Origin of the sequence: Nonlabens sp. SY33080 (genome assembly GCF_011784885.1) — a bacterium.
Classification (GTDB): Bacteria; Bacteroidota; Bacteroidia; order Flavobacteriales; family Flavobacteriaceae; genus Nonlabens; species Nonlabens tegetincola.
In genome coordinates this window covers 1,903,157-2,018,499 of the sequence record NZ_CP050461.1, presented here as the reverse complement: position 1 = coordinate 2,018,499, position 115,343 = coordinate 1,903,157, and the positions used below count along the sequence as shown (strand labels likewise).

Here is a 115,343-nt window from a genome sequence, read left to right as displayed (position 1 = left end):
TGCTACTTTAAATGATGGGATTAATAAACACAATGATCAGGAGCAAGCAGAGTATATATATAAATATGAACAACTAGGCGAGAACCTTGAAAAGGTGAATTTTATTCCTGCTAGTGGTGCTGCAACTAGAATGTTTAAATTTCTCCATGAATTTTTACACTCTTACAATCCTGAAGAAATAAGCCTAAATGCTTATATTAATAAAACTAAGAGCGACCAGTTATTCACCTTTCTTGTCGCCCTTGAAAAATTCCCTTTTTACCGAGATATTGAACAGCAACTAAAGGCTCAAAACCCAATTTATGAAGGGTTGAAAAAGTATCAACAACAATTGGAATTCATAAAATTTCTTTTGTCTGAGAATGGTGCAAATTATGCAAGTAAACCCAAAGGTTTAATCCCATTTCATGATTATGGTAGCTATGTACGTACAGCTTTTGAAGAACACTTAAGCGAGACAGCTGGTTACGCAAGTGTTAATGATCAGGTTAAACTCCATTTTACGGTATCACCTAATCACCACAAGGACTTTTTAGATGAATTAGAAGCTATTAAGGATCACATTGAAAGAAGAGTTCAAAAGAAGCTTGTAGTAGATTTTTCGTTTCAAGATACAGCTACCGATACAGTTGCAGTAAATTTAAATAACCAGCCCATACTTGATGATAAAGGTGGTTTGTTCTTTAGACCAGCTGGGCATGGAGCATTATTAAAAAATCTGAATGCAATTGATGCCGATCTTATTTTTATTAAAAACATTGATAATGTCACTACAACAGCAATGCATCAAGAATCTGCATATTTTAAAAAATACCTTGCAGGTATAGCAGTCACATACAAGAAACAAATAGATTCCTATTTAAATCAATTATTAAATGGAACTATTACTGATATTTCACATATTGTAGATTTTCTAGAAAGCTCAATAGGAACGGCTTTACCTAAGGATTTTTTAAAGTATTCCTTCCAAAATCAGATAGAAACCCTGATAGATTGTTTAAACAGACCATTAAGAGTGTGCGGTATGGTTAAAAATGAAGGAGAACCAGGTGGTGGTCCGTTTTGGGTAAAATCTAGTTACGGAATTAATTTACAAATTGTGGAAAGCGCACAGGTGAATAAAGAAAATGAGAAACAAAAAAACATTGCTAAAGAATGTACTCATTTTAATCCAGTTGATATAGTTTGCTGTGTACGTGATTATAAAGGAGATAAATTTGATCTACAAAAATATTGTGATCCAGAAATGGGTTTTATTACCCTAAAATCTAGGTTTGGTTTTAAGCTTAAAGCACAAGAGCTTCCTGGATTATGGAATGGCTCAATGGCTTATTGGAATACCATTTTTGTAGAGGTTCCGGTTTCTACTTTTAATCCAGTTAAAACTGTTAATGATTTACTCAAACCAGCGCACCTTAGGTAATGAATGTTGAACAAATTAAAAACGAGGTAACATTTAAAGCTGTTGCAAGTAGTGGTCCTGGTGGTCAACACGCTAATAAAGTGGCAACAAAGGTTCAATTAGAGTTTGATGTTATTAATAGTTACGCTTTCGCGGAAGCGGAAAAACAAACTATCTTAGAAAACCTAAAAAGTCAGCTTACTCAACAAGGCAGCATCAAAATAAGCTGTCAAGAATCTAGAAGTCAAGCTAAAAATAAAGAGCTTGTCCTTAAAAAATTAATCAATTTGCTCGCTGGCGCAAGTCAAAGAAAAAAGAAGCGTAAGAAGACAGCTATTCCTAAAATTGCTAAGTTAAAAAGACTGAGAGCAAAGAAATTGAACAGTGAAAAAAAACAAAACCGAAAGTTTAAATATTAGACTTTCGGTTTTTTAATTATATTAATTCATTAGTTCTTCAATTTCTTCAACTTCAATAGGTATGTTTTCCATTAAATTAATCGGTTCTCCGCTTTCTTGGATAACGACGTCGTCTTCTAATCTTATTCCAAATCCTTCTTCTGGTAAATATATTCCAGGTTCTACGGTAAATACATTTCCTGCTTGCATAGGTTCCCATAGAATACCGTAATCATGAGTATCTAACCCTATGTGGTGCGATGTACCATGCATGAAATACTTTTTGTAGGCAGGCCATTCAGGGTTTTCGTTCTGTACATCGGCCTTATCTAATAATCCTAGATCAATTAATTCACTCGTCATCAATTTTCCCACCTCAACGTGATATTCTTTCCACATTGTTCCAGGTACGAGCATTTTTGTAGCTTCATTTTTAACCTTTAAAACAGCATTATACACTTGTTTTTGACGTTTAGTAAACGTTCCATTTACAGGAATGGTTCTAGACATGTCACTAGAGTAATTTGCATAACTAGCTCCTACATCCATAAGTATTAATTCACCATCCTTACATTGATTATTATTTTCAATATAATGAAGAACATTTGCATTATTGCCACTAGCGATAATAGGTGTGTAGGCAAATCCGTCACTGCGTGATTTTATAAATTCATGAAGGTATTCTGCCTCTATTTCATATTCCCAAACTCCTGGTTTTACAAAATCTAATACACGACGGAAACCAGCATTTGTAATGTCACAAGCGTGTTTTAATAGATCAATTTCAATAGGATCTTTTATAGCTCTCAATCTCTGTAAAATAGGATTACTTTTAGCATAATTGTGAGCAGGGAATTGAGATTTACATTTTTTGATAAATCTATCTTCACGTGTTTCCATTTCCACTGCTTGACGATAGTGTTCGTTTGTATTAAAATAAACCGTATCACACATAGTCATCATTTCAAAAAACTTTTTATCGAAGTCTTTAAGCCAAAAAACACTTGTAATACCGGTTATTTCAGTAGCTTTTTCTTTAGTTAATTTTTCTCCTTCCCAAATAGCTATGTGCTCATTGGTCTCGGTCACAAAAAGTACTTCCCTTAAATTAGGGTCTGGACAATCAGGAAAAAGTACCAAAATAGTGTCTTCTTGATCAGCCCCAGAAAGGTAAAAGATGTCTCTATGTTGTTTGAAAGGCATGGTGCTGTCTGCACCTGTTTTGAAAATATCGTTTGAATTAAAAACAGCTAGGCTTGATGGTTTCATCATCCCCATAAAGTTTTTGCGGTTTTTAATGAATAATTGTGGATTAATTGGGTTGTATTTCATAGTCCAGTTTGATTTTTTACTGCATAAGCAAGTCAAGCAAAGATATCATTAGTCTAAAGAAAAAGAAAGCTGGCTAGTAGCCAGCTTTCTTTATTTTCTAAGTCTTCTTTTCTTTTTATTCTTCATGTATGTAACTACTAAAAGAACGATAATAAGAATACATATTCCTAAAATAAAATATCTAATTCCTTCCATAATGTATTGAGTTAGTTTACTCTATGAAAGGTACGTCATTTTTTTTAGTCAACATAAATGCCATTTTCTGGTTTTTTGAACATACCATTATCCATTGGGGCATTGTCTACGTCAATTTTTTCAAAAACACGGGCATCACCTCTAGGAGTATCTGGTTTCCCATCTTTTACGGTGTACCATTGTAATTTTACAGGTAGTAGTAACCCGTTTACTTCATTCCAGTCTTCATATTTAATAAAGCTATAATTGTTGGACTCTTCATTTTTACCATAGGTCACAGTATAAGCTAACCACTTCATTTCATAGCTAGAAGGATCGTAATAGAGAATATAATTGTCGTCAGGTGCATCACCTATTCCTTCATTATAACTTATTTTGATACCTGGGAAAGTTTCATTCTTATAAGTTAGAGAATCTGCTGGCGAATAATTAATACCATCGTCAGATAATACAAATGGCATGGCATAGAAATAAAACATAAGGTTGTGATAGAATCTAGCCCTACCTGGATCAAAATAAGTACTATCTTGTGCGATCCATACTTTACCATCATTACCGCCTATCATATAGTTGTCTGTTTCCAGTAGTATGTTTCGACTTTGTAGGTCTGTTACAGTAGACTGCTCATTTAATTGATACGTCATGCTACGCATGCTTTTCCAAGTTTCTAATCCGCCATGTGCTTTAAAAACCTTAATGAGTTCTTCTGGATAGGCAGAATAGTCTACTTTGGGCATTTGATTTTCTACTGTAGAAACTTTTTCCTGAGTTTCCACTTTTTGCGCTTCGTTTTTACAGCTTATAGCTACAAGAAGAATGGCCACGATTGATAAAATTTGTTTCATGAGCGAAAATTAATCTCATCTGTTGAAGCTATATGTTAGAATAACTATAAAACATATCACAAATTTATAACAGATAAAAAAATACAAGTATTACGGATACTTAAACCTAATTAACGGTAGTTTTAAAATACATAGTACCTTTGCAGTATGCCTAAAATTGGAGATATACAATTACCAGATTTTCCTCTTCTTCTTGCCCCTATGGAAGACGTGAGTGATCCGCCTTTTAGAGCCTTGTGCAAAGAAAATGGCGCCGATGTCGTTTACACAGAATTTATTTCTAGTGAAGGATTGATACGAGATGCCGCAAAAAGTACAATGAAACTTGATATTTACGAGGCTGAACGTCCTGTGGGAATTCAAATCTTTGGAGCTAATCTAGATTCAATGCTCAAGAGTGTTGAAATAGTTGAACAAACTAAACCGGATATTATCGATATCAACTTCGGCTGTCCTGTTAAAAAAGTAGTTTCTAAAGGAGCCGGTGCTGGTATATTAAAAGATATCGATTTAATGGTATCACTAACCGAGGCTATGGTAAAACACACCAAGCTTCCTATAACGGTAAAAACAAGATTAGGTTGGGATCATGATTCCATTAAAATTGTTGAAGTTGCTGAGCGTTTACAAGATGTAGGTATTAAGGCAATCTCCATTCATGGACGTACCAGAGCGCAAATGTATAAGGGTAATGCAGACTGGGAACCTATCGCTCAAGTTAAAAATAATCCTAGAATGCATATTCCGGTATTTGGAAACGGTGATGTAAATACTCCAGAACGCGCCATGGAAATGCGTGATCAATATGGTCTTGATGGAGCGATGATTGGTCGAGCAAGTATAGGCTATCCTTGGTTTTTTAGAGAAGTAAAGCACTATTTTGAACATGCAACTCACATGGCAAAACCTACCATGGAAGAACGTGTTAAAGTTGCTAGACGTCACCTAGAAATGTCTATTGCCTGGAAAGGTGAGCACTTGGGAGTTTTTGAAACTAGAAGACATTATACTAATTACTTTAAAGGTATTCCTAACTTCAAAGAATATCGCATGAAGATGGTAACCAGCGACGATGCTCAAGGAGTATATGATGCGCTAGACGAGGTGTTGGATAAATTTGGTGATTATAGTTTTGCCTGAGAAAGTAAGCGATCATTAATACGTCTGGACCCTACGTAGCTGGCAATTATTCCTAAAATGGCTATAGTTCCAAATGCTACTACAATATTTTCCCATCGCATAGCTACTGGATAAGGTAACTGTGGAGCTATGTAAATTAATTTGTATTCCAGCTGCGAATAAACAACAGCAACACCAATTAATAATCCTAAGACACCACCAGTAATTGTCATCAAGCTACCTTGAATAAAGAATATCCTGCGTAATTCGTGCACGCTCGCACCTAAATCGAGTAAAGTTTTTAGGTTTTGCTTTTTGTCCAATATCATCATGATAATAGCACCTATCACATTGAACAAGGCGATAATTAGTACTAAAGTAAAAATAAGGTAGACCGCAAGATTTTCAGAATTCAACATTTTATACAAAGCATCATTCAGCTGGAACTTATTCTTTACTACTACGCTGTCTCCATACATATCCTTAATCAATTCACGAGCTTCATTTTCACTTTCGTAAGAACTTAGTTTTATTTCAACGGCACTAGCCATAGAATCGGGCATGTTTAGTAACTTTTGTGCCGCTTCATATCGCATAAACACGTATTTATTATCTAGATTTTCATTGATGCTAAAGGTACCTGTGGCAATAGCATCTAGTGTGTTGAATGAACTCTGAATGTTTAAAGCGGTAATGGCTCCTTTACCAGGTTTGGGCACCATGATTTGTAAAAATTCACTGTAGTCATTGACACTTAAAGATAGGTCTGATGCTATAGCTTGTCCGGCTACAATTTGAGCATTACTTTTTCCTAACCAAGAGCCGTAATATAGAATAGAATCTATTTTCACCATATCAATGTATTCATCGGGAACACCTTTGATATAGGCGATATCGTTTTTATCTTGATAATTTAAAAAAGCCTTTTCCTCTATTACGGGACAAACTAATTGGATCGAGGGATGATTTTCTAGAGCTCGCTTTCGCGAAAGCGGAATTTCAACAACTTTACCATTACTGGGGAAAATAGACAAGTCCGGATCAAAATAACTTGAAAACTGGGTACTAAAATCCTTTAAACCTGAAAACCCTGACAACACAATAAATAGTGATGCAGATCCAACTACAGTAATTATAAAACTAAGTATATTGATAATGTTAATGGCGTTTTTACCATTTTTTGATATCAAATACCGTCTTGCAATAAAGGAGGATAGAGACACTATAGTTTTTTACGTCTAGGAAGAGTGTCAGGTTGTTCAATAGGATTGTTCTCGCCTTTGAGTTCTCTCTCTAATTGCTCCATGTACTCTAGGGAATCATCATTAAAAAATTGTAGTTCGGGCATACGTCGCATTTGATGTCTAACCTTTGATGCAACTTCATGCCTTATGCTACTTCCTAATTCTTTTATTTCTTTTACCACAGTTTCTGCCTTGTCTGCTGGGAACACAGATAAAAACACTTTAGCATATCCTAAATCGGGAGTTACTTGCACTTTTGTTACTGAAACGATGAGGTTCTTAACCGCATTCTTTCTCATGATATTCTGTATGACCTGTGTAAGGTCCTCTTGTAGAATACCAGCTATCTTCTTCTGTCTGTTCGTTTCTTGCATAATGCAAAATTAGTAAATTCCTTTATAGCAGCCGTATAGTTATAGATTACTTAACGACAAGAGTTTCTTTACTACTACCACTATTACCTGACAGGTGAACTGTGTAAGTGCCTTTAGGTAAGTAGGTCACACCATTTTGAGCAGGATCAGGGCGATCTTCTTTTTTAAATGCCTTAAGCCCAGCTTTACTTATACTACCGTCGTAGGTATAAAAATTCAATCCTTGATCACTAGTAAAAGCGGTCTCATAGATAGTTTTACCAGCTTCGTTTTTTACTTCTAGATTAACTTTTCCAGCAGTAGGGTTGAAGTATGAAATTTGGATTTTTGGAGTTGGTCCATTGCTCCATAAGAATCCACGACTGCCGTACCTTCTAGAGAATCTTAGATCCTCAATAGATGCCATTTTAAACTCTGTACCTACAAGGTCTAGAGCATTTAAATTTGCTAAGTAAATAGATCTACCATGAGTTCCTATAAGTAAATCATTTGTTTGTGGTTGTATTTTTATATCATGAACTGCAACTGGTGGCATACCACCTGATAACAATGTCCAAGTATTACCTTGGTCTAAACTTGCATAAGTTGCATTATCAGTTCCTATGAACAAGTAGTTTTCTTTCATAGGGTGCTCTGTTATAACATTAACTGGCGACCCAGGTATCGAAGTGGCTAATCGTTCCCATGTTTTACCATAATCCTCACTTTTATATACATAAGATTGAAAATCGTCCCAACGATATCCATTAAGAGTAACGTATACTCTTGATTTTTTATGTGAACTTGCTGTTACACGACTTACCCATAGGTCATTAGGCCATGGACCGTCTAATTGCTCCCAATTGCTACCTCCATTTTTCGTAAGTTGTACAAGTCCATCATCTGTACCTGCGTAAATAAGTCCAAATTCAAACTTTGATTCACTTATAGTTGTTATTGTGCCGTAAGCTACGTTACCTGGCTTACCACCTTTAGTAAGATCTGGCGAAATAGCTGTCCACGTGTCTCCTTGATCTAGACTGCGCATTAATTTGTTGCCTCCTAAATATAAAATATCTTGATTATGAGAGGATAAAAGAATAGGAGTTTGCCAATTAAATCTATAAGGACTTTCTCCTAACTTATGTTTAGGCTGGATGTAAGTGCGATCACCGTTTTCTCTATTAAGTCTAAAGTAATTTCCAAATTGGAAACCTGTGTAAACGATATTACTATTTCTATTGTCAATTTGAATTTGCATACCATCACCGCCCATTATACTTTCCCAAGGATACTGACCTGATTGATGCCAAGCTCTATTTTCACGAGCAGTGTGTGATCCTACCCATACACCGTTATCCTGTAAACCACCGTAAACATGATAAGGCTCTTCTAGGTCATAATTAATAGCATAAAATTGACCTACACTAGGTGTATTGTTTTTGATCCAGGTTTCACCGTTGTCGTAAGAAATGTTTACACCACCATCATTACCATTTATAAGGTGGCCTTGCTTGTTAGGGTTTACCCATAGAGCATGGTGATCTGCATGAACATTTTCACGTGATATGTTTTTAAAGGTTTTCCCACCATCGTTTGAGGTAATTATGGGAACACCCATTATATAAACTTCATTGATGTCTCTAGGATTTACTCTTACTTGGGCAAAGTAATAACCGTAGCTATAGAAAACATCATCAATTTGTCCTTCATGTGTTTTGTACCATGTTTTTCCTGCATCATCGCTACGATACAGCTCGGCACCTTTAACAGGTGTGTCAAAAAGTTGGCTATTTGCGTCTTCTAGATATAGTGCAACGTCAGCCGGCGTTGCTTCACCTTTTTGTATCAGGTTTTTAACGCTTTCTGCTCTATACTTCTCTTGAAATCCATTCTCCTTCAAAAAAGCATTGAGTACTTTATTATCAAGTTTTAAGAAATCATCGGTTGACATTGACTTAAAGTCCTCTTTATTGATTTTTTTTGAGTTCGCTTTCGCGGAAGCGTTATCTCCATCTTTCTTATCTCTTCTAAATTGTGAATCGTGAATAGCGTATAATGTGTTCTCATCAAATACAGAAAGGCCTATACGTCCTACTCCTATTCCAGTAGGGAATCCACTATTTACTGTCGATATTTTAGTCCAGGTAAGGCCGGCATCCTCACTTTTGTAAATCGCGCTTCCATTACCAGCGCCATCAAAATTCCATGCTTTACGATCCTTTTCCCAACTAGTAGCGTATTGGGTATTAAAGTTATTTGGATCATGAGCTAGATCAATAAAACCAGTCTTATCATCAATGTATAGCGTTTTATTCCAGGTTTTACCGCCATCCATGGAACTGTACATTCCTCTTTCTTCACTTAAAGAATATAATGGACCTGTAACAGCAACCACAACATTGTTCGGATTATCAGGGTTAATTATAATGCGACCTATGTGTTGACTATTTTTGAGCATGGGTGTACTCCATGTTTTTCCCCAATCGGATGATTTAATAATTCCTACACCAGCATAGCTGCTTCTACTAGCGTTGTTTTCTCCGGTGCCGGCCCATATGGTTTTATTTTTCCAGTCGACAGCGATATCGCCTAAGTTTATGGTAATGGCATTGTCCATTATAGGAGAGAAACTAGTACCATTGTTTGTAGTATGCCATAAACCACCACTTGCATAGGCTACAAGAAACTCGGTTGGGTCTTGTGGATTCACATCAATATCCACTACACGTCCAGACATAACAGTAGGACCAATGTTTTTAAATTCTAGGTTGGTAAGATTTTGCGCAAAAAGCAAAGTGGAAGAAAGGAAAAAAATGAGGACTGTTAATGTGCAGCGCATAGTGTTTTATTTAATGTGGTTCAAGATAAAACGAAATTCACTTTTTTTCATCTCGTTTACCATTGCTTTCTGGTTTTAGGTAATTATTAACAATTCTTACAGCTTTTGACTACGTAAGTAGTGAAATAATTTTTCTCTAATAAAAACGGCGGTTTTGTGGAAATTAATTAATGTATTAGTTAAATATAAACAAGAAAGTATATAAATGGTTTGAAGTATTGTGTTTTTAATCTTACTAAAAGGTGTTTTCATCTATTTTATTAATATAAAATTAACAATTAATGGTAATAGTTGCTTCTTTAAAGTTCTCTTTCAAAAACTATTGAATATGAAAGCACAACTACTTGTATTATTTTCTTTTATTTCTTTTTACGCGTTGTCGCAATCGACTATTAATATAACAACCTCTGGAGGAAATTTTCCTAACGAGAAATGGGTTAGTATAACCACAGCTGTGGATGGTGGTGGAACTCAAGTTTGGGGTCAAGGTGATGGATCGTATAGTAATGGCGCAGGATTAATAAATCAAGACATTTCTATTGCTCCAGGAACTTATTATGTAAATTGTTATGATCAATACTCTGACGGTTGGGATGGAACGACTATTTCTGTGACTGCATACGGATCGGTAATAGGTGATAACGGTGGAAATTCACCCAGCGATCCATCAACGGTTGATGTAAGTTTTAATTGGGAACCAGGGTCACCAGAATTAGAATTGGAAGCTTCTTTTCAAATCATTGTACCTGTGCCACCTTCTTGTTTAAGCCCTAGCTTATTAAGTGCAAGCGCTATAACACCAACCTCTGTAGACTTAGATTGGACTTCTGGAGGCAGCGGTGAAACTGAATGGGAATTAGAATACGGAGCTAGCGGATTTACTCAAGGAACAGGTACCATAGTATTAATTAATAGCAATCCTTATACTTTATCAGGGCTTACGGCAAATACTAATTATGATGTTTATGTAAGAGCAGTTTGTTCACCAACTGATTCAAGTGATTGGTCTTCAGTGGTAAATTTTATAACCTTGCCTACATGTATTGCTTCTTCCTCATTAACTTCTTCAAATGTAACACCAACCTCTGTAGACTTAGATTGGACTTCCGGAGGCAGCGGTGAAACTGAATGGGAATTAGAATACGGAGCTAGTGGATTTACTCAAGGAACAGGTACCATAGTGTCAACTAATAGCAACCCATACACTTTATCAGGACTTACGGCAAATACTGATTATGATGTTTATGTAAGGGCAGTATGTTCACCAACTGATTCAAGTGAATGGTCTTCAAGTGAAAGTTTCACAACTCTTTGTAGCGCTTTTAGTTTAGAATTTGACGCAGCAATACCTGCAAATCTCTCAGACAATTGTTGGAACGAAGCAGGCGATGGAACATTAGCAACTGGCCCAAGTAATTTAGGATCAGGATTATGGTATTCATCTAACTACGGTGGTACTCCTAGTAATGCTATTAATTTATATACCGACAATAGGTCAGATTGGGTGTTATCTCCTTTAATTGATGTAACGACATCCAATGCAACTGAAGTTAATATTACAGTAGCATTGACCGAAAATGGTAACAGTGGTTCTGGAGCAAGTTTAGGATCAGATGATTTAGTAGCTTTTGTGTATTCGGTTGATGGTGGTAATACGTGGGTTACGTTACAGTCTTGGACTCAAGGGAATGAACCATCTGATACGGGAGAATACCTTTCTTATGACATTTCATCTCTATCAGGACCAGTTCAATTTGCATTTTATGGAACCGATGGTAGTGTTAATGATCCAGAGGATGTTTATTTCCATTTTAGCCAGCTAAGAGTGAGAGAAACACCTGCATGTTCAGAACCTTATTCTTTAAATGGAAGTAATATAGGCTCCAATAGTATAGATTTATCATGGACAAGCGGTGGAAGCGGTGAAACTGAATGGGAATTAGAATATGGAGCTAGTGGCTTTACGCAAGGTACTGGTACTGTTGTAGTAGCTAACACCAATCCTTATACTCTATCAGGTTTAACAGCAAACACGAATTACGACGTTTATGTAAGGGCTAAATGTTCATTAACGGATACGAGTTCGTGGTCAGGCGTTTATAGTTTTACGACATCATGTTTGATTTTCAATGTACCTTTTACCGAAGGGTTTGAGTCAACAGCAACGGGAAGCACATCTTCATCGAATGCGCCAGACTGCTGGAATATGATAGATTCAGGCTCTGGTGCTGCTTATGTTTATGACAATTCTACAGTCAATGTCCAATCAGGTAATAAATCATTCCGTCTTTATAATGGTTTTAATACTACAGGGACCTATATGTTGATTTCTCCACAAATCGCTGAACTAACAACTGATGGAATTCAAGTATCATTTGGTGTAAAAGGATCAACGGGTCAAGAATTAGAAATAGGAACAATTACAGATGCTAATGACCCTGCTACCTTTACTTCTGTTGAGGTAGTAACGCTAACATCATCATCATTTGAAAATGTAACCGTGGTAATTCCAGCAGGAACAGATTCTTATATGGCAATAAAACATGGACAAACAGGTTCTTACGATAGTTATTATCTAGATGATATTTCATTTACGATGGCACCAAACTGTATCATGCCAGCGGATTTATCTGCAGCGCCTTTTTCAAGTTCTGCACAAATCACTTGGAGTGCAATAAATGGTGAAACTGAATGGGAATTAGAATACGGAGCTAGCGGATTTACTCAAGGAACAGGTGCTGTAGTAAGTGCAAATTCAAATCCTTATACTCTTTCTGGCTTAACTCCTGAAACTGATTACGATATTTATATACGTGCAGTTTGCTCTCCTACAGAAACTAGTGATTGGTCTAGTGTAGTAAGCTTTGCAACCACATGTGCGCCATTAACACCAAATACCATAGAAGATTTCTCAGTTTATTTACCGAATTGTTGGGAAGAAGCTACTGGTGAGATAGACACTTCATTGTCATTTGGATCTTCTGCATGGACAGATGATGATTACTTGAATGGGACTTCATCAAATTCAGCCAAATATAATATGTATACAAATACAACTGGACAATGGTTAATAAGCCCTTCGTACGATTTAGGCACCGGTAATAATTATGAATTAATTTTTGATATCGGAGCGACTGTATGGAATGGTACAGGTTCTGCAAGCTTCGAAGCCACTGACTCAGTTAGTCTTTTGATCTCAACAGATAACGGTGTGACCTGGTCATCTTCTAATGTGTTGCAAAATTGGTCACAAGGAACTGAACCTTCAAATAGCGGTGATTCTATTACCATTGATTTATCTTCCTATTCAGGTTTAGTTAGATTCGGTATAATAGCGAAGGCAAGTAGCGCTAGTTCGTCAGACTTTGATTTATTCGTTGATGATTTTGGAGTACAGGCAGCTAGTACAGATTATACATGGAATGGCTCATCATGGATGGGCGGTAATAACCCAGAAGGAAATATTACAGCTAATGATAACTTAATAATTCAGCCTGGATCTACTGCTGCTTTATCATCAGGAATTACAGCTGGTAATGTGACTGTCGAGTCTGGAGCATCGTTAGATGCGAGTGCAGGCGATTTAATAATTAATGGTAGCTTAGTTAATAATGGTAGTTTACTAGGTACAAATGCTATAGTCTTAAATGGTTCTAGTGCACAAGATATTTCTGGTACAGGTATCATCGATAATCTCACAATTGATAATACAAACAACGTTAATTTAAGTGGTACTCAAGATCTATTAGGAACGCTTACTGTCGCAAATGGTAATTTAACAACAAATGGAGGTTTAACCTTTAAAAGTGATGCCTCGGGCACAGCAGTTTTGGCTCCACTAGGGGCAGGAGCTTCAATAAGTGGTAACGTAAATGTAGAGCGTTATATACCTGCTTCAAATAGAGCCTTCCGTTTTGTTGGTTCATCCGTTTCTGGGGAAACAGTTTTTGATAGCTGGCAAGAATCTGGTAATAATAGTACCGGTTTTGGGGTTCATGTGACCGGAACGACAGGTACAATAGGTAGTGTAAACGCTACCTCTGGTCATGATGAAACACCAACAGGTAATCCAAGTATGTTTAAGTGGAATGATGGTACTCAGTCATGGGACGCCGTTACAAATACTAATTCAGAAATATTGAATACTGGAACCTACTATAGATTATATGTAAGAGGTGATAGAACGACTGATTTAAGTAATAATAACGCAGCTCAAACAGCCACAACATTAAGAGCTACAGGAACGCTGTATACTGGAGATATGAACATGACACCTACTATAGCAGATGGAGAATTCTTTGCCATGGCAAATCCTTATCAGGCCAAAATTGATATGGCTTCAGTTTCACCGGCTAATACTGGAGTTGATATGTATTATTGGGATCCTACATTAGGAGTAAAAGGTAATTACACTGCGATTAATATAAGTTCTGGTACTGGTACTGCAGGTACAGCTAGTAACATTTTAGACCCAGGTCAAGCTGTGTTTTTTGCTGCAGCGACTGGAGCTACTAGTTTAACAATAAGTGAGTCAGACAAGGTGACCGGTACGTCAAATCAGAATGTTTTTAGATCAAATCCATTAAACGGTTTTGTAGGAATCAAATTATTTCAAACTTCAAGATTAAATAATAATCTTTCGGAAAGTGATGGGATGTACATTCATTTTGATAACCAGCACAGTGATAATATAGACTATAATGATGCCGTTAAATTAAATGGATTAAACGCAAATATCGCCGTACAAAAAGGCATCAATAAACTTGCAGTTGAACGACGTTCACTTCCTACAGCTTCTGAAACTGTAGCTTTAAACGTATCTAATTATCAGGTTAATGATTATACTATGCAAGTTTCTATTAACGAGCTTTCAAATCTGGATGTCTTTGTTAAAGATACGTTTACAGGACAATTAACACCTGTATCTAATAACGCTACAACAAATGTATTCTTTAGTGTAGACTTTAATGATGTAAATACTATCAATCCTAACAGATTTGAACTAGTTTTTCAAACGGTTACTTTATCTACTGAAGAATCAACATTTGCTCAAGATCTAAGGTTGTATCCTAATCCTGTAAATGGAGATCAATTGCATATAGAGGTAAGTAATTCAGGTAATAATGAATTATCAGCCTTACTATTTAATAGTTTAGGACAAAAAATCAGATCTATTAATACTCATGTAACGACTAATGGAATTACAATAAGTGATTTGAGCAATTTAACAGCAGGAGTTTACTTCGTAACAGTGAGTAACGGAACAGATTCAACAACAAGAAAAATCGTCATAAAATAAAATCAAAACATGAAAGCAAAGTTATATATCACGCTTATAATACTATTAGTAAGCAACTCAATTGTAATGGCTCAACCAGGTTTTGATGACACGGTTGAAGACGTCGCTTTTATTCCTGGAATAGCACTGGCTATTGCTGCAGCATTAGGAATAGGAATAAGAAAAATTATGAAGAAAAAATAAATGTATAATTAAATCATTAAAAAAGGGCTTTCAATTTTGAAAGCCCTTTTTTTACTAATTAAACATGTTTTTTAAACTTAAGCTTTTCGCTTTTACCTTTCTTAAAAATATTGTTGCTATTATAGTGTCCAGCGCGTAGTTTTTTTTGCTCTTCCAAAGGAAGTTGGATAATGTCATTACACTCTTGACTACAACAGTTTTCATACTTTTCTTTACAGGAATCACATTGAATAAATAACAAGTGACAAGCATCATTAGCACAGTTTGTATGAGTGTCACATGGTTCGCCACATTGGTGGCAGTTAGCAATAACCTCATTACCAATCTTTTCAGACAACCTTTGGTCAAAAACGAAGTTTTTTCCTCTAAATTTATTTTCTAATCCCTTTTCTGTTACCTGTCTGTGGTACTCGATAATACCACCTTCTAATTGGTATACATCCTTAAATCCTTTGTGCTTGTAATAGGCACTGGCTTTTTCACATCTTATTCCACCAGTACAATACATTACCAGTTTTTTATCTTCTTTATGTTGCTTGATCTCGTTTTCTATAATTGGCAAGCTTTCTCTAAAAGTATCTACATCTGGAGTCCAAGCATTTTTAAAATGGCCGATTTCAGTTTCATAATGATTTCTCATATCCACAAGAATCGTATTTGGATCTTCAATAAGGGCATTAAACTGCTCGGCATTGACATGTTGACCTTTATTGGTCACATCAAAAGTCTCGTCGTTTAAGCCATCGGCAACAATTTTGTTACGCACTTTGACCTTTAGCTTTAAAAAGCTTTCGTTATCTTGTTCACGAGCGATATTTAGTCTTATATCTTTTAGGAAGTAGATATCGTCTAGAAAGTTCTTGAATTCCATAAAACGATCAGCAGGAATAGAGAGCTGCGCATTTATACCTTCATGGGCTACATAAATACGGCCTAATACTTCTAAATTGTCAAATGCGACAAAAAGATGATTTCTAAATAATTCTGGATTTCCTAATCGGGCATACTGATAGAAAGAAATCGTAAGGCGCTCTTTACCAGCCTCACGTATCATAGTTCTTCTTTCTTCAGCACTTAATTTGTTGTACAGTTGCATGCTATAAACAGTTAATAGTGTTGAGCTTGCAAAGGTATTGTTATTCTTTGAGTGAAACAAAACTCATTTTTGTAATGAAGTTCTTAGATAAAAAATAGTCTTTTAATCATTCATTTTCTCTGTTTTAATTACGCTTTCGCGAAAGCGGAATAACATAATTTAATTTACTTAAGCACTCAATTATAGTAGTTAATAATCTTATTGAATTCCAGTTGCAAATGCTTGAATCTCCCTTTATTTTTACGTAAAATATTTCAAATGGCAGACGATAAAGAAAAAGCAGCAAAATTAAAGGCGCTGAAGCTTACTCTTGATAAGCTAGATAAAGCATATGGTAAAGGTGCGGTGATGAAAATGGGAGATGTAGTGGTTGAAGAAGTAGATGCTATACCTACTGGTTCACTAGCTCTTAATTCTGCCTTGGGTGTAGGTGGTTATCCTCGTGGTAGGGTAATTGAGATTTATGGGCCAGAATCTTCTGGTAAAACAACACTTACCCTACATGCTATTGCCGAGGCGCAAAAAGCAGGTGGAATTGCAGCATTCATTGATGCAGAGCATGCTTTTGATAGATTTTATGCAGAGAAACTAGGTGTAGATCTTGATAATCTAATTATTTCTCAACCTGACCACGGAGAGCAGGCTTTGGAAATTGCCGACAACCTGATAAGATCAGGTGCTATCGATATCATTGTAGTTGACTCGGTTGCGGCCCTTACTCCAAAAAGCGAAATAGAAGGTGAGATGGGAGATAGTAAAATGGGATTACATGCTCGTTTAATGTCACAAGCTTTGAGAAAATTGACAGGTACTATTTCAAAAACTAACTGTACAGTAATTTTCATTAATCAATTACGTGAAAAAATCGGTGTGATGTTTGGAAATCCTGAAACAACAACCGGTGGTAACGCATTGAAGTTTTATGCATCAGTGCGATTAGATATAAGAAGATCTACTCAAATCAAGGACAGTTCAGGTTCTGTACTAGGTAATAAAACTAGGGTAAAAGTAGTTAAGAATAAGGTGGCACCACCTTTCCAAACTGCCGAGTTTGATATCATGTACGGTGAAGGTGTTTCTAAACTAGGAGAAATTATTGATCTAGGTGTTCAATATGAAATCGTGAAAAAAGCAGGTTCTTGGTTCTCCTATGAAGATACAAAATTAGGTCAAGGTCGTGATGCGGTTAAAACCATTTTAAAAGACAACCCAGATCTAGTCGACGAGCTTGAAGAGAAAATCATGAATGCTATTAAAGATAGTCTTTCATAACAACATTTAAATAATAGTAACTTTGTGACCAGCTGTAGATTACAGCTGGTTTTTTATTTTTTTATTTTTTCACGCAACCTTTTATATAGATATGCATCTATAGTATAGAAATGTAATTTGAATATGAAGTTGAAATCTTTACTGTTATCCCTTTTTGTTGTGTTAACTATAGTATCGTGTTCTATTGAAGATGATGGTCCACAGATAGCTTATTCTGCGGCAAAAGTGGTTGAAGTTAATATGCCAGATACCCTTGATTTTGGAACGACGCATATAGTTTCTTTAAAAATAGAAAAACCTGCAGAATGCTTTGTTTTTTCAGGATTTGAGGTGATACCTACTTTAAATGAAAGAACGGTAACACCTGTATTGGTTTATAACGCAAATGATTGTTTTGCAGAAAATAACCCTAACAACGTTATTGAGGAAGAGGTTAATCTAAACTTTATAGCTGCCAGTAACGGTAGCTATGTGTTTAAATTTTTTAACGGATTGGATGCCGATGGGTTGCCTACTTATATTGAAATGACCGTTCCTGTAAGGGAATAAATTTATAATGTGGTTCAAAAAGAGCTTATCATATCATGTGCACAAGGAGATCGCAAGGCGCAAAGAGAAGTGTATGAACGTCTAGCTAGTAAGTTATACGCTAGTACACTCAAATACGCCCCAAATCAGGAAGATGCTCAAGATATCTTGCAAGACTCTTTTATAACAATATTTAAAAAAATAGGTCAGTTTAGTCATAAGGGATCTTTTGAAGGCTGGTGTAAGAGAATAGCAATTAATGAAGCTCTTAAAAGATACAGAGGAACAAAAATTTATAAACTAGAAGACGAAGAACAAATTAAAGATGTAGAATTAGAAGTTGAAGATGATGAAAGCTTGACAATGGATGAACTTCTAGGAATGATACAAAAACTACCAGATCGTTATCGTATGGTGTTTACATTATATTCTCTAGATGGTTACAGCCACAAGGATATAGCCCAAATGATGGAGATAACGGTAGGAACATCAAAGTCTAACCTAGCTAGGGCTAGATTTCATCTTAAGGATATGATAGAAAAATGGCGTGAGAATAATAATCATAACGCCAGCTAGAAAATGGCAGATAAAAAGAACATAGATAGAATTTTTCAGGAGCGTTTCAAGGATTTTGAAGTAACGCCACCACCTGGACTTTGGGAGAATATAGAACAAAAAATACCGTCTCAAAAACCAGAAAAGAAAGGTACGCCCATCTGGATATATTGGTCTGGAATAGCAGCAGCTATTGCGATAATTGTAACAACCGTTTACTTCTCAAATCAGTTTACTGATAGTGTTGGGGTTCATAATGAGATAGTAACCACTCCAGACCTAGATCCTGACGTAGATGAAACAGAGGATAGAGCAATTTCTTATGAAGATAATAGCTCTTCTGTTTCGTCCACTCAGGATAATACCGAAGCTACAGATTCAAATACTAGTAGTCAGAGTGACAATACATCTATAAGGACCGATAACGATAACAATCAATCCATAATTAGTGATCAACAATTTAAAAATAATTCAGTTTTAAAGAAGGGTGATCGGGCAGGTGTATTGGTTAATAACTCATCCAAGTCCAGAATTAAAAAGAATTCAAAAGTTGCACAAAAAAGAGATTTACTTTCAACTGATGTAGCAAATCAAAACTTTGCTCAAAATAATCTCAATAATAATGACAAAATTAAAAATGGAATTGGTGATAAAACTAATAATCCATTAGGTCAATCAATGGCTAATAATTCTCAAGAAACACTATCTAATCAAAGTGAAGTTGAGAATAACGGCATTAAGGCAACTAAAAGCAATCTAGGAAACGACCAGTCGTTGATGGCTCACAATAAGAAATTTACTGATAGTTTGAATAAACAACGATCTCAAGAGTTGGATGCCATGCTAGCTGCTCAAAAATTAATGGAAGAGAAAAACGATTCAACGGCTACCGTATTCTCACCATCATGGCAAGGATCTAGTTTGATAGCACCAGTGTATTCAGATGTTTTATCGGGAACAGCCATAAACGATCAGGTAACTGAAAATGAAACTAATGGTAGTGTAAACTTAAGTGTAGGATTCAATGTTGCTTATAATTTTGCGCCACGATGGAGCGTGAGAACAGGTGTGCACCGCATGAGATTAAATTATGGAACACAGGATGTGGTGTACAACACAGGATTTGATTTTCTTGCAAGAGGATCTTCTAATTCAACAGGCTATGACCCTAATGCTGTGTCCACTTCAAATCAAGCTCCTAATAATGTTGATTTACTAGCCTCTAGCTTTAATCAAGAGTTTGGTGCAACCACGACATTTAATGGTATTGAAGGTGAGCTTAGACAAGATTTGGGTTATGTTGAAGTGCCGCTCGAGGTTCAATATACCCTGATAAATAGTCAGTTTAAGTTTAATGTTTTAGCTGGTTTCAGTGCGTTATTCCTAACCGATAATGTTGTGGTCATTGAAAATGAAAAAGGAATAACAACCTTAGGTGAGGATTCTAATTTTAACACCTTTAATCAAAGTGCCAATTTTGGATTGGGTCTTGACTATAATTTCAATAATAAAATAGGTGTGAGTCTAGAACCAATGTTGAAATATCAACTTAATACATTACGTACCAATTCTGAAAATTTCAGGCCGTTTGCGGTTGGAATTTATTCGGGAGTTAGATATAGATTTTAAAAGTATAATTGAGCTTTAGTTAAGTTGAAACTCGATTAATTATGCAATGATGATGAATGACCGTTTCCTGTGCCATGGAGACGGTTTTTCTTTTTTAAGACCCTTGCTCTAGTGATTGAAGAATTATTTGTCTTATGCTTTCGCGAAAGCGTACTTTATCATCCTGCAATGTCATACCAGTACTAGGTATACTAGGATGTACTATTGCTCTCATTTTTCCAGGACTTCCTTTAAAAAATTCAAATGGAAAACGCTTTTTATTATCAAATAAAGTGACAGGTAAAACAGGTATTTGATGTTCTATGGCAAGTCTAAAAGCTCCATCCTTAAAAGTGTCCAATAAAATACTTGTGTCGTCGGGAACTCCACCTTCAGGAAAAATACAAATTCCAACGCCGTCTTCCATACGTTGTCTGGCTCGATCAAATACAGCTTTGCGGCTTTTTGGGTTGCTCCTGTCTACAAGAATACAAGTGCGTTTATAGAAAAAACCAAATAAAGGGATTTTTGCGAGCTCTTTTTTACCTACAAAAACAAATGGATTTTTTGATATCAACAACATCATCATAATATCAGTCATGCTAGTGTGGTTTGCCACTAGCATATAGCTTTGATGAGGATCCATTTTGGCTAATCGTTTAATCTTTGGGAAGAATCCCATACCGTATAAAACGATGGCAGCCCACAATCTTGCAAGTTTAAAGAACCAATTGTAAGTTTTTTCAGAAATAGTAGTAAGAATTAACAATGGCATTAATACTACAATAGGAAGCCCTACTAGTACGTAGAACCACACTCGATAGACCGGCATTAATATGTAACGTACTATTTTCAAACTTTTTCAAAAATAATAAGAATTATAATGTTGAACGAGATAATGATCTCCACATTTTAACCTTAAATTCATCTAAAAGCTGGTAGGTAGTTAAGCTTATACGCTACTTTTGCAAAAAAATTCAAATTATGCAAGCTAAAACGCCATCGCAATCTTTTACAACGGTTACTGATATGGTATTACCTAGTGAAACTAATCCACTTAATAATTTATTTGGTGGTGAATTGCTGGCTCGTATGGATCGTGCGGCAAGTATTGCGGCAAGACGTCATTCTAGACGTATTGTGGTAACAGCATCGGTAAATAATGTAGCATTTAATAGAATGGTTCCTCTAGGTAGTGTTGTAACTATTGAAGCACAAGTAACTAGAGCTTTTAAAACCTCTATGGAGGTTTTTATGGATGTTTGGGTGGAGGATCGTGAGAGCGGTGAGAGAACTAAAGCAAACGAGGCAATTTATTCGTTTGTAGCAGTTGACGATACAGGTAGACCGGTTCAAATTCCAGCCATTACACCAGAAACTGAAGAGGAAAAAATGCGTTATGATGCGGCTTTAAGGCGCAAGCAATTAAGTCTAGTTCTTGCAGGTAAAATGAAAGCTGCTGATGCGACTGAACTTAAAGCCCTATTTGAAGAATAGGTAAGGCTTATTCTACAATTCCCATTTTACGCAACAGGAAGCTGGCGTTCATATTATGAGCTACTCCCGTTTTACATTTATAATCAAAATGTAATTCATCATTTACAACTTCTGCATCAAAATAGTAATTTTTAATGCTAGGATAATCGTTTGCTACCTGTGTTAGGCTTAAGTCATGTGTGGCTATAATTCCTGTTGCGCCCAGTGAATTAAGTTTTTGTACTAATTTTTGTGATCCAATAGCTTTGTCCTCACTGTTTGTTCCTTTTAAAATTTCATCTAAAACAATGAAATAAGGAAACTCTTCAATGCTATTCATAATGTATTGTAATCTCTTTAATTCACCGAAGAAGTATGAGGTGTCATCTTGTATTGAGTCTGTAGTACGCATACTGGTGATTAGTCTAATAGGAGAATATACAACATCATGAGCACAAACTGGAAGTCCGCAATTTGCCATAACGATTAGTGATGACACGGTTCTAAGAAAGGTGCTTTTTCCAGCCATGTTGGCTCCGGTAATGATGAAAAACTCGCCTTGACTTATAGATATTGGATTTCCAATCGCTTTTTCTGGATTTAATAAAGGATGTGAGGCTTTGCTAGCTTGTAAGGTAAACGGACCAGATTTGATACTAGGATAGGTAAAGGTTTGGTTATTATAGGCATAATTAGCCATACTGTTAATGGCATCTATCTCTTCAATCATACTTATCCACGTACCTACTTTTTCTTTATACTCACTTATCCAACGTTCAATGTAACTCATTTGCTTAAGATCCCATAAACCTAATGCATTTGCAATAAATCCAAACAACATGTTATGCCTTTGATCTAACCTACCTAGCGCTTGTGAAAAATCATGCATAACGCTAGATGCTTTTTTATCCTGTGTTTTAAGATTGTTTTGGATTTCTAACAGTAAAGATGATTGAAACTCTTGTTTCTCAATAAGCGCAATTAGTTTTCCATATTGAGCAAAAAAATCTTCAAGCGGTGTAATTACTTGAGCTACTTGATTCACTTTTTTAAGATAGCGCCTTGTCACTAATAGAGCAATAACAACACCTATTGAGGCTAAATAACCGTTTAAACTAGTAAAGCTATACAAAGCAATAAGCACTATGTTAACAGTGAGAATTATAGACCATCCCCATGAATAATATTTAGGTACAAATGGTTTATAGTTTGTAAACCAATGAGCAAAGTTTGTAGCACGATCTATGGAAATCAATCGTGCAGTAGCCATGTAGTTTTGCCTAAAATTAAGTTTGCCAGATAGCTCTTTAATCGCTATTTGCTTTTCAATTACACCACTAGGTTGATTGTGAGTTAGCTTTCGCGAAAGCGTAACTTCACCACCTTTTGTAGCACACCTATTTATTTGTTGAAATAATGAACCCTTACCAAATAAATCTATATCGTGTGAGTAGTCATGAGTGGGATTTTTATAAGCATCACCATCAACAAAGGAATCAAATTCACCTTGGACAGCTAAGATCTCCTTTTCATTAATTTCGATTAATAATTGATGAAAATCTTTTTGATTTTTTAAATTTTGGTGGTTCTTTACTAACCATAGAAATAGGGCGCCACCAGTACCTAAGATTAATGTTAGGACACCTATTTTACTCCAGAAATAATATACGCTTACAGCTAAGGATAGGAATAAAACTAATCTTAAAGCACTGCTCAATGATAGTTTTTTCTTTATAGCTTCTACCTTGCCTCGGTTGATTTCTATCCTTTCTTTATAGGTGTTTAATAGGTCTAATGTCATGTTTAGAGTAGCTGTAATTCTTGCTTTTGTTTTTTAGTGAGCTTATTAACTACAAGCTCATAACTATGATCGATCCACGTTAACAGTTCGTCATCGCCCATGTCTTCATTTAAATAGACTGTATTCCAATGTTTCTTGTTACTATGATAGCCACCGATGACAGTTCCCTCGTACTTTTCACGTAATTGTATAGCTTTTTCAGGATCGCATTTGAGATTAACAGCTGGCTTACCGTTTTCCCAATGTTCTAATCCTGTTAGACAATACATTTTTCCCATAACCTTAAAGACTAAGGTTACCTGATCAAATGGAAATTCTTCTGTGGTACCCTTTTTCGACAAGCAATAATCTCTAAGTTGTTCTACGTTCATGATTTAAATTTGTCTAAAAATACAAAAGCAGCTCTTTTAAAAGAGCTGCTTTTAAGTATCTAATACTTTTACTTATAGATCAAATTTTATCCCTTGCGCAAGAGGCAACTCAGTAGTGTAATTGATAGTATTAGTTTGACGACGCATGTAGACTTTCCATGCATCTGATCCAGATTCACGTCCGCCACCGGTGTCTTTTTCACCACCAAAAGCACCGCCTATTTCTGCACCGCTTGTACCGATGTTTACATTTGCTATACCACAATCAGATCCTGCGTGCGAAAGGAAGCGTTCTGCCTCTCTTAAATTATTAGTCATGATGGCACTAGAAAGACCTTGTGCAACATCATTTTGTAGCTCAATCGCGTTTTCTACTTCACCAGAATATTTAAGTAAGTAGAGTACTGGCGCAAAAGTTTCATGTTGTACAATTTCCATGTTGTTAGATGCCTCTGCAATCGCAGGTTTCACATAACAGCCGCTTTCATATCCAGCACCTGTAAGTACTCCACCTTCTACCAGAATATTTCCACCTTGTGCAACTACATCTTCAAGAGCCTTGTTATAATTAGCAACCGCATCCGTATCAATTAATGGGCCTACATGGTTATTCTCATCCAATGGGTTACCTATTTTAAGTTGTTGATACGCATCTACTATGGCGTTTTTAACAGTGTCATACATAGATTCATGAACGATTAATCTTCTTGTAGAAGTACAACGTTGACCAGCGGTTCCTACAGCACCAAAAACAGCGCCTATCACAGTCATTTTAACGTCTGCATCTGGTGTTACGATTATGGCATTATTACCACCTAATTCTAATAATGATTTACCTAAACGTTCACCTACCGTTGCAGCTACTATTCTTCCCATACGAGTAGAACCAGTGGCACTTACTAATGGCACTCGTTTATCTGTTGTCATAAACTCACCTACTTTGTAATCACCGTTAATTAAACATGAGATTCCTTCAGGTAGGTTGTTGTCTTTTAAAACTTTGGCAATGATATTTTGACAAGCTACCCCACATAAAGGAGTTTTCTCACTAGGTTTCCACACACATACATCACCACAGATCCATGCAAGGGCTGTATTCCATGCCCATACGGCAACAGGGAAATTGAAGGCACTTATAATTCCTACAATTCCTAAAGGATGGTATTGCTCATACATGCGGTGTCCTGGACGTTCACTGTGCATGGTTAATCCATGTAATTGTCTAGAAAGACCAACGGCAAAATCACAGATATCAATCATTTCCTGAACTTCACCCAATCCTTCTTGGTAAGATTTTCCCATTTCATAGGAAACTAGTTTACCTAAAGGTTCTTTAAGACGTCTAAGTTCTTCACCGAATTGACGTACTATTTCACCTCTTTGTGGTGCAGGAATAACTCTCCATTCTTTATACGCTAGTTGGGCAGCACTTGTTACTTCTTCATAAGCATCTTTTGTAGTGACAGAAACCTCACCTATAACGGCACCATCAACTGGTGAATAGGATGTGATATACTCACTACCTTTGATTGATTTTGAACCTGTAGAAGTCCCTTCATTTTTCTTATTGAGACCTAGAGCTTCTAGAGCGGTGTTGATACCAAATTCTTTGGCTATTTCAGACATGTTTTTTGATTTTAGTCTAGCTTATCAGCTAGTTTTTTAAATACTTTCTTTGGATTTTTATTGTCGTATAAAATGCTGTAAACAGCATTTAAAATAGGAGTACGAGCTCCTTTATCTTCGTTTATTTTGTACGCGCTTTTCGTTGCGTAGTAACCTTCGGCGATCATGCTCATTTCTAATTGTGCACTGCGCACTGTATATCCTTTTCCTAGCATATTACCAAACAATCGATTTCGTGAAAAAACTGAATAACCTGTTACTAGTAAGTCTCCTAAGTAGGCGCTATCGTTGATGTTACGTTTCATTTTGTGTACTTTTTTAATGAATCGTTTCATTTCACGTATAGCATTACTCATAAGAACACTTTGAAAATTATCACCATATCCCAGTCCATGAGCTATTCCAGCAGCAATAGCATAAATATTTTTAAGCATGGCGGCATATTCAGTCCCTATGATATCATCACTTATTTTACAGTTGATGTAATCACTATTAAGGCAAGTAGCTAGATGTTGCGCTTTTTCTTCATCTGCACACGCGATTGTAAGGTAGGACAACCGTTCTAGGGCAACTTCTTCGGCATGGCAAGGTCCGGTAATAACACCAATGTTTTCAAAAGGAATGTTGTAATGATCATGAAAATGTTCTCCAACAATAAGCCCTGTTTCAGGTACTATTCCTTTAATAGCACTAAAAATTATTTTGTTTTCTAATGAAACCTCTAGAGATTCCAACTCGCTGTACACAAAAGCACTAGGAATCGCAAATATGCAAATATCTGCAGCGCTCACGATTTCATTTATATCGCTAGACAAGTGCAATTGATTGTTTTTAAACTCAACTGAGCTTAAGTAATTAGGATTGTGGTCATTACGTTTAATATGTTCAATGGCATATTCACTGCGCATGTACCAATGGATAGTTTCTAGGTTCTCCGACAGCATTTTCACAATAGCCGTTGCCCAACTTCCACCACCTATTACTGCAATATTTTTTGATAATGTCATTCTACTTTTTTGGGGTATATGCAAATATAAGCAACTCAACAACAGACATACTTACACAAGTATTTTAGTTGTTATGCATGCATGATAAAACTTTATGTTCTAGATCAGATTGAAGAAAGATTCCTTAAAGCTTTTTCAAATCCTCTAATGGCATCCAGGCCTTACTACCATTTGCGAGTTGTATGTGCGCCCAATCATTGAATTCTTCAAGGACCTCAACTTTAGTTCCTTCATGAATAACAAAGCTGGTGCCAGCGCTATTTTTAGGTTCACTGCGAGTTGTGAATTCTTCTATGTAAACAATAGCAAATTGCTTTTTATCTAAATATTCACTACTGTAAAAGGCAGCAGCAGCAGTAGATAAAAACAAAATACCAGTAAGAATGAAAAGAATAAAAAACAATCTTTTTTTACTTGTAGTTCCTGCGTAAATATAAAGTACTATGAATAGTATGGTAAATAAGGCAGCAATGACACTAAAATAGGCCCATTCATCGACAGATAACGATTTTATAGTATCCTGTAAACTTCCAGATAAATTGTCTTGTGGTAAGGATTCTATAGCGTCTATTTTCATACGATTGGCAAATGCTAGATTGCTCTTAATATCTTCGTTTTCAGGGTCTAGTTCTAGGGCTTTCTCGTAATTATAAATAGCCGGACCTACCTGATTTAATTTGTAATGAGCATTAGCTAGATTAAAATAAACATCGGCACTGTGTAGACCTGTACTTAATACTTGCTCATAACCTGCAATTGCTATTTCATAATTTTCGTTAGTATATGCTTGATTCGCTTTCGCGAAAGCGGAATAAGCAGCCTCTTCTTGACTGAAAATAGGCCAAGTTAATAGGACGGTAGCTAGAAAAATTAAGGTTGTTCTCATAAAACTAGCTTTTTAATTGTTTGTCTATCAAATTAAGGACCTGACTAGCTCTTTCATAATCTTCTCTCATGCTAGCAGGAGTTGACGGCGTGTATCGTGCAAATTCACAGCTTTCTAGTAGTTTAATAAACTCTTGTTTTGTTTGAACGGTAGCACCGCGGTCTAATAAGAGTTGTCCTACATTGTTTTTAGTCATTTCACTTGTTGAAATACTAAGTTTAGATTTGAGATAATTGTGTAGGGATTTTTCTAGAGCGACATAGAATTCTTCGTGATTGCCTAAATTTTTACGAGCAGTGCTCAAGTATTTTTTACTCAATTTATTGGCGTTTCTCAATCGATTACCTACTACATCGGCAGCTCTAGATTCTTTACGTTTTTTCACTATTAAGAATAAAGGTAAAAGAAGGAAAATACCACCTAAGGTTATCCAGTATTTTGTTGAGCCAAAAAACTGTTCCTCGTTTTGTGATGTTAATTCGGTATCCGTTTTAATGAAAACAAACTGGTTGTTTTGAGTAATGACGTTTTTGTTTTCTGTGGTAGCTATAGGAGCAGCAACATCACCTTCTACTTGTAATAAAATTTCACCACTATTTAAACTTACGTAGGACTCCTTTTTGGGATCAAAATAACTAAATTCAACAGGTGGAATAACATATTTACCGCTGTATTGAGGAACTATGGTGTATTTGTCCTTAATATTTCCTCGCATTCCTGTAATTGAGGTACGTACGTTATTAATGCGTTCTGGTTCGTAAACTTCAAGACTCTTAGGTGCTTTAAGTTCTGGTAAATCCATTAATTTAAGATTTCCTACTCCACCTACTTGAACACTAGCAGTCATGCTTTCACCTGCTTCAATTTGTACTTGATCAGTTTCTACTTGAAATTCAAATTGACCTACTGCTCCATTGAAGTTTGCTGGTCTACCATCTAGTGGAAGATCTTTAACATCAATAGTACGTTTACCAGCACTGACTGTTATTTGTTCGGTGGTCATATACGGTCTACCTGTAAAACTACGTTGACCGGTAGGAACTACCACATCTACTTCTAAAGTAAGCGGTTCTATAATTAATTTACCTGTTTTTTGAGGATAGAGGATAGCTTCTCTTAATACTTTGTATCGATAAGGCTTTCCTTTATAAGTTCCTTCTTTAACTAGACTATTACGATTGTCGATATTATCACTCCAAAAGTCTGCGTATTTAGGTGAGTTAACCTCGCGCCAGTCATTTACTCCAGATGTGTTTGAAACATAAAGTTTGTATACGACCCTAATAGCTTCATTGAGATAAGGATTTGCGTTTGAAATCTCGGCAACGAGATGTACGGTCTCATCTGCTCGTGGCGAGGTGTCATTAATGTTTTTAGGTTTATTTACAGCACCAGTTACATTTATCTCTACTGTTTGAGTAGAGTATGTTTTACCCTCGTAATTCATGGTAGCTGGTTTAATATACTGTTTTCCTGTTTTATTAGGTTTTAATATATAGGTAAACGATTTTGTCATGGATCCTTTTCCATTAATCCATTGTTGTGAAAAAGATTGACTAGGTCCACCTACTACTTGAAATCCTACAAAGTTTGGCGGTGTAAAATCATTACCATTTACATTCATTTTAAATTCAACACGCATGCGCTCATTGAGTGCGATACGTTCACGACTTACGCTCGTAGTAAACTCTACTTGTGCGTGTGCCCATGCTGCTATAAAAACTAATATGTAAAACCACGTGCTTTTCATTACTTACCAGTCTTTTTCTGATTTCTTAACGGTTCCTTTGGCCTTTTTACCGTTTACTTTCTTTTGAATTTTCTTTTCCTCATTATTCATCGCCTCGAGCAACTGTTTAATTTGTTGCCTTGTCATTTTTCCTTGCTGGCGTTGAGGTGCTTGTCCTTTTTGTTCTTCTGGTGAATCATTACCGTTTTCACCTTCGCTATTTTTTCCTTGGTCATCATTCTTTTGATCACCATCATTTTTATCTTGATCTCCTTCTTTTTCGTTTTGATCTCCTTTATTATCACCATCAGACTTTTCGTCTTGATCACCTTCCTTATTCTTATCTTGTTCTTGCTCCTTTTCTTGCTGTTGGTTTTGATCATTCTCGTCATTACCGCCGCCACCGCCGCCACCTTGTTTCTCTTTTTCTTGCTTTGCAAGAGCTAGGTTGTAACGAGTTTCATCGTCGGTAGGGTCGTTACGTAATGCGTTCTTATAGGCTTCAATAGCTTTATCGTAATCTTTGTTCTCTAATAAAGTGTTACCTATATTGTGAAAAATTTTATGCTTCATTTCTTTAGAAGTAGCAGCATCTGCAGCCTTTCTAAAATAGGAGTTTGCCTCAATTTTTTTCTCGTTGTTGTAATACAGATTACCCAAATTATAAGCCGCTTGCGCATTATCTGGGTTTAATGATAGGGCTTTTTTGTATTCCGCTTCCGCGAAAGCGAAATCACCATCACTAGCAGCATCTTGAGCATCTTTTATGGCTTGCTGTTCTGCGTAATTTATGGCTGGTTCTTGTTCGTTTTGAGCCGCAGTGTAGAATGATATTAGCATGAATATCAAAACATAGGTGATATGTATACTATTATTATTCATTAAATAAATTAAGTTTTTTAATCCATCCTGTTTTTCTTTCTAAATAGAATACATCCAGTACGACAAAGAATAGGCCAAAGGCTAGAAACCATTGGAATTGTGATTCAAAATCGGCATATTGTTGTGAATCAAAAGCGACTTTGTCCAAGGTGTCTAACTCTGCCTTTAGTTTTTCAATCACTTCATTAGTTAAGGTACCATCTATATAAACACCATTACCAGCCTCTGCTATTTCTTGAAGCGTTGTCGCATTTAATTTGGTGATAACAGTTTTACCGTTTTGATCTTTTTTAAAGGATTTTACAATACCATTTTCTCGTATAGGAATGTTACTACCTTTTTGAGTTCCTACACCTATTGTTATTATGTGTAAGCCTTTTTCTGCAGCAGCCTCTGCTAGGTCAACAGAATCACCTTCATGATCCTCACCGTCACTTATGATAACTAACACTTTGGCAGCTTCACTATCATCCCCATAGTATCCTAGTGCTAGTTCTATTGCTTCATTAATTGCAGTTCCTTGACTGGATACTAGATCAGTACTTAATCCTTGTAAAAATAGTTTGGCACTACCATAGTCAGTAGTTATGGGTAACTGAGGCACGGCACTACCTGCATAGGCAATCAATCCTATACGGTCACTTGCAAGATTATTAATAATTTGTGTGACAAGTTGTTGAGATTTTTCCAATCGATTAGGCGCAATATCTTCTGCTAGCATGGATTTTGAAATATCTACCGCAAATACGATATCTACTCCTTCACGGTTAACAGTTTCTAGTCTTGTTCCTGCTTTTAAATTAACCAAGGAAAAGGCTATAAAGCCAAGCCCAAAACTTATGGTAATTACCTTGAGTAGCGGTTTAAACCACGACTTGTTGGGCATAAGGTGTGGTAATTGATGTTTTTGGGCGTACTTTTTTTGTGCTCTCAATCGCCACAAGCTTACGGCTATATAAAACACTAATAGCAATGGAATTGCTACTAATAACCAAAAATATATTTTCTCTTCAAGTACGTACATATTTACTAGGCTACAGATTTAAATAGCGTGTGTTTTAACAGTTGTTCTATCGCAAGCAAACAAAAGGCGATTAATGCAAATGCTCTAAATTTTTCTTGCACACTATAAAATTCAAATTGCTCTATTTCAGTTTTTTCAAGTTGATCGATTTCATTATAAATTTCTTTTAACTTTTCATCATCAGTTGCTCTAAAATAGCGTCCACCGGTTGACGCGGCTATATTTTTTAAAAGCTCTTCATCGATTTCTACAGGTAACATTCTAAATTGAAATTCCCCATTAGGATACCTGCTGTATGGTGAAAGAGCATTACCATTTGTACCTATTCCAATGGTGTATACCTTAATTCCAAATTCGACGGCAAGTTCTCCGGCTATTTTGGGATCAATTACTCCGCTGTTATTCACACCATCAGTCATGAGTATGATTACTTTACTTTCTGCCTCACTTTCTTTAAGTCTATTAACTGCTGTTCCTAATCCCATTCCGATTGCAGTACCGTTTTCTAGCACTTCGTCAAATTCGATACCTTTTACCGCATTGAGCGAGACCTTTTGATCGGTAGTAATCGGTGTTTTAGTATAACTTTCTCCTGCGTATACTACAATACCTATACGGTCATTTGGCCTGCCTTGTATAAAGTTTGTAGCAACTTCCTTAGTTGCTTGTAATCGATCCGGTTTAAAATCTCTTGCCAGCATACTAGCACTCACATCAATGGCAAGAACTATATCTATACCACTGGTTTTTTTTGTTCTAGTAGTAACATCGGTTGTTTGAGGTCTTGCTATGGCTATAATTAATAAAGCGATAGCTAATAATCTAAGTAAATAAAGTATAGGCTTTAATTTACCTAAAAGTGATTCTTTAAACTTAAAACCAGCTGTACTAGAAATATAAACCTCTGCTTGTTGTTTTCTATGTGAAAAAAAATAGAATACCGCTAGCGGAACTAATAACAATAACAACCAGAAAAACTCTGGATTTAAAAACTTTATGTTTTCAAAGTTCCACATCTTTTACTTGTCTTTATTATTAGGTTGTTGAATGGATGAAGGTATGGTCAAACTTTCTATAACCCTTTCTTTAAGCTGTTGTCCATATTGTCTTTCTTCTAATTCTTCATCGTCCATGATATTATAAACCATACACTCAACTACACCAGGTCCTGTAGCATAAAATCTGGTTTCGTAATCGTATTTATTTCCCTCACGTTCAAAACTTCCTGTGATACTTATACCTTTTATGTTGTTGGTAGTGATTTCACTGTCAAAGTTTAGGATGTTTGATGCTCCTGTTTCTTCTAATTGTTTAAGGAAAATATCTATAAACTCTTGTGGATTAATTTCTTGTTTACCTTGCGTAGCACTTGCTGGTATTTGGTATGTTTTTACATAAACTCCTGCAAGATCTTTATCGTCTTTCCATTCAAAGACTTGCTCATTGATTTTTGTAGCAGTACTTTCTTCCTCACTGTTTAAGGTTGATTGTCTAACTAGTATTTCTGGTGTATCAAGTTGAATGCTTGGTAAACCATACTCTGCCGTATACCATTCTTGCTCATTATAACTGCGCAGTTTATTTCCAAAGACACTATCCTTTACATTGTCCCAACCTGAAAAGTAAGTCCATATCCCAATACCGCTACAAATGACTAGTAGACTAATTGCAGAAACTAGCAATCCTTTTTTAAGGGCTTTTTTTCTAGCTTGTTTTCTTTGATATTCTGCGCTTAGCATGAGCTCTTCTTCACTAGGTGGTGGCAACACTTGATGAATGTTGTATATGATATCGTGTGCATAACCACGATCTTCTTTGGCACTTATAGAGTCACTTGAGGCGCCAGCAAACTTGATTAAATCAGCTTTTTGAAGCAATGATTCTAGTCGATTTTCCGAATTCTGGGTGATGTGCATGCCCTTTTCATTCATCACAACCTTGAGCTCGGTAAGCAGTTGTTGTGTGGTGCTTTCCATCGTACGCCCATAAACCTTCGAATCTATATATCTTCTTATGATATATGTGATTTCAGAATAGTAGCTTTTCCAATCTCTGTTTTCTAGCCAATTATTGTTTTCTAGTTGTTTAAGACGATATATCGCCCATTCATATGGAGCTAGTGTATCCTCATAGCTTTTCTTTTCACGCTTTCGCGAAAGCAAATAAATAATAGCTCCAATAGGTAATAAAAGAAATAGCCACCACAACCAGGACCAATCTGTTCTCGTAACAGTTTCAATATTAAGTGTGTCCTTAATAGGGAACATTTTTTGTTTAGTAGTATCTACTTCAACTTCTCTTACACTTACAAGAAGTGAATCAGTTAGGACTTGCTTATCATCGTTTATAAGGACTTTTAATTGTGGTATCCAGTAGTCACCGCTGTCCCATTGTGTTACTCCGTACTTCTTAAAAAGCTGAAATTTATCATCAGCAATAACACTATCTACTGGATATGATTCTAAAACCTCTAAAGCTCCATAGGCAGGTTGCTCTGGAAAGATTACTAAATCACTTTTTTGAGCCGTAATGCCAATTTCTAGAACTACTTCTTCTCCAATTTTAATAAGGTCACGATCTACTTTTGTAGATACTTCTGGTTGTTGAGCTGTTGCCCAAGCAGAAACAATAAAAAAGAGGTACAGTACGTATTTCATTATCTTGCTTTAAAGTAACCTAATAATTTTTTTGAATAATCTTCTCTAGTTTCTAGATCAATAGCTCCGGCATCAGACCTAGTAAAAGCATCTCTAAAATAAGCTGCTTTTTCTATATGATGAGCGGCATACTCACGGCGAGTTTTGCTAGAGTTTGTATTAATGAACAAATTTTTTCCTGTTTCTAGATCTTTAAATTGGACCAGGCCTATTTTAGGAAGCTCTTGTTCATGCTTATCGTAAATTCTTACTCCAGTAACATCATGCTTACGTCCAATTATTTGTAAGGTTTTCATATAATCATCACTCATAAAATCAGACAAAACAAAAACAATGGCTTTCTTTTTAAGAACACCAGCCATATATTTTAAAGCCCCAGAAACATCAGTCTTTTTGTGTTCTGGTTTAAATTCCAATAATTCTCTTATAATCCTAAGAATGTGTGACTTTCCTTTTTTTGGTGGTACAAATAATTCTACTTGATCCGAAAAAAGTAATAACCCTACTTTGTCATTGTTTTGTAAAGCACTGAAGGCTAATGTTGCACACAGTTCTGTTATAATCTCCTTTTTAATTTGATTTTGAGTTCCAAACAAAGTTGAAGAACTTACATCTACTACTAGCATTAACGTGAGTTCACGTTCTTCTTCAAAAACCTTAATATAAGGCTCGTTATATCTAGCGGTAACGTTCCAATCTATATTACGAACATCATCACCAAATTGATATTGACGCACCTCGCTAAAAGTCATTCCTCTTCCTTTAAAAGCACTATGATACTCACCACCAAATACAGCGTCGCTCAATCGACGTGTTTTGATTTCAATTTTTCGTACTTTTTTTAAAAGCTCCTGAGTATTCATGAAGTTACGTTGCCTGTGGAACACAGGGATTTGTTACTAATTATAGATTTATTAAAAGGATTATTTAGATGCTACGGTACCTCTATGGTATTTACAATTTTATTTATGATATCAACACTTGAAAAGTTTTCTGCCTCTGCTTCATAAGTGATACCAATTCTATGTCTTAAAACATCAAGAACAACCGCTCTCACGTCTTCAGGAATTACGTAACCACGACGTTTTATAAACGCGTAACATTTTGCCGCCTTGGCTAGATTGATAGATCCACGAGGTGAAGCACCAAAACTAAGAAGAGGTTTTAACTCCTCTAGTTTATATTTCTCTGGATATCTAGTAGCAAAAATGATATCTAGGATATACTTTTCTATTTTTTCGTCCATGTAAACCAATTCTACAGCATCTTGTGCTTTTAGGATTTGCTCGGTTGTGATGACTGCATTAGGAACTGGAAAATCCTTTTTAAGATTTGCACGCATGATGTGTTGTTCATCATTTAACGTGGGATAATCAATAACTGTTTTTAACATGAAACGGTCCATTTGAGCTTCAGGTAGTGGATAAGTACCTTCTTGATCAACTGGATTTTGAGTAGCCATAACTAAGAAAGGTTTTTCTAGACTGAAAGTAGTTTCTCCAATGGTTACTTGCTTCTCTTGCATGGCTTCTAATAGGGCACTTTGAACCTTGGCAGGAGCACGATTGATCTCATCTGCAAGGACAAAATTTGCAAATACAGGACCTTTTTTAATGCTAAAATCAGCGTCTTTCATGTTGTAGATTAAAGTTCCTACAACATCGGCTGGTAATAAATCTGGAGTAAACTGTATTCGAGAAAAGCTAGCACTTACGGCTTTTGACAAGGTGTTAATGGCTAGAGTTTTGGCTAGACCAGGCACACCTTCTAGTAAAATGTGACCGCGTCCTAATAAACCTATGAGCAAACGATCAATCATATACTGTTGACCGACTATCACTTTATTCATCTCGCTTACAAGAAGATCAATGAACTGACTTTCTTGTTGCACTTTTTCATTTATGCTTGCTATGTCTATCGTACTATTATTTTGTTCCATGTCTGGATGATTAATTCGAATAGCTAATTAAAAATTGGATTAACTATTGTAAGTTGTCTTTGTACGCTAAAATAACAAACAGAATAAGGACTGCTCTAGGTTTAAAAATATTTTATGTTAATCAATGTGAAATTAGAATTGCGGTTGTAGAAAATAAAAAAAGCCTCCATTTTACAGGAGGCTTTAAGTATGCGTTATAACTTTATTACTTTGACTTTTTATAAACAGATCTAACACCGATTCCAATAGCTGCGGCTGCGGCAATTAGTAAACCTGGAATAGGAGCAACATCTTCAACTGTGTCATCAAAACCTGGTTGAGCACTTGCAATACTTCCAATTAAAATAAAAGCGAATAATACTAACTTCTGTGAATTTTTCATTGTCAAAAAAATTGAATTTTAATACTTGAATTACATCAAGAGTAACAAATATAACAATTGGTTGCTAACTTTTTAAAAAGCAGGTAAATATTTAACCTCTACTTAAACTTGATTTCATCCTTGAACAAGTCTGTTTACTGAAATACAGAAGGTTGTATTAAAACACAAAAGATTTAATTTTATCGAAAACAAAAAACCCAAATCAATATGATTTGGGTTTTTAATTCTATTATCTAATGGAATTAAGCTTGTGCCTCAGGAACAATAGAAACAAATGATCTATTATTACCTTTCTTAACGAACTTTACTGTTCCATCAACTTTAGCATGTAAAGTAAAATCTTTACCTGCGTATACGTTTTCACCTGGGTGGTGCTCCATACCTCTTTGACGAACAATAATGTTACCAGCTACTGCTGCTTGTCCACCAAAAATTTTAACACCTAATCGTTTCGATTCTGATTCTCTACCGTTCTTAGAACTACCTACTCCTTTTTTATGAGCCATGATGTTTTATTTTAAGCTTTCGCGAAAGCGAAATAGGTTAAACTTATTTTTCAACTCCTCCGTCTAGACGGTCTTGAAGTTCTTTTAATTCATCCCACTTACCATCAGCTGCAAGTTGAGCTTGTTGTGGCCAAGTAGTCGTTACGTGATTTCCACGAACATCCTTAATCATTTCAGAAATGTCCTCTGGTTTTGCGTTTGCAAGATCTGAGAAAGTAACAATTCCTGATTCATTAAGAGTTGTAGCAATCTTTGGACCAATACCTTCGATTTTCTTTAAATCATCACCTTTTGAGCTTGCTTTTGGTGCAGCTTTTTTAGGTTCAGCTTTTTTCTCTTCTTTCTTAGCAGCAGTTTTTTTACCGCCAGTAATTGAAATACTTGAGATTTGGATTTCAGATAAGTATTGTCTGTGTCCGTTTTTCTTTTTGTAACCTTTTCTACGTTTTTTCTTGAAAACGATTACCTTGTCACCTTTAAGGTGGGAAAGTACTTTTGCTTCTGCAAATGCACCTTCTATAACTGGGGCGCCGAGTGTGATGTTGTCACCGTCACCTACTAGAAGAACTTTGTCGATGTTAATAGTAGCACCTTCATCTTCTTGTAAGCGATGTACAAACAACTTCTGATCCTTCTCGATCTTGAATTGTTGCCCTGCTATCTCTACGATTGCGTACATAATTACGAATTAATGTTGTTAATTTAGGGCTGCAAATATACTGCTATTCTACAAATTAGCAATAGTTATCAACATTTCTTCAAGAATTTTATGCTTGCTGATTAAGTGGTTTTTGTTTGGACCTAATTTCTTTGGTGTTCCAGGATTGTTTGTAAATAGGTAAAATTACTAATGATGCTACAATCGTAGTTGCTACTCCAGATAAAAATACAAAAAGCAACAAGGCTACTTCTAATCCTTCACCTGCTATTGTAATTTGTTGTTTGAGTTCATTGGCTAATTCGGGATGAATTTCAAATAAATAAATTGCCATAAAGACTGTAAATATGGTGGTGGCAATAAATCCTGCTGTTAGAGAAGCCGTAAATCCTTCCATATATTTAAATTGTCCTCTTTTCTCCTCGTAAACTTTTTTAATAAGTTGCCATAGCCCAAAACCGACAATAGCGGCATTGAAAAAACTTAACCAGGACTCGTTCCCAAATCCGATAAAGTCAATTATAACGAAATAGATAATTAATGCTAGAGCTATTAATAATCCGTATTTAGTAGTTTTTGAAAAATTCATGATATAATATTTTTAGTTCAGTTTTCTTTTAAATATCGAACTTTTGTATCGTAGTCATGGTTGATTTCAAATAAGTTTAACTTGAAAACGAAAGAATTACCAGTATTTTTACAAAGATTTGTATTGTTTGTAACATTTCGATCAAATCTTACACTAACACAAACAGTTGAACTAAAGTATCAAAAAACATGAAAAAAATTGTTTTGAGTCTGGTAGCTGGTTTTACAGCATTAACTGGATTTTCCCAAGAGGTGGATTTTATAGAATATGATTTACCTAATGGACTGCACGTTATTCTTCACCAAGAAAATGCTGCTCCTGTTATTACAGTAGGAGTGATGTATCAAGTAGGTGCAAAGGATGAAGAGCCTGGAAGAACTGGGTTTGCTCACTTTTTTGAACACTTGTTGTTTGAAGGAACTGAGAATATTGAAAGAGGAAAGTGGTTTGAAATAGTAGGAGCAAATGGTGGTAGTAACAACGCAAATACCACTCAGGATAGGACTTACTATTATGAGACGTTTCCTTCTAACAAGCTAGAATTAGGTCTTTGGATGGAAAGTGAGCGTATGTTACATCCTAAAATTGAACAAATAGGTGTAGACACACAAAATGAAGTAGTAAAAGAAGAGAAAAGACAGCGTATCGATAATGCACCTTATGGAGCTATTCTTTACAGAACAGGTATCGATAAGCACTTGTTTAAAAAACACCCATACGGGCAGTCAGTTATTGGGTCTATGGAAGATCTTGACGCTGCAAAATTGGATGAGTTTATTGGTTTCAACGATAAGTACTACAATCCAAATAATGCAGTGCTAGTAGTTGCAGGAGATATCCAAATCGACGAAACTAAAAAGATGATTGAGGATTATTTTGGGCCTATTCCTAATAATGCTCCAACGAACGTGAGAAAGGAAATAGTTGAGGACCCAATTACGGAAACTCGTTTTGCAACAGAATACGATCCAAACATTAGTATTCCTGTAAAAATCTTCTCTTACATCACGCCAAAATCGGTAGAAAAAGATGCTTATGTACTGGATTATATATCTAGTATTCTTACAGGTGGTGCAAGTTCTAGAATGCAGAAAAGAATGGTTGAAGAAGAGCAAATCGCTTTTCAAGTTCTTGCTTTCAATCAAGCAAATCAAGACTACGGAACTTATACCATGGGAGCTCTTCCTAAAGGTGATGTAACACTAGATCAACTAGCAAAAGTGATGGACGAAGAAATTAAAAAACTTCAAACTGAACTTATCTCGGAAAAGGAACTAAAAAAGCTTAAAAACCAATTTGAAGCTCGTTATGTTCAATCTAATTCAAGAGTTGAAGGTATTGCTTCATCTCTTGCTACTTATTATATGTTAAAAGGTGGTGCTGATAAAATCAATAAAGAACTAGATATCTATAAAAGTATTACTAGAGAAGATATCAAACGAGTTGCAAATACTTATTTAAACCCTAATCAACGATTAGAACTAGATTACTTTGCTGGTGAAGCACCTCAAGACGCTTCAAATGAAGAAGTGAAAGTTGTTGATAATAAAATCCAAATCAATAAGATTTACTTTGATAACGATAAAGCAACTATCAAATCAGAATCAGCTAAGGAGCTAGACCGAATAGCAACTTTTATGCAGTCTAATCCTTCAATGGAAATAATGGCAGAATCTTATACAGATAGTAAAGGAGCTACTAAATACAATAAGGAATTGTCTCAAAAACGTGCAGAGTCTGTAAAAACATACCTGGTTTCAAAAGGTATTGCTGAAAACAGAATTACAGCTGTAGGTAAAGGAGAAAGTAATCCTGTAGTAGATTGCGATTCTCAAGAATGTACAGAGGAACAGCATGAGCAAAATAGGAGAACTGAATTTACGATCATAAAAAAATAAAGAATTAAAATGAAAAAGCAACTTTTATATACTCTGGCAGTACTTTTTATCGGGTTAACCGCTACTGCACAGATTGATCGATCAAAGATGCCTGAATCTGGTCCAACACCAGAAATAAACATGGGTAAACCATATACATTTGAGCTTAAAAATGGGCTTCAGGTTTTGGTAGTTGAAGATTCTAAACTTCCTGTAATCAACATGAGTTTAAGTCTTGATAATCCACCAATTATTGAAGGCGATAAAGCTGGTGTACAATCCTTGACCTCTTCTATAATGGGTAAGGGAACTTCAAAAACACCTAAGAATGACTTTAACGAAAAAGTTGATTACTTAGGTCTTAGAGTATTTGTAAATGCAAACGGCGGTTTTGCCTCTGGTTTATCTAAATACAAAGAAGATATTTTCTCAATGTTTACTGAGGCGGCTTTATATCCGAATTTTACCGAAGAAGAATTAAAACTAGAACGTGATAATTTAATTCAAGGACTTAAATCCGGTGAAAATAGTGCTGCTTCAATTGCTGGAAAAGTTCGTGGTGCGTTAGTGTATGGTAAAGATCATGCCGCAGGAGAATTTGCAACAGTAGAATCGGTAGAAAGTGTTACGCTAGATGATGTTAAAAACTTCTACAACACTTACTTCAAGCCATCTCGTGGGTTTCTTGTAATTTCTGGTGATATTACCAAAAAGGAAGCTAAAAAGCTTGCTAAAAAATACTTTGATAAGCAGTGGGAAGAAGGCCTTGCTCCTAAGGCACAATTGCCAGCAGTGCAAGACCTTGCAGAAAGACAAATTAACTTTGTTGATGTTCCTAATGCAGTACAAACTGAGCTTGCAGTTATGCATGTATCTGATCTTAAAATGAATGATCCTGATTATCATGCCGCTGTACTTGCTAACTACATTTTAGGTGGTGGATTTAATTCATATGTTAACATGAATCTTAGAGAAGAACATGGATGGACTTATGGTGCACGTACATCTCTAGGTAGCGGAAGAAATTACAAATCTACATTCAGAGCTACGACAAAAGTGCGTAACGAAGTTACAGATAGTGCTGTTGTTGAAATATTCAAAGAAATCAACCGTCTTAAGACTGAGGATGTAGATCCTGTAGTTCTAGAAAATGCCAAAGCAAAATTCTTAGGAAGTTTTATCATGCAATCAGAAGATAAAGAAGTTGTTGCAGATAGAGCAGTAACAATAAGAACAAACAATCTTCCAGAAGATTTCTACAAAAACTTTATAAAAAACATCAATGCAGTTACAGTTGCAGATGTGAAGCGCGTTGCAAATAAGTACTTAAAGCCTGAACAGGCTCGTATAGTTCTTGTAGGAAAAGCAAGTGATGTACTAGAGAACCTAGAAAAAATGAAAATTGATGGATTGCCAGTAGATATCAAATTCTTTGATAAAGAGGCAAACCCTACAGAGCGTCCATCAACAGTAGAAGTTCCAGAAGGATTAACTGCACAAAATGTTCTTGACAACTATATAGCAGCTATCGGTGGTAAGGAAGCTGTTCAAGGAATTAAAGATGTGAATACATTCTCTGCCTACACATCTCCTATGGGAGAACTTATACTAGGAGTAAAGAGAGCACAAGGTGATAAATGGTCACAATCTATAAAAATGGGTGGTCGTGAAGTAAACAAACAAGTTTACTTGGACGGGAAAGCCACTGTAGGTGCCATGGGACAATCACAGGAATTATCTGGTAAAATGTTAGAATTAGTAAAAGATCAAGCTTTATTTTTCCCTGAATTATATCATGCAGATAAAGCTACTCTTGCAGGAGCACAACGTTTAGGAGATAATAACGTATACATTATCAAGTGGAGTGATACAAAAAAATCATTCTATGATACTGAAAGCGGTCTTTTAGTTGGAGAAGAAGTGGTATCTATGGGACCTCAAGGTGAAATCACTACTATCCTTAAGTATAGCGATTACGAGGAGTATAATGGAGTGAAGTTTCCTACCGTAATGGTTCAGCCTATGATGGGACAGGAGCTTAAATTTGAGACTAAAGATCTTAAAGTAAATACAGGTTTAAAAGACTCTGATTTCTAGTAAGATCTCGCTTTCGCGAAAGCGAAATAATGAAACGTAAAACCGGTTACTAGTCAGTGGCCGGTTTTTCTTTTTTTGCTCTTGTTACCAATACCACTGCAAAAATTATTACCGCAGTAGAGATGCCTTGCCATAAATTAAATGATTCGCCATCCAAAATTCCCCAAGTAAGTCCAACTACAGGCATTAAGTATGTGACACTACTTGCAAATACAGGAGATGTAATTTGAACAAGTTTGTTAAACATGATCTTTGCTGCTACGGTACCAAAGATGCATAAAACGACAATATAGCCTAAGCTTTTTTGAATTTGTGGGTTGGTGTAATCCAGACTGTGACCATCAGAAAGAAATAGTACGATTACCGCAAGTGGAGTAATAAATATGAAGTTACCTGCCGCGATAGCTAGTGGTTTTACGTTTTGTAAATACCTTTTAATAATATTGACATTGCTGGCGTAACAACAGCATGCAATAAGTACAAACCCGGCAAAAAGATAATTTTGATCTGGATTGCCTTCCATCCCGGCAAATATTAAACCTATGGCACCACCTAATCCAATTATTACGCCTAAAAGTTGTACTCGACTGAATGATATTCCAAAAACTATCGCTCCTAGAATAAGCGTGATTAAAGGCACTGTAGAGTTTAATATACCGCTTACTGCGCTATCGATTTCTGTTTGGGCATAAGCAAAAAGAAATACTGGAAAAAAAGTTCCCAGTAAACCAGAAATAAACAACCATAAATAATCACTCTTGCTTGCTTTTTTAAAGCTAGATAGTCCAATCACAGTTAATATCACACCTGATAAAATTACACGCAAGGCTCCTAGCTGTAAAGGTGTAAGGGTGAGATTACCATTCTCTTGACCCAAAGCTTTTTTTATAAGAATAAATGAAGAGCCCCAAATAAGACTTAGAATGACAAGATAAACGTACTTTAATTGGCTCTTTTCCATCTATGCGATTTTATAAAATGCAAAGGTGGTTCTATTAATTTGATTGAACTAATAATTTAAAACCAATGATTTGAAGAAGGTTTTGATTAAACTAACTGTTTAAAGATAAACATATTACGATTTGTTAGACTACTTCCATTGCAAGGTTTCCAGTAGATTGATCATATCTTTTTTGACATAATCAACTGCAGGAAGAATACTATCGTAGTTGGGTCTTGTGTCAAAATACAGACTAGCGGTCAAAAAATGGTTGGTACTATCAGTGACGTAAAATTGTGCATTACTCGCAGCGTTACCTTCTACTTCATACATCATTCCATAGACTTTAGATTTCTCATTCATAAATGGATAATCCTTTATTACATCGGCTTTTATATTATGCTTATAAGATAATTTTTGGCCGTCAATTAACAGTTGAGTTAAATTATCATCTACCTTATTGTAGGTTAGGTAAACAGTGGCGTCCATGTAGGGATATTCGATTTTCATTGAGCAATCGTTCTTGCTCAATACTCTAGCATACTCGTTGAGTTCAAAAACAAAAGGACAGTAATCAGTGGTAGTGGTACCGTATGTCGCATCGGGATACTGTAGCGCTAGACTTGCGCTAGGTTTGGGTAATACATCTTCATCACCACAGCTGGTTAAAATCAAGAAGCAAGAAATTAAAATCAGTTTTATGGTAGTGTGCATTTGATTTGTTTGATTCGTTTATTGTCCATCGCTTCTACTAAAAACGTGAATCCTTTGAACTTTATTTTATCTAATTTACGAGGGAAATTACCTGTTTGTTCCAATAAAAAACCTGCTAAAGTCTCTGATTCTCCACGTGCGCTTTCATATTGTTCTATTACTTCTTCATCAAGGTCTAGTACTCGGTAAAAGTCTTTCAGAGAAGTTTTACCTTCAAATACATAGTTTTTCTCATCTAGTTGTGAATAGACCAGATCTTCTTCGTCAAATTCATCACTTATATCACCTACAATCTCTTCTATTATATCCTCAAGTGAGATTAGGCCACTAGTACCACCATATTCATCCACCACTATAGCTAGATGCTTTTTTTGAACCTGAAATTCTTGAAGTAAGTCATCAAGTTTTTTGTTTTCAGGAACAAAATAGGCTTCTCTCAATAACTTTGTCCAATCGTAGTTTTTGCGATCTACATAAGGTAATAGATCTTTTACATACAATACGCCTGTGATTTGATCAATGCTTTCTTTGTAAACAGGGATTCTTGAATAGCCGTTATCTACGACAAGAGTAATAACTTCTCTAAACGGTAGTGACTCATCTAGAGCAAAAACATCTGTGCGATTGCGCATTACGTTTTTCGTGTCGGTATTACCAAAGTTTACAATTCCTTGTAGTAATTGTTGTTCCTCATCGGTAGTGTCGTTTTCATCGGTAAGTTCTAAAGCCTGAGATAACTGTGATACCGTTAAATTACTTTTTTTACTACCTAAATTGTCTTGTATTTTCAAGGTTATGAATCTCATGGGTAAGCTCAAAAAACTGAATAATACATCGAGAACTTTTAATGGAACCGCCATAAAATTTGAAAACCCTATCGGGTTACGATTTGCATATACTTTTGGAAATATTTCGCCAAAGAGCAAAATTAAAAAGGTAGCAAACAATACCTCTAGGGCAAACCTTATCCAGCTAGTTTCTATATCTGCAAACCACTGCTCTCCTAACAAGCTAAAAATTAAAACCGATGTAATATTGATTGCATTATTAGCAATAAGTATGGTTGCTAGTAACTTTTTTGGTCTTTCAAGTAGCTTACTTACGACATTTTGTTTGGTAAATGCTTCATTTGGTTCTTCTAGTTCGCTAGAAGTAAGGGAGAAAAAAGCTACCTCGGCACCACTAATTAAAGCACTACAAATTAAAAGTAATAAATAGATTACTAGGTAAAGCGCTTGCTCACCTTGCGTTACTAATAATAAGGGTAAATGTTCAGGATCAGGATCCACTAATCAATAGATTTAGTTAGAATGGTAGGTCATCAACCTCTTCATCACTACCTTCTGGTGGTACTACTGGAGCTTGATAACGCTGTGTATTAGACTGTTGTTGGGTTGCTTGCTGTTGTGGTCCCGTGTTTGAATTCTCATTTTTAGGAGTTAAAAATGTAAACTCTTGTACCTGGATTTCGGTCGTGTATCGCTGTTGACCATCTTCACCAGTCCATTGTCTATTTTTAATGCGTCCTTCAATGTATACTTTATCACCTTTACGCAAGTATTTTTCACAAACCTCAGCTGCTTTATTACGAACCACACAATTGTGCCATTCAGTGTTAGAAACACGCTCACCAGTGGTGCGATTTACATATTCTTCATTTGTTGCTAGAGGAAACCTTCCTATACAGCCACCACCTTCAAAATGCTTCATTTTCACATCATCACCTGTGTGACCTATAAGTATTACTTTGTTTACCGTACCTGCCATAGTTTGTGTTTGAATTATCTTTTAAAGATATAAAATCCTTTATAATTAATAGAATACAAAGGTAATTCTTAATGTTTGTAATCTCGCCAATATTCATTCATGAAACGTTCCATTAATACATGAACTGGCTTTTTAAAAGCGTCTTTAATTGGTGACAGTCCTTCCATGTAATCTTCTAGTTCTATAATCCAAAAAGTCGCATGTATTTTACGATGTGATAATTTGTGAATAATAGGTTGTTGATTGTATACGCTTTCGCGAAAGCGTAACTCGCCTATAAGATCTTTAAAATCTATAGAATCTTTAATTTCAGACACCATCGCCGCTCCTGGAGTCTCAACAAGAGGAAATTCATAAAGACCTTTCCAAATTCCTGATTCATCACGTTGTTGCAACAAAGTTTTTTGGTCTGGAGAAATAATTACAAGGTAATTATGGAACAAATTTTTGACCTTGGTTTTTCTAGGCTTAACCGGTAACTCATCAATTAAACCCTTTTCGTGGGCAACACAATCACTTTTAAATACACACGAAGCGCAATTTGGATTTTTTGGAATGCATTGTAGGGCTCCAAACTCCATCATCGCTTGATTAAAGATGTCCGGCTGCTCTTTATCCATAAGTTGTGCAGCAAGATGAGTAAACTCTTTTACGGCTGCTGGAGTATTTATAGGCGTATTGATATGAAAAATTCTGGAAAGCACTCGATACACATTACCATCTACCACGGGAACAGCTTCCTTGTTAGAAAAGCTTGCAATAGCAGCAGCCGTATAAGTGCCTACACCTTTAAGTTTAAGCAAATCTTTGTATTGGGTAGGAAATTTACCTAGTTCTACTACTTGCTGTGCGCCTTTATGTAAATTACGTGCTCTAGAATAATATCCTAATCCTTGCCATAATTTAAGAACGTCGTCCAGCGGTGCAGCAGCAAGCATTTCAACTTTGGGGTAGGTTTCAACAAACTTGTTGTAGTAAGGAAGGCCTTGTGCTACACGAGTTTGTTGGAGAATCACCTCACTTAACCATATGTAATAAGGATTAGTAGTATGACGCCAAGGTAGATCTCTTTTGTTAACTAAATACCAATCAATGAGTTGGCTCGAAAAGTTCATATTTTCTTTATAATTATTGAGTGGAAAGATATATCTATTTAAAATTTAATTAATTAGAGATTTTAATTAGTTTAATTAGAGTATATTTGCGCCCTGTTTAATGTAACCCTAAATAATTAAAATAGAACTTAAAAATGACTAAAGCAGATATCGTATCTAAGATTTCAGATAAGTTGGGAATGGAGAAGACTGATGTTCAGGCAACTGTTGAGTCTTTTATGGAAGAGGTGAAAGGATCTCTGGAAACTGGAGAAAACGTATATTTACGCGGTTTTGGTAGCTTTATCGTAAAAACGAGAGCTGAAAAAACTGGTCGTAATATTTCTAAAAATACTACTATAAAAATACCAGCTCACAATATACCAGCTTTTAAACCAGCTAAAGTATTTGTAGAAGGTGTAAAAACAAAAGTTAAAGTAAAATAAACCAATAATATAAGAGATATGCCAAGCGGTAAGAAAAGAAAAAGACATAAGGTAGCTACGCACAAACGTAAAAAGCGTCGTCGCGCTAACCGTCACAAGAAGAAAAAGTAGTGTAGCACTACTTTTTCTTTTTTACGTTCATTGAAATAGGGTTGCAGTTGACAACTCGTTTGACTTTACAAGAAAAGTTCTTGTAATGTATTCTTTCATATCATCCTGTTGTAAAACATATCTATGGTTTTACAACTATTAAATAACAGGAAACATGGATAAAGAAATTATTATCCGTTCCGGTGCTACAAAAGTGGATTATGCCTTGACCAAAAATGGTAGGCTTATTGAACTCCACAAAGATGAAGATGAAAACAAGTTTGCAGTAAGCGATGTTTTTATAGCAAAAGCACGTAAAGTACTGTCTGGTCTTAATGCCTCATTTGTTAATGTAGGTTATGAAAAAGATGGGTTTTTACACTATCATGATCTAGGACCTAAATACCGTACACAGTTAAAGTTTACCAAGCAAATTTTAAGCGGACGAAGAAAAAATTTTAAACTCAAGGACATCAAGTTAGAAAAGGAACTAGATAAAAGTGGTTCTATTGACGATGTTGTTGAATCTGGCCAGCCTATACTTGTACAGGTAGTTAAAGAACCTATCTCTACAAAGGGCCCGCGATTGAGTGCAGAAATCTCACTGCCAGGTAGGTATGTTGTACTCGTTCCATTCTCTGATCGTATATCTATTTCCCAAAAAATAGAAGATAGAGAAGAAAAAAGCCGTCTTAAAAGACTTGTTAAAAGCATTAAACCTGAAGGTTTTGGCGTTATAGTACGCACAGTAGCCACAGGAAAATTAGTAGCAGACCTGGATCAGGATCTACAAAATTTAATGGAAAAATGGGACCGCATGTGTAGTAAATTGCACAAGGCTTCCTTTCCTACTAAAGTATTGACTGAACAAAGTCGTACTCACTCTCTTATGAGAGATGTGTTTAATGATACCTATACTTCAATCATTGTTGATGATAAAGAAGTGTGTGAAGAGATCAAAGAATATTTAAGTACAATAGCTCCACACAAACAGTCTATTGTAAAATATCACAATCCACGACTACCGATTTTTGAAAAATACGGTATCGAGAGACAAATTAAAACGTCGTTCGGAAAAACGGTTTCCATGAGTAAAGGTGCCTATTTAGTCATAGAGCACACTGAAGCCATGCACGTTATAGACGTTAATTCTGGTAATAGATCTAATAAAGCTGATAGTCAGGAAGACACCGCGCTTGAAACAAACCTAATAGCCGCTACAGAAATCGCTAGACAATTAAGATTGCGCGATATGGGTGGTATCATAGTAGTTGATTTTATTGATATGCGCGCTTCAGAAAACAGGAAAAAGCTGTACGAGCACCTGCGAGAAGAAATGTCGGATGACAGAGCAAAACATAAGATATTACCACCTAGTAAATTTGGTCTTATTCAAATCACAAGACAGCGTGTAAGACAAGAAGTTAAGATTAAAACTCGTGAAGAGAATCCTAACGGAAATGGTAATGAGATTCAAGCTCCTATAGTAATTGTACAACAAATTACTGAAAAACTAGAGCGCTTGTTTAAAGAAGGTAATAAAAATATCACCTTAAATGCTCATCCATTTATTGCTGCCTTTTTAACTAAAGGAGTGCCGTCAATACGTTCAAAGTGGTTCGTAAAACACAAAAAATGGGTAAAAATTTTACCTAGAGATGCTTATACTTATTTAGAGTATAAGTTTAAAGACAAAGATGGAAAAGTCTTATAAATATAATCCCGCTATTCAGTTGAGTAGCGGGATTTTTTTATGCAATTTTTAAAGCATTATTCCTTATACATTCCAATAACTAGATCTCCTTTATCGTTCATACTAGCACGATACATACCAGCTGTATTAAACTCCATAGAAACATTACCATATTTATCAAGAGATACGATTCCACCAGTGCCACCTAATGCAGTAAGCTTTTTCTGTATAACCTCTTCCGTAGCTTCTTCTAGTGTAAGTCCTTTGTACTCCATAAGTGCACTTATGTCATAAGCAACTTGACCACGTATAAAGTATTCACCGTGACCAGTGCTAGAAACACCACAAGTGTTATTATTTGCATACGTACCACTACCTATAATAGGAGAATCACCTATACGACCGTACTTCTTATTAGTCATACCACCTGTGCTTGTTCCGGCTGCGATATTTCCATTTTTATCTAATGCAACACAACCTACCGTTCCATATTTAGAATCTTGTATAAAAGGATCTTGAAAATTCATAGCAGTTCCATTATCTCCTTCTTTTGCCTCTTTTTCAAGTATACGTTGTAGGGATTGATAACGTCTTTCTGTGTAAAAATATTTATTGTCTACAATCTCTATGTTTGGATTTTGTTGCGCTTTCGCGAAAGCGTCACTACCGCTGCCACTCAATAATACATGTTCACTATCGGTCATGACCAATCGGGCTAGTGAGATCGGGTTTTTCACTGTACTCACTCCAGCAATAGCTCCAGCATTTAAGGTTTTACCATCCATGAAGCTAGCGTCTAAAGAGTTAACTCCTTCATGAGTAAAAACAGCTCCTTTTCCTGCGTTAAATAAAGGAGAATCTTCCATGATTCTTATACTAGCTTCAACAGCATCCATAGCGCTACCACCTTTGGCTAAAACGTCGTGTCCAGCTTTGATAGACTCGGTAAGCTTGTCGTTGTAAGCCTTTTCGAGTTCAGGAGTCATGTTTTCTTTTTTGATTGTTCCTGCACCACCGTGAATAACTATAGCGTATTCGCTTACTTGTTGATTGTTATTATCTGTGCTAATTGTAAGATCTTGATTAGGTGAGTTTTCTTCCTTTGGTTTACAGGAAGAAAATAGGCAGATTACACAAATGAAAAGAGCAATAATTCTCATATATTAAAGTTTTGAGACTAAGATACTGCTTTTGCAGCATAACATTTTCTACCTTTAGCCCATGAATTGGTTAGACATTTTCATTTGTATTGTATTATTAGTCGGTCTGTGGAAAGGCTACATGAACGGACTTTTTATTGAAGTAGCCAGCCTAGTAGCTCTTATAACTGCAATTTATGGTGCAATTTATTTCTCAAATTTTGCCGGTGACTGGTTGAGAGAACAAGTAAACTGGGACGAGGCATACATTACCATAGCCAGTTTTATCATCACTTTTGTGGTCATCATTTTTGTGATTACCTATATAGGTAAATTGTTTACCAAAATTGTGAAAACAGCACAACTCTCCTTCATAAATAAACTCGCTGGGGCCGCATTTGGATTACTCAAAATGGCCTTTTTGATAAGCGTTGTATTAATGTTTATCAATTCTGCCAGTGGTGAGTTTGACATTATTAGTAACGAGGTAAAAGAAGAATCGATAGTCTATGAACCTATTGAACCTATGGCACCTTATTTACTTCCTAAGATTCTAGAAGAAGCAGACCGTGTAGATCGTAATTTACGAGGCGATAGAATAGAGTCTCCTAGACCAGTCGATCAAGATTCATTGTCCCGATAATCTAAAACACTTAATAACAACAGATTACATTTTTGGCACAGTTTTCGAAAACGTTGTAGTAATAACTTTAATACAACGATTATGAGAACAATTACTACTTTTTTAGGAGCTATGTTGTTATTTGTTTTAACAACTAGTTGTGATGCAGACATTCAATTAGGAGATGGAGTAGTAGCACCTACTCTAGAACAAGTTGTAGAAGGTAAACAACTGTGGTACGTCGATTTAAATTATGTACACGATGATATTGATATACCATTTATTACACAGGCTTTTACCCTAAGTTTTGATTATGGAACCCTTATGGCCAATAATAACTTAGTTGGAGTGGGAAGTGCTGGCGCAGGTATGGGGATTTCTGTAGGATATTATGAAACATTTGAAAACACCTTGATTATACATCATGATATAGATGGTACTTATGAATTTGATGTTAGAGTAAAAGATTTTGACAGAATTCATCTTATCGATCCAGCTAGTGGTTCCCTTATACGATTACAAGGGTATCAAATAGGAAATTTTGATTATGACGCTCTGTTTTATGACAATATTCATTATTTCTTACAAGAGTATAGAGCGTGGGAAAAAACACTTACTAGCAATACAGGTGTTATAAATGAATTTGATAGAGAAAATTTCTTGAGTTTTTTTCCTAGTTACGATGGCGATACTTTTTTAAGTTCAAAAGACGCTCGCGGTACATCTATACAAAATTTATTATGGGATTATGAAGGATCGTACCTGGTTGAAAATCAGAATAATGATCTGATTAATAAATATTTAACGCTCCATTATGAAAATATAGGCAATGAAATGTTCGATCTTTACGTTATCAATGATAGAACGATAGAACTCTATCATATTTCCTCAGGAACAACATACCGTTTTACAGGAAAAGGATACATTCAGATTAAAAATTCTTCCGGAAAATCTAGATTACTAGATGTAAAAAAGAAGAAGTCATTATAAAGATTATTGGTTGGTTGGAAGCCGCCTGTTTAGCAATCCTTGCTTACGGGCGGTTTTTTTATGCAATAAATACTAATCTATTCCTAGCCAGTGTGGTATAATCCCTATTTTTGCGGCATAAAAATCACTCCATAGCATGGTACATTACAAGCACATTGAGATTGAGAAAAAGTGGCAAGAATACTGGGCCCAAAACAAAACGTTTAAAACCTTAAATCACAGTGAAAAACCTAAATTCTATGCACTAGATATGTTTCCGTATCCTAGTGGTGCTGGACTGCACGTAGGTCACCCATTAGGTTACATCGCTAGTGATATCGTTTCACGATACAAACGTCATACTGGTTTCAATGTACTACATCCTATGGGTTACGATAGCTTTGGTCTTCCTGCCGAGCAGTATGCGATACAGACTGGGCAGCATCCAGCAATCACAACTCGTGATAATATCGCTAGATACCGAGAGCAAATGGACCGTATCGGTTTTAGCTTTGACTGGGATCGTGAGGTAAAAACCAGTAATCCAGATTATTATAAATGGACACAGGAGATATTTATTTTACTTTTTGATAGCTGGTATGATAAAGATGCAGATAAGGCAAGACCTATAAGTGAATTAGAATCTCGCTTTCGCGAAAGCGGAACAACCACCATCAACGCTGCTACCGATGAAGATTTACCAGAATTCACGGCAGATGAGTGGAACAGCTATACCAAAGAAGAACAAGAGAAAATCTTGCTAGATTATCGCCTTACTTACCTGGCAGATACTGAGGTGAACTGGTGTCCGGCGCTAGGAACTGTACTGGCAAATGATGAGATAGTAAATGGTGTTTCAGAACGTGGTGGACATCCAGTAGTGCGCAAGAAAATGCGCCAGTGGATGATGCGTATCAGTGCTTATGCAGAGCGTTTATTAAATGACCTAGACGGATTAGACTGGAGCGATAGTATTAAAGAAATACAGCGCAACTGGATTGGGAAATCTGTTGGTGCTATGGTTAGTTTTAAACTAGACGAGCATAAAATTGATGTTTTCACAACACGACCTGATACTATTTACGGCGTTACTTTTATGACGCTGGCTCCAGAACATGAGCTAGTGGATAGCATCACAACCGATGCTCAACGCGATGCCGTTGAAGCTTATAAAAAAGCGACCGCAGCACGATCAGAACGTGAACGCATGGCAGATGTGAAAACCATAAGTGGTGTGTTTACTGGTGCTTATGCTACCCATCCAATAAGCGGTGAGAAAATACCGGTGTGGATAGGTGATTATGTACTTGCTGGCTATGGAACAGGAGCAGTAATGGCAGTACCGTGCGGTGATGAGCGTGATCATGCCTTTGCTAATTATTTTGCCGGTCAAGAAGGAATGCCAGCGATTAAAAATATTTTTGAAGGTGTGGATATTAGCGAAGAAGCCTACACTGCCAAAGACAACACACCTATCTGCAATAGCGATTTCCTTAACGGAATGAGCTACAAAGAAGCTATGGCGGCTGCCATAGCAAAACTTGAAGAGATAGGTGCTGGAAAAGGAAAAACAAATTATCGATTGCGCGATGCGGTTTTCTCTAGACAGCGTTATTGGGGTGAACCATTCCCAGTGTACTACAAGAACGGTTTACCACAAATGATAGATCGTGAGCATTTACCACTAGAATTACCAGAGGTTGATGAGTATTTACCTACTGAAGATGGTGCGCCGCCATTGGGACGCGCTACTACTTGGAGCTGGTGCACGATGGAAAACAAAGTGGTATCCAATGAAGACGATCGCGATTGCGTGTATCCATTAGAATTAAACACAATGCCTGGTTGGGCTGGTAGCTCTTGGTACATGTTTAGATACATGGACGCTAGCAATGAGAATGAGATGTTCTCAAAGGAAGCACAAGAATACTGGGAAAATGTAGACTTATATATAGGTGGTAGCGAGCATGCTACTGGTCACTTGTTATACAGCAGGTTTTGGGTTAAAGTGCTGCACGATCTTGGAAAAGTAACGGTCAACGAACCTTTTAAAAAGCTGATCAACCAAGGAATGATACTGGGTCAATCAGCATTTGTTCATCGTTGGGAATATGGAATAAAAAAAGGAGCTAAAAGGAAACCAATATTTTTCAGTCATGACTTAATTGAAAAAGCAGTTAAGGAAAAGGCTTTTATTGATGAAATAAATGATCAAGCGAAACATACTTACAAAGAACTGTTAAGCTATCATAAAGAGTTGAATAATTCAGAAGCTAGTTTTAATCACTTTACTCCTATTCATGTCGATCTTTCCGTAATTGATGATTTAAATAACAATTTGAATATTGAAAAGTTTAAAAATCACCCATTAAATATCGAATACAAAAACGCTTATTTTATCAGCTCTGATAATGTTTTTAAAGTCTCTCGTGAGGTAGAAAAAATGTCTAAGTCTAAGTTTAACGTAGTTAACCCAGACGACATTTGTGAGCAGTACGGTGCAGACACGCTACGTTTGTATGAAATGTTCCTCGGGCCACTAGAGCAAGCTAAGCCATGGAATACGGCTGGAATTACCGGAGTATATGGTTTCATCAAAAAGCTATGGAAACTCTATCATAACGAGAATGGATTCCATGTGAGTGATGAGAAGGCATCACCAGATAGCATGAAGACCTTGCATAAAACCATTAAGAAAGTTCGCGAGGATATCGAGAACTTCTCTTTTAATACTAGCGTTAGTAGTTTTATGATTGCTGTGAATGAGTTAACTACTCAAAAATGCAACAGCCGCGAAGTTTTAGAACCGCTTGCGATATTAGTGTCACCTTATGCGCCTCACATCGCAGAAGAGTTATGGTCACTACTAGGTCATGAGAAAAGTATAGCCTATGCTGATTTCCCTGTTTTTGAAGAAAAATACTTAGTAGAGAGCAGCAAGAAGTATCCTATCTCGTTCAATGGTAAAATGAAATTTACTTTAGAATTACCGGTTGATGCCAGTAAAGACGAGCTAGAAAAACTAGTGCTGGAAAATGACAAGGTTAAACAGCAGTTAGAAGGGAAGACAATTCGTAAAACGATTGTTGTACCTGGCAAGATCGTAAACTTTGTAGTAGGATAATTACATACATGAGCCGCAAATAGGGTTAAAAGTGTATCAGCTGGGCTGCTGAGAATTTTAAATGTACTTTTATAACTCATAAAACAACCTTTTTGAGCACAACACGTAAATTATTTCAGCAAACTGCCGTGTATGGAGTTGCTACCGTATTGCCTAGAGTGCTTACGGTATTACTTAATTTACTGTTGACAACCTTTATAGATACTAAACAAGATTTTGGTAATCTGTCCATCATCTTTTCATGGATCATCATTTTTAATGTTATACTTACCTATGGAATGGAAACCTCATTTTTTAGGTTTTATTCTCATTCAAAGAGTAAAAAAAAGGTGCTTAGCACTTCGCTACTTGGGTTATTAGCTACTACAACATTGTTTACAGTTATTGCCTTTCTCAACCTTGACCATATTGAGTTGTGGTCGGGTAAAAACAGTGAATACTGGCGTTGGGTGATTGGCGTACTAGCCTTAGATACTTTGATGGTCATACCATTTGCGTATTTAAGAGCACAAGGTATGGCTAAAAAGTACGCTATCATTAAAATGATTGACGTGGTTATTTCATTTGTTCTAACCACTTTTTTCTTAGTTTTTTTATCGGATTTTCCAGTAATACAACAGTGGTTTCCAACCGATAAAGTGGAGTTATTTTTCATTGCCTTGTTTACTCCCAAAATATTTTTGTTGCTACTACTCATCAAACCTTATTTCCATATAGAAGGTTTTGATTTTACCATTTGGAAACAAATGATGAAGTACGGTACTCCTATTCTGGTGGCTGGACTAGCATTTGCAATTAATGAAACTTTTGATAAGCAACTAATTGAATGGTTAAGTCCAGGTAATAGTACTGCCCAAGCTGGGTTGTACACTGCCTGTTACCGACTAGCGGTGGGAATGACCTTATTTGCCACTGCTTTTAAGCTAGGTGTAGAGCCTTTCTTTTTTAGTGAATCAAAGGATAAAAATGCTCCGCAGTTATATGCTTCCATTACCAAGATGTTTGTGATTCTAGGAGCAATCGCACTGGTGTTTTATATCACATTGATCGATATTGTTAAACTAGCTGTTATTGATAGTGATTATTACGAGGCTATTTTTATTGTTCCTTATGTGTTGGTTGCGTATTTCTTTTTTGGTATTTATCAATCATTGTCTGTATGGTATAAGGTAACCGACAAAACAAAATACGGAGCAATAATATCGGTGTTTGGAGCTATTATCACAATAGCAGCCAATGTCTTACTAATTCCTAAAATTGGTTATCTAGCTAGTGCAATTACAACCTGTGTAGCCTATGGAGTTATGATGATTGTTTCCTATCTATGGAGTCGCAAACATTTTCCTATTCCTTATGATATCAAGAATATTTTATTGTACTTGCTGCTATCAATAGGAGCTACGGTTGTAATCTTCTATCTTATAAGAGATTCATACGGCGCTGGTAGCTGGCAACAATACGTGTACGGCTTAAGCATTAGTTTGCTAGTGAGCGCTTTTATATTAGTTAGAGAAAAGAATTTTATACTTCAATTACTTAAGAAAAATGACAGTTAAAATCATCAATAAATCAAACCATGACCTGCCTCACTACGAGACATTAGGAAGTGCAGGAATGGATTTAAGAGCAAATCTTACAGAGTCAATCTCTTTAAAGCCACTAGAACGCACTATTGTAAAAACAGGATTGTTTATAGAATTACCGGTTGGGTATGAAGCTCAAGTACGTCCACGTAGTGGTCTAGCTGCCAAAAATGGAATCACTGTCTTAAACTCGCCTGGAACGGTTGACGCTGATTATCGTGGAGAAATTGGTGTTATTCTAGTTAATTTGTCCAATGAAGAATTTGTAATTGAGAACGGTGAACGAGTGGCACAATTAGTAATTGCAAAGCACGAGCGCGTTACCTGGAACGAGGTAGAAGTACTTTCTGATACTGATCGTGGTGCTGGCGGTTTTGGTAGCACTGGTGTAAAGTAAGGATTGTTGCTGTATGCTTTCGCGAAAGCGATACCTCAACCCAACTCTGTTTATTCTATTTAATAATTTTTACCTTAGCACATTAATCTAAAAATGCGCCCATCAGGGCTTTACATATGAAAATAATAGTACCTATGGCAGGTCGTGGTTCAAGACTACGTCCTCATTCACTAACTACGCCTAAACCATTAATACCAATTGCAAACAAACCTATAGTTAACCGATTGGTTACTGATATTGCTAGAATTTTAAAAGAACCCATCGAGGAAATTGCTTTTATTCTAGGTGATCCAGCATTCTTTGGTGATGACGTGGTGAATAACCTTGAAGAACTAGCAGAAAGTTTGGGTGCCAAGGCAAGTATCTACCGTCAGTTAAATCCGTTGGGAACTGGTCACGCCATTATGTGTGCCGAACCTAGTTTGTCTGGTCCAGCTGTAGTTGCCTATGCCGATACACTTATTAGAGCCGATTTTGACCTAGATCAAGCAGCCGATGCTGTTATCTGGACAAAACAAGTTGAACGACCAGAAGCCTATGGTGTTGTGAAACTTAATGAAAAAGATGAAATTGTTGAGTTGGTAGAAAAACCACAGGAATTTGTAAGTGACCAGGCCGTTATCGGTATTTATTATTTCAAAGAAATTGGTGATCTTAAGAAAGAGCTTCAGTTTGTGATTGATAATGAAATTATAAACGGTGGCGAGTACCAAATCAATGATGGAATCAAGCGTTTAATGGCCGCAGGAAATGTTTTTAAGACAGGAACGGTAGACGAGTGGATGGATTGCGGTAATAAAAATGTTGCTATAGACACCAATAACAAGATCATGCAGTTTATGATTACCGATGGTAGTGATGAAATTAAGCAAGAACCTAAATTGAGTAATTCAACAATTATAGAGCCATGTGTTATTGATCCTAGCGTTGTGATCAAGGATAGTACGATTGGACCTAACGTGTCCATAGGAGCTCATACTATTATTGAAAACTGCACTATTAAAAATTCATTAATTCAGAAAAGCAGCAGTATTAAAAACGCTACCTTAGATGAAGCAATGATAGGTAATCACGTGAAGTATGACGGTGATTTTACAAAAATCAGTATAGGAGATTACACGATAATGGAATAATTGTTGACTCATGAACAGCATGACTAGAAAAATCATATTTTTTTCACTTTTAACCTTAGGGTTACAAGTTCATGTTGGTGCTCAAGAACAAGGTGAGCAAGATGAGGTTAATGTGGATTTGCTACAGGATGTTTCAAGTGAATTTAAAGAGAAGTTTTTTAACGCACTTACTGAAAAAGCAAAGGAAAACCACAACAAAGCCATAAATATTCTATTAGAGTGTGAAGAACTAGAGCCTAATGCTGCGATAATTCAATTTGAACTGGCAAAAAATTATGAGGCAATTTCCGCTTTCGCGAAAGCGGAACAATCCTTACTAAGAGCCATTGAAATAGATGGGAAAAGAGAATGGGTTCTAGACAAGTTATATGATGTTTATGATAAGCAACAAAAGTTTGATGAAGGACTTGAAATTCTAGAAGAACTCACGCAAATTAATCCGATTTATGAAGAGTTGTTGCCCTATCAATACTATAGAACGCAGCAATATCAAAAATGTGTTGATATAATCGATAAGTTGGATAAGCGATTGGGCACTGACAAGCGACGCACCTTTTTACAATCACAAGCAAAAAAGCAGCTAGGAATCGTTGAGGATTTAAACAAGGACATCACAGGAGCTTTAGCTAGAATCCAAAATGATGATAAAGATGAACAGGCATATATTGAGCTTATTTATTATTACAGTAAAAAGAAAGATCAAGAGAACACTCTAAAGTATGCTGAATTATTAGACAAAAATGTCCCTGATAGTGATAAAGCCCATCTCGCTTTGTATAAAATTTATCTGGATGCAGGTAGGTTAAGAAAAGGAATACGTAGCATGAAAAAGGTTTTTAAATCACCGCAGTTTGATGATGAAACCAAGGTGCGCGTACTCAATGATTTTATTACTACTAGTACGCATGATGATGAACTCATGGATGATGTAAAGGATGCGATTGATGTTTTTTCAGATTATGTAGAAAACCCTGAAGCCTTTACGGCTCTAGGAGCCTATTATTTGGAGAAAAAGAATGATCCCAGTGCGGCACTTGCTTTTTATGAAAAAGGATTGGAAATTAATGATCAAGACTTTGATCTTATAAAAAAGGCAGCTTTATTATCTATAGACGTTAAGGATTACAGCAAGGCTCATGATATATTAGAAAAAGCATTATCCTACTTTCCAGCCCAACCTTTGTTCTATTTGTTAGATGGTGTTGCCTTAAATTATCTTGATAAACCTGATGATGCTATTGAACGCTTGGAATCTGGAATGACCTACTTATTAGACGAGATTCAATTGGAACGAGATATCTATCAACAGCTTGCTATAAGCTATGATAAAAAAGGTAATGCAACACAAGCAGTAAAAATGCGTTCTAAAGCTCAAGAATTATCTAAAAAATTATAATGAAATTGAGATACTTACTAGTACCAGCTCTATTAATCATAGTAGCATGTGGTACTCAAAAATCATCAACAACTGCTCTAGCTACTGCAAAGAAGGCTAAGGTGGTGCGCAGTCATGATAATTCAGAACTTGAGTTTAATACACTCAAGGCTAGACTAGGTGTGGATTATGAAGATGACAAGCAATCTCGAAATATTACCATGAACCTGCGCATGGAAAAAGGTGAGAAAATATGGATGAGTGCGAGTATTCTAGGACTCACTCTAGCCAAAGTTTATATCACACCTGATCGTGTACAGTTCTATGAAAAAATTAATAAACGCAGTTTTGACGGTGATTTTAGATTAATAAGTGATTTTCTAGGTGAGGATTTGACTTTTGAACAACTAGAAGATGTTTTGCTAGGTCAAGCGGTTGAAAATTTGAGTAATCATGAGTTTACCATTCAAAATAACGAGTATCAATTCAAAACTGAAGATGTTATCACCAAGCTCTTTCGTTTACGACCATCTGATTTTAAATTGGTAGAGCAATCTGTTCTTAAAGCTGAAAATAATTATCTAACTATAAATTACCCTGAATATCAAGAGGTAGATAATCGTTTATTGCCTCGTACGGTAAAAATCGATGCAAAACGAGGAAAACGTTTTTCTCAAGTAGTACTTACCTTCAAAAGTGTAGAATTCAATAAAGAGCTATCCTTTCCGTTTGAATTACCAGATAATTATCGCAAAATCGAGTTATGATTAAAAAGTTAGTGGTTGTTTTATTAGTAGTTTTTTGTGGTGTACATGGGACGGCACAAACTCAAAAAGAACTGGAACGCAAGAAAGCCGCTATCCAAGATAAAATCAATCAATATGATAGATTGTTAAAAGAAGTACGTCAAGAAGAAAATACAATGACATTACTTCTAGAGACTCTCGATAAAAAAATAGCAAGTACTCAGGAAATTATTACCATCACAAATCGTGAAGCAAATGCTCTTACTCGAGCTATTAAGAACAACAGGACCGAGATTAAGAAACTAGATGAAGAAGTAGAGTCTCTCAAAAAGGAATATGCTAGTATGATTGTAAAAGCGTACAAGAGCAAGAATGATCAAAGTAGATTGATGTTTTTACTGTCTTCAGAAGATTTTTTGCAAGCATACAAAAGAGTACAGTATTTGAAATCTATTGCCGATTACCGCAAGAAACAAGCAAATGAAATTAGTGAGAAAAGTGCCCAGCTCAAGCAGAAGACTGAGAAGTTAGAGATCGATAAAAAGCAAAAGGAAATTGTAGTCGCTCAAAATCGAAAACAAAAAAAAGAATTGAGTAAGGACAAAACGGAGCAGGAGAATATGCTGGCTGTGGTAAACGCCAATAAAAAGAAGTACAGTTCGCAATTCAAAGAAGCCGCAAAAGAACGAGATCGTCTAGACCGTGAAATCAAAAAACTAATTGCAGCTAGAATTAAAGAATCCTATAAAGGATCAGGTAAAAAAGTAGATAAAAACAAATTTTTTCTTACTCCAGAAGCCAAGGCACTAGCGGCAGACTTTAAATCAAACAGAGGTAAACTACCATGGCCTGTTAATGAAGGCTTTGTTTCACGTAAATATGGAGAAATGCCTTCTCCAATAGATAGAAATGTCCGTATTTATTCAAATGGCTGGCGTTTTCAAACGCCTAAAGGTGAAAGTGCACGGGCTGTTTTCTCTGGTGAAGTCGATGCTATTGTTAAGAAACCAAATGGTATTTTAATAGTGTATATTCGTCATGGAAACTACACTTCTGTTTATAATAATTTGAAATCTGTTGCTGTATCAAAAGGTGATAAAGTCAAGGTATACGATACAATTGGAGAGGTTTTTACCAATCGAGCAGGAGTTTCTGAACTGCGATTTATCTTAATGGAAGATACAAACACGCTCAATCCTGCCTACTGGCTTTTAAAAGGGTAAAACTTAAACGGCTACCGCCATAGTGGCTATTGAGATTTTTATATCAGGAATTTTTAGAAGTTCATGCGCACAACTACTTAATGTAGCTCCTGTAGTTATCACATCATCAACTATTAATAAATGCTTGCCTTGTAAGGTAACATCATTAAGTTCAAAAACAGCTTGTTTGATAGCATGGCGCTCTACTTGATTTAATTGAGCTTGCTTCCGTGTATTTTTAGTCTTGATAAGAATATCCTCACGATAGTCTGCCTGGATAGCTTGTGCAATTTCTTTCCCAAAACCCGTCACCTGGTTATAGCCTCTTACTTTTTTTCGTTTAGGATGAATAGGTACTGGTAAAACCACGTCTATCTGCTCAAACTCTTTTTTATTTTTTATTTCTCTAGCCATCCACTTGCCTAAATACTCACTTATTCCTTCTTGTTTTTTATACTTGAGCTGGTGAATGAGCTGTTGAACAGCACCTATTTTTTCATAGTAAAATAAACTTGTAGCATTTTCTACAGGTACTCTCGCAAAAAATAAATCTTTAATTTGTGTATCCTTATTTTTATGATGTAGCGCTAGTGGTAGGTGTGCAATGCATGTAGTACACAGCTTCTCTTCTCCAGGAGTAAGCAAGGTAGTACAAGCCATGCATGATGGTGGATAAAAGAGGTTAAATAAATCTAAAAACAAGTTTTTCACAAATTATTTTCTAGCTTGCTGCGTTATAAAGATAAACAACCTATAAAAATGACTAAGGAAAAAGACAATCGTATTTATAAGGTGCTCCTAGGATTATTGCTGTTAGGATTGATAGCAGTAAGCGTTTGGGCCTATAAAAATTACAACGAGAACGAATCTATTAAAGCCGATTTAAGAGACGAGCAAGTTCAAATTCAAAAAGAGCTAGCAAACATAAGTGCAGAGTATACTGCCGAGATTGATAAAGGGAACGTCCTAAATGCAGAATTAACTAGCGCAAATGACCGAATTACTAGACTCGTTGATAGTGTAAGTAGGCTAGAAGCTGATGTAAAAGTAATTTCTAGATTAAGAAAGGAACTAGCAAAAATTAAACAAGAGCGCACAGCTTTAAAAGAACGTATAACCGTCCTAGAAACTTTAAATAAAGACTTGTCAAGAGTTAATGATAGTACACTTGCTGCGCTCAATGAAGAAATGATTAAAAGTCAGGAGCAAAGCGACATGCTATCAAAATTAAATGAGAATATGTCTAGAGCAGCAACTCTTGTTCCTACAAACTTCACTACTCAAGGCGTTATCATACGTCGTAGCGGTAAACAAATTGAAAATGACAAAGCACGACGAGTTGATGATTTAAAAGTATGCTTTACCTTGCCGCAAAATCCGCTGGCTCAAGATGGCGTTACTGAATTTTACCTTCAAGTAATAAATCCAGAAAATAATGTAATTGGTAGTAAAGCGCAGCAGCAGTTTGACGGCCAGTCACTTACTTACTCTAAACTAGTTAAGTTCAATTATCAGAATAAGGAACTAGATATTTGCGAGTTGATTAATGCTAGCGAGGATGAGATAACTTCAGGTCGTTACCGTATTAATTTATACAACGGTCCAGTGAGAATAAGTAGTAGCGAGATTACACTTAGATAAAAATTGAGTCGTAAACTTTATAACCGTTCTAGAAATAGAGCGGTTTTTCTTTTTTTACGCTTTCGCGAAAGCGAAAAAAACACAAACACGTCGCACAAGACAACACTTTTTTTACCTTTGCAGCTATGGCAAAAAACAACGATCAGGATCAGTTTAAAAAAGTACTCTCACATGCTAAAGAGTACGGTTATGTCTTCCAATCCAGTGAAATTTATGATGGCTTACAAGCCGTTTATGATTATGGACAAAATGGAGCAGAGCTTAAAAAGAATATAAGGGAATATTGGTGGCAAGCAATGACCCAATTGCATCAAGAAATTGTTGGTATAGACGCTGCCATTTTCATGCACCCGACTACATGGAAAGCCAGTGGTCACGTTGATGCTTTCAATGACCCATTGATAGACAATAAAGATTCAAAAAAGCGCTATCGCGCTGATGTGCTTATTGAGGACTATTGCGAGAAATACTTGCAAAAAGCAAACAAAGAGGTTGAAAAAGCTCGTAAACGTTTTGGAGAAAGTTTTGACGAGGATATGTATCGCAAGACAAATCCACGTGTTCTAGGATACCTAGAAAAAGCGACCGAGCCAACCGCAAGACTAGCATCTTTACTGGAAAATGAGGATCTAGCAGGAGTAAAAGCACTTATCGAGGAATTGGAAATTAAATGTCCTGTTTCTGGATCAATGAATTGGACCGATGTAAGACAGTTCAATTTGATGTTTGGGACTAAATTAGGAGCCAGTGCAGATACAGCAACAGATTTATATTTAAGACCCGAGACCGCTCAAGGAATTTTTGTAAACTTTCTAAACGTGCAAAAAACCGGTCGTATGAAAATTCCATTTGGAATTGCTCAAACAGGTAAGGCATTTAGGAATGAGATTGTTGCTAGACAATTTATATTCCGCCAGCGTGAGTTTGAACAAATGGAGATGCAATACTTCGTTAAACCTGGAACTGAACTCGAGTGGTTTGAAATTTGGAAAGAAAGACGCATGGCGTGGCATCAATCTCTAGGAATTGATCAGTCTAATTATAGATTTCATGATCATGAAAAACTAGCACACTATGCAAATGCCGCAACCGATATTGAATTTGATTTCCCGTTTGGATTTAAAGAGTTAGAAGGGATACACTCAAGAACAGATTTTGACCTTAAGGCTCATGAGGAACACAGTGGTAAGAAGCTTCAATTTTTTGATCATGAAGAAAATAAAAGTTATGTACCTTATGTAATCGAGACTTCAATAGGTTTAGATAGAATGTTTTTGGCTGTTTTTTCTAATGCTTTACAAGATGAAGTTTTGGAAGATGGTAGTGAGCGTACAGTCCTTAAAATACCAGCGGTACTTGCACCTGTAAAAGCAGCTGTTTTACCACTGCTTAAAAAGGATGGTTTACCAGAAATCGCACAAGAAATTATAGATGATCTTAAATGGACTATGAACGTTCAATATGATGAGAAAGATGCTATAGGTCGTCGTTATAGACGTGCTGATGCTAATGGAACACCATTCTGTATAACTATCGATCACGACACCAAGGAAGATAAAGCTGTCACAGTTCGTAATAGAGATACTATGACTCAAGAAAGAGTTGCGATTGCAGATCTTAAATCATATCTAGAGCCTAAAGTTGCTATGAGCGAGTGGTTAAAAAAGATCTAGAGTAATCCTGTAATACTTAAAGTAAAAAGCCGAATACTTCTTTAGTATTCGGCTTTTTTTATTCTAGCTCTACAAGTACTGGACAGTGGTCACTGTGCACAGCTTCTTGTAAAATTACAGACCTTTTTACACTTGATTCTAGCGGTGTTGTAACCATGTGATAGTCCAATCTCCATCCTTTATTTCTTGCTCGACTACCACCGCGGTAGCTCCACCAAGAATATTCATCGGGTTGATCATTAAACATTCTAAAAGTGTCTATAAATCCACTTTCAACAAATTGATCCATCCAAGCTCTTTCTTCTGGTAAAAAACCACTTGTGTTTTTAAGTCTTACTGGATCATGGATGTCAATAGCTTTGTGACAAATATTATAATCACCACAAATTAATAGCTGCGGTCTTTCACGTCGTAGTTCTTCTGTGTAGGCTAGAAAGTCATCCATGTATTGGAATTTGAAGCTCAGTCTAGCATCATTAGTTCCACTAGGCAGGTACATACTCATAATAGAGAGATCTCCATAATCTACTCTTAAGTTACGACCTTCATTGTCCATGTACTCAATTCCAGTACCATATTCTACATGGTCTGGCTGCGTTTTACATAAAATAGCAACACCGCTATATCCTTTTTTTTGAGCTGAAAAATAGTACTGGTATTCGTATCCAGCTTCTGAAAAAGCATCTTTATCAACTTGATCTTCGGTAGCCTTTATCTCCTGTAAACAAAGTACATCTGGATTTGCAGCTTTTAACCACGTGATAAAATCTTTTTTCATGGCTGCTCGTATTCCGTTTACATTGTAGGAGATAATTTTCATAGGATATAATTTATTTCAAAAGTAGGAGTAAGATCGCTTTATACAAAGGAACAAACTAATAATCTATTGTAATTCGGACCTAATAAAGTCCTTACTAGAAGTTACCTTTGCAATCTTTAAAAACAAAAATTATGGCAAGAGTTCTTACAGGTGTCCAGTCTACTGGAACACCTCATTTAGGTAACCTATTAGGAGCTATTTTACCAGCAATTGAGATGAGTGAACAGTCTGAAAATGAATCTTTTCTTTTCATCGCCGATTTACATTCGCTTACTCAAATTAAAGATGGTGAACAGCTTAGGGCTAATACGTATTCAACTGCCGCTGCCTGGCTTGCTTGTGGTTTAGATACTTCTAAAACTACATTTTATCGCCAGAGCGATGTGCCTCAAGTAACAGAACTTAATTGGTACTTAAATTGTTTTTATCCATACCAAAGACTTACACTAGCTCATAGTTTTAAAGACAAAGCAGATCGTCTAGGAGATGTTAACGCAGGTCTTTTCACTTACCCAATGCTTATGGCTGCAGATATACTATTGTACGACGCGCAAGTCGTACCAGTTGGTAAGGATCAGTTACAGCATATAGAAATGACCAGAGATGTAGCGGGAAGATTTAACAATGCAATGGGTGAAACCTTGATTGAACCACAAGCAAAGCTTCAAGAGTCTACTATGTACGTTCCAGGTACTGATGGGGAGAAAATGAGTAAGTCTAGAGGAAATTACATAAATATTTTTCAAACTGATAAAAAATTGCGCAAGCAAATCATGTCAATTGAAACTGATAGTACGCCTCTAGAAGATCCTAAAAATCCTGATACCTGTAATGTATTTGCTTTATATAAGATTATAGGTAGTGAAGATGAGGTTGCTGCTCTCAAAGCTAAGTACCTAGCCGGTAATTACGGTTACGGTCACGCTAAACAAGCGTTGTACGAACTTATTTGTGAACGATTTGCGACAGCGCGTGAACGCTATAACTATTTCATGGAAAACAAGCACGAGATAGATGCTGCTCTTGAACAAGGCGCGCAAAAGGCTGGTGCTATTGCAAATGAGACTTTAAAACGCGTGCGTAAAAAAGTAGGATATTAAGCAAACAGACCTGTAAGTTCTGCATCAATTTTATTGATGATATCACCTAGATCTTCAGGGTTATTTACAAAATCTATGTGATCCACGTCTATGATTAGGAGATTTCCCTTGTTGTAGCCGTGGATCCATGCTTCATAGCGCTCGTTAAGTCGACTTAAATAATCAATAGATATTGAGTTTTCATAATCGCGCCCACGCTTTTGAATTTGGCCAACAAGATTAGGGATGCTACTGCGCAGATAAATTAAAAGATCTGGTGCAGCAACTAGTTTTTCCATTAGATCAAATAGTGATGCATAGTTATCAAAATCACGTTGAGATAGCAAGCCCATCGCATGCAAGTTAGGGGCAAAAATATTAGCATCTTCATAAATGGTTCTATCCTGAATAATTTTTTTACCACTTTCTCTAATTTCCAGCACTTGACGGAAACGGCTGTTTAAAAAGTAAACTTGCAGGTTAAAGGACCATCGTTCCATATCGGTATAGAAATCTTCCAAATATGGATTTTCAAGGACATCTTCAAATTGTGGAGTCCATTTGTAATGTTTTGCTAGTAATTTAGTAAGGGTTGTTTTACCAGCGCCTATATTTCCCGCAACAGCTATATGCATGATCTATTTCTTGAAATTCAACTCTAGGCTGTGAATCTTGCCTGAGCTCCAAATATAAAGGTTTCCCGTCTTTAGATGAAAGCTTTTGTTGTTTTCAGTAATCAAAATTTCCTTTGGGATTTTGGTTGTTTCGCTTTCGCGAAAGCGAAAATCTTTACCAAAATTATAGGATGTAACATCATTGCCTTGAATTATTACCAATTGTTCTAGATGATAGGCTAGCATTGCGCCATTCAAACTCAAAGTTGATGCCTTACTACCATAAGTATTGAATGAAATTAAAGAGTCGTCTACGTGAACATGGCAGAAGTTATAATCGGTATATAAATGTCGTATGTTGCCTTTAATAACTGGTGTTGAAGAGATGATTCTATTATTGATATAATCGTATAATTCTATTTGATTAGTATCGGCATTGAGCATCCATAAACGTCTATCACCTGCAAGCTGGACTTTACTAATGAATCTTAGTGGATTAAGTGTACTTAAGGTTACTCGCTGTATTTCATTGAGTCTGTTGTCAAGAATTACAACGGTTTGAGTATCCTCATAAAAAACGACGATTTTAAGTGGATTAAGTAAATCTACACTGGTAATAGGCCCTAATTGTATGTCAAAGTAGTTTGTAGATTGTGTGGTGGTTTTTTTGACTAGAGCTTGATCTTTTCCATAGTACAAAGCACCAAAGTCATCAATGCCATAAAACTCCTGCATGTCCACAGGTGTTTTAATTTCCTGGCACATACCGTACAAACAAAAAAGAAGAATTAAGTATTTCACAGTATAAAGGTACTTCTTTTAAACGCAGTACTCTTTACCTTATTCTCCAACTATTAGTTTATATCCAAAACCTCTAACATTAACAATTTCGATGTTTTCATCTTTGGCTAGTTTTTTACGCAATTTGGTAATGAACACATCCATACTGCGCCCAGAAAAGAAATCATCATCACCCCAAAGTTTTTTAAGGATGTAAGTACGGTCTAGTACTTTGTTCATTTTAAGAACAAGATGGTAGAGTAGGTGAGATTCTCTATGTGTGAGTTTAATTATTTCATCATTGATTTTAAGTTCTTGTTTTGGGAAATTAAAATCGTAATTACCAATTTTATAATGGCTTGCTGTTTTTTGAATATTTTGTCTGGTAAGTAGGTTCTTAATTCGCACGATAAGCTCTTCCATGGAAAACGGTTTTTTTAAATAATCATTACCGCCTACATGAAATCCTTCTAGAACATCATCGGTTTGTGATTTTGCAGTAAGAAAAATAATAGGTACTTCGTCATTAAGTTGGCGTACATTTTTTGCTACTGTAAACCCATCCATTTCGGGCATCATAACGTCCAGTACTAAAATGTCATAATCGTTTTTTTCAAATGCTTCTAATGCTAGTTTACCATTTTCAAAGTGATCCACGTCAAATCCTCTGGAATCTAAACTTTCACTTACAATCATTCCTAGTGCTGGTTCGTCTTCAGCTAATAAAACTTTAGTAGTTATTTGTTCCATGAGGTATTTCTATTTTAAACTTAGTATTTGGTTTTATGGCAACAGAAATGGTGCCACCGTGCTTTTCAATAATTGTTTTTGTGTAAAATAATCCGATACCAAAGCCCTTTACATCGTGTCTATTCCCTTGACTTACCCTGTAAAATTTATCGAATATGTTTTTAGAGTCTTTATAGCTTAGACCAGTTCCACTATCGCTCACTTCAATTACAGCGTTATCAACAGTTTCACTCAAGGTTACTTGGATTTCATCGCCACCATATTTAAAGGCATTATCTACAAGGTTATTGATAGCATTTTCTATATGAAAAGGATCTACACGGCTGTAAATTTCGTCATTTGTAATATTGATCGATAAGGACTTATCATTTCGATTTTGATACTTGTTGATTACGTTTTCTATAACCTCTGCTAGATTGGTAGCATTTTTCTCGAGCACTAATTCTTTACTGTCTAAAGTAGCAGTTTCAAGAATTTTCTCAACCATAACATTAAGTTTTGCTAATTGGTCACGTCCCATCGACAAGTATTTGTCTGTTTTTTGTGGATCACCAGATCCTGCAAAATTCTGAATCGCTTCTAGTGCTACACCAGCAGTCGCTATAGGTGTTTTAAATTCATGTGTAATATTTGAGATAAGATCATTCTTCATTTCGTGAAGCGCTTTTTGGTTGCGTATTACCACGACTAGATAGAACAAACATGATATGACACCTACAATTAAAAGGGCACTCAGTAGAATTCCTGTAAGATTTTGTTTAAGCAGTTCACCACGATAATTTCCATAGTACAAAGTAACATTGTGACTAGCTGGCATAAGTTCTGTTTCTGGTTGAGTGCTGTATTGAAAATCAGGTTTTACAACGGTACTAGGGTCACTAGTATTCATCAAGTTGAAATCTAGATTAATCTTGCGCTTTCGTAAGTTTTCCTGAAAATTTTGTGCTAGTTGAGGTACATTAAGTTCATCTTCCTTAAAACTCAATATGATCTTGCTGGTAAGAGCGGTTACTTGCTCTTCAAAACCATCATCACCAGTTTCACCAGAACTAAATGTAACAGATTGAGATTCCCTAGTAATCGTATTAGGATCAAAAGAAAATCTATTTTTACGCAATCGTTCTTCAAAGATTTCAAGAGAATCTAGATTGTCTCCAGATACTACGGTTATTCCTTTAAGATCATCAATTTTTACATCATCAACACTAAATTCCAGAGCGGTAGTTATATTACGTATACTGTCGACCCTTTTAAAGAATTTATCAAGACCAATTTCCCCAACACTACCTTTCATGAGTACTCCAAAGTTATTGCGTTGTGCTAGATCGGTGTAATAATCGTCTATACTTTGATCCAGGCTGGTCTGTACATCTGCAATAAGTTTACGTTCAGCTTCTTTGTAATTCTTGAAATTCCAATAGACTTGTATGGCTAGGGTAAATAGAATTACAACAGAAATAAATATGAGAAGGAAACGGTACTTTCTATCTTTCATGTGGTAAAGGTGCATCAAACCAAACTTATAAACCAATACGATTAACACATATTAACCTTGCTTAAGAATTGTATTTCTTTGATTTACCCATATTTGTATATCAAAAACCTAAACTATGATTACTATTACTCGCTATGTATTACTGGTATTGGCCTTGATTTTTGCAAAAACAAGTCTATTACAAGCTCAAGAATTTAAAGGTATCGCAACTTATCAAAGTAAAATGATAATGGATACAGAAATGGACAGTACAGCTGTTAAAGAAATGGGCGCAGAAATGGCCAAAGCCATTCAAAACGCTCTCCAAACTGCAGGAGAAGCTGAATTCACTTTACAATTTACTCGTACTGAATCCCTATATGAAGAGGTAAAGCAACTGGAAAAACCTCAACCTAAAATGGAAGGTTTATCTATAACGATTAGTGGAGATGGTAGCGCTTATGGAACTACCTATAAAGACCTAGAGAAGGGAACTTATTTAAGAGAAGATAAGATTCAAGGAAAAGAATTTTTAATCAGTGATGATCTTGAAAAATGGGATTGGAAAATTACTGGGGAACAAAAGAAAATAGGGAATTACACTGCTATAAAAGCTACTTATGTAATTCCAAAGCCAGAACTCACTGAAGAGGAAAAGAAAGAAAAAGAAGAAAAAGAGCAAAAAGAAGGAGTAAGTATATTAGACAGCATTCCACAAGAAGATACGGTAGTTACTGCTTGGTTTACACCTGAATTGCCAGTTCAAAATGGTCCAGGTTCCTACCACGGTTTACCAGGTTTGATTTTGGAAGTAAGTGACGGGTCTACCATTTTACTGTGTACCAAAGTGGAACTTAATCCAGAGAAATTCAAGCTTAAAAAACCCAAAAATGGTAAAAAAATATCATTAAGCGATTTTGAGGAATTACGTGAGAAAAAACAAAAAGAAATGATGGAACGTTTTAAAGGAAGACGTTCTGGCGACACTCAAGTAATCATGATTGGTGGATAAAGGTTAAAAGTTTCTTAACGCTTGAAACTTTAATGGGCTTATGTAGTCCAACCCATTGTGGTAAAACCATATTAATCTAAAACCCGATTATGAAAAAGATATTTTTTGCTCTTATTGCACTGGCGGCAACTGTTGCGACTGCACAAGAGATTTCTGGCGAGGCTACCTACCTATCTAAAACAAAAATGGACACCAGCTGGATGGATGAGAACCGTAATCTTACTCCAGAACAACGCAAGCGTATTGAACAAAACATGAAAAAGATGAGTGAAAAAACTTTTACACTCACTTTTAATCGTAACGAATCCATGTACAAGGAAGAAAAGGAGCTGCAAACTCCAGGTCGTGGTGGTCGCGGCTGGGGAAATTGGATGGGTACCAGTATGTCAGGCGATAAATACAAAAACTTAGAAGAAAAAGTATGGTTAGAAGAACGAGACATGTTCGGAAAACAATTTTTAGTAACTGATAGCCTGCACACTATTGAATGGGAGATCACGGGAGAACAGCGTCAAATAGGCCAATACCCAGCCATCAAAGCTATAGGAACTAAAAAGAACAATAGTTTGGATTGGAGTAGTTTCCGACGTCGTCAACCTAAAAATGCCGAAGAAAAGAAAAAGGATAGCATTGCCATGAAAGAAGGTCGTTTTGAAGACGTATACGAGCAAGCCGATGAAATTAAAGTCATTGCTTGGTTTACACCAGCTATTCCAGTACAACACGGTCCTGCAGAATATGGTGGTTTACCTGGTTTGATTCTTGAATTAAATGCAGGAGAAACTACGTTATTATGTAGTAAAGTCGTTATGAATCCAGCGGAGCCTGAGGAAATTAAAAAACCTAAAAAAGGTGAGGTCATTAACGAGGAAGACTACAACGAATTGTTTACAAAAAAAATGCAAGAGATGCGCCAGCGTTTTAGAGGACGTGGTCGTCGTGGATAACATCTTAAAAACCCGAACATTTTAACCTACCTGTTCGGGTAATTTTTTACAACTTTACTTATGAAAAAGAATATTCTTATAGCCATTTTGTGCTTATTTGTTTTCGCTTTCGCGAAAGCGCAATCTGTTAAAATCACAGGAGTGGTGGCAGATAGTTTAGGAAATACGTTAGGTATGGCAAACGTAATCGCCTATCAGCAAGATAAAAATTTAGGTGCCTTTGGTATCACAAATGATCAAGGTAAATACCAACTTTTAAATCTTAAAAAAGACAGTACATACATTCTCAAGGTGTCTTTTTTAGGATTGAAAACTATTGAAGATACAGTCAAAAATATCCAAACAGATCTAGTTAAAAATTATATCATGTTAAATGGCGCCGATGAACTTGACGCAATTAACATTGTCTATGAGATGCCGGTTTCCATAAAAGGTGATACCATCGTTTACAATGCCGATAGTTTTACCAATGGAACTGAGGATAAACTAGAAGATACCCTTAACAAATTACCAGGTGTTGAAGTAAATGAGGATGGAGACATTCTTGTAGAAGGTAAACAGGTTGAGAAAGTCATGGTAGAAGGTAAAGATTTCTTTGAAGGTGATAGTCGCTTAGCTACAAAAAACATCCCAGCAGATGCAATTGATAAAGTACAGGTTCTTAGAAATTATAATAATCGCAGTCAATTAAAGGGTCTAGGAAACGATCAAGATAGAGTCGTGATTAATTTGAAGTTGAAAGAAGGGAAAAAGAAATTTTGGTTTGGAGAAGCTACTGTAGGAGCTGGTTATGGTGGTGACAAAGCTAGGTATATCATCCAGCCTAAAGCCTTTTATTACAGTGAAGATTTCTCAATGAATATTTTAACTGACTTTAATGATTTAGGAACACCTGCTTTCACTGGTCGAGATTACTTTAGATTCATAGGTTTTAGTCGTCGCGATACAAGACAGAACAATTCTAGTATAAACGTTCAAGCTCAAAACCCTTTAAACGTATTTCAGGGTAATCGAGCCCTTAATATAGAGAGCCAGTTTGGTGCACTTAACACATCATGGTCGGTTAATAATAAGTTGGATATAAGTTCATTTGCCATAGTTTCTAAAAACACAATCGATACTCGCAGTACGAGCAGAAGAACCTTTGTGGATAATTCTAATACTGAGGAAACGGATAATAGAGGTGTAGATGAAACAGTTGCCGCTTTATTTAAATTGGGAGCAGAGTATAACCCTACTGATGCGTTTACTCTAAGTTATGATGGAAGATTCAATTATGCAGACCAGCAAGGTGTAAGTGATTTAAGTTCTATTGATCGTGAAGCAGATCGTAGTATAGATACTCGTGATGAACAACAGCCTATTACGTTTAACCAGTCTTTAAATATGTACTATACCGCAAACGAGAAAAACATTTTTGCGTTTGAAAGTCAGTTTTTGAATCAGTACGAGGATCCTTTTTACAATGCAGTTTTAGATATAGATCCTTTTGACCCAAACACAAATACGGAACCTTTTAACGGTAGACTAGGTATAGGTGAGCAGGATATTTATAATATCAATCAAGAACAATTTGTTAACACAAATAAGTTGGATGCAAAGCTGGATTATTACTATGTATTAAACAAAAAAAGTAATTTAAACTTTACTGTAGGAACAAGTTATGTGTCTCAAAACTTTGATTCAGATATATTTGAGATTCAAGCAGATGGAACTCGTAACGAATTACAAGATTCAGATTTACGCAATGATGATGTGAACTTTGATTTCTTAGACGTTTATGGAGCTGTTCATTATAAAGCTATTTTAGGTAAGTTCACCATAACACCTGGATTAACTGCGCATTCATTTCAAACAAAGGACAGACAGAATGGAGTTACCAATACTATCGAAACGGAACGTGTTGTACCGGACGTAGAAGTACGTTATGATTTTAGAAGTTCAGAAACTTTGACACTTAACTACGATCAAAATGTAACTTTTAATGATGTAAATAGTTATGCCAATGGTATTTTATTTAGAGGTTATAGTTCCCTACAAAGCGGTAACAATCAGATAGAAGGAGCTTTGAATGATCGAGTAAGATTAAGCTATCGTAACTTCAACATGTTTAATTACACTACCATATTTGGTAATGTTACCTACACACGATTAACTGATGCTATTCAAAATGAAGTGGCTTTAGATGGTATCAATCAAGTTTCTCGTCCTATAAATGCATTATTGCCTAATGAATCTTTAAGTGCAACAGGTTCTTTTGGTCGAGAAATAAAGAAGATTCAAGCTACTGTGACAGCAAATGTAAGTTGGTCAGAGAATAACAATATTATCAATAATATTACTCAAACAGCTACAAACTTCAATCAAAACTATAGTTTCAGAGCTCGATCAAATTTCCAAAAGGGAATTAATTTCAGTTTACAATACGCCCTTAATCTTAACAATAGTGAGAATGGTAACTTTGAAAATGATGCAACAACAAACAGTATAAACTTAGATTTAGATTATCAACTAGGTAAGAGCTGGTTGTTCAAGGCAGGATATGATTACAACATTTTCACTGCAACTGGTGATGTAGAAAATAACTTTGAATTTTTTGATGCTAGTATCCGTTATCAAAAACCAGACTCCAGATGGAGGTACGAGTTAATCGCAACAAACTTATTAGATACCGATGCTAATATTCGTAATTCATTTGGTCAAATTGCAACAAGTACCAACGCAACTTTTGTTTTACCCAGATACGTATACTTTAGAATGAGATTTGACATATAAGTATTTGTGGTTTAAGTCAATTAAATAGAAATGAGTTACATGTGTTTTTGATTTATCATTACCAAATTAACTCATCACAAAAACCTCAAAGAGATTAATCTTTGAGGTTTTTGGATTTAATAAATTGAGGATATCCTTTATGAATTCGTTATTGTTTATAGTTAAAGTAGAATTACAGGTGTCTTGTTAAACCTTTCTAACTTTAAATTTTTTTAACTCTTAAGCTGGCTATTTTCGTAGTAAATACCAACTTATGCTTAGAAAGCTACTCTTTATAACACTTCTCGTTCCTATTTTGGGAACCGCCCAAAAATTCACCGATTCTCAAATAAAAGAAATGATTGAAACTTATAAAGGCCTTGATCGAGGTCCTTATAAATCAATAAATTGGTTTTGTGAAGATGGCACCATTAGAGACTCCAAAGATCCTTGTCCTGGAGATTTAGAGGGAATTCAACACGCTAGCTACAAACCACAGGTAATTGAGCTAGCACAGCGTAATCATATCTATTTTGGAGAAATTTTGGCATCTAATGAGATCTGGAAATTTTGGGATGGCAACAATAACCACAGTAGATTAAAACAGTATCAACTTCAAAAGTTTCTGGAAAATTCAGATAATGGTTGGATACAAGAGAAATCACAATTTTACCGTGGTGCCAAACAAATTGAGGATGAGGAAGAATGGGGAAGAAAATTCTATTATACAGTCCTGTCAAGCAATGAAATTGTAGATCGAGACTTTTTTCTAGTCAGAGAAAGTTTAAGAGACTTACCTCATGATGGTGATACCAATTTGTCACAAGAAATACGTAGTTTAAGCAAGATACTTGCCGAGCGTAATCCTGCGTTCATGGAATTACGAATAAAAATCCACGGTAATCCAGAAAAAGAAGATACCCAAGCAGTAGAAAATTGGTTAAAGGAGCACGAAAAAAAAATCAAGAAAGAAGATCTTGAAAAATTTGAGTTATTAATTGATAAGATGCATGAATTCTTTAAGCCGGTAAGCATTAGTCAACTAGAAAAAATGGTTTCGGACTGGGATAAAAACTCTTTTATATATAATCAGGTGTCATGGTTTAGTAGTACGTATAAAAATGAGACCGATCCGTCTATTATAATACCAGCCGCCTCGGGATTAATGTGTGATATTCGTGTAAATCTTAAAGAAGATAGACGCGGTACTCGTAGAACTAGCGCATTGGAATTAAGTTTAAGGTTAGAAGAATTAATATTTCAACAAGCCTCACAATGGAATCCTAACACAATCAGAGAGCACATTGATAAAATTTATGCATTAAGCGAGGCACTAGCATCAGCAGGTTACATTGAACAATGGGAATGGGACTTAGTAGAAAATGATTTGCACATTCATACTGATGCCACTGTTAAAGCAAAAATTCTACTTCAATTTATTCAAAAAGCTAGACAACAACTAGCATGGGGTAGTGGAATGGTTAAAAGTATTTACGGTGATACCGTAGAGCAATATGCGAGTTTTGAACCGTTAGCCCTTGGATTTTACGATGATAAGATAAGGAGCAGCTTACTCTTGCCCTTGGGAGATGCAATTGGAGATTTCTCAGGATTAGTGTCTAGACAAATAGGAATGGAAAACAATGTTCCAGTTGTTGATAATACAAGTACCATAAAAGGATTGAACCCAGGTTATGCCATGGGAACTTTGCATGTGGTAAGTGGTGATGCACATGGATTATCCGTAAACCCATCAGATATATATGTTTTTGAAACACCGCCTAGTGATTTAAAACCGGTAGCAGGAATAGCCACCGTATCAGAAGGCAATCTAGTATCACATGTACAATTGCTTGCCCGTAATTTGGGTATTCCTAATGCTGTCATAAGCACTGAAAATTTAAGTGACTTAAAAAAACTAGATGGTAAATCGGTTTTCTATGCTGTAAGTCCTAACGGAATAGTTCATTTGTTTGACAAAGATCAATTAAGTAATGATGAGAAGGATTTATTTACAGCCTCTAAATCCAAGGATAAAAAAGAAATTCGAATTGATGAAAATCGTTTGAAACTAGAAATTACTTCACCAGTTGATATGGCTACAGTAACTAGTAAGGATAGTGGTATATTGTGCGGACCCAAAGCGGCAAACCTTGGTCAACTCAAACAATTGTTTCCAGAAAAAGTGGTTAATGGAATAGTTCTTCCTTTTGGTGTTTTTAAAGATCACATGCTACAATCCATGCCAGATTATGAAGGTACTTATTGGGATTTTTTGAATAACGCTTTCGCGAAAGCGAAACAACTAAAACAAAATGGTTCAACACCTACCGAGGTGGAACAGTACCAACTGGATCAATTAGAGATCCTGCGGTCATCCATTAAAACAATGCCTTTAAAACCAAGTTTAATTGAGGAGTTAGAAAAGCAGTTTAAAAGTACTTTAGGAAGTAAATTAGGAAATGTTCCCGTGTTTTTACGCAGTGATACTAACATGGAAGATCTCGAGGAGTTTACAGGAGCTGGCTTAAATCTTACAGTATTTAATGTAGTGGAAAGAGAAAAGATTCTACAAGGAATACGAGATGTTTGGGCAAGTCCGTATACAGAGCGCTCGTTTAAATGGAGACAAACCTATTTATCCAATCCAGAAAGTGTGTATCCGTCCATATTAATTATTCCTACTGTAGATGTGGATTATAGTGGTGTACTAATTACCAAAGACTTTTTAAACAATCATGCCGAAAAGATTACCGTAGCAATGAGTCGTGGAGCAGGCGGCGCAGTAGATGGACAAAGTGCAGAAACCTATTTGATCCATCAAAACGGAACCACCGAATTGATTGCGCCAGCAAGAGAAAATAAGCGCCGTCGATTGCCTATTACTGGTGGATCTTATATGGAGCATGTTGATTTTAATCATTCCATATTGAATGAAATGGATTTAAAGAAAATCCTACAATTTGCACAAGATGCACATGCTACCATGCCAGAATCTAAAAATGGCACTTATAAAGGAGCTTGGGATATAGAGCTTGGCTTCAAGGACGGTAAACTGTTCTTATTTCAAATAAGACCATTTGTTGAAAATCAAAATGCGCTTTCTCATCCATATCTACAGAAAATGGATGAAATGATTAATACGGAAATCGAGTTGTTAACTTCTAAAGAGATTCATGCGTAATGAAAATTATCAAAACACTTTCAATACTATTAATAGCTCTATTTTGTATTGCTTTTTATCCAATTGATGGGTATAATATTACTGGAATCAAAAGACTTAAACGATTAGAAAAAACTTTAGATAGCTCCATTACTGAGTATTATTTAAAGAAAGGTAGTTTTAAAAAGCATGATGAGGTCAATTTGTGGCTCTGTGAGGAAACTGAATCAATAGATAGTTTGATGGTTGTTGATAAGGAGTTTCAAAAGGAAATGATGAGTTTGTTCCCTAGTAAACAAGGTTACGGGATTACAGTAATGGATATTACTAATCCAGAAAAAACTCGATATGCAGAGATGAATGAAAATCGAGGTTTTCAACCAGGAAGTGTTGGTAAAATAGCCGTAGCAACCGCTTTTTTCAATGAATTAAGGCAATTATGTCCTGAAGATTGGCATGTAAGACAACGATTATTAAGAAATAAAATAGTGAAGTCTGGTAATTGGGGTTTGTATGATCATCACACTATTCCGGTCGTTGACATAGAAAAGGACAAATATGTCAAAAGAACAGTAGTATATGAGGATGAATTTTCCTTATATGAATGGCTAGACCATATGTTAAGTGTTAGTAATAACGGTGCAGCTAGCATTGTTTGGCGAGAAGCCTTGCTTATGAACATTTTTGGCGACGAGTATTTCAATTTAACCCAAGAGCAGGCAGATGAATATTTTGAGACGGCAGATCGTAGATTATTAACAGATAGAGCCATTCAATTAGTAAATCAACCTTTAAGAGATTTAGGTATCGGTCATGACGAATGGAGATTAGGTAGTTTTTTTACTAATGGTCCAGACAGATACGTAAGTAGTAAAGGAGGAAGCATAGGAACACCTAAAGGTTTGATGAAGTATTTGTTGCAATTGGAACAAGGTTGTGTGATAGACGAAGAGTCTAGTTTAGAAATCAAACGGTTGTTATATATGACAGATAGAAGAATACGATATGCTTACAGTCCACGCTTGAATAATGCTGCGGTCTATTTTAAATCAGGAAGTTTATACAGCTGCGATAAATCTAAGGACACACCTTGTGGTAAATATAGAGGGAATAGGTACAATTACATGAATAGTGTAATAATTGTTGAACATCCTGATGGTACCAATTATATTGTCTGTTTAATGAGTAATGTACTTAGTAAGAATAGTGCAGGTGCACATATGTATTTGGCAAGTAAAATTGATCAAGCTATACATAAAAGGAATACTCAAAATAACGCGACCACCATACAAGAAGAAAATCCTGATGTAGGAGAAGGTTAAGCTGTCTTTTCCTTAGGGTCTATATTAAATCTATTTAAAAAACTTATTACTCCTTCTTTTTCGCTGTTTTCTAAGTAAAGTACGATTCTCTTTCGTTGAGATAAAGGCATTACGTGTAGTAATTTAACTAGTTTGTTTTCTAGTAGTTTCTCATCTAGCAATATTGATTTTTTAATTAACGTTTTTTCAGGATAGAGTTGTATTTCATTAGTATAGTCAAAATGCTTCTCTTGTAATTTTAAATAAGAGTTTGTGGCATTAAATACTTGTGTGCTCAACTTTCTATGTAAAACCTCATTTAAATATTCTTTAGCCTCTATTTGTGAGTTGGTTTGTTTGCTTAATAGTCCGTTGTAAGCTATCCATATATTGTCGGGAGAATATCGAAGTGCGAGTATATTAAATAATACTTTTAATTGTAGATCTATTAGTTGTTCGATTTCAATCGTCAATTCTTTAATTTGATTTACTAGAGGTAGATGAGTAATATCATCATCCGAGTTTGACATTACTTTTAAAGAATAAAACATACGTATTAATTTATAATAGCGTTTACTCTCCTTCTTTATTAAGTTTTGAGCTGTTCTTCCGGTTAAACGCGGGAACTTTTTATTTTGTCTTAAATTAAAAAGCTTATCATAACACTTATAATTAGATGAAATAGTATAGTCTGATGCTATTTGAATTAAAAACTTGTATGATTTTTTGGTATTAATAGCTCCCAATAACATGGGTAATTCTTTAAGTAAAGATTTGGTCAATGTACCTCGGCTATGTTTTACTTTTAGAAAATGAAGTAATGAATTCCCGTATTCAACTAATGCTTCCGAAGCAACTTTTCGGTATCTAGGTTGTTCCAGTAAAGAAAACAAATCTTGTAAAAAGTACCTATCCTTAGTATGACCTGCAGACTTTATACAGGACGTTTTTATCACTTCGTTTCTGTTGTTCAAGTTGGTCTTGATAATGGTTTGATAGTTAGTATACTTTGCATACCCTATGGCTTCGATCAGTCTGCTTTTTTCTTTTAGGTCAACTTCTTTAATGTTTTCGTCTATTTCATCAAGGAACAATTTAATCCTCAAATGCAAATTATATTTTTCACCAAGGTGTGAATCTCGACTTGCGTATTGGGCAAGTGCTAGTAGTGCTGTACTTGCTATGTGATCATCATCATCATCCAGATAATTTTCAAAAAATTGAGGAGCTATATGATCTTGTGTAATTAGATATTGTAAAGCGGCAAAGACGAGTTCGCTATTTTTAGAGTAAATAAAATTATGAACACGGTAAACAGGCTCTTTAAAAACATGATTAAGCTGTGAAATGGCAGCTATTTTCACTTGATCATTTTCGTGATCTAGTAGTTTTAATAAAGGATCTTTAAGAGAATGATGCGCAACTTGAGGCACTTTTTTTAATATCTCAATAATATCCAACTTATTTCCGTTGTCTATAATTACCTTAATATTTTCTCGAATCACCTTTAGATTACTTCGTTTATCGAATAGTCCGGTTTTAATCGAAATGCTTGATTTGAATGTGCTTAGATAAGTACTGCGAACCTTAAGTATCATATACATCCAGAATAGGGTGGCGATAATAATTATAAAATTAATGGTATAAGTAGGTAGTTCAAGTCCTTTAATTATCAGAATAATTAATAATCCAGCTATACCTGTTGCGGTACTATCTACAACAACATCGATAAATGTTTTCGTTTTGTTTTTAATTTCACTAGGTACGGGAAGTGCAAGTAACTCAACACTACTCTTGTATAACGATTGCTTCAGGCTGCCATCAAACCCTTTGAGTAAAACTACTACCCATAATTCTGGGAAAATGAAAAGTAAACTAGTACAAATGACAATCATGCTTGGTAGTACCAATAGATTGGAACTTATATTCAGGTTTTCAAGAAATTTTTTGGTTAAGAAAAGCTGTATAAGCAATGAAATTATATTGAATGTACTGAACCAAAATCCAAAAAAAGAAGCAAGATCATCAGGCTCTGGTATACTAACACTAGATAAGTAACTAAATTGATAGTCTACTAATTTTGCTACTACAACACCTAGTCCAATTACTCCAGCCAAATAACTTAGATGAGAGTTTTTTATGATTAACGAAAGCGATTTCTTTTTTGAAACTCGTTCTTGTTTTTGAAGCTTTATGTTTTTCAAGTTTACAATGCGCAGCGATCTAACTTTTTTATAAATGAAGACACAGGCTAGTATCATTAATCCAGCTGTAGCAATTAAAAAACCATTGTTAATATAGGGTGCGGTAATTGAAGTAAGATAACCACCTGCAATTCCACCTGCAATTCCACCAGCTCCTACAAAACCGAATAGACGTTTTGCTTGGGAAACATTGAACACAATATTGGCGGTTACCCAAAATTGAGAAGTAGCTAGGATAGCATAAATGCCTATAAATATGTAGAAAACATAGGATAAAAAGATGTTTTCAAAGTCAAAAACTACTAATCCGCCAATTAAGACAAAAACAGCCCCAAAGAACCATAAAGAATTCTTAGTGATTTCATGTAAGGGTAATGTGACAAGAAGTCTATTGTACGTGTAAGAAACAATTACTGCTACAAGCGCTGTAATAACAAAGGCTATTGACAAATTATCTCTACCTGCAACGGATAAAAAAAGTGCATTAACAGTAGGTTTAACTACTAGTAATGCACATATAAGTAAAAACAAATAGAGCTGCATCCATATCGCTATGGATAACTCGTTTTTTTTAATATCAAATGCTCTGGTTAAGAGCTGGCTCAATGGTAGCACCTTTGCTTGGGTTTATAGGCAAATTAGGTGATTTTTCTAGAGCATTCTCTAAAGGTCGTACTAAATTTCTTATAATCTTTTCTCCATTAGGAGATTGAACCATGGCTACCATAATATAATATTTACCTCTGGTTTCGTCCCAAACTAACGCGCTGTCGCAGTGCCAGTTGCGCCATGATCCGCTTTTACGATAAACATCGGCAGTTGGAGCAATCTGATCAAGTGTATTTACAAATTTGTGATGTAAGCTAGGATCTTTTAAAAATCCAAGCATTTGATTACTACGATCTGTATTTATCAATTGCCCAGTGGCTAATTGGAAATACATTTTGGCCACTGAAGAAGTGGTTGCGGCATGACTTAAACCCTTAATCGGATCTGGATTACGTTTACCTTGAGCAGCGTATCGTTTACCTACCCACAAACCACCATCATGAAATTTGTCATAAAATGGATTTTCAGGGTTACACATTACATCTTCAATTTTTTGAAAACCAACACGATCAATCATTCTAGTAGATGCAGCATTGTTGGATTTAGAAATCATAAGCCACATATCTTGCTTTACAAGTTCTGTATAAGCTAATTCACCATTCTCGATAGCATCCATTGCCGCATACAGTACGGCAATTTTAGGCATGCTCGCAGCATACATCATGTGGTCGTCATTAATTCCAGCGTATCTTATGTCGTCGTCGCTTAAATCAACAAGACTGATGGTGAGCAATTTTTTATCAATTAAGTTTTTCCAATTGGGATTAGCGTTTAATTGTTCTTGTAACTTTAACTGTAATTCTGCGTTTTGATAGAATTCAACATCTTGGTGAATATCTTCTACATTTACTAATGGTGGCTTTGCATGTGCGGTAAGTGAGCCTAGTAAAAACAGTAAAAAGAAAAGTGGTTTTATCATATAAATATTCATGTTAATATAGGGAACAATAACAATGCCTAAACTACTGGTTTTATTGTGTTTAACATGTTAAAATTTAGACTTTAACATAAAACACAAGATTAGGGTACAATTTTACAGCTTTTTGAGGAATTCCCTTTACCTTTTGGACTTACCTTTACCTCTGTGAGTGGGATATATATACACATACCGTTTTGTAAACAAGCCTGTCACTACTGTGATTTTCATTTTGTAACTAGTACTAAATACAAGACTAGAATGATTCAGGCATTATGTGATGAATTACGTTTTCGCGCTAAGCGGCCTAATATCGAATCTAATATTTCAAATACTGATATCAATAATTCCTCAGTTTATCTTGATGACAATGCCGTTGTAGAAACTATTTATTTTGGTGGTGGAACACCTAGTGTTTTACAAACTGAAGAAATAAACAAGATTATTGATACCGTCTATCAAAATTTTAATGTGAGTTCTAATCCTGAAATCACACTCGAGGCAAATCCTGATGATCTTGATGATTCAACCATTAAACAATTAGAGAAATCACTTGTAAATAGGTTAAGTATAGGTGTTCAAAGTTTTCATGAAAAAGATCTCAAGCTCATGAATCGGGCACACAATGCACAACAGGCAGAAGAGTGTATTTTAAAAGCGCAGCAATATTTTGAAAATTTATCCATCGATTTAATATATGGTATTCCAGGTTTAACTAATGAAGAATGGCGCGATAATATCTATAAAGCGATCGAACTCAAAATACCTCATGTTTCCAGTTATGCACTAACGGTAGAGGACAATACAGCCATAAAATCATTTATCGAGAAAGGCTTAATCCCGCAAGTCGATGATGAAAAGGCCCATGAGCATTTTAATATCCTGATTGATGCCATGCAGCTACATGGTTATAAAAATTACGAGTTTTCTAATTTTGGAAAGCCAGGCTTTTTTTCAAGAAATAATACTGCTTATTGGACAGGTAAACCTTATCTGGGAATAGGTCCTAGCGCTCATAGTTTTGATGGTGAAAAACGTGGATGGAACATCAATAACAACCTAAAATTTATGAAGGCTATTGAAAACGGTAATTCACCAATGGAAATTGAAAAGCTTACCAAAGTAGACAGATACAATGAGTACATAATGACAGGATTGCGAACCATTTATGGTGTGTCTTTAGAGAAAATTGAAACTGAATATGGTCTTGAGTTTAAGACATACCTTCTTAAACAAGCTCAAGAATACCTTAAGGATCATTTACTCTATTTAGATGGTGATACCTTGCTGGTAACTCGCAAAGGAAAGTTTTTAAGCGATGGAATTGCTAGCGAATTGTTTATGCTTAATTTAGGAGATTATAAAGAATAACTATGAAGGTCAGGTTGTTAATAGTAATCTTATTGATCGTAAGTTGTAAAAAGTCACCATCAATTGCAGATATCTCTACACTCGATGAAATTTCATATGAAGAAATGTTACAACAAGCAAGTAGTAATACTCTTATCGTTAGGGATGATGTTGTTTACATAGATGAAAATAACAATGTGCTTTCCAATGAAGAAAAGGAAAGTCGCAATGAAGATTTAATGTATGCAAAATGGCTAGTCAATGAACAAAATGAGCTGGTCATGGTACAGTTACAATCCAGAGAAAATGCTCTTAAGTGGTTGAGTGACCGACCAGTTATTAAAGATAATTCTCAGATTGATTGTAACAAATTGGATATGTTATTAGAGCGTATTTATCGAAGAGATCAAGAAAATAGAAGTTCGCAAGCGATTTTACCAAAAGTTGATTCACTCAATCTTGTAGCCATAGAAGCGGTGATAGATAAATGCGGTATGCCTACCATAGAGAATTCGGGAGAAATGGGGCCTAGCGCTGTTTGGTTAGTAATACAACACGCTAGCGCCGATAAGCGCAAAAAATACTTTCCCATGTTGTTAGAAGCTTCAAAAAAAGGTGATTTAGATAGGCAAGACATCGCTCTTATGCAGGACCGCATGCTTATGGATGCTGGCAAACCACAACTTTATGGATCCCAAGTTACCATTGATGAAAGTGGTGAATACGTGCTTTACGATTTAAGAGACCCTGAAACTGTGGACCAACGCCGTGCAGTCATGAATTTAATGCCTTTAAAGGAATATCTTAATTTCTTTGAAATAGAATTCAATGTGCCTCAAAAATGAGAATAGCTCTGTTATTACTTTTAATTTTATCATTGATTGCATGCAATCAAAACAATACAACTATGACCGCTACCATTCATATAGAATCCAAAAATTATAAGATAGACCTAGACAAACCCATTGATATAAGTATTCCTGTACAACATCAATCTGGTGTAGGTGCCTGGTATATCGATCAACCTACTATTAAGCATGTTGAGGTTGATGGTTACGTAGGAAAAGTAGAATTGGGCGGCAGTACAAATTTTAATGATGTTTCGTTTAATCCTCACTCTCATGTAACTCATACTGAATGTGTAGGACATATTACAAAGCAAGTTTACAGCGTGAATCAAGCATTAAATAGAACCTTTTTTAAAGCACAGGTCATTAGTGTTCAACCAGAAGAGTTTGAGGATGATTTGGTAATTAACTTAGAAAAGTTTAGCCATATTGCTGACGATGTAGAGGCAATTGTGATAAGAACTCTTCCTAATTCAGGTGATAAAAAGACCAAGAACTATTCTCATACCAATCCACCTTATTTACTGGAAGAAGTAGCAGTACGCTTTCGCGAAAGCGGAATAAAACACCTGCTTATTGATTTGCCTAGCGTAGATAAAGAAAAGGACAAAGGAGCATTACTAGCCCACAAGGCTTTCTTTAATTATCAAGGCGACTACCGAATGGATGCTACGATTACAGAATTTATTTATGTACCCGATGAGGTGAGTGATGGAAATTATTTATTGGATTTACAAATAGCACCTATAGAGAATGACGCAGCTCCTTCTAGGCCTGTTTTGTATAAGATAAAATCTTAAGTTTGTGGTATGGAGTACTTATTTATAGGGCTGGCAGCAGGAGCAGTAATATCTTTTTTTATTTTCAAATTCTTAGTTAAGGGCAACCATTCAAAAAATAATACTAAGGAACAAAGCGTGGTGCTCATGGAAAAAATACGTACGGTATGTAAATTCATTACTGTTGAAGGAGATTTTGCCGAGATATATCACTACGAAAATGTAAAGGAAAAACTCATGACCCTATTACTAGGTAAAAAGAAGGCTATTGTCCTTGTAAATGCCAAAGCACATATAGGCTATGATTTAACTAAAATCAAAATGCATAGTGATCCTAAAAGTAAAACGATTACTCTTACTAATTTTCCACAGCCACAAGTAATGAGTATCGAAACAGATCTTAATTACTATGACAAAAAAGAAGGTTGGGCAAACTATTTTTCTAGTTCTGATCTTACTGAAATTTCAAGAAACGCAAAGCAACATATCATTGACAAAATACCAGAAAGTGGCCTTTTAGAGCAAGCTCAACAAGAAGCCTTACAAGCGATTCAAATGATGGAAACCCTTGCACAAACTATCGGTTGGACCTTAGATTACAATGCACTTTTACTCGAGGAACCTGAAAAACAGGTTAAGATTTTAAATAAATAAGGTTATTGAACCTGGCTCGACACAACAATAATGACTGTAAGAACGATAAGTGCACAAACTACCGCAAAAAATATTTTCCAAAAAGAGTAGGGCCTGGAGCCATGTATTTTACCAGTTTGCCCATTTACATAGAAGTGATATTGTTTACTGTTGTAATAATAACTACTTATGTATACAGGTAATAATATGTGTTTAAAGGTTTCATCATCTAAAGACATGTTGACACTACTTATTTTTTGAGTATCTCCACCTATATCACGACGTATCCAATTTCTACAAATCTCCTCAGCACGCTTGTTAGATACAATGTGTCCTTCCTTTAAAGAAATGGTGTATTTCTCTGTCACATAACCAGCTAGAAAGCGCGAGTCAAAATTAGTAAGCTGTTTTAAATCCCACCTAGCAACTTGCTCGGGAATTTGGGACTGCTGTTTTTTAGTGGCCTTAACTAAAGTGTCATCGATAAATCCAGAGACATTACCAGCAGCAGGACTCCAGTCTGTTCTTCTTTCTCTAACCTGTCTTTTGTTTTCGCCACTACCTACTGTTTTTGTTACATAATAGTAATCACCTCGCATTCCAGTATAACCTGCTTGTAATTGCGCATCAAATGTCCAATAAGGTAAGTAAAGACCTTTGGTGTTTTCAGGACTTAATGAAGCCTTTTTTAAGTTATTAGGAGCCCACCAAAGTTTATTAACCCAGTTTTTAAATATTAAATGAGCTTTACCTTGATTAATTTGAAACGGAATAAGAGCGCCTGGTTGTATCCATTCCTCACGATATAGCTCATCAATTTGCAACGGCGATGCACAGTAAACACATTGCAAAGTTTTGTAGGATTCTTCAACATGCTGGGTAGCACCACAACTTTTACAATCCAACAAACTCAATTCTGTGGAATGCGATTGTGATCCTAACTGTTCTAGAAAAGGGAGTAATTCTATTTCTTGAAAAGGTTGCTCCTTATGTTCAATTTGTTCTTTATGACCACAATAATCACAAGTTATTAGGTCTGTACCTGGTTCATAAGTAAGTTCTGCGCCACAATTGACGCAGGACTTTTTACGTTTTGAAACGCTTTTTATCGACTCGCTCACGAGCTATTTTTTAAGAATTAGGTAATGGCGGTGGTGTAGTTCCTCCTAAAAAGACTTTTAATTCATCAATATCCTTAAGAGCTTTCCAACCGTCTAATCCTGCGCGCCATATTAAGGTTTCTTTGTTCACGGTTCTTCCTGCAAATAAAGCTCTTAATTGTTCAAAAGGCACAGGTCCGGCTTGTGCGCCGTTGAGTGCATAAAAATATTGAACAGCCTGCGGTAATGGTGGTGGCGCCACAGGCGCTGATTGAGTTTGAGGTGCGGCTGCTGTTCCAGCTGTTGGATTCATCATGCCGCCCATTTGTTGGGCTAGAACAAATCCCATTCCCATTCCCATTCCGGCACCAGCAGTTCCTCCTTCATTTGCTGCTGCCGCTTCGATTGCCTTGGCCGTTTTGAATTTTGTAAGCTTGTCTAGGTCTAACTTATCAATACGACTGTACTCAAAAATCTCTTTTTTAAGATCTTCTGGCATCGATACATTTTCAATGTAAAAACGCTCTAGTGAAATACCTACGCCCAAAAATTCAGGTTGCATTACTTCCTTGCAGGTTTCAGAAAGTTCTGATGTGTTTGCAGCGTATAGTTCAATAGGTAAATTAGCTTCTCCTACTGTGTCAGTAAAACGTGTGGCGATCAGACTTTTTAAGTGTTCATTAATCTCAAAGTTGGTAAAGTTGTTATCAGTCCCTACAATGTCAATGATAAACTTACCTGGATCATTAATTTTAAATGCATAAGTACCAAAGGCTCTTATTTCAACTAATCCAAATCTATCGTCGCTTAAGGTAATTGGGTTTTTAGTTCCCCATTTTTCATCAGTGAATAAGTGCGTGTTTACAAAGTAAACTTCTGCTTTAAATGGCGAATTAAAACCATACCTCCATCCTTTTAAAGTTGAAAGGATAGGTAGGTTTTGAGTAGTCAGATCGTACGTTCCTGGTGTAAATACATCTGCAAGTTGTCCTTCATTTACAAAAACCGCAGCTTGTCCTTCACGTACGATTAGTTTGGCGCCGTTTTTTATTTCGTTTTGATAGCGTTCAAAACGGTGTGCAATAGTATCGTCGGTATAATCTAGCCACTCAACAATGTCAATAAATTCGTGGCTTAATTTCTCTTTTATTTTATCAAAAATACTCATGGTGGTAGCTTTTTATTATAGCGTAGTGAAGTTAGTAAAATTTACGCTTTCGCGAAAGCATAAACTATAACAACCTTTTAGGGGAATTAAATGTGATGAATCCACAAATTATCCTAACTACAAATATTAAGAACTACCATACAAATAAGATGAGTAAAAGCCTTATTTTCGTGTCATTAACCACCAACCATGAAAAAACTTATTCTACTCTTCTCTTGTCTTTTTATAGGATTCTTATCAACTGCCCAGACTCCTGATGATTTTGTGTTTACTGTTGATATGAACTCTAATTTTTTATATTCCTTAAATATTACTGGAACTGGTTCTGTAAATGTTGATTGGGGAGATGGTACTAGTGACACCTATACTGACCCTTCGAATTTGAACATAGCTCATGTTTATTCCTCCTCAACGATTTACACGATTATTGTAAGCAACTCTATAGAATCTTTCAAATTCAATAATGATATCCCCTTAGAAATAACTCAATGGGGAACTTCACAATGGCAAACTATGAACAGTGCATTCCAAGATTGCGAAAATTTGATTATATCAGCTACAGACTTACCTAATTTATCGCAAGTGAATGACATGACAAATATGTTTTCTGGTACAAGTAATTTTAATTCTGACATTTCTGGTTGGGATGTTTCAAATGTTACTAACATGAATTCTATGTTTATGAATGCCTTTAACTTTAATTCTGATTTATCTAATTGGAATGTTTCTAATGTTACAGATATGTCCTTTATGTTCGATGGAGCATCTAGTTTCAATTCTAATATATCTATGTGGAATGTAGGAAATGTTACTACCATGTCAAATATGTTTAATATGGCAGGGTTATTTAACTCTGACATATCAAATTGGGATGTGTCAAATGTTACAGATATGTCTGAAATGTTCAACGCGGGTGCGTCTGTAAATCCCATATCAAATTTCAATTCAGACATATCAAATTGGAACGTATCGAATGTTACCAACATGTCCAATATGTTCAGAAGTGCTGTATCTTTTAATTCTAGCCTCTCTAATTGGGATGTTTCAAGCGTAAATGATATGTCATCTATGTTTAGCAGGGCAAGTATTTTTAATGCTGACCTTTCCAATTGGAATGTTTCTAATGTGGTAGACATGTCTGGGATGTTTCAAGGTGCAGAATTGTTTAATTCTGATATATCAAATTGGGATGTTTCAAGCGTAAATGATATGTCATCTATGTTTAGCAGGGCAAGTATTTTTAATGCTGATCTTTCCAATTGGAATGTCTCTAATGTAACAAATATGGTTGCAATGTTTTCTCAGGCATCAAATTTTAATTCAAATATTTCGAATTGGAATGTTTCAAATGTGGTAGATATGTCAGGGATGTTCTTCGGTACTGATTTTTTTAATCAAGATTTATCTGGTTGGGATGTTTCAAACGTTATCGATATGAACGCAATGTTTTCAGATTCTATTAGATTCAATTCCGATATTTCATCATGGAATGTTTCCAATGTGACAGATATGAATAGTATGTTTGAAAACGCAAGCAGCTTTAATCAACCTTTAAACAATTGGGATGTTTCTAATGTCACTGATATGAATAGTATGTTTTTAAATGCGATTAGTTTTAATCAACCACTAGGCAGTTGGGATATTTCCAATGTTAATGAAATGTTAGCAATGTTTTCTGGAGCATCTAGTTTTAATCAAGATTTATCTTTTTGGAATTTTACTGGTTCGGGCTTCTTTTACTTAGGCGCAGCTTTCAATAATTCTGGTTTAAGTGTTGAAAATTATGATCGCCTTCTTAGTAGACTCGTGAACTTAAATTTAATGAACACAAATTTAGGTGCACAAGGACTTGAATATTGTGATAGTTTTTCCCGAAACATACTTTTGCAACGAGGTTTTACCATCACAAATGATACCTTATCTAGTAATTGCGCGGATAATGTTTTATTTGGAAAAATTACTTTCGATTTTGACAACAATGGCTGTGATCCAAATGATCTAATTGCATCAAATACAGGTTTAAGTATTTCTAATGGAAATGCTATTCTCTATTTATATACTGATGCTACTGGTAATTATTCAATTACATTACCAGATGACACCTACACTGTAACTCCAATAATCGATACAAATCTATACACCGCAACACCAGCAAACGCAACATTCACAGCAGCTAATCAAAACACAACCACTCAAGACTTTTGTCTTACCGCAACTACACCTACAAATGATTTAGAAATCACCATCCTACCACTAGAAGAAGCAAGACCTGGTTTTGATACAGATTATAAATTAGTTTATAAAAATAAAGGGAATACACGATTGTCAGGGAATATTGCTTTTACTTATGACGATGATTTTATGGATTTCGTAAGTGCAAATCCTGCGGTAGCTACAAGTAGTGTTGGCAATTTGAACTGGAGTTTTTCAAATCTTGATCCATTTGAAACTAGAGAGATTGATTTTACAATCAATATGAATACACCAACTGATCCTAGCTTCCCATTAAACAGTAATGACATTCTAAACTTCACCGCATCCATAACGCCTAGTGCAAATGATGCTACTCCTTTGGACAATGTGTTTGATCTAGATCAAACGGTTGTCAACTCTTATGATCCTAATGACAAAACTTGTTTACAAGGTGAAACGATAGAACCTAGTAGGGTAGGTGAGTTTGTACACTATCGCATACGCTTTGAAAATGAAGGTACTGCTAGTGCTATTAATGTGCGCATAGTAGATTATATAGATACTGCTGTATTTGATATCAGTACGTTTACACCGCTAAGTGGTAGTCACGATTATGTCGCTCAAATCACAGAAGGCAATAAGGTGGAGTTTATTTTTGATAACATCAACTTGCCTAACACAGCACCAGCTAGTCAAGGTTATGTCTTGTTCAAAATTAAAACTGTGAGCAGCTTAGCTTTAGGTGATACCATTTCAAACCAAGCTGGTATTTATTTTGACTTCAATTTCCCGATTATTACCAACCTAGAAACAACTACAGTCGCAATGCCATTGAGCAATAGCGACGTTACCACAATGACAATGAGTTTGTATCCTAATCCTGCTCATGACTCGGTTACCATGACTAGTAACGTTCAATTTGATTCCTATACTATTTATGACCTACGTGGTGTGTTAATTAGCTCATATACAATGCATCAATCTGATTACCAAGATCAGATCGATGTAAGTTCTCTAGCATCAGGAATGTACATGATTCAAGTTAACAGTGAACACGGCAGTGTAACGCAAAGATTAATTGTAAATTAATCACGTGAATGCGTTTCTAAAATCCTAAAGATTAGGTATTTGGATTTAGACTGGAAGTCTATTTCAGGAACGGTATTTATAATCTTTTGTATTTCGCAAAGGAATAAAAGGGTCCTGAACATAGGTTTTTACTTTGAATTACTTCACTAATTGAAGTCGATTCAATTGAACAAGCAAGGAATCGATAAACTCGCGTTGTTCGAGCTGTGATTTGTTGGCAATTTTAATCGTGTATACCTCGTTAAAGCTTGTTTGGTCAGTAAGGGAGCTGTCTATAATAACATTAAGGTTATCTACTAATCTAGACATAGGCCAGTCCTTCATCACTAACGAATCGCCGGTTAGTTTTAAAGAGGCTTTACCATATAAACCTAGGCCATTTCCACCTTCAATATATCCTTCTAAACTTGGAGTTTTAACTTCTACACGTTTAAAGTCAGTGGAGCAGGAAGTTAAACCAATAAAAAAGAGGAATAAGAGTAAGAAGTTTTTTAAGTTCATGAGGCAATAGCTTTGGGTAAATATAGTTATTAAACGTTATTTAATCAGGTGCTAGTATAGGGAGCTTTTTTGATTATCCTATATTTGTACTAGAAGAATAAAATGGCAAAAAGAAAAAAGAAAAAAGGGAACGAATTCTCTAGAAAAAAGAGTAGATGGACCAGTCACTATCGTATGGTAGTGCTCAATGATGACACCTTTGAAGAACGTTTTTCTTTAAAGCTGAATAGGTTAAACGTTTTCTTTATCACTGCCATAAGTGCATTATTGCTTATTGTTTTAACCACTTTACTCATCGCTTTTACGCCTTTAAGAGAGTATATTCCAGGTTATTCTAATGCCAAAACTAAAAGTACGGCAGTTCAATTGACAAAGGAAACCGATTCATTAAGACAAGTGCTGGCGACGAAAGACGAACAATATAACCGAATAAAAAAAATTCTTCTAGGTGACTTAACTTTTGAAGAATATGAAAGTACCACTGCAGAAGATTCTACCACAACAATACAAGCCGTACCAGATTTGTCACCTAGTGAGCAAGAAAACGAATTGCGCGATGAGGTTGCAAAAGTTGACCGATACAACATATTAAACGATGCGAGTGTGCGTACTGAATTTGTTCTGTTTACACCTGTGTCAGGATCATTAACAGGATCATTTAATCCAGAAGAAGATCACTATGCTGTCGATATCGCAGCGTCTGTAGGAACTCCTATAAAAGCTGCCGCAGATGGAACTGTAATTTTTTCTGGGTGGACAGTGGAAACTGGTTATACGGTGATTATAGAACATGCATTTGGTTTAATCACGGTATATAAACATGCTGGTGAACTTCTCAAACAACAAAATGATCGAGTAGAATCAGGTGAAGTTATCGCTAGCATAGGTAACACTGGTGAACTTACTACTGGACCTCATTTACACTTTGAAATATGGAGCGATGGTTACCCATTAGATCCAAGTAACTTTATTAGCTTTAAATAATGTCGTTAAAGTCCTTTGCAGCACGCATATTTGCTAAGTTTATCGATCATAAAACTCGCAAGTGGAGTGAAAATCCAATTGAAACTCAGAACAAAGTTTTCAAGTATTTAATGGAAACTGCTTCTTCGACTGATTTTGGAAACGATCATAATTTTAAAACCATAAAAACACATCAAGAATTTACAAAACAAGTGCCTGTACGTGATTACGAGGATTTAAGGCCTTATGTGGATAGAGTGGTTGATGGAGAAAGCGATGTTTTATGGCCAGGTAAACCTCTTTATTATGCCAAAACATCTGGAACAACCAGTGGAGCCAAATATATTCCTATCACCAAAGAGAGCATGCCTGAACATATAAAAGCAGCACGCAATGCTATTTTGAGCTACATAAATGAGACCGGTAATAGTCATTTTGTGGATGGAAAAATGATATTCCTACAAGGAAGTCCAGAAATGGAGGATAAAAATGGTGTTCAACTAGGTCGATTGAGCGGTATTGTAGCGCACTATGTACCTGGATATCTTCAACGCAATAGAATGCCTTCTTGGGAAACGAATTGTATCGAGGATTGGGAAACCAAAGTCGAGGCTATTATCGATGAAACTTTACCTGAAGACATGAGTGTGATTTCAGGAATTCCCAGTTGGGTACAAATGTATTTTGAACGAATCGTACAGCGCACGGGAAAGCCTGTAGGTGAAGTATTTCCTAACTTCAATTTGTTTATTTACGGTGGTGTAAATTTTGAACCTTATAAGGCTAGATTTGAACAACTTATAGGTAGACAGGTGGATAGTATTGAGCTTTTTCCTGCCAGTGAAGGCTTTTTTGCATATCAAGATACTAGAAATGAAAAAGGTATGCTATTGCTGCTAGATGCTGGTATCTTTTATGAGTTTATTCCTGCAGATCAGTTTTATGATAAAAATCCTCCTAGACTTACCATTGCAGATGTGGAAGTAGGTGTGAATTATGTTATGATTATTTCTACTACTGCTGGATTATGGGCTTATAACATTGGTGATACAATTGCGTTTACTTCAGTTCAACCTTACAGAGTAGTTGTTACAGGTAGAATAAAACATTACATAAGTGCCAGTGGTGAGCACGTAATAGGAAAAGAGGTTGAACAGGCAATGAAAGAAGCTTGTGATGTTCAACAGGTTATAATCAACGAATTTACTGTCGCACCTCAGTTAAACCCAAATGATGGTGAATTACCATACCACGAATGGTTCATAGAATTCGATCAAAACATGTCTTTTGACAAGAAAAAATTTAGTGCTGATTTAGATCAAGCGTTACGTAATCAAAATAGTTATTACGACGATCTCATAGTAGGTAAGGTTTTACAACCATTAAAAATAACAACCGTTCCTAAGGATGGTTTTAAATCCTACATGAAAACTATTGGTAAATTAGGTGGGCAAAACAAATTACCGCGATTGTCTAATGATAGAAAAATTGCAAGCTTTTTGGAAAGTTTAAGTTAACCTACATCATTCCTTCTAAAATTAAAACGAACTCTCCTTTGGTTTTTTTAGATTGAAAATGTGAAATTGCTTCTTGTACTGTTCCTCTAAAATGCTCCTCAAACATTTTAGAAATTTCTCTTGAAACACTTATTCTACGATCAGGTCCCATGTGTTCCATAAAGTCATTTAATGTTTTCCCTAGCTTGTGTGGTGATTCATAGAATATAATGCTGCGCGTTTCTTCTTTTAAAAACAACAACCTTTTTTGTCGCCCTTTTTTAACGGGAAGAAAACCTTCAAATACAAATTTGTCACTAGGTAATCCAGATACAGTTAGGGCTGGCACAAAAGCTGTTGCTCCTGGTAATGCTTGAACTTCTATATTTGATTCAATAGCCTTGCGAGTAAGCAGGTATCCTGGGTCGCTTATTCCTGGAGAACCAGCATCGGTTATTAAAGCCATACTAGTCCCTGCGGCAATTCTTTCTATTATAGAATCACTTATTTTATGTTCATTATGCATGTGATAAGACTGCATAGGAGTATTTATGCTGTAATGCTGTAGTAATTTTCCACTAGTACGAGTATCCTCTGCTAGAATCAAGTCAACTTCATTTAGCACATTAATAGCTCTAAATGTGATGTCTTCTAGGTTCCCTATAGGTGTAGGTACAAGATACAATTTCATAATGTGTTACTTAAGAAATTCAAAGATAGTTATATACTTCTCATGCTAATAAATACGATGAGCTTCTTCTATCTTTGCATTATGACAAAAGATGAGCTACTAAAAAAGAGATGGAAAACAACGGAGAGTTTTTTTCAGGAGCGTTTCGGTGATGGAGAAGAGCTAGATCTAGATGCTATTCTATTTGTTATCGGCGTTCAAGAGTTAGGTCAATTACATCGAAAATTTAAAAAAGATGAGAAATTACAGCTCATGCATATAGCTATATGTAGATTGCTTGAACCATATGGGTATTATGAATTTTCTCATTTTGATGAGGATAAATGGCCGCATTATCTTCTAAAAGAAAAATTACCACCTTTAAAGGCTGGTGAGCAATCTTTACTTATGAAGGAAGCAATTGTGAATTATATGCTAGAAACTGGGGTAATAGACTAATACAGTAACCTTATTAATTTTTTATTTAAAAGGATAAATTGTTTAGGTATCTAATTGTTTTTCGCACTTATCTATATCCATTTCAAAAACAAAATCTTAACGAACTTTTTGCAAGGAAAAGACCAGTATTTCTACTTAATGCAACGTAAAGTCTAATTTACTTAATTAAGATTCAATCCAAATAAGAGTTTTTAACTCGGCTTGCAATTATAACGATTGAATTCTATCAATTGAGAGGTTATCTTTGCGTGAAATTAAAAATTTATACATGAGCGCATTAGTAAAATCATCACTAGCAAGAAAATGGGTGATGGCATTATCAGGGCTATTTTTAGTAGTGTTTTTAACGCAGCATTTTGTTATTAATATCACGTCGGTAATTGCACCAGATACTTTTAACGAATGGTCACATTTTATGGGTTATAATCCATTAGTGCAATATGCTTTGCAACCAGTTTTAATTGCTGGTATTATCATTCACTTTGTTATGGGTATTGTGTTAGAAATTCAAAATAATAAAGCAAGACCAATAAAATATAAAAGCAGCCCAGGAAATGCTAATGCAAGCTGGGTTTCTCGTAATATGATCATCACAGGGCTTGTTGTTCTAGCATTTATGGGATTACATATGTATGACTTTTGGGTTCATGAAATGGCTTATAAATATGTTGAGGTGAATCCTGAAGACCCAACAAGATATTATGAAGAAACTGTAGAAAAATTTGCTCCTATCTGGAGAGTAGTTCTATATGTTATTGCTTTTGTACTCCTAGCAATGCATTTATGGCACGGTTTCAATAGCTCTTTCCAATCCATGGGAGCAAAGAGTGTAAATAAAGGAGAAGGCTTAAAGAAATTTACTAAGGTTTGGAGTATTCTAATACCAGCAGGATTTATCTTTATAGCATTGTTTCACCATCTAAATCATACAAACTAATTATGTCTGTATTAGATTCAAAAGTACCATCAGGACCACTTGCAGATAAGTGGACGAAACACAAGAATACTATCAATCTGGTAAACCCAGCAAACAAGCGTTTAATTGACGTAATTGTTGTAGGGACAGGTCTAGCAGGTGGTAGCGCAGCGGCTACTCTTGCAGAGCTAGGTTATAATGTAAAAACATTTTGTTATAACGACTCGCCACGTCGTGCGCACTCTATTGCTGCACAAGGTGGTATCAATGCTGCCAAGAACTATCAAGGAGATGGAGATTCAAATTTCCGATTATTCTACGATACCATTAAAGGTGGAGATTACAGATCTCGTGAGGCAAATGTTCACCGATTAGCAGAAGTTTCTGGAAATATTATTGACCAGTGCGTTGCTCAAGGTGTTCCTTTTGCTCGTGAATATGGAGGATTGTTGGACAATAGATCTTTTGGTGGTGTTTTAGTTTCTAGAACATTCTATGCTGCAGGACAAACAGGACAACAATTACTATTAGGAGCTTACTCTGCTCTTAACAGACAAATTAATAGAGGTAAAGTACAGCCATTCAACCGTCACGAGATGTTAGATCTTGTGGTAGTAGATGGAAAAGCAAGAGGAATTATTGCTCGTAACTTAGTTACAGGTGAGATAGAAAGACATGGAGCTCATGCAGTAGTAATAGCCTCAGGAGGATATGGTAATGTATTCTTCCTTTCTACAAATGCGATGGGTAGTAATGTTATGGCTGCTTGGAGAACGCACCGTCGTGGAGCTTTCTTTGCAAATCCATGTTTTACACAAATTCACCCTACTTGTATACCAGTGAGTGGTGAACACCAGTCTAAATTAACTCTAATGTCTGAATCGTTGCGTAACGATGGGCGAATTTGGGTTCCTAAGGATCTTGAAGATGCAAAAGCGATTAGAGAAGGTAGGTTAAGAGGTGTTGATTTACCAGAGGAGAAAAGAGATTACTATCTAGAAAGAAGATATCCAGCATTCGGTAACCTTGTACCGCGTGATGTTGCGTCTCGTGCAGCAAAAGAGCGATGCGATGCAGGATATGGTGTAAATAAAACAGGTAATGCTGTTTATCTAGATTTTGCAGCTTCATTCTTACGATATGGTAAGATAGAAGCCTTAACTAGTGGTAAGAAAAACGCAACCGAAGAGGAAATGATTGCTTTAGGTAAAAAAGTAATCGAGAAAAAGTACGGTAACTTATTTGATATGTATCGTAATATTACCGATGACAACCCTTATGAGGTTCCTATGAAAATATTCCCAGCGGTACACTATACAATGGGTGGATTGTGGGTAGATTATAATTTACAAACAACAGTGCCAGGTTGTTTTGCAGCAGGTGAGGCAAATTTCTCTGACCATGGTGCAAACAGATTAGGAGCAAGTGCCTTGATGCAAGGACTGGCCGATGGTTACTTTGTGTTACCATACACAATAGGTGATTACCTGTCAAATGAAATTCGTACAGGTGAAATTTCTACGGATACGCCAGAATTTGACGAGGCAGAAAAGGATGTGCGCAATCGTATTTCTAAACTTATGAATGGTTCAGGTAAACATTCAGTAGATTATTACCACAAGAAGCTAGGTCTTATTATGTGGAATAAATGCGGTATGTCTAGAAATGAGAAAGAACTTAAGGAAGCGATGGATGAAATCGCTGAGTTAAGAGCAGATTTCTGGCAAAACGTACGTGTTCCTGGTAGTGCCGACACTAAAAACCAGGAGCTTGAAAAAGCTGGTCGTGTAGCTGATTTCCTAGAATTAGGAGAGCTGTTTGCTAAAGATGCTCTAGACCGTAATGAAAGTTGTGGTGGTCACTTCCGTGAGGAGTATCAAACAGAAGAAGGTGAGGCATTGCGTGACGATGAAAACTACACCTATGTAAGTGCTTGGGAATACAATGAAAACCCACGTGAGGCAAAACTTCACAAGGAGAATCTTGTTTTTGAAAATGTAGAATTGAAAACGAGATCTTATAAATAATTGAATTTTAAATGTTGCGCTTTCGCGAAAGCGTAATCTATAAAATATAGAAAGTATGAAACTTACTTTAAAAATCTGGAGACAAGAAAACACAAATGCCAAGGGTAAAATGGTTACCTACCAGTTAGATGGTGTAGATGGTGATATGTCGTTTCTTGAAATGATGGATATCCTTAACGAGGATCTTAATAACAAAGGTGAAGAGCCAGTAGAATTTGATCATGACTGCCGTGAAGGTATTTGTGGTGCATGTTCAATGGTGATAAACGGTCAACCGCACGGTCCTCAAAAATTGACAACAACGTGTCAATTACACATGAGAAAGTTCAAAGATGGTGATACCATTACTATTGAGCCGTGGAGAGCAGCAGCCTTTCCGGTAATTAAGGATTTAATGGTAGATCGTTCAGCTTTTGATAGAATACAGCAAGCTGGTGGATACATATCCGTTAACACATCTGGTAACACGCAAGATGCAAACGCTATTCCAGTTGAGAAAGAAAATGCCGATGAGGCGTTCTATAGTGCAACTTGTATAGGTTGTGGAGCTTGTGTAGCAGCTTGTAAAAATGCAAGTGCGATGTTATTTACAAGTGCTAAGATTTCTCAATATGCATTATTACCACAAGGTCAGGTAGAAGCAACTACCCGTGTTGAAAATATGGTACGTCAAATGGATCTTGAAGGATTTGGTAACTGTACCAATACAGGTGCATGTATGGTAGAATGTCCAAAGGGTATTAAATTAGAAAATATCGCACGTATGAATCGTGAGTATCTTAAGGCTGAAACTATAGGATAACACACAATTTAAATAGAACTTAAACCTCTCTTGCTTATTTTTAACAAGAGAGGTTTTTTTATTTACTTATTTATGATCAATTCCAAATTACCACATGTTTCTACGACCATATTTACCGTGATGAGTGATCTGGCACGAGAGCATGGTGCAATTAATCTATCACAAGGATTTCCTAGCTTTTCAACAGATGATCACTTAAAATCATTAATCAAAAATGCGATTACTAATGACCACAATCAATATGCACCCATGCAGGGTTTGTTGTCAATTAGAGTTTCCTTAAGTAATTTGATTCACAATTGCTATGGAGCTATCTATCGACCAGATGATGAAATTTGTATTACTGCAGGAGCTACCCAGGCTATATTTACAGCGATACAAGCGATAGTTCATCCTGGAGATGAAGTCATCTACTTTACACCAGCCTATGATTGCTATGAACCAGCCATTCAATTAGCTGGTGGTATACCTGTACCTATAAGCATGGATGTGCAAAACTTTACCATAGATTGGGATCTAGTGAAGCAAAAAATCTCGAATAAAACGGTGGCTATTATAATAAATACACCACATAATCCTAGTGGAACCGTTATGAGTAAGGAAGATATGCTTTGCTTGCAAAAACTGGTGGTAGACCATGGATTAATTTGTATAAGTGATGAGGTTTACGAGCATATAGTTTTTGACGATAATAAACACATGAGTGCCGCAAGTTTTGAAGGTCTAAAAGAGCGTAGTTTTATAATTGGTAGTTTTGGAAAAACCTATCACATAACAGGTTGGAAAACCGGTTATTGTGTCGCGAGTAAAGTTCTAATGAAAGAATTTTTAAAGGTTCATCAATACCTAGTGTTTTGTGTAAATCATCCCATTCAAGTTGCCCTTGCTGAGTATTTGAAAACACCAAAACATTATTTAGAGTTAGGAATTTTTTATCAACGTAAACGAGATTTATTTTTAAGTTTACTTAAAGATAGTGTATTTAAATTCACGCCTGCTCAAGGATCGTATTTTCAATTATTGGATTATTCATCATTAACTAATGAGCATGACGTAAGTTTTGCAAAAAGATTAACGATTGAAAATAAAATTGCCTCAATTCCTATTTCGGTATTCATGAGTAATTATAATACGAAGAAACTTAGATTTTGTTTTGCTAAAAAGGATGATGAGCTCATACAAGCAGCAAATATCTTAAAAGCACTTTAGTAAAATTTGGCTAGATTTATGTAGTCGTTTGTAAAAAGATTAAAAATGAAATGGATGGTTTTAATGATTGCATTAACACTTGTTAATTGTAAATCAAAAGAAGGAGTAGCAACTATGAATGCAAAAAACAATGAAAATACAATATCTGTGCAGCAATGGAGTGGTGGCGCGCCAGGTTCTGGATCAGGATATTTAATTGAATTTGAAAAGGCATTCTTTGATGAAAAACCTAGTAAAGTATATTTCAAAGGTTCTTGGACTGATAAGGTAACCATCCATCCAGATAAACCTAACTGGTATAGGGTGAGACTCAATAATCAAAAAGGAGACGTGGTGATGCATTCAGATTCTTCAAAAGAGGTTGTAAATGAAATACCTTTCCCTAAAAACGCCGTGCGTAAAGTAGATGACGGTGATGTGGCTGTTCTAGTTGGTGATTTATGGATTATTGTAAACAATGTTCCTGTCAAAGAGCCGCTTTTTTATCCCAGCGCACCACCTAGACAGCAGTAAAAGTTTATATTTAAGTACGCTTTCGCGAAAGCGTATTCACACTCACTTTAGAAGAATATTTTATCGCATTATTCTTGGAAAATATTGTGCGACAATCTGTTAATTCCTTTGCTCAAGGACGACTTCATAAGTATCTTTGCAAACCTTTTAAATTGAGGATTTGAGTCAAACAGAAACGGTTATAAAATCTCCAAGCGCTATTCAAAACTTTGTTGAAATAACAAAGCCAAGGCTATCTGTGGTTGTTGTTTTTTCTTCTATTGCAGGTTATTTTCTTGCTGTTGAAAGCGCAGATTTTCTAGAGCTATTTTATTTATGTGCAGGTGGATATTTTCTTGTAGGTAGTTCAAATGTTTTTAATCAAATTATTGAGCGCGATCGTGATGCTCTCATGAAGCGTACTCAAAACAGACCGCTTCCTACGGGTAGAATAAGCGTGCCTGTTGCCTGGACTTATGGAATAGCCATGGCTCTTACAGGTGTGTTTTTACTTTATCTTATTAATATACCGACGGCATTTTTTGGTGCTCTAAGTATTGTATTATATGCAGCTATTTATACTCCTTTAAAAACAATTACACCCTTGTGTGTTTTTGTAGGAGCTTTTCCAGGAGCTATTCCTTATATGCTGGGTTGGGTAGCTGCTAGTGGTGATTTTGGTATAGAGCCAGGAACTCTTTTTATGCTGCAGTTTTTCTGGCAATTCCCTCATTTTTGGGCGATAGGTTGGATGTTAGAAGACGACTATAAAGCTGGTGGTTTTAAAATGTTACCTACAGGTGCTGCCGATAAAGGAACGGCATTACAAGTTGTGTTATACACCATATGGACAGTTTTAATTTCTATAATTCCAGTGTTTAACATCACGGGAGAATTGTACATCACTTGGTACAGTGCAATATTGGTAGGAATATTAGGATTGTGGTTTTTATATTATGCCATCAAATTATTTAAAGAACAAAGTAAAACAGTAGCACGTAAATTAATGTTGGTTAGTGTGAGTTACATTACCCTTATCCAGATAATTTATGTTGCCGATAAATTTTTACGTTAATGACTGATTATACAGAAGTACCTCATGAGGTGAAGTTAGCAAGAAGCAAAAAGCAAATGATGTATTTTGCGATTGCCAGTATGGTGATGATGTTTGCAGGTCTTACCTCAGGTTATTTAGTAAGTAGGCCTAGAAAAGATTGGGTTGAAATAGAATTGCCACAAGAATTTTACTACAGTACAGGAATTATAATTTTAAGTTCGATTGCATTGTGGCTTGCAAAGCGCAGTATTAAAGCTGGAAATAATAAGGGTGCTGTTATATTAACGGTTACTACTTTTGTCTTGGGATCTGTTTTTGTCTACATGCAATTCGCAGGTTTTGAAACTTTATATAACCTAAAGCATTACTTTACCGGTCGTGGTAGTAGTGTGTCAGCTAGCTTTATTTATATCATTGTTTTTGCGCACTTGGTCCATATTGTCGCGGGATTAATAAGCTTAATGGTGATAACATTTAATGCAATTAAAGGTAAGTATAGCTCTCAAAATTATTTAGGATTTGAGCTAGGTGCTATATTCTGGCACTTTGTAGATATTTTGTGGGTATTATTACTTGTGTTTTTCTTACTAGCATAAAAGAATTTTTAGACTTATTTTTGCGACTTATTGAATATCTAATAACTAACTATGGAAACAGCAGTAGCTACTACTGGAACTGAAGGACAAAAATGGGGCGGCGGTGATGCAAAACCGTTAAACGCTAGCTATGGTAAGATGATGATGTGGTTTTTCATCTTGTCCGATGCATTAACCTTCTCAGGATTTCTTGCCGCATACGGTTTTTCAAGATTTAAATTTATTGAAGAATGGCCTATCGCCGATGAAGTGTTTAACCACTTCCCATTTTTACATGGTGTTGATGCACCTATGTTTTATGTGGCGTTGATGACCTTTATCCTTATTGGTTCTTCTGTTACAATGGTGCTAGCCGTTGATGCTGGTCACCACATGGACAAAAAGAAAGTTTCCCTTTACATGTTGCTTACTATAATTGGAGGTTTCATTTTCGTTGGTTCGCAAGCTTGGGAATGGGCAAACTTCATCAATGGTGAGTATGGAGCTGTTCAAACAAACGGTGGTAAAATTTTACAGTTTGTTAAGGTTGATGATCATAAAAAACGTGTAGGTCTTGATGAATTTGTTACTGTTGGACCTAGAGATGCAGAGTTTTTAGGTAATAGTGAAGGAATATGGTATGAGTCATCTGGATATCAAGGAACTTATACTATTGAAGAAGTGAAAAATGCTTTTAAAGCTAATCCAGATATTACCATAAGAACACAACAACTTATTGAAAACCCAGAAACTGGTGCTTCAGAGAAGTTAGTTCTTTCTAGAGAAGAAGCGTTAATTAAACTAGAAAAGGATGGTAAGGCTGTAGTTGAAGGTGCAAACCTTACGGTAAACGAGTACGGAGCTCCTCTATTTGCAGACTTCTTTTTCTTTATCACTGGATTCCACGGTTTTCACGTATTTAGTGGTGTGATGATCAATCTAGTGATTTTCTTCAATGTTCTTTTAGGAACATATGAAAGAAGAAAAAGCTATGAAATGGTTGAAAAAGTTGGTCTTTACTGGCACTTTGTAGACCTTGTTTGGGTTTTCGTATTTACATTCTTCTACTTAGTTTAATAATAGATAAAGATTTTTAAAATGGCAGAACACGCACATAAATTAGAGATATTTAGAGGTTTAGTTAAGTTTAAATCAAACACTCAAAAGATTTGGGGTGTACTTATCTTCTTATCTATCGTAACTATTATTGAAGTTGCTCTAGGTTATATAAAGCCAGATATTTTAAACGGTAAATTCCTTGCCCTTAAATGGCTTAACTGGATATTTATCATACTTACTCTTGTAAAAGCTTATTATATTACTTGGGATTTCATGCACATGCGTGACGAGGTAAGTGGTTTGAGAAGAGCAGTAGTTTGGACAGGAGTTTTCTTAATAATCTACTTAATAGCTATACTTCTTGTAGAAGGTGATTACATATATGAGGTTTATAAGAATGCAGCCGTAAGTTTTGACTTCTAATGCTTACTAATAACAAACAAACTAGGACGGTATTTACCGTCCTTTTTTATACCTGATTATGGAAAAGTTACCACCGGCAAAAGGAATTAATCAAACAAATAAGGCAAAAAGTAATTTTGTACTCATAGTACTCTTTGCATTGCCTCTAATTGCATATTTGTTTTTTTTGAATGGAGAGCACAAGTTTAAAACTTTGCCAGTGGTTAAAGAATCTATCGGATCTATTGAAAATTTCAAAAGATTGGAGGATAATGCCACATTACAATTAAAGGATAGTCTTACAATAATTACATTTCTCGGTAAAAATCCTTATCAACGTATTGGTTATATTTCAAACATCAATGAAAAGGTGTACCGCAAATTTCATGAATTTGAAAATTTTCAAATGATAAGTATCATTGATACTAGTGGAACAGGTGATATGAAAGATGTTTACTATCAATTAAAAACGAATACCGATTTAACCGATTGGCATTTTTTAACTGGTAATGACCAAAGCATCCAAGATTTTTTTAATTCTTTAGGAACAGATTTGGAATTAAACTCTGATCTATCGTCTGACTACGCTTTTATGGTTGATAAAAAGGCACGCTTGCGCGGTAGGCCTGGTAATGATGAAGAGGATGAAGTTATTGGTTATGATACTAGCTCACTTGCAGCCATAAACAAAACAATGGTTGATGATATTCGTGTATTTATGGCCGAATATCGAATGGCTTTTAAGAAGAATCGCTCAGAAAAGATAAAGAAAGATGAGTAAGAAAAAGGACACGCCCTATTACATTGGCTTGGCAATTATAATTGTCATTTTCGGCTATTTTGCGGTTAAGAATGTCGTGCATTATATCAATAAAGATAAAGTTGTAGATAGTAATCGTACAGAAGATCGCGCTCCCGTGGCCGATAAATTTCTGTATAAGCATGGAAAAATTCCTGACTTTAAATTTGTCAATCAACGTGGTGATACGATAACTAATGAAACCTTATTGGGTCAGGTATATATCGTTGATTTTTTCTTTACAAGTTGTGGTCTTATTTGTCCACCGATGAGTAAGAATATGGCAACCGTTCATGATGAATTGAAGGAATACAAAAATTTCAAAGCAATTTCTATAACCATTGACCCAATTACAGATACTCCAGAAGTGATGAAGGAGTATGCAGCAAGGTATACCGATGATACGCGTAACTGGTGGTTCTTACATGGAGAAATTGACGATGTTTTTGAACTAGCCGAAAAAGGTTTTAGTTCATACATTAAAAAAAGTGATGATCCAGCAATTCGATTTGAACACAGTGGTAACTTTGCTTTGGTAGATAAAGAAGGTTTCTTAAGGTCTCGCAAGGATGAATACGGTAATTGGATTATGGTATATCGCGGTGTTGAGGAATTTGATGCGCCGCCACAAATAGATGAAATAGTTGAGGATGCAGTTACACTTTTAAACGATTAATTATGTTAGAAAAAAGAGGTCCAGCTATTATTATAGCCATTTCAATATTAGTTCCATTGGTAGTGGTGGTTCTTATGTTTTTGCCAGAGCGTTTCAACTTTTTAGGAGTTGAAGCGGGCATGTTTCCTTTACTTCATGCATGTATAAACGGTATGACTGCTTTATTGCTAGTAACGGGTTTATTATTAATAAAAAATGGTGATCGACAAAAGCACCGCAAGGTTATGACCACCGCTTTTGTATTGAGCGCCATTTTTCTTGTGAGCTATGTAATATCAAAAATTAGCAACGATCCAACTCCATATCCCGAGGATGCTCCCTTTAGAGCAATTTATTTATTCATTTTGATATCACACATAGTTTTATCTGGTATTATACTGCCGTTAGTACTATACACTATGTATTTTGCTTGGAATAAAAAATACGAGAAACACCGTCGTATAGCAAGATGGACGTTCCCTATTTGGTTATACGTTGCAATAACAGGTGTTTTGGTGTATGTTTTCATGGCTCCTTACTACTAATCGACTAGAATGAAAAGGTTTTTAGTATTACTCACTGTTTTTCTTTATTCCGCTTTCGCGAAAGCGCAATGTGCAATGTGCCGTGCCGTAATTGAAAGTTCTGGCAACAAAGCAGAGGCAGAAGGTTTAAACGATGGAATTACCTACCTAATGGCATTTCCATACATTTTAATTGGCGGTATTATATACATGATCTATCGCAGCACTACCAAAAAAACTTGATTTAACGTTTTTTTAGGTTCTGTCACTGTAACATCTGCGGAAATTTGAGGTCTAGTTAATATGTTTCTTTAAAGAAACAGAGTAACAACCATTATAATGATTGAAATTAAAGGCCTACACAAAAGTTACCGTACAGGTAACAATTCTCTTCATGTACTTAAGGGTATAGACTTCAGTGTTAAAGAAGGAGAACTGGTTTCAATCATGGGTTCCTCAGGTTCTGGTAAAAGTACATTGCTTAACATTCTAGGAATGTTAGACGAGGCAGATGAAGGTAGCTACGTTCTTGATGGTGTTCCTATTAAAAATCTCAATGAAAAAATTGCTGCCCAGTATCGAAATAAGTTTTTGGGGTTCATTTTTCAGTCTTTTAACCTGATCAATTACAAAACAGCAATTGATAACGTAGCCTTGCCACTTTATTACCAAGGAGTAAATAGAAAAGAACGTGAAGAAAAAGCGCTTCATTATCTAGATAAAGTAGGTCTGGCAAATTGGGCAACACACTTACCTAATCAGCTTTCTGGAGGTCAAAAGCAGCGTGTCGCAATCGCTAGAGCGCTAGCCAGTGATCCAAAGGTGCTACTTGCCGATGAGCCAACAGGAGCTCTAGATACCAAGACTTCATACGAAGTGATGGATCTTATTCAAGGAATTAATGATGAAGGTCGTACCATTCTTATTGTAACACACGAACCCGATATTGCCGAAATGACAAAGCGTGTGGTGAATTTAAAAGATGGTTTAATCATTGACGATCGTAAAGTAGAACAAGTAAAAGCTATCCAACATGTTTAATGTAGAAAGATGGCAGGAAATATTTGAAGCAATAAGCAAAAATAAATTACGTACTATTTTAACCAGTATGTCGGTGGCATCAGGAATCTTCATATTGGTAATTCTTCTTGGATTTTCCTCTGGAATTCAAAATGGAGTTCGCAAACAATTTGAACAAGACGCTACTAATCGTATTCAGGTTTCCACAAGGGTAACTTCAAAAGGATATAAAGGATTAAATCCTGGAAGGCGATTACAATTGCGCAATGGTGATTACAATAACCTTACTGAGAAGTATGAAGATTATATTGAGTATAAAACGCCTTTATACTCAAATTGGGGTGGACAAATAAACTACAAGCAGCAGCAAGGTAATTACCGTATTGAAGGAGCCGAGGCAGACCAACAATACATAGAAAATCAAACATTAGTTTCAGGTCGATTCATCAGTCAGCAAGATGTTGATGAAAACCGAAAGGTAGCTGTTATCGGTTATCAAATTAAAGAAGATCTATTTAAGCAGGAAGATCCTATTGGTAAAACAATCCTCCTTAATAACAACATTAACTATAAAGTTATAGGAGTTTATACGGATCCTGGAGGAACTCGTGAAGAATCTAGAGCATTTATTCCTATATCTAGTGCACAACAAGTATTTAACGCAGGAGATAATGTAAATCGAATTGCAATAACGGTTGAGCCAGCTGCAACTTTTGATGAAACTGTGGAACGCAGTGCAATGCTAGCTCAAGCAATAGACAATGATTTAAGAACCAAATTTATTGTAGCTCCAGATGATCGTATAGCGGTAAGAGTTGACGACACATTAGAAGAAGCAAAGAAAATATTCGGATTGATCGATACAATAAGATTTGTTTTCTGGTTTATTGGTATAGGTACAATAATAGCAGGTGTAGTAGGTGTAGGAAATATTATGATCATTATCGTGCGTGAACGTACCAAGGAAATAGGAATACGTAAAGCTTTAGGAGCTCTGCCTTCAGAAATTATATTTATGGTGCTCCAAGAGGCTATCTTTATAACATTAATTGCAGGACTATTAGGTTTGTTTGCAGGTGTAGGATTACTACAAATTTTTGCTCCATATGTAGAAATGGATTTCATACACAATCCAACGGTAGACTTTACTACTGTTATGACTACGGTTTTCATTCTTGTTGTGGCAGGAGCACTAGCCGGCTTTATACCTGCTAGAAGAGCAGCTAATATTAAACCAATTGAGGCATTAAGAGACGAATAGTATGTTTAATAGAGATCGTTGGAACGAAATATTAGAAGCGCTTAACGCAAATAGATTTAGGACCTTTCTAACCGCATTTGGGGTTTTTTGGGGAATAACAATACTGGTGTTGTTATTAGCTTTAACTAACGGTTTGCGTACAGGTGTAGCCGTTGATTTTGCAAATCAAGCTACAAACACCATGTTTATGTGGGGTCAAAGTACGTCAATGGCCTACAAAGGAATGAATAAAGGTCGTCGTGTTCAGTTCAAAACAGATGATATCGACGCTTTAAAAAATAACATTCCTGGATTAAAGTATGTTTCACCTAGATTACAACTAGGTGGTTATCGTGGAGCAAATAATGTTACTCGTAAAGAAAAAACAGGAGCCTTTCAGGTAAATGGAGATTACCCAGAATTTATTAATCAACAATACATGGATATTATCAAGGGTCGCTGGATCAGTTACTCAGATATTGATAATAAAATGAAAAGTGCGGTAATCGGTGTAGATGTAGAAAAAACTTTATTTGACTTGGGAGAAGAGCCTATCGGCTCGTACATAAAAATTAATGGTGTTAATTTTAAAGTGATAGGAGTGTTTAATAACCCAAACACAAAAGGAGATAGTGAGGAACAGGCAAATACCATTTTTATTCCTTTTACATCCTTTGCCAAGGCTTTCAACACAGCAGACAATGTTGGGTGGTTTACATTGACAGCTCATGATGATATCAGTATTACCGAATTAAAGCCAGATATACTTGCATTAATGAGGTCCCAGCACAAAGTGCATCCAGATGATATGCGAGCTGTAGGTAATTTTGATTTAGCAGAAAGGTTTGCACAATTCTCAGGCCTTTTTAATATTCTAAAAATTGTTGGTTATTTCGTAGGAATACTTGTCCTTTTCTCAGGAGGAATCGGTATCAGTAATATCATGCTCATTGTAGTAAAAGAACGAACTAATGAAATAGGAGTGCGCCGTGCATTGGGAGCTACTCCTTGGATGATTAAAAAACAAATTCTTCAGGAATCACTTGTCCTTACCTTAATTTCCGGATTAGCAGGTATTGCATTTTCTGCATTAGTTATGTGGTTAATGAATTATGCACTGGATATGAATGGACCGGTAGATAATTTTAAAAATCCAACAGTAAATATAACAGTAATAATTATCGCTTTGATATTTCTTACTGTTGCAGGACTCTTTGCAGGACTAATTCCTGCTAGTCGTGCAACCACTATGAAACCAGTAGACGCTTTAAGAACAGAATAAACACTAACCTAGATGAAAAGAACAGGGACTATAATTGTTTTATTAGTAATCGTAATTTCCTCATTAATTGGAATTTATTGGATATGGCAAAAGGATCAAGAAGATCCGATTGAGTATGCCGCAGAACAACCAGAAACAAAAACGATCGTTAAAGAAACTGTCGCAACAGGTAGCATTGTACCTAAAGAAGAAGTTAATATTAAGCCTAATATTTCAGGTGTTATTGATAAAATTCATGTTGAAGCAGGTGAGTTTGTTAAAGCAGGTGATCTTATTGCAGAAATCAAAGTGGTTCCCAACGTGAGCTCACTTACAAATGCAAAGAACAGTATTGATCAAGCTCGTAACGCGGTACAAACCGCAAAACTTGCACTAGATAATCAGGAGTCGATTTATAAAAGGCAAAAACAGCTTTTTGATAAAGGAGTTGTAGCCGCAAATGATTTTGATCTAGCACAAAACGCATACAACAATGCGTTACAACGTTATAAACAAGAACAAGTCAATTTAAGAGGAGCACAGCAAAATTATGACATCCTGCGCACAGGAACGACCTCAGGATCTTTGGGTAAATACGCACAAACAGCAATACGATCTACCGTTGATGGAATGGTACTTGACGTTCCAGTTAAAGAAGGAAACCAAGTAATTGAGGCTAATAATTTTAACGAGGGAACTAGCATTGCGGTTATTGCAGATATTAATAAGATGATATTTGAAGGTAAGGTAGATGAAAGTGAAGTAGGTAAAATCAAGGAAGGATTACCGCTTAAGATTACAGTAGGTGCCTATGATAACCAAAAATACGATGCAGTACTAGACTATATAGCTCCTAAAGGTGTAGAAGAAAATGGTGCTATTCAATTTGCGATTAAAGGAACTCTAAAAGCTCCAGAGGAAAACAAAACAAATTCATTTATACGAGCAGGACTTAGTGCAAACGCAAGTATTATCCTTGATCAACGTACCGATGTACTTGCAATCAAGGAAGCCCTTGTACAATACGATAACGAGACAAAAAAACCTTTTGTTGAAATCCAAACAGGAGATCAACAATTCCAGCGCAAGGAAGTTGAACTAGGACTTAGTGATGGAATTTTTGTTGAAATTAAATCAGGTATAAGCAAGGACGACGCAATAAAAGTTTGGAATCCATTAAAAGCTCCACAAGGCCGTGGAGGATATAATGGATAAAATTCTTGTAACAAATCATCTTCGAGATCTACATATAGATATCCAATTATGAAAAAAGTACTCTTAATTATTATGTGTTTCGCTTTCGCGAAAGCGATTCAAGCACAATCAACAACATCCACCGATAAGAAATGGACTTTACAAGAGTGTGTACAATACGCACTGGATAACAACATTTCAATCAAACAAAGTGAGTTAGATTTAAAAGCAGCAGATGCCGATAAATTGAGCGCACTGGGTAATCTTTTACCGTCGTTAAATGCAGGTGCAGGAGTTTCAGAAAATACCGGATTAAGTTTTAACCCAGTTACCAATAACGCTCAAACAACAACATTTCTTTCTGCAACGGGAAGAGTTAATGTAGGTTATAACGTATTTGATGGGTTTAGAAACTTTAGACAATTACAAAGAGCAAAAATTTCAAAAATTGCTAGTGAATATCGTCTAGATAAAATGAAAGATGACATAGCACTTGCAGTTGCGAATAACTATCTTCAAATACTTACAAATAAAGCAAATTTGAAAACCTTTAAAGCTCAAAACGAGATTACAAAGGATCAAATTAAGCAAACTCAAGAATTGGTAGATGCTGGTCAACTACCACGAGGTGATTTATTAGAAATCAAAGCTCAGGATGCTACAGAGCAACAACAAATTATTAACGCGCAAAATGCTGTAATTATAAGTAGAGTAAGTCTTGCTCAATTGCTATTAATTGAGGACTATGAGAACTTTGATATTGCCGATGAGGATTTTGAGGTAATTGATGAAGAGGTTTCTGAAAAACCAGTTACAGAAATCATCAGTTCTGCTGAAGAAAATCGTTCAGAGGTTCGAATCGCAGAACAGAATTTAGAACTAGCCAAAAAAGATTTACAAATAGCCAAAGGAGCTTACTTGCCTACAGTAAGTGCGTTTTTTAGCTATGATACTAGATATACTAATAATGCCTCGTTTGACCAACGTATAGCCGACCCTAATAACCCTACCGAAACACAAATCATAGGAACTGTTGAAGGTACAGGACAAAATGTGGTAACTGAAGTGCCAGTATTAGAAACTGTACTAGTAGGAGCAGAGCCTTTTATAGATCAATTGTATCAAAACGATGGTATAGCTTATGGTTTCCAACTTAATGTTCCAATTTTCAATGGTTTTAGTGTTCGTAGTAACGTAGAGCGCAGTCAAATTAATATTGAACGTTCTAAATACCAATTAGAACAAGCAAAATTGGATCTAGAAAGTAGTGTGTATCAAGCTTACGTTGATGTACAAGGATCACGTCAGGCTTTTGATGCTGCAAAAACCGCATTGGAATCTCAAGAGTTAGCTTATGAGTATGCTAAAGAAAGATATGATGTGGGACTTACAAATGCATTCGATTTTGGTCAAAGTAAGTTGAGATACGACAATGCTATCATTACATTAAATCAAGCTAAATACGACTATATCTTTAGACTTAAGGTGCTTGAATTGTTTTTTGGGATAGAACCTCTAGAATTAAAATTATAAGATAAATGAAAAAAACTTTAATCATCATAGGTGTTATTATCGTTGTAGCGGTTTTAGGTTTAATCGGTCTTAAATCGACTGGAGCCATAGGCGGCGGTGATAAAGGTTTACTGGTAGAGACCAAAGAAGTGACAAAAATGAATGTCACAGAAACTGTAAGTGCTACTGGAAAAATCAGACCAGAGGTTGAAGTTAGTATCTCTCCAGAAGTTCCTGGTGAAATCATTGAGTTACCTATTAAAGAAGGTCAGGCTGTTAAAAAAGGCGACTTACTTGTGCGCATTAATCCAGATTTATTAGAATCAAGTGTTAGTCGTACGAGAGCTGGTGTGGCAAATGCAAGAGCCGGATATGAACAAGCAAAAGCAACCCTTGCTGAGGCAACTGCAAATTATAACAGAAGTAAGCAACTTTTTAATAAAGGAGTAATTTCTCAGGCAGATTTTGATACCAGTACAGCTGCCTATGAAAGAGCCAAAGCATCAGAACGTAGTGCGTTTTATAATGTTCAAAGTGCAGGTGCTACTCTTAATGAAGCATCTGACAACTTACAGCGTACTAGTATTTATGCTCCTATGTCTGGTACAATTTCACTTCTTGCAGTTGAATTAGGTGAACGTGTAGTTGGTACACAACAAATGGCAGGAACAGAATTATTAAGAGTAGCCGACTTATCTTCCATGGAGGTAGAAGTAGATGTAAATGAAAATGATATCGTTAAGATTGAAGTAGGAGATAAGGCAATCGTCGAGGTTGACGCTTATTTAAAGAAGGAATTTGAAGGTGTTGTTACTGAAATTGCAAATACGGCAAGCGGTCAATTAACGGCAGATCAAGTAACAAATTTTAAAGTTAAGGTTAGAATTTTACCAGAAAGTTACACTGACTTGTTAGAAGGTAAAAGTGAAAATTACAGTCCGTTTAAACCAGGTATGACCGCAACAGTAGATATTATTACTAGAGAAAGTAAAGATATTGTTGCAGTGCCAATAAGTTCGATAGTAGTTAAAACTGATACTACAGAAAAAAAGAAAAGGTCAGAAATTTCTTTGGATGCCAAAAAGTTTGAGTGTGTCTATGTATTAAATGGTAACAAAGCCAAGCTTAGAGTAGTAGAGACAGGAATCCAAGACAACAGTAATATCGTTGTCACAGATGGTCTGGATATAGGAGAAACAATCATTACCGGTCCTTATCGAGCAGTTACTGATAAATTAAAAACGGGAAAACTAGTTCGTGTAAAAAAGGATCGCTCAAATGATACTTCAGAGTCGGAATCTGAAGAAGATTAAATTTCAGCTATGCCATTGATTCTTTGTATTGAAACAAGTAGTACTAATTGTTCAGTTGCAATAGCTAGCGACAGCGCTACTACTAGTAATACATATGGTGCTGCTATGGTGCTGGATATTCTTGAAGACAATAGTGATTCATACAATCATGGCGAAAAGCTTCATGTTTTCATAGATGAAATCACCACTAGGAATGGATATGCAATGGGTGATTATGATGCTATTGCTGTAAGCTCTGGACCAGGATCATATACTGGATTAAGAATTGGAGTGAGTGCAGCTAAAGGTTTGAGTTTTGCCCTAGACGTACCTTTAATTGCTATTGATACACTAAAAGCATTATCTACAATTAATAAAATCGATTCTGAATTTACAGCCGCTTTTCTTGATGCACGTCGCATGGAAGTATATGCTTCAATATTTGACCGATCAGGTAAACGAGTACTTGAATCACAACCAGTAGTTGTTGAAGATGATTCTTTTATTCGCTTTCGCGAAAGCGGAACAATATCCTACATAGGAACTGGTATAGAAAAAACGAGAGAACTTCTAAATATCGAAAAACAATATATAACCGAAGTAAATCCGACAGCAGCAGCACTGTGTGCTCTCGCTATTGATGGGTATAAAAAAAGCGACACCGTTGATGTCGCTTATTTTGAGCCAAATTATCTCAAAGAATTTAAGATAGGTGGTTAAATTACTTCAAATGTAATTTTTACATTAACTCTATACTCGGTTACTTTTCCGTCTTTAACTTGAGCACTTTGCTCGTTGATGTAAACCGATCTAATGTTGTTGACGCTTTTTGCAGCTTGTTCCACTGCATTATTAGTTGCGTCTTCCCAGCTCTTATCGCTGTTTGCTAATACTTCTATAACTTTTAAAATTGCCATAACTTTATTGAATTGATTTCTATAAAGTTATAATAAAATTATCCATTAAGAGCAACTACACGATCAATTTTACCAGGAATCATCTCTTTAAGCATCGTTTCAATTCCATTTTTTAAGGTAATAGTAGATGACGGACAACCGCTACAAGCACCTTGTAGAATAACGCTTACCTCTTTGGTATTTTCATTGTAGTTTTCAAAAGCAATATTACCACCATCACCAGCAACAGCAGGTTTAATGTACTCGTCTAGTATCTCCACAATTTTTTGAGAGATGTCATCTAAATTTTCAAAAACTTTTTGATTTTCTTCGGGCTCTTTACTTTTCTCAATGGCTTTTGATTCATGATTGCTAGTACCTATTTCTAGACCATTTTCCATGGATTCTTTTATCATGGAACGCAACTCATTACTTACTTCATTCCAATCTATAATATCGTGTTTAAGAATGGAGATGTAATTTTCAGAAACATATAATTCCTTTACAAAGGAAAACTCGAATAATTTTCTAGCTAGGCTTCCGGTTTGAGTATCGCCTATTGATTTAAATTCAATAGGTTTTACTACAAGCTTTTTATTTGCCACAAATTTCA

102 protein-coding genes (2 of these 102 running past the window's edge) are annotated in these 115,343 nt (G+C 35.8%); 59 read left to right on the top strand and 43 right to left on the bottom strand.

What is annotated here, in order from left to right:
- On the top strand, positions 1 to 1,423 hold the 3' portion of the coding sequence (locus HCN53_RS09020; protein ID WP_167342738.1) for a DUF4301 family protein. 119 nt of this gene lie to the left of the window's left edge; the window shows 1,423 of its 1,542 coding nt (coding positions 120-1,542); its start codon lies beyond the left edge, outside the window; the stop codon is at positions 1,421 to 1,423.
- Positions 1,423 to 1,821: an alternative ribosome rescue aminoacyl-tRNA hydrolase ArfB gene (gene arfB / locus HCN53_RS09015; RefSeq protein WP_060523530.1), complete on the top strand. Its 399-nt coding sequence runs from the start codon at positions 1,423 to 1,425 to the stop codon at positions 1,819 to 1,821. Before HCN53_RS09020 ends, arfB begins: the two co-directional genes overlap by 1 nt.
- A 21-nt stretch (positions 1,822 to 1,842) precedes the next feature.
- Here the strand turns inward: arfB and HCN53_RS09010 are convergent, their stop codons facing one another.
- Together HCN53_RS09010 and HCN53_RS09005 are read right to left on the bottom strand one after the other, a co-directional pair.
- A complete protein-coding gene (locus tag HCN53_RS09010; protein ID WP_167342737.1) occupies positions 1,843 to 3,132 on the bottom strand; it encodes an aminopeptidase P family protein in 1,290 nt (429 codons plus the stop codon).
- Between the two features lie 239 nt (positions 3,133 to 3,371).
- Positions 3,372 to 4,172: a DUF6503 family protein gene (locus HCN53_RS09005; RefSeq protein WP_167342736.1), complete on the bottom strand. Its 801-nt coding sequence runs from the start codon at positions 4,170 to 4,172 to the stop codon at positions 3,372 to 3,374.
- 147 nt (positions 4,173 to 4,319) lie between these two features.
- On the opposite strand from HCN53_RS09005, the gene dusB reads away from it, so the two are divergent.
- Entirely contained in the window at positions 4,320 to 5,312 is a 993-nt protein-coding gene (gene dusB / locus HCN53_RS09000; RefSeq protein ID WP_167342735.1) for a tRNA dihydrouridine synthase DusB, read from the top strand.
- On the opposite strand, the gene HCN53_RS08995 is transcribed toward dusB, so the two are convergent.
- The 3 genes from HCN53_RS08995 to HCN53_RS08985 are packed head-to-tail and all read right to left on the bottom strand — an operon-like array spanning position 5,297 to position 9,730.
- On the bottom strand, positions 5,297 to 6,514 hold the full coding sequence (locus tag HCN53_RS08995; RefSeq protein ID WP_167342734.1) for an ABC transporter permease: 1,218 nt from the start codon (positions 6,512 to 6,514) through the stop codon (positions 5,297 to 5,299). The two genes, dusB and HCN53_RS08995, sit on opposite strands and share 16 nt — an antisense overlap.
- Entirely contained in the window at positions 6,514 to 6,909 is a 396-nt protein-coding gene (gene rbfA, locus HCN53_RS08990; RefSeq protein ID WP_042276856.1) for a 30S ribosome-binding factor RbfA, read from the bottom strand. The genes HCN53_RS08995 and rbfA overlap by 1 nt, the downstream gene beginning before the upstream one ends.
- Positions 6,910 to 6,955: 46 nt before the next feature.
- Positions 6,956 to 9,730 carry a WD40/YVTN/BNR-like repeat-containing protein gene (locus tag HCN53_RS08985; RefSeq protein WP_167342733.1) on the bottom strand — a complete coding sequence of 925 codons (2,775 nt, stop codon included), beginning with the start codon at positions 9,728 to 9,730 and terminating at the stop codon, positions 6,956 to 6,958.
- 328 nt (positions 9,731 to 10,058) lie between these two features.
- On the opposite strand from HCN53_RS08985, the gene HCN53_RS08980 reads away from it, so the two are divergent.
- Both HCN53_RS08980 and HCN53_RS08975 read left to right on the top strand, forming a co-directional pair.
- Complete coding sequence (locus tag HCN53_RS08980) at positions 10,059 to 15,029, top strand: fibronectin type III domain-containing protein (protein WP_167342732.1); 4,971 nt, start codon at positions 10,059 to 10,061, stop codon at positions 15,027 to 15,029.
- Positions 15,030 to 15,038: 9 nt separating this feature from the next.
- Positions 15,039 to 15,212, top strand: a complete 174-nt coding sequence (locus tag HCN53_RS08975) for a hypothetical protein (RefSeq protein ID WP_167342731.1) — start codon at positions 15,039 to 15,041, stop codon at positions 15,210 to 15,212.
- Positions 15,213 to 15,270: 58 nt separating this feature from the next.
- Here the strand turns inward: HCN53_RS08975 and HCN53_RS08970 are convergent, their stop codons facing one another.
- Positions 15,271 to 16,308: a rhodanese-related sulfurtransferase gene (locus tag HCN53_RS08970; RefSeq protein ID WP_060523537.1), complete on the bottom strand. Its 1,038-nt coding sequence runs from the start codon at positions 16,306 to 16,308 to the stop codon at positions 15,271 to 15,273.
- Between the two features lie 258 nt (positions 16,309 to 16,566).
- Between HCN53_RS08970 and recA the strand changes: the two genes are divergently transcribed.
- The 4 genes from recA (at position 16,567) to HCN53_RS08950 (ending at position 20,292) form a co-directional block, all read left to right on the top strand.
- Complete coding sequence (recA, locus tag HCN53_RS08965; protein ID WP_042276864.1) at positions 16,567 to 17,580, top strand: recombinase RecA; 1,014 nt, start codon at positions 16,567 to 16,569, stop codon at positions 17,578 to 17,580.
- Between the two features lie 123 nt (positions 17,581 to 17,703).
- Positions 17,704 to 18,129, top strand: a complete 426-nt coding sequence (locus HCN53_RS08960; RefSeq protein WP_167342730.1) for a hypothetical protein — start codon at positions 17,704 to 17,706, stop codon at positions 18,127 to 18,129.
- Positions 18,130 to 18,138: 9 nt separating this feature from the next.
- Positions 18,139 to 18,684 carry an RNA polymerase sigma factor gene (locus tag HCN53_RS08955; protein WP_042276870.1) on the top strand — a complete coding sequence of 182 codons (546 nt, stop codon included), beginning with the start codon at positions 18,139 to 18,141 and terminating at the stop codon, positions 18,682 to 18,684.
- Between the two features lie 3 nt (positions 18,685 to 18,687).
- Positions 18,688 to 20,292, top strand: coding sequence for an outer membrane beta-barrel protein (locus HCN53_RS08950; protein ID WP_167342729.1), 1,605 nt, complete (start codon positions 18,688 to 18,690; stop codon positions 20,290 to 20,292).
- Positions 20,293 to 20,386: 94 nt separating this feature from the next.
- Here HCN53_RS08950 and HCN53_RS08945 read toward each other — a convergent pair whose 3' ends face one another.
- Positions 20,387 to 21,127 (bottom strand): lysophospholipid acyltransferase family protein, encoded by a 741-nt coding sequence (locus tag HCN53_RS08945; protein WP_240919342.1) that lies wholly within the window; start codon positions 21,125 to 21,127, stop codon positions 20,387 to 20,389.
- A 128-nt stretch (positions 21,128 to 21,255) separates the two neighbouring features.
- Between HCN53_RS08945 and HCN53_RS08940 the strand changes: the two genes are divergently transcribed.
- Positions 21,256 to 21,768, top strand: coding sequence for an acyl-CoA thioesterase (locus tag HCN53_RS08940; protein WP_042276879.1), 513 nt, complete (start codon positions 21,256 to 21,258; stop codon positions 21,766 to 21,768).
- A gap of 7 nt (positions 21,769 to 21,775) precedes the next feature.
- Here the strand turns inward: HCN53_RS08940 and HCN53_RS08935 are convergent, their stop codons facing one another.
- The 16 genes from HCN53_RS08935 to HCN53_RS08860 all read right to left on the bottom strand — a co-directional run bounded on the left by HCN53_RS08935 (position 21,776) and on the right by HCN53_RS08860 (position 37,804).
- On the bottom strand, positions 21,776 to 23,548 hold the full coding sequence (locus HCN53_RS08935) for a MutS-related protein (protein ID WP_167342728.1): 1,773 nt from the start codon (positions 23,546 to 23,548) through the stop codon (positions 21,776 to 21,778).
- A 2-nt stretch (positions 23,549 to 23,550) separates the two neighbouring features.
- Positions 23,551 to 23,919 (bottom strand): MmcQ/YjbR family DNA-binding protein, encoded by a 369-nt coding sequence (locus HCN53_RS08930; RefSeq protein ID WP_060523542.1) that lies wholly within the window; start codon positions 23,917 to 23,919, stop codon positions 23,551 to 23,553.
- Positions 23,920 to 23,991: 72 nt separating this feature from the next.
- Positions 23,992 to 25,545: an aldehyde dehydrogenase family protein gene (locus tag HCN53_RS08925; RefSeq protein ID WP_167342727.1), complete on the bottom strand. Its 1,554-nt coding sequence runs from the start codon at positions 25,543 to 25,545 to the stop codon at positions 23,992 to 23,994.
- 11 nt (positions 25,546 to 25,556) lie between these two features.
- Complete coding sequence (locus tag HCN53_RS08920) at positions 25,557 to 26,552, bottom strand: NAD(P)H-dependent glycerol-3-phosphate dehydrogenase (protein ID WP_042276887.1); 996 nt, start codon at positions 26,550 to 26,552, stop codon at positions 25,557 to 25,559.
- Positions 26,553 to 26,676: 124 nt separating this feature from the next.
- On the bottom strand, positions 26,677 to 27,438 hold the full coding sequence (locus HCN53_RS08915; RefSeq protein WP_167342726.1) for a tetratricopeptide repeat protein: 762 nt from the start codon (positions 27,436 to 27,438) through the stop codon (positions 26,677 to 26,679).
- A 4-nt stretch (positions 27,439 to 27,442) separates the two neighbouring features.
- Entirely contained in the window at positions 27,443 to 29,188 is a 1,746-nt protein-coding gene (locus HCN53_RS08910) for a BatD family protein (RefSeq protein WP_167342725.1), read from the bottom strand.
- A 3-nt stretch (positions 29,189 to 29,191) separates the two neighbouring features.
- Complete coding sequence (locus tag HCN53_RS08905; RefSeq protein WP_060523546.1) at positions 29,192 to 30,049, bottom strand: tetratricopeptide repeat protein; 858 nt, start codon at positions 30,047 to 30,049, stop codon at positions 29,192 to 29,194.
- Positions 30,042 to 31,073: a VWA domain-containing protein gene (locus HCN53_RS08900; RefSeq protein WP_060523547.1), complete on the bottom strand. Its 1,032-nt coding sequence runs from the start codon at positions 31,071 to 31,073 to the stop codon at positions 30,042 to 30,044. Before HCN53_RS08900 ends, HCN53_RS08905 begins: the two co-directional genes overlap by 8 nt.
- A gap of 5 nt (positions 31,074 to 31,078) precedes the next feature.
- Positions 31,079 to 32,089 (bottom strand): vWA domain-containing protein, encoded by a 1,011-nt coding sequence (locus tag HCN53_RS08895; RefSeq protein ID WP_167342724.1) that lies wholly within the window; start codon positions 32,087 to 32,089, stop codon positions 31,079 to 31,081.
- A gap of 3 nt (positions 32,090 to 32,092) precedes the next feature.
- Positions 32,093 to 33,730: a hypothetical protein gene (locus HCN53_RS08890; protein ID WP_240919341.1), complete on the bottom strand. Its 1,638-nt coding sequence runs from the start codon at positions 33,728 to 33,730 to the stop codon at positions 32,093 to 32,095.
- Positions 33,730 to 34,593, bottom strand: coding sequence for a DUF58 domain-containing protein (locus tag HCN53_RS08885; RefSeq protein ID WP_167342723.1), 864 nt, complete (start codon positions 34,591 to 34,593; stop codon positions 33,730 to 33,732). Before HCN53_RS08885 ends, HCN53_RS08890 begins: the two co-directional genes overlap by 1 nt.
- Positions 34,594 to 34,664: 71 nt before the next feature.
- Complete coding sequence (locus tag HCN53_RS08880) at positions 34,665 to 35,669, bottom strand: AAA family ATPase (protein ID WP_167342722.1); 1,005 nt, start codon at positions 35,667 to 35,669, stop codon at positions 34,665 to 34,667.
- A gap of 205 nt (positions 35,670 to 35,874) precedes the next feature.
- Positions 35,875 to 36,051, bottom strand: a complete 177-nt coding sequence (locus HCN53_RS08875; RefSeq protein ID WP_167342721.1) for a hypothetical protein — start codon at positions 36,049 to 36,051, stop codon at positions 35,875 to 35,877.
- A gap of 242 nt (positions 36,052 to 36,293) precedes the next feature.
- Positions 36,294 to 36,557, bottom strand: coding sequence for a 50S ribosomal protein L27 (rpmA, locus tag HCN53_RS08870; RefSeq protein ID WP_042276905.1), 264 nt, complete (start codon positions 36,555 to 36,557; stop codon positions 36,294 to 36,296).
- Between the two features lie 43 nt (positions 36,558 to 36,600).
- Complete coding sequence (rplU, locus tag HCN53_RS08865) at positions 36,601 to 37,236, bottom strand: 50S ribosomal protein L21 (RefSeq protein WP_167342720.1); 636 nt, start codon at positions 37,234 to 37,236, stop codon at positions 36,601 to 36,603.
- Between the two features lie 88 nt (positions 37,237 to 37,324).
- Positions 37,325 to 37,804, bottom strand: coding sequence for a DUF4199 domain-containing protein (locus tag HCN53_RS08860; protein WP_167342719.1), 480 nt, complete (start codon positions 37,802 to 37,804; stop codon positions 37,325 to 37,327).
- A 188-nt stretch (positions 37,805 to 37,992) separates the two neighbouring features.
- Here HCN53_RS08860 and HCN53_RS08855 point away from each other — a divergent pair, with 188 nt between their 5' ends.
- Both HCN53_RS08855 and HCN53_RS08850 read left to right on the top strand, forming a co-directional pair.
- Complete coding sequence (locus tag HCN53_RS08855) at positions 37,993 to 39,702, top strand: insulinase family protein (protein ID WP_105017906.1); 1,710 nt, start codon at positions 37,993 to 37,995, stop codon at positions 39,700 to 39,702.
- A gap of 9 nt (positions 39,703 to 39,711) precedes the next feature.
- Positions 39,712 to 41,778, top strand: coding sequence for an insulinase family protein (locus HCN53_RS08850; protein ID WP_167342718.1), 2,067 nt, complete (start codon positions 39,712 to 39,714; stop codon positions 41,776 to 41,778).
- A 49-nt stretch (positions 41,779 to 41,827) separates the two neighbouring features.
- On the opposite strand, the gene HCN53_RS08845 is transcribed toward HCN53_RS08850, so the two are convergent.
- The 5 genes from HCN53_RS08845 to mutY form a co-directional block, all read right to left on the bottom strand.
- Complete coding sequence (locus tag HCN53_RS08845) at positions 41,828 to 42,739, bottom strand: DMT family transporter (RefSeq protein ID WP_042276916.1); 912 nt, start codon at positions 42,737 to 42,739, stop codon at positions 41,828 to 41,830.
- 129 nt (positions 42,740 to 42,868) lie between these two features.
- Positions 42,869 to 43,432: a gliding motility lipoprotein GldD gene (gene gldD / locus HCN53_RS08840; RefSeq protein WP_060523554.1), complete on the bottom strand. Its 564-nt coding sequence runs from the start codon at positions 43,430 to 43,432 to the stop codon at positions 42,869 to 42,871.
- Positions 43,417 to 44,721 (bottom strand): gliding motility-associated protein GldE, encoded by a 1,305-nt coding sequence (locus HCN53_RS08835; protein ID WP_060523555.1) that lies wholly within the window; start codon positions 44,719 to 44,721, stop codon positions 43,417 to 43,419. The genes gldD and HCN53_RS08835 overlap by 16 nt, the downstream gene beginning before the upstream one ends.
- A gap of 16 nt (positions 44,722 to 44,737) precedes the next feature.
- On the bottom strand, positions 44,738 to 45,199 hold the full coding sequence (locus HCN53_RS08830; protein ID WP_042276922.1) for a single-stranded DNA-binding protein: 462 nt from the start codon (positions 45,197 to 45,199) through the stop codon (positions 44,738 to 44,740).
- Between the two features lie 68 nt (positions 45,200 to 45,267).
- On the bottom strand, positions 45,268 to 46,314 hold the full coding sequence (gene mutY, locus HCN53_RS08825; RefSeq protein WP_167342717.1) for an A/G-specific adenine glycosylase: 1,047 nt from the start codon (positions 46,312 to 46,314) through the stop codon (positions 45,268 to 45,270).
- Positions 46,315 to 46,448: 134 nt separating this feature from the next.
- On the opposite strand from mutY, the gene HCN53_RS08820 reads away from it, so the two are divergent.
- Both HCN53_RS08820 and HCN53_RS08815 read left to right on the top strand, forming a co-directional pair.
- Complete coding sequence (locus HCN53_RS08820) at positions 46,449 to 46,739, top strand: HU family DNA-binding protein (protein ID WP_042276927.1); 291 nt, start codon at positions 46,449 to 46,451, stop codon at positions 46,737 to 46,739.
- 265 nt (positions 46,740 to 47,004) lie between these two features.
- The gene (locus tag HCN53_RS08815; RefSeq protein ID WP_167342716.1) at positions 47,005 to 48,543 is read left to right on the top strand and encodes a ribonuclease E/G; all 1,539 of its coding nucleotides are present in this window, start codon (positions 47,005 to 47,007) and stop codon (positions 48,541 to 48,543) included.
- 56 nt (positions 48,544 to 48,599) lie between these two features.
- On the opposite strand, the gene HCN53_RS08810 is transcribed toward HCN53_RS08815, so the two are convergent.
- Positions 48,600 to 49,682, bottom strand: a complete 1,083-nt coding sequence (locus HCN53_RS08810) for an isoaspartyl peptidase/L-asparaginase family protein (protein ID WP_167342715.1) — start codon at positions 49,680 to 49,682, stop codon at positions 48,600 to 48,602.
- 61 nt (positions 49,683 to 49,743) lie between these two features.
- On the opposite strand from HCN53_RS08810, the gene HCN53_RS08805 reads away from it, so the two are divergent.
- From HCN53_RS08805 to HCN53_RS08765, 9 genes are all read left to right on the top strand, one after another.
- The gene (locus HCN53_RS08805) at positions 49,744 to 50,304 is read left to right on the top strand and encodes a CvpA family protein (RefSeq protein ID WP_167342714.1); all 561 of its coding nucleotides are present in this window, start codon (positions 49,744 to 49,746) and stop codon (positions 50,302 to 50,304) included.
- A gap of 81 nt (positions 50,305 to 50,385) precedes the next feature.
- Positions 50,386 to 51,273, top strand: coding sequence for a nicotinic acid mononucleotide adenyltransferase (locus HCN53_RS08800; RefSeq protein ID WP_167342713.1), 888 nt, complete (start codon positions 50,386 to 50,388; stop codon positions 51,271 to 51,273).
- 136 nt (positions 51,274 to 51,409) lie between these two features.
- Positions 51,410 to 54,376 carry a leucine--tRNA ligase gene (locus HCN53_RS08795; RefSeq protein ID WP_167342712.1) on the top strand — a complete coding sequence of 989 codons (2,967 nt, stop codon included), beginning with the start codon at positions 51,410 to 51,412 and terminating at the stop codon, positions 54,374 to 54,376.
- A gap of 92 nt (positions 54,377 to 54,468) precedes the next feature.
- Positions 54,469 to 55,932, top strand: coding sequence for a lipopolysaccharide biosynthesis protein (locus HCN53_RS08790; protein ID WP_240919340.1), 1,464 nt, complete (start codon positions 54,469 to 54,471; stop codon positions 55,930 to 55,932).
- Positions 55,922 to 56,356 (top strand): dUTP diphosphatase, encoded by a 435-nt coding sequence (dut, locus tag HCN53_RS08785; RefSeq protein WP_167342711.1) that lies wholly within the window; start codon positions 55,922 to 55,924, stop codon positions 56,354 to 56,356. The genes HCN53_RS08790 and dut overlap by 11 nt, the downstream gene beginning before the upstream one ends.
- Positions 56,357 to 56,472: 116 nt before the next feature.
- The gene (locus HCN53_RS08780) at positions 56,473 to 57,489 is read left to right on the top strand and encodes a sugar phosphate nucleotidyltransferase (protein ID WP_167342710.1); all 1,017 of its coding nucleotides are present in this window, start codon (positions 56,473 to 56,475) and stop codon (positions 57,487 to 57,489) included.
- Between the two features lie 10 nt (positions 57,490 to 57,499).
- The gene (locus HCN53_RS08775; protein ID WP_240919339.1) at positions 57,500 to 58,885 is read left to right on the top strand and encodes a tetratricopeptide repeat protein; all 1,386 of its coding nucleotides are present in this window, start codon (positions 57,500 to 57,502) and stop codon (positions 58,883 to 58,885) included.
- On the top strand, positions 58,885 to 59,631 hold the full coding sequence (locus tag HCN53_RS08770) for a DUF4292 domain-containing protein (protein ID WP_167342709.1): 747 nt from the start codon (positions 58,885 to 58,887) through the stop codon (positions 59,629 to 59,631). The genes HCN53_RS08775 and HCN53_RS08770 overlap by 1 nt, the downstream gene beginning before the upstream one ends.
- A complete protein-coding gene (locus tag HCN53_RS08765; protein WP_167342708.1) occupies positions 59,628 to 60,833 on the top strand; it encodes a murein hydrolase activator EnvC family protein in 1,206 nt (401 codons plus the stop codon). Before HCN53_RS08770 ends, HCN53_RS08765 begins: the two co-directional genes overlap by 4 nt.
- 3 nt (positions 60,834 to 60,836) lie before the next feature.
- Here HCN53_RS08765 and HCN53_RS08760 read toward each other — a convergent pair whose 3' ends face one another.
- Entirely contained in the window at positions 60,837 to 61,472 is a 636-nt protein-coding gene (locus HCN53_RS08760; RefSeq protein ID WP_240919338.1) for a ComF family protein, read from the bottom strand.
- A 99-nt stretch (positions 61,473 to 61,571) separates the two neighbouring features.
- Here HCN53_RS08760 and HCN53_RS08755 point away from each other — a divergent pair, with 99 nt between their 5' ends.
- Both HCN53_RS08755 and HCN53_RS08750 read left to right on the top strand, forming a co-directional pair.
- Entirely contained in the window at positions 61,572 to 62,453 is an 882-nt protein-coding gene (locus tag HCN53_RS08755) for a hypothetical protein (protein WP_167342707.1), read from the top strand.
- Between the two features lie 125 nt (positions 62,454 to 62,578).
- On the top strand, positions 62,579 to 64,126 hold the full coding sequence (locus tag HCN53_RS08750) for a glycine--tRNA ligase (protein ID WP_085775388.1): 1,548 nt from the start codon (positions 62,579 to 62,581) through the stop codon (positions 64,124 to 64,126).
- 58 nt (positions 64,127 to 64,184) lie between these two features.
- Here HCN53_RS08750 and HCN53_RS08745 read toward each other — a convergent pair whose 3' ends face one another.
- A complete protein-coding gene (locus tag HCN53_RS08745) occupies positions 64,185 to 64,946 on the bottom strand; it encodes an exodeoxyribonuclease III (RefSeq protein ID WP_105017919.1) in 762 nt (253 codons plus the stop codon).
- Between the two features lie 131 nt (positions 64,947 to 65,077).
- On the opposite strand from HCN53_RS08745, the gene trpS reads away from it, so the two are divergent.
- Positions 65,078 to 66,046, top strand: a complete 969-nt coding sequence (gene trpS, locus HCN53_RS08740; RefSeq protein ID WP_042276953.1) for a tryptophan--tRNA ligase — start codon at positions 65,078 to 65,080, stop codon at positions 66,044 to 66,046.
- On the opposite strand, the gene HCN53_RS08735 is transcribed toward trpS, so the two are convergent.
- Genes HCN53_RS08735 through HCN53_RS08720 form a run of 4 tightly spaced genes read right to left on the bottom strand, consistent with a single transcriptional unit; the run spans position 66,043 to position 69,664 of the window.
- Entirely contained in the window at positions 66,043 to 66,660 is a 618-nt protein-coding gene (locus tag HCN53_RS08735; RefSeq protein WP_042276956.1) for a deoxynucleoside kinase, read from the bottom strand. The two genes, trpS and HCN53_RS08735, sit on opposite strands and share 4 nt — an antisense overlap.
- Positions 66,661 to 66,663: 3 nt before the next feature.
- Complete coding sequence (locus tag HCN53_RS08730; protein ID WP_167342706.1) at positions 66,664 to 67,440, bottom strand: hypothetical protein; 777 nt, start codon at positions 67,438 to 67,440, stop codon at positions 66,664 to 66,666.
- Positions 67,441 to 67,479: 39 nt separating this feature from the next.
- Positions 67,480 to 68,169, bottom strand: a complete 690-nt coding sequence (locus HCN53_RS08725) for a response regulator transcription factor (RefSeq protein WP_105017922.1) — start codon at positions 68,167 to 68,169, stop codon at positions 67,480 to 67,482.
- Positions 68,150 to 69,664, bottom strand: coding sequence for a sensor histidine kinase (locus tag HCN53_RS08720; RefSeq protein ID WP_167342705.1), 1,515 nt, complete (start codon positions 69,662 to 69,664; stop codon positions 68,150 to 68,152). Before HCN53_RS08720 ends, HCN53_RS08725 begins: the two co-directional genes overlap by 20 nt.
- Before the next feature lie 115 nt (positions 69,665 to 69,779).
- Between HCN53_RS08720 and HCN53_RS08715 the strand changes: the two genes are divergently transcribed.
- The 5 genes from HCN53_RS08715 to HCN53_RS08695 all read left to right on the top strand — a co-directional run bounded on the left by HCN53_RS08715 (position 69,780) and on the right by HCN53_RS08695 (position 78,841).
- Positions 69,780 to 70,655 carry a GLPGLI family protein gene (locus HCN53_RS08715; protein WP_042276965.1) on the top strand — a complete coding sequence of 292 codons (876 nt, stop codon included), beginning with the start codon at positions 69,780 to 69,782 and terminating at the stop codon, positions 70,653 to 70,655.
- 89 nt (positions 70,656 to 70,744) lie between these two features.
- Positions 70,745 to 71,602 (top strand): GLPGLI family protein, encoded by an 858-nt coding sequence (locus tag HCN53_RS08710; RefSeq protein WP_105017646.1) that lies wholly within the window; start codon positions 70,745 to 70,747, stop codon positions 71,600 to 71,602.
- A 60-nt stretch (positions 71,603 to 71,662) separates the two neighbouring features.
- Positions 71,663 to 74,377 (top strand): outer membrane beta-barrel protein, encoded by a 2,715-nt coding sequence (locus HCN53_RS08705; protein ID WP_167342704.1) that lies wholly within the window; start codon positions 71,663 to 71,665, stop codon positions 74,375 to 74,377.
- A gap of 253 nt (positions 74,378 to 74,630) precedes the next feature.
- A complete protein-coding gene (locus HCN53_RS08700; protein WP_167342703.1) occupies positions 74,631 to 77,540 on the top strand; it encodes a PEP/pyruvate-binding domain-containing protein in 2,910 nt (969 codons plus the stop codon).
- Complete coding sequence (locus HCN53_RS08695) at positions 77,540 to 78,841, top strand: serine hydrolase (protein ID WP_167342702.1); 1,302 nt, start codon at positions 77,540 to 77,542, stop codon at positions 78,839 to 78,841. Before HCN53_RS08700 ends, HCN53_RS08695 begins: the two co-directional genes overlap by 1 nt.
- Here HCN53_RS08695 and HCN53_RS08690 read toward each other — a convergent pair.
- Together HCN53_RS08690 and HCN53_RS08685 are read right to left on the bottom strand one after the other, a co-directional pair.
- Positions 78,838 to 81,630, bottom strand: coding sequence for an NTP/NDP exchange transporter (locus tag HCN53_RS08690; RefSeq protein WP_167342701.1), 2,793 nt, complete (start codon positions 81,628 to 81,630; stop codon positions 78,838 to 78,840). The two genes, HCN53_RS08695 and HCN53_RS08690, sit on opposite strands and share 4 nt — an antisense overlap.
- Positions 81,602 to 82,552 carry a serine hydrolase gene (locus tag HCN53_RS08685; protein WP_167342700.1) on the bottom strand — a complete coding sequence of 317 codons (951 nt, stop codon included), beginning with the start codon at positions 82,550 to 82,552 and terminating at the stop codon, positions 81,602 to 81,604. The genes HCN53_RS08690 and HCN53_RS08685 overlap by 29 nt, the downstream gene beginning before the upstream one ends.
- Before the next feature lie 165 nt (positions 82,553 to 82,717).
- Between HCN53_RS08685 and hemW the strand changes: the two genes are divergently transcribed.
- Genes hemW through HCN53_RS08665 form a run of 4 tightly spaced genes read left to right on the top strand, consistent with a single transcriptional unit; the run spans position 82,718 to position 86,180 of the window.
- A complete protein-coding gene (gene hemW / locus HCN53_RS08680; RefSeq protein ID WP_167342699.1) occupies positions 82,718 to 83,920 on the top strand; it encodes a radical SAM family heme chaperone HemW in 1,203 nt (400 codons plus the stop codon).
- Between the two features lie 2 nt (positions 83,921 to 83,922).
- Positions 83,923 to 84,744 carry a DUF6624 domain-containing protein gene (locus HCN53_RS08675; RefSeq protein ID WP_240919337.1) on the top strand — a complete coding sequence of 274 codons (822 nt, stop codon included), beginning with the start codon at positions 83,923 to 83,925 and terminating at the stop codon, positions 84,742 to 84,744.
- Entirely contained in the window at positions 84,741 to 85,547 is an 807-nt protein-coding gene (locus tag HCN53_RS08670) for a cyclase family protein (RefSeq protein ID WP_317168758.1), read from the top strand. The genes HCN53_RS08675 and HCN53_RS08670 overlap by 4 nt, the downstream gene beginning before the upstream one ends.
- 9 nt (positions 85,548 to 85,556) lie before the next feature.
- Complete coding sequence (locus HCN53_RS08665; protein ID WP_167342698.1) at positions 85,557 to 86,180, top strand: DUF4230 domain-containing protein; 624 nt, start codon at positions 85,557 to 85,559, stop codon at positions 86,178 to 86,180.
- A 2-nt stretch (positions 86,181 to 86,182) separates the two neighbouring features.
- On the opposite strand, the gene HCN53_RS08660 is transcribed toward HCN53_RS08665, so the two are convergent.
- Complete coding sequence (locus HCN53_RS08660) at positions 86,183 to 87,280, bottom strand: DNA helicase PriA (protein ID WP_167342697.1); 1,098 nt, start codon at positions 87,278 to 87,280, stop codon at positions 86,183 to 86,185.
- 10 nt (positions 87,281 to 87,290) lie between these two features.
- Positions 87,291 to 88,427: an SPFH domain-containing protein gene (locus HCN53_RS08655; RefSeq protein WP_167342696.1), complete on the bottom strand. Its 1,137-nt coding sequence runs from the start codon at positions 88,425 to 88,427 to the stop codon at positions 87,291 to 87,293.
- Between the two features lie 189 nt (positions 88,428 to 88,616).
- Here HCN53_RS08655 and HCN53_RS08650 point away from each other — a divergent pair, with 189 nt between their 5' ends.
- The gene (locus tag HCN53_RS08650; RefSeq protein WP_167342695.1) at positions 88,617 to 91,709 is read left to right on the top strand and encodes a BspA family leucine-rich repeat surface protein; all 3,093 of its coding nucleotides are present in this window, start codon (positions 88,617 to 88,619) and stop codon (positions 91,707 to 91,709) included.
- A 138-nt stretch (positions 91,710 to 91,847) separates the two neighbouring features.
- Here HCN53_RS08650 and HCN53_RS08645 read toward each other — a convergent pair whose 3' ends face one another.
- Positions 91,848 to 92,210: a hypothetical protein gene (locus HCN53_RS08645; protein WP_167342694.1), complete on the bottom strand. Its 363-nt coding sequence runs from the start codon at positions 92,208 to 92,210 to the stop codon at positions 91,848 to 91,850.
- A gap of 102 nt (positions 92,211 to 92,312) precedes the next feature.
- Here HCN53_RS08645 and HCN53_RS08640 point away from each other — a divergent pair, with 102 nt between their 5' ends.
- Together HCN53_RS08640 and HCN53_RS08635 are read left to right on the top strand one after the other, a co-directional pair.
- The gene (locus tag HCN53_RS08640) at positions 92,313 to 93,194 is read left to right on the top strand and encodes a M23 family metallopeptidase (protein WP_167342693.1); all 882 of its coding nucleotides are present in this window, start codon (positions 92,313 to 92,315) and stop codon (positions 93,192 to 93,194) included.
- Positions 93,194 to 94,690, top strand: a complete 1,497-nt coding sequence (locus HCN53_RS08635) for a GH3 auxin-responsive promoter family protein (protein ID WP_167342692.1) — start codon at positions 93,194 to 93,196, stop codon at positions 94,688 to 94,690. Before HCN53_RS08640 ends, HCN53_RS08635 begins: the two co-directional genes overlap by 1 nt.
- A 1-nt stretch (position 94,691) precedes the next feature.
- On the opposite strand, the gene rsmI is transcribed toward HCN53_RS08635, so the two are convergent.
- Complete coding sequence (gene rsmI, locus HCN53_RS08630; protein ID WP_105017933.1) at positions 94,692 to 95,360, bottom strand: 16S rRNA (cytidine(1402)-2'-O)-methyltransferase; 669 nt, start codon at positions 95,358 to 95,360, stop codon at positions 94,692 to 94,694.
- Between the two features lie 81 nt (positions 95,361 to 95,441).
- Between rsmI and HCN53_RS08625 the strand changes: the two genes are divergently transcribed.
- The 21 genes from HCN53_RS08625 (at position 95,442) to tsaB (ending at position 114,554) form a co-directional block, all read left to right on the top strand.
- On the top strand, positions 95,442 to 95,798 hold the full coding sequence (locus tag HCN53_RS08625) for a hypothetical protein (protein ID WP_042277000.1): 357 nt from the start codon (positions 95,442 to 95,444) through the stop codon (positions 95,796 to 95,798).
- A 268-nt stretch (positions 95,799 to 96,066) separates the two neighbouring features.
- Complete coding sequence (locus HCN53_RS08620; protein ID WP_105017934.1) at positions 96,067 to 96,735, top strand: succinate dehydrogenase cytochrome b subunit; 669 nt, start codon at positions 96,067 to 96,069, stop codon at positions 96,733 to 96,735.
- Between the two features lie 2 nt (positions 96,736 to 96,737).
- Positions 96,738 to 98,741, top strand: a complete 2,004-nt coding sequence (locus HCN53_RS08615) for a fumarate reductase/succinate dehydrogenase flavoprotein subunit (RefSeq protein ID WP_060523588.1) — start codon at positions 96,738 to 96,740, stop codon at positions 98,739 to 98,741.
- A 55-nt stretch (positions 98,742 to 98,796) separates the two neighbouring features.
- A complete protein-coding gene (locus tag HCN53_RS08610) occupies positions 98,797 to 99,543 on the top strand; it encodes a succinate dehydrogenase/fumarate reductase iron-sulfur subunit (protein ID WP_105017935.1) in 747 nt (248 codons plus the stop codon).
- Positions 99,544 to 99,615: 72 nt separating this feature from the next.
- Positions 99,616 to 100,752 carry a methionine aminotransferase gene (locus HCN53_RS08605; protein WP_167342691.1) on the top strand — a complete coding sequence of 379 codons (1,137 nt, stop codon included), beginning with the start codon at positions 99,616 to 99,618 and terminating at the stop codon, positions 100,750 to 100,752.
- A 45-nt stretch (positions 100,753 to 100,797) separates the two neighbouring features.
- Complete coding sequence (locus tag HCN53_RS08600; RefSeq protein ID WP_167342690.1) at positions 100,798 to 101,265, top strand: hypothetical protein; 468 nt, start codon at positions 100,798 to 100,800, stop codon at positions 101,263 to 101,265.
- A 160-nt stretch (positions 101,266 to 101,425) separates the two neighbouring features.
- Positions 101,426 to 102,319 (top strand): heme o synthase, encoded by an 894-nt coding sequence (cyoE, locus tag HCN53_RS08595; protein ID WP_085775373.1) that lies wholly within the window; start codon positions 101,426 to 101,428, stop codon positions 102,317 to 102,319.
- Entirely contained in the window at positions 102,319 to 102,897 is a 579-nt protein-coding gene (locus HCN53_RS08590; protein ID WP_240919336.1) for a heme-copper oxidase subunit III, read from the top strand. Before cyoE ends, HCN53_RS08590 begins: the two co-directional genes overlap by 1 nt.
- 51 nt (positions 102,898 to 102,948) lie before the next feature.
- Positions 102,949 to 103,953 (top strand): cytochrome c oxidase subunit 3, encoded by a 1,005-nt coding sequence (locus tag HCN53_RS08585; RefSeq protein ID WP_085775372.1) that lies wholly within the window; start codon positions 102,949 to 102,951, stop codon positions 103,951 to 103,953.
- A 21-nt stretch (positions 103,954 to 103,974) separates the two neighbouring features.
- Positions 103,975 to 104,358, top strand: a complete 384-nt coding sequence (locus tag HCN53_RS08580; protein ID WP_042277024.1) for a cytochrome C oxidase subunit IV family protein — start codon at positions 103,975 to 103,977, stop codon at positions 104,356 to 104,358.
- A gap of 58 nt (positions 104,359 to 104,416) precedes the next feature.
- A complete protein-coding gene (locus HCN53_RS08575) occupies positions 104,417 to 105,118 on the top strand; it encodes a hypothetical protein (RefSeq protein ID WP_060523592.1) in 702 nt (233 codons plus the stop codon).
- Complete coding sequence (locus HCN53_RS08570; protein ID WP_105017940.1) at positions 105,111 to 105,812, top strand: SCO family protein; 702 nt, start codon at positions 105,111 to 105,113, stop codon at positions 105,810 to 105,812. Before HCN53_RS08575 ends, HCN53_RS08570 begins: the two co-directional genes overlap by 8 nt.
- Positions 105,813 to 105,814: 2 nt before the next feature.
- Positions 105,815 to 106,336, top strand: coding sequence for a DUF420 domain-containing protein (locus tag HCN53_RS08565; RefSeq protein WP_042277033.1), 522 nt, complete (start codon positions 105,815 to 105,817; stop codon positions 106,334 to 106,336).
- A gap of 9 nt (positions 106,337 to 106,345) precedes the next feature.
- Positions 106,346 to 106,558, top strand: coding sequence for a hypothetical protein (locus HCN53_RS08560; protein WP_042277035.1), 213 nt, complete (start codon positions 106,346 to 106,348; stop codon positions 106,556 to 106,558).
- A 96-nt stretch (positions 106,559 to 106,654) separates the two neighbouring features.
- Positions 106,655 to 107,356, top strand: a complete 702-nt coding sequence (locus HCN53_RS08555) for an ABC transporter ATP-binding protein (RefSeq protein WP_042277036.1) — start codon at positions 106,655 to 106,657, stop codon at positions 107,354 to 107,356.
- On the top strand, positions 107,349 to 108,596 hold the full coding sequence (locus tag HCN53_RS08550; protein ID WP_042277038.1) for an ABC transporter permease: 1,248 nt from the start codon (positions 107,349 to 107,351) through the stop codon (positions 108,594 to 108,596). The genes HCN53_RS08555 and HCN53_RS08550 overlap by 8 nt, the downstream gene beginning before the upstream one ends.
- A gap of 1 nt (position 108,597) precedes the next feature.
- Positions 108,598 to 109,857 (top strand): ABC transporter permease, encoded by a 1,260-nt coding sequence (locus tag HCN53_RS08545; protein ID WP_060523595.1) that lies wholly within the window; start codon positions 108,598 to 108,600, stop codon positions 109,855 to 109,857.
- Between the two features lie 12 nt (positions 109,858 to 109,869).
- On the top strand, positions 109,870 to 111,051 hold the full coding sequence (locus tag HCN53_RS08540; RefSeq protein WP_042277042.1) for an efflux RND transporter periplasmic adaptor subunit: 1,182 nt from the start codon (positions 109,870 to 109,872) through the stop codon (positions 111,049 to 111,051).
- 48 nt (positions 111,052 to 111,099) lie between these two features.
- Positions 111,100 to 112,563 (top strand): TolC family protein, encoded by a 1,464-nt coding sequence (locus HCN53_RS08535; RefSeq protein ID WP_042277044.1) that lies wholly within the window; start codon positions 111,100 to 111,102, stop codon positions 112,561 to 112,563.
- Positions 112,564 to 112,568: 5 nt separating this feature from the next.
- A complete protein-coding gene (locus HCN53_RS08530) occupies positions 112,569 to 113,855 on the top strand; it encodes an efflux RND transporter periplasmic adaptor subunit (protein WP_167342689.1) in 1,287 nt (428 codons plus the stop codon).
- Positions 113,856 to 113,864: 9 nt separating this feature from the next.
- Positions 113,865 to 114,554, top strand: coding sequence for a tRNA (adenosine(37)-N6)-threonylcarbamoyltransferase complex dimerization subunit type 1 TsaB (gene tsaB / locus HCN53_RS08525; RefSeq protein WP_167342688.1), 690 nt, complete (start codon positions 113,865 to 113,867; stop codon positions 114,552 to 114,554).
- On the opposite strand, the gene HCN53_RS08520 is transcribed toward tsaB, so the two are convergent.
- Complete coding sequence (locus HCN53_RS08520; RefSeq protein ID WP_042277049.1) at positions 114,551 to 114,751, bottom strand: dodecin family protein; 201 nt, start codon at positions 114,749 to 114,751, stop codon at positions 114,551 to 114,553. The genes tsaB and HCN53_RS08520 overlap by 4 nt on opposite strands.
- A gap of 38 nt (positions 114,752 to 114,789) precedes the next feature.
- Positions 114,790 to 115,343, bottom strand: the 3' portion of a protein-coding gene (locus HCN53_RS08515; RefSeq protein WP_042277051.1) for a NifU family protein. It continues 352 nt past the right edge of the window; only the last 554 of its 906 coding nucleotides appear in the window; its start codon lies off the right edge, out of view — the gene reads right to left on this strand; its stop codon occupies positions 114,790 to 114,792.

Bases quoted from the DNA above. Each gene is read 5' to 3' on its own strand.
- HCN53_RS08675 (WP_240919337.1), top strand. From the start codon at position 83,923: ATGAAGGTCAGGTTGTTAATAGTAATCTTATTGATCGTAAGTTGTAAA.
- HCN53_RS09005 (WP_167342736.1), bottom strand. From the start codon at position 4,172: ATGAAACAAATTTTATCAATCGTGGCCATTCTTCTTGTAGCTATAAGC.
- HCN53_RS08760 (WP_240919338.1), bottom strand. From the start codon at position 61,472: ATGGCTTGTACTACCTTGCTTACTCCTGGAGAAGAGAAGCTGTGTACT.
- HCN53_RS08665 (WP_167342698.1), top strand. From the start codon at position 85,557: ATGGAGTACTTATTTATAGGGCTGGCAGCAGGAGCAGTAATATCTTTT.
- HCN53_RS08800 (WP_167342713.1), top strand. From the start codon at position 50,386: ATGAGAACAATTACTACTTTTTTAGGAGCTATGTTGTTATTTGTTTTA.
- HCN53_RS08545 (WP_060523595.1), top strand. From the start codon at position 108,598: ATGTTTAATAGAGATCGTTGGAACGAAATATTAGAAGCGCTTAACGCA.
- gldD (WP_060523554.1), bottom strand. From the start codon at position 43,432: ATGCACACTACCATAAAACTGATTTTAATTTCTTGCTTCTTGATTTTA.
- HCN53_RS08550 (WP_042277038.1), top strand. From the start codon at position 107,349: ATGTTTAATGTAGAAAGATGGCAGGAAATATTTGAAGCAATAAGCAAA.
- HCN53_RS08985 (WP_167342733.1), bottom strand. From the start codon at position 9,730: ATGCGCTGCACATTAACAGTCCTCATTTTTTTCCTTTCTTCCACTTTG.
- HCN53_RS08645 (WP_167342694.1), bottom strand. From the start codon at position 92,210: ATGAACTTAAAAAACTTCTTACTCTTATTCCTCTTTTTTATTGGTTTA.
- rplU (WP_167342720.1), bottom strand. From the start codon at position 37,236: ATGTACGCAATCGTAGAGATAGCAGGGCAACAATTCAAGATCGAGAAG.
- HCN53_RS08705 (WP_167342704.1), top strand. From the start codon at position 71,663: ATGAAAAAGAATATTCTTATAGCCATTTTGTGCTTATTTGTTTTCGCT.
- HCN53_RS08570 (WP_105017940.1), top strand. From the start codon at position 105,111: ATGAGTAAGAAAAAGGACACGCCCTATTACATTGGCTTGGCAATTATA.
- rbfA (WP_042276856.1), bottom strand. From the start codon at position 6,909: ATGCAAGAAACGAACAGACAGAAGAAGATAGCTGGTATTCTACAAGAG.
- HCN53_RS08750 (WP_085775388.1), top strand. From the start codon at position 62,579: ATGGCAAAAAACAACGATCAGGATCAGTTTAAAAAAGTACTCTCACAT.
- HCN53_RS08695 (WP_167342702.1), top strand. From the start codon at position 77,540: ATGAAAATTATCAAAACACTTTCAATACTATTAATAGCTCTATTTTGT.
- HCN53_RS09010 (WP_167342737.1), bottom strand. From the start codon at position 3,132: ATGAAATACAACCCAATTAATCCACAATTATTCATTAAAAACCGCAAA.
- HCN53_RS08975 (WP_167342731.1), top strand. From the start codon at position 15,039: ATGAAAGCAAAGTTATATATCACGCTTATAATACTATTAGTAAGCAAC.
- HCN53_RS08770 (WP_167342709.1), top strand. From the start codon at position 58,885: ATGAAATTGAGATACTTACTAGTACCAGCTCTATTAATCATAGTAGCA.
- HCN53_RS08610 (WP_105017935.1), top strand. From the start codon at position 98,797: ATGAAACTTACTTTAAAAATCTGGAGACAAGAAAACACAAATGCCAAG.
- HCN53_RS08600 (WP_167342690.1), top strand. From the start codon at position 100,798: ATGAAATGGATGGTTTTAATGATTGCATTAACACTTGTTAATTGTAAA.
- mutY (WP_167342717.1), bottom strand. From the start codon at position 46,314: ATGAACTTTTCGAGCCAACTCATTGATTGGTATTTAGTTAACAAAAGA.
- HCN53_RS08885 (WP_167342723.1), bottom strand. From the start codon at position 34,593: ATGAATACTCAGGAGCTTTTAAAAAAAGTACGAAAAATTGAAATCAAA.
- HCN53_RS08520 (WP_042277049.1), bottom strand. From the start codon at position 114,751: ATGGCAATTTTAAAAGTTATAGAAGTATTAGCAAACAGCGATAAGAGC.
- HCN53_RS08820 (WP_042276927.1), top strand. From the start codon at position 46,449: ATGACTAAAGCAGATATCGTATCTAAGATTTCAGATAAGTTGGGAATG.
- HCN53_RS08640 (WP_167342693.1), top strand. From the start codon at position 92,313: ATGGCAAAAAGAAAAAAGAAAAAAGGGAACGAATTCTCTAGAAAAAAG.
- HCN53_RS08755 (WP_167342707.1), top strand. From the start codon at position 61,572: ATGACTAAGGAAAAAGACAATCGTATTTATAAGGTGCTCCTAGGATTA.
- HCN53_RS08585 (WP_085775372.1), top strand. From the start codon at position 102,949: ATGGAAACAGCAGTAGCTACTACTGGAACTGAAGGACAAAAATGGGGC.
- HCN53_RS08920 (WP_042276887.1), bottom strand. From the start codon at position 26,552: ATGACATTATCAAAAAATATTGCAGTAATAGGTGGTGGAAGTTGGGCA.
- HCN53_RS08615 (WP_060523588.1), top strand. From the start codon at position 96,738: ATGTCTGTATTAGATTCAAAAGTACCATCAGGACCACTTGCAGATAAG.
- HCN53_RS08575 (WP_060523592.1), top strand. From the start codon at position 104,417: ATGGAAAAGTTACCACCGGCAAAAGGAATTAATCAAACAAATAAGGCA.
- recA (WP_042276864.1), top strand. From the start codon at position 16,567: ATGGCAGACGATAAAGAAAAAGCAGCAAAATTAAAGGCGCTGAAGCTT.
- HCN53_RS08925 (WP_167342727.1), bottom strand. From the start codon at position 25,545: ATGTCTGAAATAGCCAAAGAATTTGGTATCAACACCGCTCTAGAAGCT.
- HCN53_RS08670 (WP_317168758.1), top strand. From the start codon at position 84,741: ATGAGAATAGCTCTGTTATTACTTTTAATTTTATCATTGATTGCATGC.
- HCN53_RS08765 (WP_167342708.1), top strand. From the start codon at position 59,628: ATGATTAAAAAGTTAGTGGTTGTTTTATTAGTAGTTTTTTGTGGTGTA.
- HCN53_RS08895 (WP_167342724.1), bottom strand. From the start codon at position 32,089: ATGTGGAACTTTGAAAACATAAAGTTTTTAAATCCAGAGTTTTTCTGG.
- HCN53_RS08805 (WP_167342714.1), top strand. From the start codon at position 49,744: ATGAATTGGTTAGACATTTTCATTTGTATTGTATTATTAGTCGGTCTG.
- HCN53_RS08560 (WP_042277035.1), top strand. From the start codon at position 106,346: ATGAAAAGGTTTTTAGTATTACTCACTGTTTTTCTTTATTCCGCTTTC.
- HCN53_RS08715 (WP_042276965.1), top strand. From the start codon at position 69,780: ATGATTACTATTACTCGCTATGTATTACTGGTATTGGCCTTGATTTTT.
- HCN53_RS08960 (WP_167342730.1), top strand. From the start codon at position 17,704: ATGAAGTTGAAATCTTTACTGTTATCCCTTTTTGTTGTGTTAACTATA.
- arfB (WP_060523530.1), top strand. From the start codon at position 1,423: ATGAATGTTGAACAAATTAAAAACGAGGTAACATTTAAAGCTGTTGCA.
- HCN53_RS08780 (WP_167342710.1), top strand. From the start codon at position 56,473: ATGAAAATAATAGTACCTATGGCAGGTCGTGGTTCAAGACTACGTCCT.
- HCN53_RS08880 (WP_167342722.1), bottom strand. From the start codon at position 35,669: ATGGAACAAAATAATAGTACGATAGACATAGCAAGCATAAATGAAAAA.
- HCN53_RS08650 (WP_167342695.1), top strand. From the start codon at position 88,617: ATGAAAAAACTTATTCTACTCTTCTCTTGTCTTTTTATAGGATTCTTA.
- HCN53_RS08725 (WP_105017922.1), bottom strand. From the start codon at position 68,169: ATGGAACAAATAACTACTAAAGTTTTATTAGCTGAAGACGAACCAGCA.
- HCN53_RS08830 (WP_042276922.1), bottom strand. From the start codon at position 45,199: ATGGCAGGTACGGTAAACAAAGTAATACTTATAGGTCACACAGGTGAT.
- rpmA (WP_042276905.1), bottom strand. From the start codon at position 36,557: ATGGCTCATAAAAAAGGAGTAGGTAGTTCTAAGAACGGTAGAGAATCA.
- HCN53_RS08850 (WP_167342718.1), top strand. From the start codon at position 39,712: ATGAAAAAGCAACTTTTATATACTCTGGCAGTACTTTTTATCGGGTTA.
- HCN53_RS08815 (WP_167342716.1), top strand. From the start codon at position 47,005: ATGGATAAAGAAATTATTATCCGTTCCGGTGCTACAAAAGTGGATTAT.
- HCN53_RS08915 (WP_167342726.1), bottom strand. From the start codon at position 27,438: ATGAGAACAACCTTAATTTTTCTAGCTACCGTCCTATTAACTTGGCCT.
- HCN53_RS08720 (WP_167342705.1), bottom strand. From the start codon at position 69,664: ATGAAAGATAGAAAGTACCGTTTCCTTCTCATATTTATTTCTGTTGTA.
- HCN53_RS08970 (WP_060523537.1), bottom strand. From the start codon at position 16,308: ATGCAACTGTACAACAAATTAAGTGCTGAAGAAAGAAGAACTATGATA.
- HCN53_RS08700 (WP_167342703.1), top strand. From the start codon at position 74,631: ATGCTTAGAAAGCTACTCTTTATAACACTTCTCGTTCCTATTTTGGGA.
- HCN53_RS08855 (WP_105017906.1), top strand. From the start codon at position 37,993: ATGAAAAAAATTGTTTTGAGTCTGGTAGCTGGTTTTACAGCATTAACT.
- HCN53_RS08735 (WP_042276956.1), bottom strand. From the start codon at position 66,660: ATGCATATAGCTGTTGCGGGAAATATAGGCGCTGGTAAAACAACCCTT.
- trpS (WP_042276953.1), top strand. From the start codon at position 65,078: ATGGCAAGAGTTCTTACAGGTGTCCAGTCTACTGGAACACCTCATTTA.
- HCN53_RS08655 (WP_167342696.1), bottom strand. From the start codon at position 88,427: ATGAGTATTTTTGATAAAATAAAAGAGAAATTAAGCCACGAATTTATT.
- HCN53_RS08635 (WP_167342692.1), top strand. From the start codon at position 93,194: ATGTCGTTAAAGTCCTTTGCAGCACGCATATTTGCTAAGTTTATCGAT.
- HCN53_RS08620 (WP_105017934.1), top strand. From the start codon at position 96,067: ATGAGCGCATTAGTAAAATCATCACTAGCAAGAAAATGGGTGATGGCA.
- HCN53_RS08795 (WP_167342712.1), top strand. From the start codon at position 51,410: ATGGTACATTACAAGCACATTGAGATTGAGAAAAAGTGGCAAGAATAC.
- HCN53_RS08900 (WP_060523547.1), bottom strand. From the start codon at position 31,073: ATGTACGTACTTGAAGAGAAAATATATTTTTGGTTATTAGTAGCAATT.
- HCN53_RS08590 (WP_240919336.1), top strand. From the start codon at position 102,319: ATGACTGATTATACAGAAGTACCTCATGAGGTGAAGTTAGCAAGAAGC.
- HCN53_RS08745 (WP_105017919.1), bottom strand. From the start codon at position 64,946: ATGAAAATTATCTCCTACAATGTAAACGGAATACGAGCAGCCATGAAA.
- HCN53_RS08810 (WP_167342715.1), bottom strand. From the start codon at position 49,682: ATGAGAATTATTGCTCTTTTCATTTGTGTAATCTGCCTATTTTCTTCC.
- dut (WP_167342711.1), top strand. From the start codon at position 55,922: ATGACAGTTAAAATCATCAATAAATCAAACCATGACCTGCCTCACTAC.
- HCN53_RS08580 (WP_042277024.1), top strand. From the start codon at position 103,975: ATGGCAGAACACGCACATAAATTAGAGATATTTAGAGGTTTAGTTAAG.
- HCN53_RS08910 (WP_167342725.1), bottom strand. From the start codon at position 29,188: ATGAAAAGCACGTGGTTTTACATATTAGTTTTTATAGCAGCATGGGCA.
- HCN53_RS08685 (WP_167342700.1), bottom strand. From the start codon at position 82,552: ATGATAAAACCACTTTTCTTTTTACTGTTTTTACTAGGCTCACTTACC.
- HCN53_RS08875 (WP_167342721.1), bottom strand. From the start codon at position 36,051: ATGAAAAATTCACAGAAGTTAGTATTATTCGCTTTTATTTTAATTGGA.
- HCN53_RS08535 (WP_042277044.1), top strand. From the start codon at position 111,100: ATGAAAAAAGTACTCTTAATTATTATGTGTTTCGCTTTCGCGAAAGCG.
- HCN53_RS08625 (WP_042277000.1), top strand. From the start codon at position 95,442: ATGACAAAAGATGAGCTACTAAAAAAGAGATGGAAAACAACGGAGAGT.
- HCN53_RS08980 (WP_167342732.1), top strand. From the start codon at position 10,059: ATGAAAGCACAACTACTTGTATTATTTTCTTTTATTTCTTTTTACGCG.
- HCN53_RS08845 (WP_042276916.1), bottom strand. From the start codon at position 42,739: ATGGAAAAGAGCCAATTAAAGTACGTTTATCTTGTCATTCTAAGTCTT.
- HCN53_RS08935 (WP_167342728.1), bottom strand. From the start codon at position 23,548: ATGACATTAGACCTATTAAACACCTATAAAGAAAGGATAGAAATCAAC.
- tsaB (WP_167342688.1), top strand. From the start codon at position 113,865: ATGCCATTGATTCTTTGTATTGAAACAAGTAGTACTAATTGTTCAGTT.
- HCN53_RS08930 (WP_060523542.1), bottom strand. From the start codon at position 23,919: ATGAACGTAGAACAACTTAGAGATTATTGCTTGTCGAAAAAGGGTACC.
- HCN53_RS08540 (WP_042277042.1), top strand. From the start codon at position 109,870: ATGAAAAGAACAGGGACTATAATTGTTTTATTAGTAATCGTAATTTCC.
- HCN53_RS08555 (WP_042277036.1), top strand. From the start codon at position 106,655: ATGATTGAAATTAAAGGCCTACACAAAAGTTACCGTACAGGTAACAAT.
- rsmI (WP_105017933.1), bottom strand. From the start codon at position 95,360: ATGAAATTGTATCTTGTACCTACACCTATAGGGAACCTAGAAGACATC.
- HCN53_RS08905 (WP_060523546.1), bottom strand. From the start codon at position 30,049: ATGAATAATAATAGTATACATATCACCTATGTTTTGATATTCATGCTA.
- HCN53_RS08940 (WP_042276879.1), top strand. From the start codon at position 21,256: ATGCAAGCTAAAACGCCATCGCAATCTTTTACAACGGTTACTGATATG.
- HCN53_RS08605 (WP_167342691.1), top strand. From the start codon at position 99,616: ATGATCAATTCCAAATTACCACATGTTTCTACGACCATATTTACCGTG.
- HCN53_RS08950 (WP_167342729.1), top strand. From the start codon at position 18,688: ATGGCAGATAAAAAGAACATAGATAGAATTTTTCAGGAGCGTTTCAAG.
- HCN53_RS08565 (WP_042277033.1), top strand. From the start codon at position 105,815: ATGTTAGAAAAAAGAGGTCCAGCTATTATTATAGCCATTTCAATATTA.
- dusB (WP_167342735.1), top strand. From the start codon at position 4,320: ATGCCTAAAATTGGAGATATACAATTACCAGATTTTCCTCTTCTTCTT.
- HCN53_RS08710 (WP_105017646.1), top strand. From the start codon at position 70,745: ATGAAAAAGATATTTTTTGCTCTTATTGCACTGGCGGCAACTGTTGCG.
- HCN53_RS08890 (WP_240919341.1), bottom strand. From the start codon at position 33,730: ATGAAATACGTACTGTACCTCTTTTTTATTGTTTCTGCTTGGGCAACA.
- HCN53_RS08530 (WP_167342689.1), top strand. From the start codon at position 112,569: ATGAAAAAAACTTTAATCATCATAGGTGTTATTATCGTTGTAGCGGTT.
- HCN53_RS08860 (WP_167342719.1), bottom strand. From the start codon at position 37,804: ATGAATTTTTCAAAAACTACTAAATACGGATTATTAATAGCTCTAGCA.
- HCN53_RS08775 (WP_240919339.1), top strand. From the start codon at position 57,500: ATGAACAGCATGACTAGAAAAATCATATTTTTTTCACTTTTAACCTTA.